Genomic DNA, 110,773 nt, shown 5'->3' with positions numbered 1-110,773 from the left:
ATGGGCGCCGAGGTCGGGCTGGACGCGGTCAAGCGCATCGCCGAGGACGCCGGGCTCAGCAAGGAGAGCCTGGACAAGGACGTCGCCGAGCACAAGTTCCTGTTCTCCATCGGCAGCGCCGGCGTGACGCCCGTCGAGCAGGCGGGCGGCTACTCGATCTTCGCCAACCATGGCAAGCACTACCCGACGCACACGGTGATCCGCGTCGTCAACCCGCAGGGTGTGCAGATCATCGCCGAGGACAAGACGCCCAAGCAGGTCATCTCCGAAGAGGTCGCGGCCGACGCCATCGTGGCGCTGCGGTCGGTGGTGAAGGGCGGCACGGGTACGGCGGCCGCGCTGTCCGACCGTCCGGTCGCCGGCAAGACCGGGACGAACAACGACAACAAGGAAGCGTGGTTCGTCGGCTTCACCCCGCAACTCTCCTCCGCGGTCGGCATGTACAAGGAGGACCGCAAGACCGGGGCCGAGCTCTCGCTGGGCAACAACTTCGACGGCGGCACCGTCCCGGCGCGCGTCTGGCGGGCGTTCATGGCGGAGGCGATGAAGGGCAAGAAGGCCGAGGAGTTCCCGACGCCGTCCAACATCGGCTCGCCGCTCGACCTTGCGCCCAAGCCGGTGCCCACCCCGACGCCGACCCCGAGCAACGACCCCGGGTTCCCCACCGACGACAACTGGCCGCCTACCGACAACGGCAATGGTGACCACGGTGGCGGGGGAGACGGCGGCTGCCTGCCGTGGGACGATTCGTGCAACAACGGCAACAACGGCGCCGACCCGTTCAACGCGGGGAAGACGCCGGCGAACGCGGCCACGCCGACGCCGACGCCCTCGGGAGGACGCCGGCCGGAGCCCACCCCGTCCTCCCGGTAACGAGAGAACGCCATGAGCCGATCGACCTACGTCTCCGACTCCGCCGTGCCCGCGGCACGCGCGATGCTGCCGCTGGTGCCCGTGGGGTTGTTCGCGGCCCTCGGCGCGGTGCTGGCCTACGCGTGGAAGGCACCGTGCCGGTTCGGCGGCGCGTGGAACGACGGCACGCAGCAGTTCCTCAGGTTCTGCTATACCGACATCTATCCGCTGTGGTGGAACGAGAAGCTCGACCAGGGCATGGCCCCGTACTTCGGGCATCCCGTCGAGTATCCGGTCGGCATCGGCGGGCTGATGTGGGTCATCCAGAAGCTTGTGTCCGGGCTGAACGAGCCGGGGGTGTGGTTCTTCGACCTCACCATGCTGGTCATGAGCCTGTCCCTGGTCGTCGGCGTCGTCATCATGGTGATGCTGGCGGGCGCCCAGGGACGGCCATGGGACGCCGCGTGGTACGCGCTGGCCCCGGCCGTGATCCTCACGGCGTTCATCAACTGGGACCTGCTGTGCGGCGCGCTGAGCCTCGGCGCCTTTCTCGCCTGGTCGCGGCGCAAACACGTTTTGACGGGCGTGCTCCTCGGGCTCGCCATCGCCACGAAGTTCTACCCGGTCGTCTTCTTCGGCCCGTTGTTCCTGCTGGCGCTGCGCACCCGCAAGTTCCCCGCGTTCCTGTGGGCACTCGCCGGCACCGTCGTGACGTGGGTGGTCGTCAACCTGCCGATCATGGTGCTCGCTTTCGACGGCTGGAAGAGGTTCTACGTCTTCAGCAGTGAGCGCGGCGCCGACTGGGGATCGGTGTGGTTCTTCTTCCAGCGCGAGCAGTGGCCGTTCCTCGGGGACGGCGACAAGCTGGACATGTTGGGCATCGGATCGTTCGCGGTGCTCTGCCTGGCGATCGCCGTGCTCACCTTCACCACCCGGACCAGGCCGAGGCTGATGCAGCTCGCCTTCCTGGTGCTGGCCGCGTTCATGGTCACCAACAAGGTGTGGTCTCCGCAGTACGTGCTGTGGCTCGTGCCGTTCGCGGTGCTGGCCAGGCCGAACTGGAAGCCGCTGGTGCTGTGGCAGGTGGCCGAATGCTGGTACTTCTTCGCGATCTGGCTCTACCTGGTCACCCAGGGGGGCGACGAGACGCTCGGCATCGGCGACGGCACGTACTACACGGCCGTGTGGGGCCGGGTGCTGACGATCGCGATCATGGCCGCGTTCGTGGTCCGGGACATCCTGCGGCCCGAGCACGACGTGATCAGGCAGGGCGGCGTGGACGATCCTTTGGGCGGCGTCTTCGACGGCGCGCCGGATCACTTCGTCCTCGCGCCGGCGGCGCGTCCCGCGACCGCGCGGGCCGAGGGCGCCGTTTAGCGGCCTGGTTCATGGGCTCATTTCAGGGGGATCGCCACGATCGCCCGCGCGAGGGCGCTACGGGGCGGACGCGCCGTACGCTCGGTTGTGGCCAAGGATGACCCCTTATTCTCCACTGTGTGCAAACGATCCCCCCGGAGACCGTTTCGCCCGTGCGGGTGCGCAAGGCGACGGGCGACGTCCTGGCGCTGTGGCTCGGGTCACGGGCGGGGATCGTCCTGGTGGCGACGGTCGGGGCGGGCGTTCTCACGCGGGACGAGGATCTGCCGTCGTTCCTCGACCGCTGGCAGCACTGGGACGCCAAGCTCCTGGTGGACATCGCGAGGTACGGCTATGACGGCGATCCCGCGGCGGACCCCGACCGGGGACTGCCCGCCTTCTTCCCGGGGATGCCCCTCGCCCTGCGCCTCGTCCACGTGATCGTGCCCGACTGGTCGCTGGCCGGGCTGCTGATCTCGCTGGTCGCCGGCCTGATCGCCATGACGGCGCTCGCCCGGCTCGCCGACTTCGAGGGGCCCGAGGGCGCGGGATGGCGCGCCGTCCTGGCGCTGGTGCTGTGCCCGACGGCGGTGTTCCTGTTCGCCGGGTACACCGAGTCGCTGTTCCTGGCCTTCGCGATCCCCGCCTGGCTGTACGCGCGGCGGCGGAACTGGGCGGCCGCCGGGCTGCTGGCCGCGGGGGCGTCCTGCGTGCGCATCACCGGGCTGTTCCTGGCCCTGGCGCTGATCGTGGAGTTCGTGGCGCAGCGGGGGAGGACGCGCGGCGTCCCCTGGCTGTTCGTCCCTTTCGTCCCGCTGGTGCTGTACTCGCTGTACCAGTACGCGCGCACGGGTGACTGGCTCGCCTGGCAGCACGCCCAGGAGGCCGGCTGGGGCCGCCAGATGGTCTGGCCGTGGCAGTCCTTCTGGACGACCTGGCAGATGGCGACCGGGGACGGCCAGTTCGCCTGGGCGTTCCGGATGGAGATCGCGGGCGCGGTGGCCGGAGTCGCCGTGGTGGTGTGGCTGCTGGTCGCGCGCCGGTGGAGCGAGTTCGTGTACGTCGGGCTCCAGGTGGGGGCGCTGATGTTCTCCGCTTACTACCTGTCGATCCCGCGCGCCGCGCTGCTGTGGTGGCCGCTGTGGGTGATGCTCGGGCGGACCGGCGTGCGGCGCCGATCCGTCCTGCTGGCGTACGCCCTGGTGGCCGGGCCGTTGATGGTGCTGAACACCATGACGTTCATCGAAGGAGCCTGGGCGGGCTGAGGCGCTGGGCCGTCTTACCCGCTTTCGCGCTCCCGTAATCCAGGGGATTTATCCACAGGCTGTGGATCAAAGGTGTTCGCGCAGGAAGGCGATGTCGGCCGCCTGCCCGTCGGAGGGGGTCTCCACGACGATCGGCGCTCCCGCCGCCCGGCACACCCCCAGGATCAGCTCGGGGTCGATCTGGCCCTTGCCGAGGTTGGCGTGCCGGTCCGCGCCGGAGTCGAAGGCGTCGCGCGAGTCGTTGCAGTGGACCAGGTCGATGCGGCCGGTGATCGCCTTCACCCGCTCGACGACGTCCACGAGATCCTCGCCGCCCGCGTGCGCGTGGCAGGTGTCCAGGCAGAAGCCGACCTCGAAACCGTCCAACGCCTCCCACAGCCGGGCGATGCGCTCCAGTCGGCGCGCCATCGCGTTGCCGCCGCCCGCGGTGTTCTCGATCAGGACGGGGATCGGCGTCTCCAGCCGCTCGAACACCTTGCGCCAGTTGTCGAAGCCGATCTGGGCGTCGTCGTCCTTGTTCACGTGCCCGCCGTGCACGATCAGGCCCTTGGCGCCGATCGAGGCCGCGGCCTCCAGCTGGCCCGCGAGCAGTTTGCGGCTCGGGATGCGGATGCGGTTGTTCGCCGTGGCGACGTTGATGACGTAGGGCGCGTGGACGTAGACGTCGATCTCCGAGGCCTTCAGCGCGTCGACGGAGGCGGGGAACTCCGGCCCCTTCCAGCCCTGAGGATCACCGAGGAAGAACTGCACGACCTCCGCCTCACGCAGCGCGGCGTGGGCCAGTGGGTCGTCCCGGTCGACGTGAGCTCCGATGCGAACCATGGGGACGAGCGTAGTCGTTTCGAGCACTTGAGCGGGGGCGGTGGAGGCGGCTCAGGGGATGAACCCGCCGTGGTAGATGCCCACCGCCGTGCCGACGAACGACGCGACGATGGCGACGATGTTGAGCGAGCGCTCGGCGGTCGTCGCCGAGACGTACTGCGCGTACAGCCCTCCGATGAACCCCGCGACCCCGGCCCAGGTGGCGACCACGTGGGCGGAGACGATCAGCCCGCTCACGAACGCGATCAGGCCGCAGGCCAGGGCGGACACGGTCAGGACGTTCTCCAGGGGATGCCTCTTGCCGTCCGTGTTGAGGGTGAGGTGGTACCGGTGCTGGGACCGGCCTGGGGGTTGTGACATGGTGTCCACCGTTCCTCCTTCCTACTCTTCGTGCCTTCCCGTTACCGCCCGCCGACAATCGCTCGGGCGCGGTCAGTGACCCTGGTAGACTGCTTGGGCTGCGCTTGCTACGTGTGTCATCACCGCGTGGTCGCTCCCCTTCCGAAAGCGGGTGCGAGAGCGTCGGCGTCCTCCTGTCACGGCATGGTGTCGTGACCGCGAAAGTCCAGAGGAGGTTGGAAGTCCACATGCGTCGTTACGAATTGATGGTCATCCTCGATCCGTCCCTTGATGAGCGCACGGTGACTCCCTCGCTCGACCAGTTCCTCGGCGTCGTCCGCAACGATGGCGGCACGGTGGAGAAGGTCGACGTATGGGGCCGTCGCCGGCTGTCCTACGACATCGCCAAGAAGGGCGAGGGCATCTACGCCGTCATCGACCTGACGGCCGAGCCGGCCACGGTCAAGGAGCTGGACCGCCAGCTCAACCTGAACGAGGGCATTCTGCGGACCAAGGTGCTGCGCCCCGACATGCACTGAGCTTCGGGTCATGCCGAAGCCCGGCTTTTTGTCGGACGGTAGCCGTACTCTGAGGCCCAACAGGCTGCGCAGATTCACGCAGGAAGGCGAGAGCGACCATGGCAGCAGGCGACACCACGATCACCATCGTCGGCAACCTTGTCGACGATCCCGAGCTGCGTTTCACCCCTTCGGGGCAGGCCGTGGCGCGGTTCCGCATCGCGTCCACTCCGCGGTTCATGGACCGTCAGACCAACGAGTGGAAGGACGGCGAGAGCCTCTTCCTGACGTGCAACGTCTGGCGCCAGGCGGCCGAGAACGTCGCCGAGAGCCTCCAGCGCGGCATGCGGGTCATCCTCCAGGGCCGGCTGCGCCAGCGGTCGTACGAGACCAAGGAAGGCGAGAAGCGCACCGTCTACGAGGTCGAGGTCGACGAGGTCGGCCCGTCCCTGCGCAACGCGACGTGCAAGGTCAACAAGACCGCGCGTCAGGGCGGCGGCGGCGGGGGCGGCGGCTTCGGCGGCGGTGACGACCCGTGGGCCTCGGCCACTCCGACCCCGCCCGGTGGTGGCGGCGGCTTCGGCGGTGGCGGTGGCGGTGGCGGCAACTACGGCGGCGGAGGCGGAGGCGGCGGGGGCGGCTACAACCAGGGCGGCTACGGCGGCTCGGGCGGCGACCTCAGCGACGAACCGCCTTTCTGACCCATCACGATTCATCCAGTAACCGATCGACCATTCCCGCATCACGCGGGGCTCTCTTAGGAGGAGCACCACGATGGCGAAGCCGGCACTGCGCAAGCCGAAGAAGAAGGTTTGCCTGTTCTGCCATGACAAGATCTCCTACGTCGACTACAAGGACACGGCGCTGCTGCGGAAGTTCATCTCCGACCGCGGCAAGATCCGTGCCCGTCGGGTGACGGGCAACTGCACCCAGCACCAGCGCGACGTGGCGACGGCGATCAAGAATGCCCGTGAGATGGCCCTGCTGCCGTACACGAGCACCGCGCGCTGACAGGAGGCCTGCGAGATATGAAGCTCATTCTCACGACCGAGGTCTCGGGCCTCGGCGCCCCCGGTGACATCGTCGAGGTCAAGGACGGCTACGGCCGCAACTACCTCATCCCCCGCGGTTTCGCCCTGCGCTGGACCCGTGGCGGCGAGAAGCAGATCGATTCCATCAAGAAGGCGCGCGACGCCCGCGAGATCCGCGACCTCGGCACCGCCAAGGAGGTCGCCGGTCGGCTCGGCGCCCTGCGGGTGACGCTGAAGACGCGCGCGGGTGAGTCCGGCCGCCTGTTCGGCTCGGTGACCACCGCCGACATCGCCGACGCGGTGAAGGCCGCCGGTGGTCCCCAGCTCGACCGCCGCCGCATCGAGATCACCAGCCCGATCAAGAGCGTCGGTTCCCACCGCATCTCGGTCCGGCTGCACCCCGAGGTCGCGGCGAACATCGACGTCGAGATCCTCGGCGCCTGAGCGGTGTGATCGTCGAACCTGTGAGGGCCCTTCCCGAATCCGGGAGGGGCCCTTCGACGTTTCGGCCTTCGACGTTTCGGCCTTCGCCGTTTCGGGCGAACCTCGCCAGGATCGCCGTGGACGCGGGGTGGGCGGGCGTACGATCGCCGGGAGCGCCCGGTTCACAGCGGCCGGACTCGGGGAGCCGCGGGGGCGGCTCGCCCTGATAGCTATGCTTTCTGCCCTAATAGTGATGTATGGGCGAATCCGTGGCAGCCGATATCCTGAGCGACGAATTCCCTCGGTAGAACCCCCTGTGGAGGCTTGAATGCTCCGTCCCTGGATGCCGCCGGCGCTCGGCGCCCTCGCGATGGTGGTGGTGGCGTGCGCTCCGGCCTCCGACACCACCTCCGCCTCCGGCGCGCCGACGACCGCCGCGCCCTCGGCCTCGGCGTCATCGACCTGCGGGAAGGACCAGCTCAAGCTGCTCAAGCCCGGCACGCTGACCATCGGCACCGACAAGCCGGCCTACGAGCCGTGGTTCAAGGACGACAAGCCGTCCAACGGCGAGGGGTTCGAGGGAGCCGTCGCCGCCGCGGTGGCCGGCAAGCTGGGCTTCGCGCAGAACGAGGTGACCTGGACGGTCGCCCCCTTCAACTCGGCGTTCGCACCCGGCCAGAAGCAGTTCGACTTCGACATCAACCAGGTGTCGATCACCCCCGCGCGGCAGAAGGCCGTCGACTTCAGCGACGGGTACTACACGGTCAAGCAGGCGGCCGTCGCCCTCGACGGCTCCAAGTTCGCCTCCGCCACATCCCTCGCCGACCTTAAGGACGCCAAGATCGGCGTCCAGGTCGGCACGACATCCCTCACCGCCGTGAAGAACTCCGTCGCGCCGAGCGCCGAGCCGAACGTCTACAACGAGCAGATCGACGCCGTGAACGCCCTGAAGAACAAGCAGGTCGACGTCCTGGTGGTGGACCTGCCGACCGCCTTCTACGTCACCGCAGCCCAGGTCGACGGGTCGAAGATCGTCGGCCAGTTCGGCAGCGCCGACGGCACGGCCGAGCAGTTCGGCCTGGTCTTCCAGAAGGGCAGCCCGCTCGTGAGCTGCGTCAACGCGGCGATCGGCGAGCTGAAGTCCTCCGGTGAGCTGGCGAACATCGAGACCCGGTGGCTCGGCGCCGCAGCCGGTGCGCCGGAACTGAAGTGACGCACCCGTCCGGCGGGGGGATCGCGGACGCGCCCGGTCCCCCGGCGGACGCGCCACGCGGGGAGCCCTCAGAGGGCGGCGGCGAATGGGTCAAGAGCGAGCTCCAGCGTGAGCGCGAGCGCCTGCGCCGCCGCAGGGACCTGCGCTCCAGCTCGGTGGCGACCGTCTCCACGATCGTCTTCGTCGTCCTGCTCGTCTGGCTGGTCACCGCGTCGCCGGGCTGGCCGAGGGTCAAGGAGACCTTCTTCGACCTCGGCCAGTTCGGCGACGCGTTCCCCGACGTGCTCGCCGGGTTCCTGCTCAACATCAAGATCTTCCTGATCGCCGAGCCGCTGATCCTCGTCGTGGGCCTGCTCGTGGCGCTGGTGCGCACCCTGCACACGCCGGTGTTCTTCCCCCTGCGCGCCCTCGCGGTCCTGTACACCGACGTCTTCCGCGGCGTGCCGACGATCCTGGTCATCTACCTCGTCGGCTTCGGCCTCCCGGCGCTGGAGCTCCAGGGCATGCCGTCCGACCTCGCCACCCTGGGCGTGATCGCGCTGACGCTGTCGTACGGCGCGTACGTCGCCGAGGTGTTCCGGGCGGGCATCGACTCGGTGCACCCCAGTCAGCGCGCCGCCGCCCGCTCCCTCGGTCTCACGCAGGGCCAGACGGTGCGCTTCGTGGTGCTGCCCCAGGCCGTGCGCCGGGTCGTCCCGCCGCTGCTCAACGACTTCGTCTCGCTGCAGAAGGACACCGCCCTGGTCGCCACGATCGGGCCGCTGGAGGCGCTGCGCCAGGCGCAGATCCACGCGGCCGACACCTTCAACTACACCCCCTACCTGGCGTCGGCGCTGCTGTTCATCGCGCTGACGATCCCGATGGCCCGGTTCACCGACTACCTGGCGGCCAGGTCCCAGAGGCGGCGAGGCGCGTGAGCGGACCCAGGGAGACGGCGGGGCGGGCCTCCGAGGACACACAGGACACAGAGGACGCCGTCCTGCGCGTCGAGAACGTCTGGAAGAACTACCACGGCCACCACGTGCTGCGCGGCATCGACCTGTCGGTGGACTCCCACGAGGTGGTCTGCCTGATCGGCGCCTCCGGGTCGGGCAAGTCGACGCTGCTGCGCTGCGTCAACCTCCTGGAGACCGTCGACGACGGCGTCATCCGCCTCGACGGCGCCGAGATCACCGACGTGCGGACCGACCCCGACGATGTGCGCAAGCGCATCGGCATGGTGTTCCAGTCCTACAACCTCTTCCCGTCCATGACCGTGCTCGGCAACATCACGCTGGCCCCGAGGAAGGTGCACGGGGTGGCGAGGGCGCGGGCCGAGGAGGAGGCCCGCGAGCTGCTGGCGCGCTTCGGCCTGGCGGACAAGGCCGGCGCCTACCCCGACCGCCTCTCGGGAGGTCAGCAGCAGCGCGTGGCGATCATCAGGGCCCTGGCCACCCGCCCGCGGCTGCTCCTGCTGGACGAGGTGACCTCGGCGCTCGACCCGGCCCTGGTCGGCGAGGTGCTGGAGGTCATCCGCGAGCTCAAGGCGACGGGTATGACGATGGTCCTGGCCACGCACGAGATGGGCCTGGCCCGCGACATCGCCGACAAGGTGTGCTTCCTGGACGGGGGCGTCCTGTTGGAGCAGGGCCCGCCCGAGCAGATCTTCACCGAGCCCCGGCAGCCGCGCACCCGCGAGTTCCTCAGAAGGGTCCTGGAGGCCCGAAGCGTCTGATCTGTGGCCCGTGGCCTCGCTACGGGGGTCAGGCGCCGGTCACCAGCCACGCGCGGCCGTACGCGCGCCACCCCAGCGTGGCCAGCCGCGCCGCCATCCACACCCCGAGCGCGAGCCACAGCGCCACCAGCCCGCCGCCCGAGTGGACGACCGCGTACGCGGCGGGCAGGTAGGCGAGCGTGGTCAGCGCGGACGCCCAGGCCAGGAAGCGCCTGTCGCCCGCCCCGATGAGCACCCCGTCCAGGACGAACACCACGCCCGCGACCGGCTGGAGCAGCGCCATCACCCACAGGACCGACACCAACTCGGCGCTCACCTCCGGGTCCGCCCCGAACAGAACCGGCAGGACCGGGCGCAGCAGGACGATGGCCAGCCCGAGCACCACGCTGTAACCGACGCCCCAGATCACCATCGTACGGGTGGCCGAACGCGTGAGGTGGACGTCCCCGGCGCCGAGCGTCCGCCCGGTGATCGCCTGCCCGGCGATGGCGATCGCGTCGAGGGCGAAGGCCAGCAGGGTCCAGATCTGGGCGGCGATCGCGTGCGCGGCGAGCGGCGCGTCGCCCATGCGCGTGGCGACCGCCGTCGCGACGATCAGCACGACGCGCATGCAGACGGTGCGGATCAGCAGCGCGATCCCGGCCGTGCCCGCGTCGCGGATCCCGGCGAGGTCCGGCCGTACCGGCACGTGGTGCTCGCGGGCGGCCCTGACGACGACCAGCACGTAGACCACCGCCCCGAGTGCCTGGGCCAGGACGGTTCCCCAGGCCGACCCCGCGATGCCCCAGTGGAGGACCAGCACGAACAGGGCGTTGAGCGCGGCGTTCAGCGCGAACGAGCCGATCGAGACGACCAGCGGGATCGCCGTGTTCTGCAGCCCGCGCAGGATGCCCGTCCCGGCCAGGATGACGAGCATGGACGGAGTGCCGAGCAGGCTGATCCGCAGGTAGGTCACCGCCTGGCCGGCGACGCCGGGGGAGGCGCCGAACAGCTCGACGATCCAGGGGGCGAGCGGCCAGCACACGGCGATCAGGGCCACCCCGATCGCGGCGGCGAGCCACAGCCCGTCCACCCCCTGCTTGACGGCTCGTGGCAGGTCACCGGCGCCCACCTGCCGGGCCACGGCCGCGGTCGTGCCGTACGCGAGGAACACGCACACGTTGACCAGGGACGTGAGAGCCGTGCCTGCGATGCCGAGCGCGCCGAGGGCGAGGGTGCCGAGGCGTCCGACGATGGCGTAGTCCGCGAGAATGAAGAGAGGCTCGGCCACCAGAGCCCCGAAGGCCGGGACGGCGAGTCTCAGTATCTCTCGGCTGCCGACGCGGGAGGCGCGTGAGGTAAGGGTCACTGGTCTATTTTGCCCCTTACGTCTCTCAGCTCGACGCCGGGTCCCGGCCTGGCCCGCGTGTCACCGCGACTTTCTTTCTTCCACAGCTAGTGGACAGCGTTTTCGCTGCTCGGCAAGGGGTTGTGGAGAAGACTTCTCGGTTATCCACAGGGTTGTCCCCAGCGTTCCCACATGCCACGGCCAGAACTGCACACCTTATCCACAGCTCTTCCACACCCTTGTCTACAGGACGCGTTGCCGGTTCGTTCGATACCGGCGAAACTGTCACCCCGGCTACTTCGGGGGTGCCGGGAAGCACAAGGGAGGGCGCCAGGTGAGCAGTGAGGTGGCACCGGCCTTCGACGCTCCGTTCGAACGCACTCCTCCCAGCAACATCGAGGCCGAGCAGTCGGTGCTGGGCGGCATGCTCCTGTCCAAGGACGCCATCGCCGACGTCGTCGAGATCCTGCGCTCCGACGACTTCTACCGGCCCGCGCACCAGATCATCTACGACGCCATCCTCGACCTGTACGGGCGCGGCGACCCCGCCGACGCCGTCACCGTCTTCAACGAACTGTCCCGGCGCGGCGAGATCGCCCGTGTCGGTGGCGGCGCGTACGTACACACCCTCACCGCCGTCGTCCCCACGGCCGCCAACGCCGGCTACTACGCGAAGATCGTCCGCGAGCAGGCGATCCTCCGGCGGCTCATCGAGGCCGGCACCCGCATCGTGTCCTACGGCTACGGCGGGCAGAACGAAGAGGTCGACGAGCTCGTCGACCGCGCCCAGGCCGAGATCTACGCCGTCACCGAGCGCCGCACCAGCGAGGACTACCGCCCGCTGTCGGAGATCATGCCCGGCGCCCTGGACGAGATCGAGGCCATCGGCAGCCGCAGCGGCCAGATGGTCGGCGTCCCCACCGGCTTCCAGGACCTCGACGCCCTGATGAACGGCCTCCACCCCGGCCAAATGATCGTCGTGGCCGCACGTCCGGCAATCGGCAAGGCATTGGCGCTCGACACGCCGTTGCCCACGCCGACCGGCTGGACGACCATGGGCGAGGTCCAGCCCGGCGACCACCTGATCGGCGCGGACGGCAAGCCCACGCGCGTGACCGCGGCGACGGAGGTCATGTACGGCAGGCCGTGCTACGAGGTGGAGTTCAGCGACGGCACGGTGATCGTCGCGGATGCCCGGCACCAGTGGCGCACGACGACGCGCGCGAGCCGTCGTCAGGCGGAGCACAAGCGTTCGCTCTACTGGCCGGACGAAGCCGTGGAGCGCGTCAGGAAGGCTTACACGGCCTCGTTGGCCGAACCCGGCAGGTGTGTGACCCATCAGGAGGCCCTCGCCGCCGTGGGACAGGAGTTCCGGCACGTGCTTCACACCGTACAAAGGGCGGTCGGCACAACCGGCAAGGTGCCGGTCGCGGTCAGCGGACCTCGGCGGAGTTACACCTGGACCGCGCCCGCCTACCCGGCCTCGGCACTCTTTGAAGCCCTCGACGAGAGAGTGCGCAGGCCGAAGAACGCCGCGACAACGGCGCTTCACCCGGAAACCGTCACCACCGAACAGATCGCCGCGACACTCCGCTGCGGGGCCGACCGGCGCCCGAACCACGCGGTCGAGGTGGCGGCACCGTTCGAACTCGCCGAAAAGGACCTTCCCCTGTCGCCGTACGCGCTCGGGGTGTGGCTCGGCGACGGTCACAGCGCCTCCGCGCGCTTCACCACGATCGACCCGGAGATCATCGCCAACATCGAAGCGGAAGGTCTGCGCATCACCCGAGTGGGGTCCTCGTCGGCCTACGCGATGGCGCTCCCCGAGCCGGATCCGATACCGGCGCGCGAATGCGTCGTCTGCGGAGCCTCCTTCGTTCCCCAGACGTCACAGGTGCGCACCTGCGGCCGGAGATGTGGGGGCAAGGCCCGCTTGGTGTCCGCCCCTGTTCCCGCGCCGGCGTGCCCTGACTGCGGTGGTCCGTCGAGTGGCCTGCGCCGGTGCCAGAGCTGCAGAAATCGCCACGGCAGTGTCCAAGGGCTTCTTCGCACGCTCGGTGTTCTGGACAACAAGCACATCCCCCGCAGTTACCTGCGCGCCTCCGCGGCCCAGAGGCGCGATCTACTGGCCGGGCTGTTGGACACCGACGGCTTCGTGAGCCGCAGCGGGCAGATCCAGTTCGCCGTCACCAACCGCAGGCTCGCCGAGGACACGCTGGAACTCGTTCTGAGCCTCGGCATTAGGGCGACCATGCGGACGAAGGCGGTCGCGGGCAGGTCGGCGGAGTCGTCGACCTGCTACATGATCAATTTCACGACGGCCGACACGGTGTTCCGGCTGCCTCGGAAGGCCGAGCGGCAGGTCGCCACCCCTCACGCGGCGACCCGGGTGAGGTACATCGTCGACGTGCGGCCTGTTCCGTCGCGTCCCGTGCGCTGTGTCGAGGTCGACAACGGCGACCATATGTACCTCGCGAGCCGTTCGTGCATTCCCACGCACAACAGCACTCTGGGGCTGGACTTCGCCAGGTCGGCCGCCATCAGGCATCACATGACCACTGTGGTGTTCTCGTTGGAAATGTCGCGGAACGAGATCACTATGCGGTTGTTGTCAGCTGAGGCGCGGGTGGCGTTGCATGCCATGCGGGCGGGGACGATGAACGACGACGACTGGCAGCGGCTGGCGCGCCGGATGAGCGAGGTCGCCGAGGCCCCCTTGTTCATCGACGACTCGCCGAACATGTCGATGATGGAGATCCGCGCCAAGTGCCGGCGGCTCAAGCAGCGGCACGACCTGCGGTTCGTCATCGTCGACTACCTGCAGCTCATGAGCTCGCCCAAGAAGACCGAGAGCCGGCAGCAGGAGGTCTCCGAGATCTCGCGTGCGCTCAAGCTGCTCGCCAAGGAGCTCGAGGTCCCCGTGATCGCCATCTCCCAGCTCAACCGCGGTCCCGAACAACGCACCGACAAACGCCCACAAGTGTCGGACCTTCGCGAATCCGGCTCAATCGAGCAGGATGCGGACGTAGTCATCCTTTTGCATCGGGAAGACGCCTATGAGCGGGAGTCGCCGCGGGCGGGGGAGGCAGATCTGATCGTGGCCAAGCACCGTAACGGGCCGACGGCCACGGTGACCGTCGCCTTCCAGGGGCATTACAGCCGGTTCGTGGACATGGCCCCGCACTGACCGCCTGAAGCGCGGGAAAGTGGTGCGCTCGAAATCTCAAGTAATCTTGAGGTCAAGTGAGCGGAGCGGAGTGTGCCGGCCATGACCGATTCCCCAGCCCGGGGCATGGAGCTCAGCGTGGGCGAGCTCGCCGAACGCAGCGGCGTGAGCGTCTCGGCGCTGCACTTCTACGAGAAGCAGGGGTTGATCAGCAGCCGTCGTACCACCGGCAACCAGCGGCGGTACCGGCGCGACATGCTGCGCCGCGTGGCGTTGATCCGCATGGCCCAGCGCGTGGGCATCCCCCTGGCGGAGATCGCCGCGATCCTCGCCCTGTTCCCGCCGGACCACATCCCGACCCGCGCCGACTGGCGGCGGATGTCGGAATGCTGGAGGGAGGAACTGGACGAGCGCATGCGCAGGCTGCAGCAACTGCGCGACGAGTTCACCGACTGCATCGGCTGCGGCTGCCTGTCGATCGACCGGTGCCCGCTGATCAACCCGGCCGACGAGATGGGCAGGCAGGGCCCGGGGCCCCGCAGGCTGCTCGGGGCGCGTCAGGGTCAGGGGCATGGGCAGGGTCAGGGCACCACGCGGGCGTGCGTCGTCAACCTGCCGTCGTCGGAGATGACGTGCAGCGCGAACCCCGGCGGCACGTCGAACGCGACCGGCGGGATGGCCGGCGACTCCTGCGGCAGCAGCGCCTGCGAGACCACCCCGGGCGCGACGTAGACGGGCCGCCCGGCGAACATCGTGGCGGCCGCCGTGTGGGCGTGGCCGATCAGGATGCCCACGATCTGCGGGTACGCCCTGACGAGCTCCTCCAGACGCTCGGGCTCCAGCAGGCCGATCTCGTCGACGTAGGGGATGGCGATCGGCACCGGCTGGTGGTGCATGCCCACCAGCACGGGCCCGGGCGCCGACTCGACGACGCCGGCGAGCCAGCGCAGCGTCCCGTCGTCGAGGTAGCCCTCGTTCTTGCCCGGGATACTGGAGTCGCACAGCGCGATCGTCGCGCCGCCGGCCTCCAGCACCTGGTTGACGGGCTCTGAGCCGCCGTCGGCCTCGCCGAGGAACGCCTTGCGGAACTCCGGACGGCTGTCGTGGTTGCCGGGGCAGACGATGGAGGGATAGGGGAAGCGCAGCAGCTCGCGGGCGAGCTCGTACTCTTCCGCGGCGCCGTGATCGGCGATGTCGCCGGTGACCAGCACGGCGTCGATGGGGCCCGCGAGCCCGGACAGATGGCGAACGACCCGCTCGACCCGCTCGGCGCTCCTGGGGGCGCCGTCGATGTGGACGTCGCTCATGTGGGCGAGGGTGATCATAGCTTCGAGGATGCCACAGGGGGGTCGTCCCCGTCCCTGGTCTGTCGCCGGGCGGTCGCCATGAGGATGCCGGCGATGCGGCGGTCCGTCACTCCCAGCGGAACGTGCGGGCGGCGAGCAGCGTCGCGCCCACGGCCCAGACGGCGAGGACGGCGAGGTGCAGCGTCTCGGGGGTCGTCCCGGCCCAGGCGTCGCGCATGGTCTGGCCGAAGGCGCCGGTGGGCGTGAAGTCGCCGATCCTCCGCAGGACCTCGGGCATGATCTCGCGCGGTACCCACATGCCCGCCAGGAACATCAGGGGGAACATCACGACCGAGCCGAGGCCTCCGGCGACGCGGCTGTTCGGGACGACGGCCGCCAGGCACAGGCCGAGCGCGAACAGTCCGCACACCCCGAGCACGAACGCGAGCGCGAACACCGGGAACTGCGCGGGCACCCGCGTGCCGAACACCAGGTTGCCGAACACGATCATCAGCAGCGCCGCGACGACCGTCGTCACCAGGTTGATCACGAGCTGGGTCAGCAGTAGCGCCGCCGGCGAGACGGGGGTGACGGACATCCGGCGCAGAACCCCGCGTTCCCGGTACACCGCGAGCACCGAGGGGATCACCGAGAACGCGGAGATCATGACGGACAGCACGATCATCATCACGGGGAGCTGGGTGTCCACGACGCGTTCCCCGCCGAGGCTCGGGTCCGGGTCGCGGAAGCCCGGGATGGCGCTGCCCAGGATCAGCAGCAGGCCGAGGGGGAGCAGCAGCGTGAAGAACGCGGTCAGCGGTTCCCGCAGGTAGAGCATGGTCTCGGTGCGCAGGAGCGCCCGCAGGGCCGTGCGGCCGGCCAGGGCGCCGCCGGACGTCGTGAGGGTGGTGGGCGACATTTCTTGATCTCCTAGGCTTCGTCGGTGGCCGCGTGGCCGGTGATGGCGAGGAAGGCGTCGTCGAGCGTGGCCCGCTCCACGCGCAGCCCCGTGGGGACGATCCGGTGGGCGGAGAGCGCGGTGGTGAGCGCGAGCAGCACGTCCTCGCCCCCGGTCACCCTCACCTCGTCGCCGTCCCGGACGACTCGCGTGATCTCGGGGACGGACCGCAGCGCGCCCTCGGAGCCGGGCGGGCAGCGGAAGGTGACGCGCAGCGTGCCGTCCACCCTCCCGATCAGACCGGCGGGCGTGTCCACCGCCGCGACGCGCCCCCGGTGGATCACCGCGATCCGGTCACAGAGCCGCTCGGCCTCCTCCATGAAGTGCGTGACCAGCACGATCGTGACGCCACGGGCCTTGACCGCCTCGATGAGCTCCCAGGTCTCGCGCCGCGCGTGCGGGTCCAGGCCGGTGGTCAGCTCGTCCAGGATCGCCACGCGAGGGTCGCCGACCAGCGCCAGCGCGATGGACAGCCGCTGCCGCTGGCCGCCGGACAGCTTCGCGAACGCCGTGTCGCGTTTGGGGCCGAGCCCGACCTCCTCCAGCAGGTCCTCCCAGCGCGCGGGCCGGTCGTAGAACGATGCGTACAGCCGCAGCGCCTCGTGCACGCGCAGTTTGTCGGGCAGCGAGCAGTCCTGGAGCTGGACGCCGACCCGCCGCCGCAGCTCGTCGCGGTCGCGGCGCGGGTCCAGGCCGGTGACGGCGATCGTCCCGCCGTCGGCCGCGCGCAGGCCCGAGAGGCATTCGACCGTGGTCGTCTTGCCCGCCCCGTTGCGGCCGACGACGCCGAAGACCTCCCCCTCCTCGACGGCGAACGACACGTCGTCCACCGCCACGTGGTCTCCGTACAGCTTTCGCAGATTGGTGATCTCGATGATTGCCATGCCATCGAAGCTAGGAATCGCGTCGTTCGCCCGGAATGCGGCTGCCGCCCGGACGAGGGTGTACCTAGGTACACCCCATTCGGGCGTCCAGCGCCACTGGGAACCAAACCCCTGGTGACGCAGACTGGTCCGCATGATTGTGAGGACGCTGACCGGCTTCGCCCGAGGTCTCGTGCTGTTCGGGCTGGCCGCCACGCAGGTGGTGATCCTCGCCGTGGCCCTCGTGGCGTTCACGCTGACCTTCGGCCTCGGCCTGGTCTTCCTGTTCCCGATGAGCGTGCGGATGGTCCGCGGGCGCACCCGACAGGCACGCCGGATCGCGGGCATGTGGGCCGGCGTGACGATCGACGCGCCGTACCGGCCCACGCCGCCGCCGCCCGTGCCGCAGCGCGACGGGTGGTACCGCGAGGGCAGGCAGCTCTACCGCACGTCCATGATCCCCAACTTCAACCGGACCCTCGACTGGATGATCAAGGACCCGGCGACCTGGCGTGACTACGCCTGGCTGATCGCCGAGCCGGTCGTGGGCGGCCTCATCGCCGCGTCCCCCCTGCTCATGGTGGGGTACGGCGTGCTGCTCGCCAGGGTCGCACGGCCGGTGGAGGTACTGGCCGGGCTGGTCCTCGCGGCGTGCGGCGTGCTGATCGCGCCCCGCGTGCCGCGCGTGCACGGCCTGTGGACGAAGCTCCTGCTCGCCCCCACACAGCGGGCCCGGCTGCTGAACGAGGTGCGCCACCTCACCCAGGCGCGCACCGAGGCCGTCGACGCGCAGGCCGCCGAGCTGCGGCGCATCGAGCGCGACCTGCACGACGGCGCTCAGGCCCGCCTGGTCGCGATCGGCATGACGCTCGGGGCGGCGGAGGAACTGGTGGAGTCCGACCCGCGGGCGGCCAAGGCGCTGATCGCCAAGGTGCGCGAGGCGTCGGCCGCGTCGCTGGTGGAGCTGCGGCAGCTCGTCCGCGGCATCCACCCGCCGGTCCTGGCCGAGCGCGGGCTCGGGGACGCCGTGCGGGCCCTCGCCCTGGACAGCCCGCTGGAGGTCACCGTGAGCGTCGACCTGCCGGCGCGCGCCGAGGCGCCGGTCGAGTCGGCCGCGTACTTCGTGGTCAGCGAGCTGCTCACCAACGCCGGCCGGCACGCGGACGCCCGCTCCGTCACGGTCGACATCAGCAACCGGGGGGCCGCGCTGCGGCTGACCGTCACCGACGACGGCCACGGCGGCGCCGACCCGTCCAAGGGCAGCGGCCTCCAGGGCATCGAGCGCAGGCTGGCCGCGTTCGACGGCGTGCTCGCGCTGAACAGCCCTGAGGGAGGGCCGACCACGGCCGTCGTGGAGATCCCGCGCGCGTTCCCGGGCATCGTCGGCGGGGGTGTCGTCCCGCGGCGGAAGGTGCGGCTGATGGCGGTCTGCTGGGGATTGTTCTGGCTCCCGCTGTTCCCCCAGGGCCTCGTCGCGCTGGTCATGAAGATCTTCGGGGTCGACGAGCGGAGCTGGTTCCTGGCGCTCTACCTGCCCGAGGTCCTCCAGCTCCCGGTCATCTTCGCCATGATCGCCCTCGGCGGCGGCATGGCCGCCTACGGGATGCGCGTGTCCCGGCAGCTCAAGGCGGCCGGCGAGGCCTGCGCATGAGGGTCGTCTTGGCCGAAGACCTGTACCTGCTGCGCGAAGGGCTGGTGCGCCTGCTCGAGGCGCACGGGTTCGAGATCGTCGCGGCGGTCGAGTCCGGGCCCGAGCTGCTCAAGGCGCTGCTCGACGAGCGCCCCGAGGTCGCGGTCGTGGACGTACGGCTGCCGCCGACCTTCACCGACGAGGGGCTACAGGCGGCGCTCGCCGCCCGGCGGTCGATTCCCGGGCTCCCGGTGCTGATCCTGTCCCAGCACGTGGAACAGCTGTACGCGCGCGAGCTTCTCGCCGACGGCACCGGCGGCGTGGGCTACCTGCTCAAGGACCGCGTCTTCAACGCGGGCCAGTTCGTCGACGCCGTACGCCGGGTCGCGGGCGGGGGCACCGCGATGGACCCCGACATGATCGCCCGGCTGCTCGCCAGCAACGCCAGGAACGAGCCGCTCGGACGGCTGACCCCGCGCGAGCGCGAGGTGCTCGAACTGATGGCCGAGGGACGCTCCAACGCCGCCATCGCCCAGCGCCTGTACCTGAGCGAGAGCGCCGTGGCCAAGCACACCGCGAGCATCTTCGCCAAGCTCGACCTCGCGCCGTCCGACGACGACAACCGCAGGGTGCTGGCCGTTCTCGCCTACCTCAACGGCACCCGGGGCTGAGCCGCCCGCCCCTCAAATGTCCGACCCAGGCGCTACCGTTTCAGGACGGACGTTTCGAAGGGGGTGGATCAGGGTGAAGTTCCAGGTGGGCCGCGATGTCCTGGCCGACGCGGTGGCATGGATCGCTCGCACGCTGCCGGCGCGCCCCGCGGTGCCCGTGCTGTCCGGCATCCTGCTCGACGCGCTGGACGACGGCCTCATGCTCTCGGTGTTCGACTACGACGTCTCGGCGCGCGCCTCGATCGACGCCGACATCGCCGAGCCCGGCAAGGTGCTGATTCCCGGGCGCCTGCTCGCAGAGATCACCAAGAGCCTGCCCGCCGAGCCGGTGCAGGTCGTCACCTCGGGCTCCGAGGCCGTGCTGACCTGCGGCGGCGCCGAGTTCGGCCTGCTGACCATGCCCGTCGAGGACTTTCCGACGCTTCCCCCGATGCCGCGGAAGGCGGGCGCGGTCGGGGGCGGCGTCCTGGCGTCCGCGATCGGCCAGGTGGCGGTGGCCGCCAGCCGCGACGACACGCTGCCCATGCTCACCGGCATCCGCGTCGACATCGACGGCCTCCAGGTCTCCTTGGCGTCCACCGACCGCTACCGCATCGCCGCGCGCGACCTTTTGTGGAACCCGCAGAGCCCCGAGGAGCGCGCGGGCGTCATGATCCCCGCCAAGGTGATGGTCGAGGTCGGCCGCTCCCTGCGCGCCGGCGAGGTGACGATCGGCCTCGGCGACGGCATCGCCGGGTTCGAGTGCGCCGGGCGCACCACCACGGTCCGCCTGCTGGACGACCAGTTCATCGACTACCGCTCGCGCCTCACCGACGAGTGGTCGAACAGGGCGAGCGTCGCGGTGGCGCCGTTCGTCGAGGCCATCAAGCGCGTGGCGCTGGTCGCCGAGCGGGGCAGCGCCATCCGCCTGTCGTTCACCCAGGGCCAGGTGCTGGTGCAGGCGGGCGGCGGCGATATCGGCCGCGGCACCGAGGCGGTGGCGGCCGAGCTGGAAGGCGACGATATTCAGATCGCCTTCCAGCCGCACTACCTGCTCGACGGCCTCACGGGCGTCGAGACCGAGAACGTCCTCGTCAACCTGGCGTCCCCGACGCGGCCGGTGCTGATCACCGACGACGGGGACGACCCCGCGTTCCGCTACCTCGTGATGTCCCTGCGGCTGGCCTGACGCCCCGGCCCCTCGGGAAGGGCGTCAGTCCAGCAGCTCGGCGGGGTCGCTGAGCGCGATCGCGATGTGCTCCATGCAGGCGTGGCCGGCGCGCTCGGCGGCGGCCGCGTCGCCCGCGGCGATGGCCCGGGCGATGGCGTCGTGAGGGATGTGACCGTTCTCCAGCGGCGCGCCCGCCGCCGCGATGCTCGCCCGCAGCGCCGCCGAGAAGTCCTTGTACAGCTCGATCAGCACGCGGTTGTGCGTGGCCTCGACCACCGCGACGTGGAACGCCAGGTCGGCCTCCACGAAGGCGTCGGCCTCGGCCTCGGCCCAGGCCTGCTCGCGGCGCAGCAGCGCGGCCTCGATCAGTTCTATGTCGCCCTTGGTGCGCCGGACGGCGGCGAGCTTGGCGGCCTCGACCTCCAGGGCCCGGCGCACCTCGAGGATCTCGAGGTGCTCGGCCGCACGCAGCCGGCGCGCCACGGCTCCGGAGAGCTCGCTGGTCGCGCGGACGTACGTGCCGTCGCCCTGCCGGCACTCGAGCAGGCCCGCGTGCGTGAGGGCCCGCACAGCCTCACGCACGGTGTTACGGCCTACGCCGAGTTGCTCCGCCAGCACGGTCTCCGTCGGGATCTTGGCGTGCAGGTGCCAGGAACCCGAGGTGATCTGGTCTTTCAGCTGCTCGATCACCTGGTCGACGAGCGAAGCCCGCTGCGCCGTACGCAGACTCACAGTCAGCCTCCTCCGGGAAACCAATCATCCTACGAGTCAATGATTGGTTGAACTTGACTATTCCGGAGTCTACTCGCCAAATCCTGAGACCGGGCGGGGAGGTCTATCGTGCGGACGCCGCGGACGTCACGGCACCGGCGACGGTCGACCTTACACCGACCGATTCCAATGCCCTGCGGTACGCGGCCGTCTGCTGCTGTCGGTTACCGGCTCTTCCCCAAAGATCCCCCAGTTCACGCCACACGGCGGCGATCTCACGGTCGTGCGCCTGGCCCACCCCCGGCGCCCCGGCCAGAAGCGCGCCCGCGCGTTCCAGGCAGGCCTCAGCCCCTCCTTCGGACCGTGCCAAAGCGACGTCGGCCAGGACGAGATGCGCCAGGGCGGCGACCGTCCCCGGCTCCTCCCGCAGCAGGCCGAGGGCCTGCTTGGCGAGGAGCTCCGCGCCGCCGGGGTTGCCGGACCCGAGCCGCACGCGAGCCAGGACGATCAGGCTGCGCGCGTGCTCCGCCGACTCGGCGGGCAGGACGGAGAAGACCTCACCGGCACGCGAGACCAGCTCGTCGACGCGGTCGGAGTCTCCGACGGTCTTGGTGGCGGAGATCTCGGCCCAGCGGATGGCGACCCTCGCCACCTGGTGCGCGATCCGCGCCGGCCGCCCGGCGGAGAGTGCGTCGTCGGCGAAGTGCACCGCGAGCGCGGAGTCCTCCCCTTCAGCCGCCGAGACGCTCGCCTGCCACAGCGAGAGGATCTCCGTAGTGCGGTCGTCGGGCACGGGCACGCCGGTGGAGGCGAGCACCTGCTCGACGTACGGAAGGCCGATCTCGGCGTCGGCCAGCGCCGCCGCGAGCTCGACGGCCACCTCGCCATGGAAAAGTGACAGTTCCATTACCTGGGCCAGTGCCTCGGCGCCGAGGTCACGTGCCCGCATGAGGTCGCCCGCCTTCTGGTAGCACCGGCACAGTGCCACCGTCAGCGGGACGTCGGCCAGTCGCTCGGGGTGCGCGGCGGCCTCACGGCGCAGGCGCTCGTACGCCTCCACCGCGCGGCCGATCTTGCCCTGTGCCTCCAGGGCCCGCGCCCGTCCGAGCCGGGCGTGTGCGGCGAGGAGCGCGTTGTCCTCACCCGCGGCCTTGACGATGTCGCCGAAGCGATCGGCGGCGAGGGCCGCGTCACCGTGGTAGAGCTCCAGCTCGGCGTGGCGAAGGCCGAGCTCGGTGTCGATGCGCTGACGCGGCTCGATGCCGTGCAGCAGAAACTCGGTCGTGCAGCCTAGGCGCTCCGCTAGCAGGCGGGCCACCACGGGCGTAGGCGTGCGCTTGCCGGACTCGATGAGAGAGACATAACTGTCGGATAGGTCGGGTCCGGCCAGCTGGGCCTGAGACATTCGCCTGCTCAGGCGCAGTCCGCGGACGCGATCACCGATGGTTCCCTGACTCGGCATGTGATCTCTTAGGGCGGGGATATGGTCAATGGTTCCGCCATGATGGCACGAAGGAGCCGAATGGGGTATACCCACGTCAAGAATCCCGAGGGTGAAGTTGTCTCACACCTCGGGATTCAGGACGAAAGTGGACTAATCATCGTCGGCGTCAGAGCTGGGGAACAGCATCTGACAGACCTCCAGGTACAAGGTCTCCGGATACGGAATGAAGGGGACCGTCGACAGTGCCTGATCTTGGCCGGCCGACTCCAGGACGAACTCGCCGTATCCGAGCATGCGACCCAGCAACGAGCGCTGGAAGCTCATGTCCGTGACCTTGCCGAGGGGCATCATGTCCACTCGGCGGGTTATCAGACCTCTTGTCAATAGCATGCGTTTCGAGGTCACCACGAAGTAGTCAACCGACCACTCCGCCACTTTCCACACGAAGCGGATCAATAAGAGGAGCCAGGCCCACCAGACGATGACCAACGCCTGTGCGCCCTGGTTCCCTCCGAGCCACTTGCTCAGCAGTCCTGCCAGGACCAGGCCGCCGAAGACCTCGGCGACCGGTCGCAACAGCACGGCCGGGTGGCGCCGCACCATGATGACCTGGTGTTCCTGGGGGAGAAGGTAACGGTTGACCGACGACGGAGCAGAGTCCCCGTGGGTCACCAGCCTCATGTCAGCTTCGTGAAGAATAGCGCCAGCGAATCCGCGGCATTCACCACAGTGTCCATTGCTCCCTTGACCGCGCTAGCCGCGTCAGCCGGTCTGGTGAACAGGTAGAAAGCCACAAACGCGATGGCTGCGTACGTTAGAACCTTCTTGACCTGCACTGCCGCCTCCGTTAACCACTCACCCACTGCACCCACCGTATACATTACCCAGCAGTCGGGCTGGGTAAAGCGCATCCTGACCCCTCAGTCTTTAGGGGTCTGGATGTGACCTGCGTCACTCCTGCTCGGCGGCGACCACGGCGAGCACCTGGAGGTGCTTGCGTGCGATCCGCTCCACCAGGCCCGGGTACGCGTAACCAGTGACTTCCATCGCGCCGTGGTGAGCCGCTTCGATACAGCGTGCCACCGTCGCGGCGGGATGAACCCCGGCGAACTCGACCTTAAGCACGGTCTCGACCTGTGTATAGGCGTCAATCTCGGGCCGCTGGTCCATAGCTCTCCCAGGTGCGCGTCCACGGCAGGAGATGCCGGGAACACAATGACATCGTCATCACTGTGTGTACCCACTGAAACACAGTATGTAACGAGACGTGTGTCAACCAGAGGAAGATGAAGGAAAAGGATTCGGACGACTCCGATGACCCAAGGGCGCCGAGGGCCTCGAACGCCCCAAGAGACCTAGACGACCCCGTACAGGCGGTCGCCGGCGTCCCCGAGCCCCGGAACGATGTAGCCGTGCTCGTTCAACCGCTCGTCCAGAGCGGCTGTCACCACGCGCACAGGGTTGCCATGGTCGGCGAAGAGACTCTCGACGTACGACAGGCCCTCGGGCGCGGCGAGCAGGCAGATGGCGGTCACGTCCTCGGCGCCCCGGTCGAACAGCAACTGGATCGCCGCGGCGAGCGTGCCGCCGGTCGCCAGCATGGGGTCGAGCACGAAGCACTGGCGGCCCGACAGATCCTCCGGCAGGCGGGTCGCGTACGTCTGCGCCTTCAGCGTGCCCTCGTCCCGGATCATGCCGATGAATCCGACCTCGGCCGTCGGCAGCAGGCGGGTCATCCCGTCGAGCATGCCCAGCCCCGCCCGCAGGATCGGCACCACCAGCGGCGCCGGGCGCGCCAGCCGCACGCCCTGGGCCGGGGCGACCGGAGTGGTGACCGTCGCGTCGGTGACCCGCACGTCCCGCGTCGCCTCGTAGGCCAGCAGGGTGACGAGTTCGTCCGCGAGGCGCCGGAACGTCGGGGAGTCCGTGCGCTCGTCGCGAAGCGTGGTCAGCTTGTGGGCGACGAGCGGGTGGTCGACGACGAGGGTCTTCATGGCTGCCAACGGTATCTCTTGGGACCGGGTGAACGGTACGAGCGGGTCGGTACCGGCCATCGCACCCGAAGCAGGCCGTGGCCCCCCGTTTTTGATCACAATTTGCCCGACGGCCGTACAGGGGCCCAGGGATTCTGGGAGCATTGCCACCCGTAAGAACCGCGTCGGTGGGGTGAAGATGACAGACGTAGACGCTCTTGACTTCGCCATCGTGGTCTACCGCGAGGACGACCGCTGGGAAGCCGAGATGTTGCCCGTGGGCCTGACGGCCGACCTGCACGGGCTCATCCACGCGCTCCGCCAGCAGCCGAGCATGGGCGCCACGATTGGCCTCGTCGCCGTTGGGGATGACTTCTTCGTGGCATTACGGGTGTTCGGTGAGCGCGTCGACGTCTTCCTGTCCGACATCACGGCGGCATGGGACTGGCCCCTCGCCCAGCAGGTCCTCGAGTACCTCGACGTCCCGGTGCCCGAGGAGGAGGATCTGGACATGGTCCTCCCCGCGGGAGATCTATCGATCTTCGCCGACCTCGGGCTCGACGAGATGGAGCTCGGCGCTCTGTCCGGAGACCTCGAACTGCTACCTGACGAGGTGCTTTCCAGCATCGCCGCACGACTGGGGTTCTCCCAGCCGTTTGAACGTGCCGTCGACTCAGCCATCGGCTGACCTCGGGAGCCGCGAACATGCCCTCGAGACCATCCCGCAGCTCACTGTTCGCCGCGGCCTTCGTCCGCACACCCGACGGATGGAACGGGGCCGAGGTCGATCTCGACAACGTCGAGATCGCCGACGACCTCGGTGACGCCGTCCAGGACGCCCTCGGGCTGAGCGGGGAGGAACTCGCCCTCCTCTGCGTCGAGGTGGAGGACGAATGGTTCGCCCTCGTCCGGTATGAGGACGAGGCCGAGCCCCGCGCGTTCCTCTCCGACGCCCACGCCGCCGCGGGCGACCCCCTTGGAGAGCTCTTCAACGAGCTGGCCGGGGTGGTCGTCCCCGACAAGGAGGCCGACGTCGGCGTCCGCCCGGCGGGCGACTTCGAGCTGCTCCGCGACCTAGGCATGACCGCCGAGGAGCTGCTGGAGCTGAGCATGGAGGAAGGCGTGCTCCCCGCCGACACCCTGTCGGTGATCGCCGAGAAGCTTTCCTTCGCCGACGAGTTCGACCGCCTCCGCTAGTCGCGGGCGATCGCGGGCGGCGTTTCGACGCGGCGCACGGCGAGGGCGGAGAATCGCTCCTGTGAGCGTGCCATCCTTCGAGCGGCCCATGCGGCTCGCGCTGGCCGAGGCCGTCGAGGCCGGGCGGCGGGGCGAGGTACCGGTCGGGGCCGTCGTCCTCGGTCCCGGCGGCGAGGTGCTGGCCGCCGCCGGCAACGACCGCGAGGCGGGTGCGGACCCTACGGCCCACGCCGAGATCCTCGCACTGCGCGCGGCGGCCCGAGCGCGCGGCGAGTGGCGCCTGTCCGGCTGCACGCTGGTCGTCACCCTGGAGCCGTGCACGATGTGCGCCGGGGCCGCCGTGCTCGCCCGGGTGGACCGCGTCGTCTACGGCGCCGTGGACGAGAAGACCGGCGCGGCCGGTTCCCTGTGGGACGTGATCCGCGACCGCCGCCTGAACCACCGCCCGGAGGTCGTCCTCGGCGTCCTCGCCGACGAGTGCGCGGCCGTCCTCACGGACTTCTTCGCCGACCGCCGCCGCTGAGCGCGCCGCCGGCGAACCTTCGGCGCGCGAGCAGTGGCCCGGATCCGGTAGGCTGCTCCGCGGTGGAGTCGCCTAGTGGCCGAGGGCGCACGCCTCGAAAGCGTGTGATGGGGCAACCCATCCGTGGGTTCAAATCCCACCTCCACCGCCACTACTAAGGGCCTCTGAGCTGCGCAAAGTCGCTTAGAGGCCTTTCGCGTTCAAGATCATGTCTGCACATGCCTTGAACGCGGGTCCCGGTGGCGGTGGTGCTCGCCTTCCTCACGGAAGGAATTTCATGGCCTCCATAGGGCCGAGAGTCAGCAAGGGCGGCCGCCTCACCTGGTACCGCGTCGTCCGGCGCGAGGGCGGAACGCAGACCCATTGGTCCAAGGTCGTCGACAAGGCCTGCGAACGGCAGATCGCCACCGAGGCGACCCCGCACAAGTTCAGGCACAGCCACGCCCTCGAACTGCTGGGCGAGAACGTCAGCCTGGACACCGTCTCCAAGCGCCTGGGGCACGAGTCGATCGTGGTCACGGCGGGCCTGTACAGGCACCTGGCGCCCGAGGCCGACCGGCGGGCGGCCGACGTCATCGACACCGTGATGGCCGTCCCCCGAGACAGCGGCCCGGCGACCGCCACCGCGAGCCCGGCCCTCGGGCTGGCTGTGCCCGCGGACGTCGTGGCGCTGGCCGAGTTCTACAGCCGGCGCGGGAGGCTACCTCGACGCAGTTGTTTCCACCGCCGCCGTAACTGCTCTTACGCCAGTCAAGACCGTATTCGGGGAATTCGGTCTTGATCACTCCCTGTCTGGTTGGATGACCTGCCGGTACATCACCTCGTAGAGGTGGCCACCCTTGATGAGGATGGACGCCTCTATCGGCCTATCTGCGTCGGAATAGATCACCCGGAACTGACGGAACACCGGGATGCCCTCAGGCAGTTCTAGCGTCTCCGCTTCCTCAGTGGTTGGAGGCCGGACGGACAGATGATCTGTGAACTCGCGTTCGGGATAGCCGAGCTGGGCCAGGACGGCCGGGGCTCCCCCGTGAATCCGTCCCGGGCGGGTGAGGGCGCTCCCAGCGACAAGGCTCAGCGGATAGTAAGACCAGGAGACCTCAACGGGCTCGTCGTCGCGCAGCATCAGGCGATACCTCAGCACGGTGCGAGCTTCGCCAAGCGCGGCCGCGACGTCCTTTGGTGCCTGGACCTCGGCGACCTTGAGAAGCTTGTAGACGACACCCTGCTCCGCTGGGTCGAAGTAGGCCGCAGACCGCACCGCGAACGGGCGCCGGTCCCGCACGAACACACCCTTGCCAGCCTGACCGTACACGAACCCTTCTCCCTGAAGGAGCTTGGTCGCGTTGTGGGCGGTGGCGGGTGCGGCGGAGTAGGCCTCCGCCAGCTCGGCCGTAGACGGCAGCTTCTCGCCGGGCTCCAGTTCCCCTGACATGATCTTTGCCCGAAGGTCGGCAGCGATCTTCAGTTGCGGGGGTCGCTTATCCGACTTTCGCGCCACGGTGGAATTCCTTCACTAAAGGGTCGTTTCGTAACGCAGGTGGCGGCCCTGCGCGATCATACGTATCGTTGTGATCTCGACGGGTGTGCCATCTCCAGTCTTGAGCGTCCGCACCAGCACCAAGACCCACTCGTTCTCATCCAATTCAAGTGCCCGTCGCTCTTCGTCCGTGGCCGGTCGGGCGGACACGTCCTCCTGGGCGAGGCGGGGCTCATGCCCGAGCTCAGCCAGGAGCGTGACCGCCCCACCTCGAATCTTGCGGTGCTCCGCCAGCCGCGTTCCCTGAGCGATGGTCAAGGGGTAGTAGGAGTCCGCGATCTCGATGGGCTGGTCGTTGAGGAGAACGGTCCGGCGTCGGACGATCACACGGCTTCCTCGAGAAAGCTGAAGCAGCTCAGCCACCTCGTCGGGGGCGACACCCTCCACCACTTCCTGGAGCAGGTGAGTCCCCGATTGACCGTGCCGCGCTGCCTCTTCAGCCCAGGCATCTCCTTGGTCGGCAGAGCGGGGGCGGGTGTATGGCGCGGAGACACTAACCCATGAGTGTTCGATCATGCCAGCCTCTTTCGGCTCCGGGATCCTTCGTCACCTTACTCGGGGGCCTGGCAAGGCGTTCATCACCAGACTTTCCACGCAAAGCCTAACCGGACCTTGATGGCTTCCATGGATGGCAGTAAGGTATGTCATCGATCCTAGAGCTTCGAGGGCAACCGATACATCGCGGTCATGGAGGTAGCCGCCCGGTAAAGCACTCCGTGAGCTGGTGCGGCGGCGCGGTGATTCCATACCTCCCGCGTCGTCGCACCTTCCACGACAACATGAAAACGGGCCCGCCCGGCGCTGCGAACGACCGGACGAGCCCTTGACCGCACAGAGAGGGTGCGATCTGATGCCCAATCGTAGGGCTGTCCCCAACCGGCCAATGCCTCGGTTGATTCGCGTACGTCACAGCGCCGGCATGCCGCCGAAGCCGCTTGGGTGCCGGTGGTGCGGTCACCCGCCGTACGCGCACGACGCCGCCAGCCTGCCCCACCGGGGCCATCACCAGTGGGAGCACCCCACCACGGCGCAGATGCGCGCCCGCTTGGACGCGCGTAAGCGGCTCGGCTTGTACGGGCCGTTGCCCGCCGGGCCGTCCCGTCCGGGCAGGGTCCACCCGCCCGTGGCCGCCTCGCGTCTCGTCCGGTTGGTCGCACCCGCCGTCCCCCTCGGGATCGGTCGCGCGCCGGACACGCCGCCCTGGAACAGCGGGCGCGACCCGTACCGGCGAGGAGCGGCGGCGTGAGCCGGGGCCTCGGACGGCACCGCGAGGGCACGGTGCCCGCGTCCGACGTCGAGCCGGGCGCGCCGCGCCGGTGGGACCCCGAGCAGACGACCGAGGCCGCTCACCTCGACCTGGCCGAGTCCGGGTGGCATGTGATGTACAGCCTGGGGAGTCGACGTCCGTGGCTACATCGAGCGCACCCGCGACGGCGCGGCCACCGTGCAGACCGCGCGGATGCGACACACGCAGATCGCCGACCTGTGGGAACGGATCTTGCTCGGGCAGGCCCGATGAACAGGCGCCGTGACACTTCCTGGCACGCGGAGTTCCTGCGCCTGGTGAACTGGACTTCAGGACCGCCTCCGCGGCGACCTGGCCGGGGGCGGCTCCGGGGGCGAACGCGGCGGCATGCACGTCGCGGATGTGCGGGATGTCCGCGGGAAGCTCACGACGTATCAGCATCCGTTCAGGCTTCCCAGGTGCGCGCGGCCCGTCAACCGATTAAACGGTCGTCCGGTGGTGGGTGAGGTTTGTCCAGGGCCAGGCGGAATGCCGGAACCAAGGCTTTGCCTCTTATGGGCGGGTCGCAGAATTTCGCCCAGTTAGCGTGAGGTTTGTAGTTTTCGGGGCGTTTTGGGCTATCCCGGGTACACCAATTCGACGCTCCGTCCGCCCGGCGATCGGTAGTCCGGGCTCAGACCGTCTCGACAACGGAGTGATCTCTTATGCTCAGGCAAGCACTTGCCGCCGGTTTCCTGGTGGCCTCCGCGCTCGTCGTCCCGGGCGCGCTCGCGGTGCACTCCGCCGCCGCGGCCACCGCCGCTCCCACGTCCGTGGCCGTGGCTCCGAGCGCGGACCCGCTGACGACCTGCAAGGGCAAGCGCTGCTCGTCCAAGCACGGCCATCACAAGAAGAAGAAGCGTGCCTCCGCTCACCATGCCAAGAAGCATCACACCAAAAGGCACGCCAAGCACAAGAAGCACGCCATGAGCCACCACAAGAAGAAGCACCACGTCAAGCACCATTAGCCACCGGCGGCCGTCCGTCCGGGAGAGGTGAGCCCTCTTGTGGCCGCGCCGCCCCGGGAGGGTGCCTCCTCGCGGGGCGGCTTTCGTGCTCCGAGGGTGGGGGCTAACGGCCCGGAGCGCTCTCGCCGTCCCCGTACAGGGACCGCTCGTTGATCAGAAGGTCGTTGACCAGGCACAACGCCGCAGCCAGTGCGTGCCCCACCAGCCCGCCCGCGACCTCGCCGTACTCGATCCGGAACGGCGCGCCGCCGGACGGCACGAGGTCCGCCCCGGGCGTGCCCAGGAGCGAGGCCACGGCGTGCGCCTTGGCGCGGGGGACGCTCAGGATGATCGACCCGCGCTCCACGGGGTCGAGACGCACGCCCTCGCCGCCGAAGAGCAGCGCGTGCAGGACGTCCCCGGCCTCCCGCAGGAGCGCCTCGGCGTCCGGGGAGCGGTGGGCGGGCGAGATCAGCGCTCCGCCCCTCGGCGGGGGATCGAGAAGGTAGCCCTCGGCCACCAGCACCTCGCGCCGCAGCGCCCGGTACCGCGCGGTGCGGCCGGGCAGGGACGCCTGGTCGAGTCCGAGGCGCCGGATCCGTGCCGCGCGCCCGTCTTCGGCCTCCACGCCCGTCATCCCGTCGTCCCAGGACGTCGGCTCCTCCGCGCCGCCCGTCCTCGGGTGCCGGTCGTCGCGTCCGCCGACGGCTCCGGGAACGTCCTCGCCGATGGGGAGGTGCGGCACGTAGGCGTCCTCGCCGGCCTCGGGACCTCGCGGCACCTGCCGGGGGATCGCGTAGGAGACCTCGCCGGACGGCAGGACCAGCGCCATCAACTGGTCGACCAGCCACTCGGTGGACTGCTCGGCCAGGCGGCGCCGCACCCGTTCGCGCAGCTCCGCGGCGAGCTCCTCCCGGAGCTGCGCCACGATCTGTGTGACATCTCGCATTCGATAACCGTCCGACGCGTGCGTTCCCGCGGCCTGTGAGCCGTGTCGCCCCTGCGACGGTCCGCAGCTTAGGAACACGGCGGGCGGTGGACGGCCCGTACGGGAAGTGTTTTACCTAAGACGTCGGGGGCTCTGCTTCCCGGGCGGCCTGAGGGGCGCCCGGGATCTTGGAGTCGTCGACGTCGAGCACGCGGGCGTGGAGGACCGACCGCTGGTGGAGCGCCGCCCGCAACGCGCGGTGCAGGCCGTCCTCGAGGTAGTACTCGCCCTGCCACTGGATGACGTGGGGGAAGAGATCGCCGTAGAACGTGGAGTCCTTGGCGAGCAGGGAGTGCAGGTCCAGTACCGCCTTGGTTGTGATCAAGGAATCGAGCCTGACCTGGCGAGGCGGGATGCGCGCCCACTCGCGGTGGGATAGGCCGTGCTCGGGGTACGGACGTCTGTCACCGACTGACTTGAAGATCACCCTACCGAGTTTAAGAGAGTTTTCAGGTTCCGCCTGCTTCAGTGCCCTGGCGCTGATGTGCGGAAGCGCCTAGATGCGGCCGGAGAAGGTGTCGCACCGAGCCGGTTCACCGGTCTTGTAGCCGGTGCTGAACCACTTGGTGCGCTGCGCCGCCGTCCCGTGCGTGAAGGCTTCGGGATCGACCCGGCCCTGGGCCTTCTCCTGGATCCGGTCGTCGCCGACGGCCGCCGCGGCGTCGAGCGCCTCCTTGATGTCGGTGCCGGTGAAGGGCTTCTCGTAGAAGCCGGTGTCCACCGCGTTCTTCGCCCAGACGCCCGCGTAACAGTCCGCCTGGAGCTCCAGTCGTACGGACGCGCTCTCGGCACCCTGGCGGTCGCCGCGGACGCGGTCCATGGTGCCCAGCAGGTCCTGCACGTGGTGGCCGTACTCGTGGGCGATCACGTACGCCTGCGCGAACGGGCCGCCGCTGGCGCCGAACTTGCTCTGCAGCTCGTCGAAGAACGTCAGGTCCAGGTAGACGCGCTTGTCGCCCGGGCAGTAGAACGGCCCCACCTGCGAGGTCGCCTGCCCGCAGCCCGTGCTCACGGCCTGGGAGAACAGCACGGTGCGGGCCTTGGTGTACGACTCCTTGCCCCGCTGGGCGAAGGCGACCTTCCAGTAGGCCTGGATGCTGTTGACCACGCCGACGACGCGGCAGTCCTCCGACTGGTCGGCGTCCGAGCCCTTCCGGCACTGGCCGGAGAGGTCGGAGGACGGCTGCGCGGCCGTGTCACCGCCGCCGTTCCTGCCCATGATGTCGCCCGGATTGATCCCGAATATGAGCGCGACGAGGAGGGCGATGACGCCCACCGCGCCGCCGCCGATGGCGAGCCCGCCACCGCCGATTCCACCGCCGCCTCCGCGGTTCTCGACCTGAGAGGCGTCTAGGTCGACATCGTCCCGGAAGTCCATCGGCTGATTCCCTTTTCTTCTGTTTTGGGGGTCTTATCCAACCCTGCTAGTTCCCCTGGGTGAAACGATCATGCATGACCGAGGTGAACGGCCGGATAGGCCCGTTGCACGGGCGCGGCTGGAAACGTACCCGCGGTGGGCCATTCGGGAAAACGTTCCCTCAAGACCGTCACCGCCGTGTGCCAACGCTCGGCCGGGATCGGGCCAATCGGGGCGTGGTATCCACGGGTGCCGCTGAAGTGCTGATTACCGTGGCGCGCAGCCGACCACCCCGGACGGAGGTGACCTTGAGTACGCCCAGCGACGTGCCACCGCCCGCGTACTTCTACCGGAGCCTCCCGGTCATGCCGACGGGCGCGTGGCTGCGCGCGAGGCTCGTCACCCAGGGCCCGTACGCGGCCGGTCTCGTCGTCGCCCTCGCCGCCGGCTTCGGGCTGGCCCTCGGCCTGCGCTCCTCGTGCCCGCCGGCCGCGCCGCCTTTCCCGTACTCCATACGGAACGCCGGCCCGTCACCGCCCTCCTTGCTGCGCCGCCACTCCATCCCGGTGCTCCTCCAGGCGCCCGACCACCTGACGCCGTCCGAACCCGAACCCCGGCACGCACGCAAGGCGCACTCCGCCAAACATCGAAAGCCTCATAAGCACACAAACCACTCGCGCTCCTGACGCCGTAACGTAGGAGGGCCGGTCGGGACGCGGGAAGGCGGGGAATTGTCGGGCACGGAGGACGACAAGGCGGACGCGGCGCGGGCGGGGGACGAACCGGCCTTCGAGGTACTCGTTGAGCGTCATCGCGGCGAGTTGCCGGTCCACTGCTACCGGATGCTCGGATCGCTGGACGAGGCCGAGGACCTGGTCCAGGAGACGTTCCTGCGCGCCTGGAAGAACCTCGGCGCGTTCGAGGGACGGTCGACCGTCCGGGCCTGGCTGTACCGCATCGCGACCAACGCCTGCCTCGACGCCCTGGACGGCCGGGCGCGGCGTCAAGGGGAGGCCCGGAGAGGGCAAGCCGTTCGGCGGGGATGCCCACCCGGGCGCACGAACGTCACGCTGGACCGCCTCAGCCTCAGTGGCGCCCCGACGGTGACGAACCTCTGGTTCCGCGTCATTCGCTGAGCCGGGGAAGCCCCACCAAGACCCGGACAGGGCGAAGGGCCCGGCTGGATCGGTCCGGGCCCTTCGTGTTCGTGCTGCTCAACCAAGCGCGGAGGCCCCGCAGGGTTCGTCTTAGTCGTTCACGGGTTCGAACCTCCAGCGCTGGGTTTCGGATCCGTCCGCGCCGCGTAGCCTCACATCGCCCCGCGGGATCACCGGGGGCTCGGCGTTCCAGAGCAGGTCCTCGTTCGGCGCCTTGATGACGTAGGTGTCGTCGCCGGCCGGCTCGATGGACCAGGTCGTCGGCTCGCCGCCGGCGATGACCGGCTCGCCCTCTCCGGTCTGCCGTGCCGAGGCGTAGGCTGCGGGCCCGCGATCGCTGAGGCCGACGTTCTTGATCGTGAAGCCGCCCTGGGTCCGGGTGATCTCCCAGAGTTCGAACGGGCCCGGGTGCTCCCGGGTGCTGGCGACGAAGATCGGCCTGCCTGGGGTGTAGGTCCGCAGCGAAGTGCCGGACTCCAGGTTGAGGATCCGGTAGACGCCGGGCTCGTCGGTCGGGCCCTGGGCGCTGTCGGCGGTGGCCGTGCCGGCCAGGCCGATCATCGCCCAAGAGCTGAACAGCAGGACCACGGCCACGGCCATCTTTGCCAGGCCGCGCCCGCAGGGGCGGTTCTGGTAGCTCTCTCGCATGCCACCTCTCCCTGTGATTGCGGCGGCGCGTGCGCTGATGGAGGACATGGTGAATTCCTTCCGGTGGGGGGACATGGCGCCCGGGGCGTTCGGTGGCCGCGGGCGCGGGGAGCGTGGCCTGAGTGGATCTCAACAGGCTCTCTACGCTCAGTAGCATTATTGCTACTCGCTGTCACCACGGGAAGGTGGCGGAACGGGAAGGAGGGACTGCCGCAGAGGTTACGGATACCTTGCGGACGCAACCCCGCGAATGGAAGTGCTTCTCTGGCAGGCCGACGCGGGGGAGACGCACGACGCCGGCGAGGGTCCGCAGAAGGAAACTGAGACCCAAACTGAGACCCGGACAGCACGAAGGCCCCGGCTGGATCGGTCCGGGGCCTTCGTGTTCTTGCTGCTCAACCAAGCGCGGAGGATAGGAGATTCGAACTCCTGAGGGGTTGCCCCCAACACGCTTTCCAAGTCTGTTGATCTCTATACAGCGTAGAGCAAACCGGGCCTGACCAGGTCATACGGGGTGCCACTGTACTGTGCTGAACCCCGTTGAACAGAGCTGAACTGAGACGGAAACTGAGACGGCGTCCGCATCCGTCGTTGGACGCGCATCCGCTGCTGGTGCCTGCTGCTGTGCTCCTGATGCCTGTGGAAGGCCCTCAGGTCGTCACTGTCGTGCCCGGCGCGCGAGGAAGGAGGGAAAGGCTGTAACACTGGCTACGGCGTCCCTAGGCGCTCTGCGCCCCACTCAACGCCGCGATCAACATCCTGGCCGCCGGACGGGCGGACAGACTGAACGCCTGTGGAGACCCGGTAAGACCACCGCTTGAGGTGGCGCGGGTCGGCGAAGCAGGAAGCCTCAGAGGTGCCGCGTGAACGCGCGGCACGGGCTGAATCCCTGGCCTTCAGGCCAGGGAGCGCGTCAATGCTGCACCACGCCGCCCGCAGGGCCGCGATCACAGGCGGGACCGCTGCGCGGAGGCGGGGATCCCCGGCCAGGCCACGTCCGCGCGCACCCCGACCGGGAGTCACTCAGGAATCGGCTCGAGAAAGAGGCGGATCGTGGTGCCGTCGAGTGTGCGGAGTCGCACGCAGTTGTCTCGGTTGAAGCACCGGCCCCGGATGATGTCCACCATTTGCCCGACCGTCATGAACTGGTCCGGGTCAAGGTACCCGATTTCCTCGAACTCACTGGTCGTGTGTTCAGTGGCTTTGTCATGATCCTGCTCTTTCGGTATGAGCGAATTCGCGCACAGCAGCGGCCACGAGCGCCGGAACAGTTCGACGGCAGCGTCCTCTACTTTTCGATAGAGCGAACCGCCTGTGTCGTACGGGTGGACAGGAACCTCCTCCTGCGAGAGCAGCGGACCCGTGTCGACTCCTTGGTCGACCATGTGCAACGTCGCACCGGCCGGCGTGCCATCGATAATCGACCAGATCGCCGTCCGCCGCCCCCGGTTGTAGGGAAGCAGGGAGGGATGCAGGTTGACGATCCCACGCGGAAACGCGTTGATGAGCCGCGATGTGAATATGTGCGCGAAGTACAGGGAGATCCCCATCTCCGCGCCAAGTCCTGCGATACGACGAGGTGTCTCCTCCTTCTTGAGGATGTCCCCGGTGAGCACCAGCCCTGCTCGCTCCAGGTCGGGGAACAGGTCCCTGATTTCGTCGGCTCGACGCTGCTGCCCGGGAGCGTTGAGGACGACGGCGGCGATCTCGGCATCAGGCCTGCCACGCAGCCAAGTTGCGATCTCAAGACCGGTCCGATCATTACAGAACAGGACAATCCGCATGCTTTTCTCCCTCGAGATGTGGTTTTCAGCTGTGGGGCCGCTTGCCGTTCTCCTATATCGCCATCGCGCCGATACGCTTGGCCGCCTGCCGCGACTGGACAGCAGATCGTGCCCGACGTACTCGTCGAACCGGCGACCACGCCGCCATCAACTCCCGCGATCGGATCCATTGCTTATCCGCATGGCGAACAGCCATGCCTGCTCTGTGGTAAGTGGCCGGCGGCATGCTGTCTGGGCAGGTACTCACGTACTGGATGCCCGCAGGTCCAACGATACTTCGACGGTTTCGGTTCCGGGCGTGGCGACCTTCAGATACTCCTTGGCGTTTGGCCCCGTATTGAAAATGAGATCGACAACACTCACGTGATGATGGAAGGGAGGATGGAGTTGTGGATATTCGCGATACCCTTCATAGTTGAACCACAGGACGTCGATTCCTGCGTTCCGGAAGAGTGACTCGTCAAGGTAGACACGAGCCGCCGGTCCGCTGACATATTGCGTTGCGCCCGATTTCTGGCACAGGTCGAGAAGGCGTTCGGTTTTCGATCCTGTCGCGCCGTAGTCGGCGGACGGACGCAGATTGGTGTGAATGTCAAGGATAGAGCAGATTCCTTCGAGGAAATGCCTGTTGATTTCGGATAGGTTGCTTGTTTCACATTCCAGGTACATCTTCTCCAGGACTGCGGCATTTTCATCGAAATAGGGGGCCCTTCGGTATGCGTGCATGAGTGTGCTCCAGTGCTTTACGTTCCAGGCTGGGTAGACGATGGTCGATTCATTGATGAGTTGACTCCGACTGCTTTGCCTGATTGGAATCGAGAGCCAACTGGGGCCCGCAGCCGTCTTTATCAGGTTTCGGTTACGCCAATCCCGATTGGTGTACTGAACATCGTCGAGCAGAATGAACTCATCGACATGCGCAATGAGATCAAAATACCCTTTCCAGGGAATGTAATTCGATTGCACTATCGCAACACGCTTCATCTACTTCGCGCTTTCGCCTTTTGACGTAATTTCTCGTCCGGCCAGCATAGCGAATCTTCGATCCACCCTCAATGAAGACAGTGAGCCCGAGCGACATGACCGCGATGGGCGTCAAGCCTGAGATGTGCCGATCGTTCACCCGAAGAGCGGAAGAACCCATGCCGCGACAAGAGGTGAACGTTCGAATTTGCCCGGAAGCCGCCGGAAAGTGCGGCCCCGCATATCCTCGCCGACTTTGCTGAAAAGCACTGGATGCGTTACCTGAAAATTGCCGGAACGGGAAAAACGATTAGCCCGGATCGTCCCATACGGCCCTGCAACGCCGCGGCGGCTACCAGGTCCGCACGTCGGCTAAGTGGATCGCCATCGGCCTGCCGATGTGCCCGGTTGGGCAGACCATGCAACTCGTCTAACCCAAACAGAAAGCCCCCGCTACGGCGGGGGCTTTCTGCTATGCGGGGATGATGTCGATTGACGTTTCGGGGATGTTGTCCATTCGCCAGCGGCCGGGGCCGAGTGGGTGAACCATGATCCGCTTCACGTACCGGCCGAGAACCGCCCGGCGCCGGACAGTGTCCGGCTCTACCCGGCCGCCACGGCGAACCTGGCAGCGGAACCGTTGCTGCTCACCGTCGAAGAGGCCGCCCAGCGGCTGAGGATCGGCCGGACCCGCATGTACCACCTCGTGACCACCGGCGCCGTCGAAGCGGTGTTCATCGGTCGGCTCCGCCGGGTGCCCGTCGAGTGCTTGCAGCAGTACGTGAAATCCCTGCTGGTCAACGGTGGCCAGCGTGAGAAGACCGTCGCCTGAGAGGAACGCTGAAGTGGGACGTAGGCCGAACGGCACCTCAACTATCTACCTGGGTAAAGATGGCAAGTGGCACGGCCGTGTGACCGTGGGCGTCAAGGACGACGGAACGCCGGACCGGCGGCATGTGGAGTCTCATCGAAGTGGCAGGGTCCATGTCGTGGAACTCCGCGAGGACCGTCGAAGACGGGGGGATCGACCACGGTGGCTCTGAAGTTGGGCCGAGCGGGTTGGGCCAAGCGGAGCGAGGGGAGGAGTCGTACGGCTCCGAGGGCAACTGAGACGGAGACAGCACGAAGGCCCCGGCTGGATCGGTCCGGGGCCTTCGTGTTTGTGCTGCTCAACCAAGCGCGGAGGATAGGAGATTCGAACTCCTGAGGGGTTGCCCCCAACACGCTTTCCAAGCGTGCGCCCTAGGCCAACTAGGCGAATCCTCCGCCGAGAAGCTTACCGGACTTCGGGGGCGCGCGGACCACGCCGGCAGCCACGAATCGGTCTCGGTGCATGGGGGGTGTCGCAGCAGGAGGCCGGCGCGCTGGGAGGGCGAGGTCTCGGAGACGGGGAGCGCGGCGGGACTCTCGGGCCCGGGGCGCTGGGCAGCGACGTCCATCCGGGGACGGGGACTGAGAGGGGAAGGATGGGAGGGGCGGGAAGCGTGAGGGATGGGAATTGAGGGGGATCCGGGCTTGGGGGCCACGAGTACTGCCGGGCACGGCTAGACTGTCACAGGACCCCTCGCGCGGCGTCATCCTGTGAACCTCCCCAGGGCCGGAAGGCAGCAAGGATAAGCGGGCTCTGGCGGGTGTGCGAGGGGTCTCTTCGCTGGGGACCGGGGTGATGTCGTCACGTGAGCGAGCCGATCGCCCGCGTGAGGCGTCCCGGGGTCTCCACTTCGCACTCCGACCCCCTAGGCGAGGAGACGGCATGAGTCTCGCTCTCTACCGCAAATACCGGCCTGGGACGTTCGCCGAAGTCAAGGGTCAGGAACACGTCACAGAGCCGCTGCGGCAGGCGCTGCGCACCGGGCGCATCAACCATGCCTACCTGTTCAGCGGCCCCCGGGGGTGTGGCAAGACCTCCAGCGCGCGCATCCTCGCCCGCTCGCTGAACTGCGAGAAGGGGCCGACGCCCGACCCGTGCGGCGTCTGCGATTCCTGCGTGGCGCTCGGGCCCACCGGCCCCGGCCACCTCGACGTCATCGAGATCGACGCCGCGTCCCACGGAGGCGTGGACGACGCCCGTGACCTGCGCGAACGCGCGTTCTTCGCCCCGGTCTCCGCGCGGTTCAAGATCTACATCATCGACGAGGCGCACATGGTGACCCGTGAGGGGTTCAACGCGCTGCTCAAGCTCGTCGAGGAGCCTCCGCCGCACCTGAAGTTCGTCTTCGCGACCACCGAGCCCGAAAAGGTCATCGGCACCATCAAGTCGCGAACCCACCACTACCCGTTCCGGCTCATGCCGCCGGCGACGCTGCGCCAGCTCATGGAGGAGATCCTCGACTCCGAGTCGGTGCCGTACGAGCCCGCCGCGCTGCCGCTGGTGGTGCGCGCGGGCGCGGGGTCGGCCCGTGACTCGCTGTCGATCCTCGACCAATTGCTCGCCGGCGCCGACGACGCGGGCATCACCTACGCCCGCGCCGTCTCGCTGCTCGGCTACACCGACTCCGATCTTCTGGACGAGATCGTCGCGGCGTTCGCCCGGCGTGACGGCGCCGCGGTGTTCTCGGCGGTCAACCGCGTGATCGAGGGCGGCCACGACCCCCGCCGGTTCGCGACGGACCTGCTCGAACGTTTCCGTGACCTGGTGGTGCTGGCCAACGTCCCCGAGGCGGGGGCCAGCGGCCTGCTCGACCGTCCGGCCGACGAGCTGGAGCGGCTGGCGGGGCAGGCGGTCTCGATGGGCCCGGCCGAGCTGACCCGCGCGGCCGAGGTGTTCAACGCCGGGCTGACCGAGATGCGCGGCGCGACGTCTCCCCAGTTGCTGCTGGAGCTGATGTGCGCCCGCGTCCTGCTGCCCGCCGCCGAGCAGGGCGAGGCCGCGCTGCTGGCCCGCCTGGAGCGCCTGGAGCGCGGCGGGGTGGTGGCCGCCGCGGCGCCCGTTCCTGGTCTCGCGCCGCCGGGGCCGCGTCCGGTGGCCGCCGAAGAGCCCGCGCGGGCGCCGAGGGCCGCCACGCAGGCCGAGACGGCGCCGCGGGCACCCGCCCAGCAGCAGTCCGGTCCGCAGCAGCCCGCGCAGGCCGAGGGACGCCCGTCCGCCGCCCGGTCCGCAGACGACTGGCCCGCCACGTCCAGGCCTGGCGCGCCCCAGCGCGGGCCGGAGCCCGCGTCCGCCCCGCCTCCGCCCCAGGTCGCTCCGCCGGGGGGCGCCTTCCAGCAGGCCTGGCCGCAGGTCCTCGACGTGCTCAAGCGGCGCTCGCTCGCCGTGTGGGCGAACGTCAGCGCGAACGCGCAGCTCGCCGGGGTCGAGGGCAACATCGTCACGCTCGGCTTCCACCAGGTCGGCGCGATGCGCAACTTCGTCGGCGGGGCCAAGGACACCGTGGTGGCGGGGGCGATCAGCGACGTCCTGGGCGGCACCTGGAAGGTGGAGGCCGTCGTCGGCAACTCCCCGGCCGCGGCGCCGCCCGCGCGCCAGGCTCCGGCCGCGCGTCCCTCGCCCTCCCCGCCCCAGGACGCGGCGCCGCCCGTGCCGCCCGCGCAGGCTCCTCGCGGGCAGGCCCAGAGCGCGCCCGCGCGACGGCAGCAGGGCGGTCCGCAGGCGGCGCCGTCCCACTCTGACGACTCCTGGCCCGACGCGCCGCCTCCGGACGACGATGGGCCGCCGCCGCCGCCCGCCCGCCCGTCGACCGGCGCGGGCCGGGCAGTGGCGCGTTCGGCGGTGAACGCGGCGGCCCAGGCGGGTCCCCGGCAGTCCGCCTGGCCGGATGCCGTGCCCGGCCGTTCGGGGCCGTCGCCCTCGGAGGCCGACGAGGTCGATCCGGACAACGACGCCGACGCGGGCGCGCTGATGGGCATGGCGCTGGTCCAGCGGGAGCTCGGCGGCCAGATCATCGGCGAGATCGACCACACCTAGGCCACACCTAGGATCACATCAAGGACCAGCAGCCCCAGATCGTGACAGGCCGTACACGCGCCGGAAGGCGCTGGCGATGTCTTTGCCGGTACCTGGCGTTTCCTGACCGAATCCGGTGCGTCGCGAGGGCACGGGCGGGGGCGTAGGGCGTGCTCCGGGCGTGGACGCGGGGCCGACGTTTACCTCGCGCCGACCCGGCCGTGAACCACCGGGAATCGCGGCCGACGACGCCCGGCGGAGGGACGAACGGCGGCGCGCGGCGTCGTCCCGCCCGGCCGAATCGCCCAGCGCGCGCGAGGATCCGCGCGCCCGCAGGCGACGCGGGCACGCGGCCGTCCTTTCCCGGATGGCGCCTCGACCTGCGGCGGGCGGTGACCACAGCGCCCGTACGGGCGGCGTGGCCACGTGCACACCGCCGTGCGCCAGTGCAACATGCGTGGCAAACACCGTAGGCTCGTGCCACACGCGAAGCCATGAGGAGCGCACGATCGTGAATCCAGGGGATGTCAATCTGCAGCAGTTGCTGGAGCAGGCGCAGCTCATGCAGCAGCAGCTCGCGACGGCCCAGCAGGAGCTCAGCGACGCGCAGATCGAGGGGTCCGCAGGTGGAGGCCTCGTCGTCGCGACCGTCAACGGCAGTCTGGAGCTGCTGGAGCTCAAGATCAGTCCCAAGGTCGTCGACCCCGGCGACCCGCAGGACACGGCGGACACGATCGCCGATCTGGTGATCGCCGCGGTTCGCGACGCCGTCCGCGCGGCCGCCGAGTTGCAGCAGGAGAAGCTCGGTCCGCTGGCGCAAGGTCTCGGCGGAGGCGGATTCCAGCTTCCGGGGTTCTGACCGCCATGTACGAGGGGGTCGTCCAGAATCTGATCGACGAGCTCGGCCTGTTGCCCGGCGTCGGTCCGAAGAGCGCGCAGCGGATCGCCTTCCACTTGCTTTCCGCGGATCCTGTGGACGTCAAGCGTCTGGCGCACGCGCTGCTGGAGGTCAAGGAGAAGGTCCGCTTCTGCCGCGTCTGCGGGAACGTCGCGGCCGAGGAGGAATGCCGGATCTGCCGGGACGCCCGGCGCGACCCGCACGTCATCTGCGTGGTGGAGGAGTCGAAGGACGTCGTCGCCATCGAGAAGACGCGCGAGTTCCGCGGGCGCTACCACGTGCTCGGCGGGGCGATCAGCCCGATCGAGGGCATCGGTCCCGACGACCTGCGCATCCGCGAGCTGATGGCGCGGCTGGCGGACGGCCGGGTCACCGAGCTCATCCTCGCGACCGACCCGAACCTCGAAGGTGAGGCCACGGCGACCTATCTCGCCCGTCTGGTCAAACCGATGGGTTTGAAAGTCACGAGATTGGCCAGCGGTCTGCCGGTGGGCGGAGACCTCGAGTACGCGGACGAGGTCACTTTGGGCCGCGCTTTCGAAGGACGGAGGCTGCTGGATGTTTGACGAGTGGAATGCTCTCGCCGACAGTGTGGCGGCGCACACGCAGAACTACCTCGACGGGCTGACGAGGCTGGCGAGCGGTGAGGGCGGCGACGCCATGCTCGCCATGCTGCTGGTCGAGGTGTCGCAGGTCAGCCTGGCCGGTGCCCAGCTCGGGGCCGTCCAGGACGTGATCCTTCAGGGCAACTTCGAGCCCGCGACGGGCCCCGACCCCGACCTGGACGGGGTGCGCACGGCCCTGGCCACGCGCCTAGGCCCTGTGGACGACTACGCGGAGGTGTTCGACCCCTACAAGGACACCGGCGTGACGCCCTACCGGCTGTCGGACGACCTCACGGCCGTCGCCGCCGACCTCGTCCACGGCCTCGGCCACTACCGCGCGGGGCGTCCCCTGGAGGCGCTGTGGTGGTGGCAGTACTCCTACTTCAACACCTGGGGCAACCACGCCGGCGCGGCGATGCGGGCCCTCCAGGCGCTCGTCGCCCACACCCGGCTCGACGTCGTGGAGGAGTCGACGATCGCCTGATTTCCAGGGGCGGAATCCTCAACAGTTATCCACAGGAATGGCCGTTCCGGCGGCGTGTCGTGTCCGGTTGTCCACATACTGGCCAATTCAGTTGGGCCTTCAGGACGCGCAAGTAGACTGTGAGCTCCGCAGACCGAACCTTTGGGAGACATCCCGTGGCGCTCGTTGTCCAAAAATACGGTGGTTCCTCCGTCGCCGACGCCGCGCGCATCAAGCGCGTGGCTCAGCGGATCGTCGCGACGAAAAAAGCCGGCAACGACGTCGTGGTCATCGTCTCGGCGATGGGTGACACGACCGACGAGCTGCTCGACCTGGCCCAGCAGGTATCGCCGCTGCCCCCCGGCCGCGAGCTCGACATGCTGCTGACCGCCGGCGAGCGCATCTCGATGGCCTTACTGGCCATGGCGATCGCCAACCTCGGCCACGAGGCCCGTTCGTTCACCGGCTCGCAGGCCGGTGTGATAACCGACTCGACGCACGGCAAGGCGCGCATCATCGACGTGACGCCCGGCCGTATCCGGGAGGCGGTGAATGTCGGCCAGATCGCGATCGTGGCCGGCTTCCAAGGCGTCTCCCAGGACACCAAGGACATCACCACGCTCGGCCGCGGCGGCTCCGACACCACGGCGGTCGCGCTCGCGGCGGCACTCGAGGCCGACGTGTGCGAGATCTACACCGATGTCGACGGCATCTTCACGGCCGACCCGCGCATCATCTCCGCCGCCCGCCAGATTCCTCGCATCTCGTACGAGGAGGCCATGGAGATGGCCGCGTGCGGCGCCAAGATCCTCCACCTGCGCTGCGTGGAGTACGCCCGGCGGTTCAACCTGCCGATCCACGTCCGAAGCTCGTTCAGCAGCAGGGAAGGCACCTGGGTCGTCTCCGACCCCAACTTCGAAGGAAACGTGATGGAGCAGCCGATCATCTCCGGCGTCGCGCATGACCGAAGCGAGGCAAAGATCACCGTCGTCGGCGTGCCCGACAAGGTCGGAGAGGCCGCGGCCATCTTCCGTACGCTCGCCGACGCCGAGATCAACATCGACATGATCGTGCAGAACATCTCGGCCGCCGCCACCGGGCGCACCGACATCTCCTTCACGCTGCCCTCCGCCGACGGTACGGCCGGCGTCACGGCGCTCAAGCGCATCCAGGGCCAGATCGGCTTCGAGAAGATCCTGTTCGACGACCAGATCGGCAAGGTCTCGCTGATCGGCGCCGGCATGCGCTCCCACCCCGGCGTCACCGCGAAGTTCTTCGGCGCGCTGGCCGACGCCGGCGTCAACATCGAGATGATCTCGACCTCCGAGATCCGCATCTCGGTCATCGTCGGGCAGGAGGAGGTCGACGCCGCCGTCACCGCCGCCCACCGCGCGTTCGACCTCGACGCCGACCAGGTCGAGGCCGTTGTGTACGGAGGTACCGGTCGATGAGCAGTGGGTCAGAGCACGCCGGCCAGGAGGGTGACCTCGACGTGAACGCCGCCAAGCCAACCCTCGCCGTCGTCGGCGCCACCGGCGCCGTCGGCACGGTGATGCTGGAGATCCTCTCCGGCCGTCCCGACGTGTGGGGTGAGATCCGCCTGATCGCCTCGCCGCGGTCCGCGGGCAAGAAGCTGCTGGTCCGCGGCCGGGAGGTCGAGGTCATCGCGTTGTCGCCCGAGGCGTTCGACGGGGTCGACGTCGCCATGTTCGACGTGCCCGACGAGGTGTCGGCCGACTGGGCGCCGATCGCGGCGGCCCGTGGCGCGGTCGCGGTGGACAATTCCGGCGCCTTCCGCATGGACCCGCAGGTCCCGCTCGTGGTGCCCGAGTGCAACCCCGAGCAGGTCCGCGAGCGCCCCAAGGGCATCATCTCCAACCCCAACTGCACGACGCTGTCGATGATGGCCGCCCTCGGCGCGCTGCACCGCGCGTACGGCCTGCGGGAACTCGTCGTGGCGTCCTACCAGGCCGTGTCCGGCATGGGCGTCGCCGGGCCCGAGCGGCTGTACGACGAGATCGAGGCGGTGGCGGGCAACCGCACCCTCGGCACGGTGGCCGGCGACGTCCGCAAGGCCGTCCCCGACCTGGTCGACTCGCCGTTCCCAGCGCCGCTGGCCTTCAACGTCGTCCCGGCGGCGGGGTCGCTGAAGGAGGACGGCTGGTTCTCCGAGGAGCTCAAGGTCCGCAACGAGGCCCGCAAGATCCTCGGCATCCCCGACCTGAAGGTCTCCGCGACCTGCGTGCGGGTCCCGGTGGTCACGACGCACTCGCTCGCGGTGCACGCGACCTTCGAGCGGCCGGTCACCGTCGAGGAGGCGCGGGCCGCGCTGGAGGCCGCTCCCACGGTGGTGGTCCTGGACGACCCGGCCAACGGCGTGTTCCCGACCCCGGCCGACGTCGTCGGCACCGACCCGACCTACGTCGGGCGCATCCGCCAGGCCCTCGACTTCCCGAACACGCTCGACATGTTCGTGTGCGGCGACAACCTCCGCAAGGGCGCAGCCCTGAACACCGCCGAGATCGCCGAGCTGGTGGCCGCCGAGTTCGCGTCCCGCTGAGCCGCCGCCGGTGGTGGGAGCCTCTTCCGGGGTTCCCGCCACCGGCGCATCGGGCACGCGTGCGGCGTGGGATGGGCACCGACGATCGGAGGGCGATGTCCGCGCGCCCGGCGGGGCTCCTCAAGGGGGTCAGCGCCGCGCCGGATGGTTCTAGCCGCGCCGGATGGTTCTAGAGGAACTTGATGTCCCAGTGGCTGGGCTCGTTGGCGTAGATGGTGTAGCCCTGGGGACGGCGCTCGTAGAAGATGTCGGCGCCGTCGCCGCGCACCTGTCCCTTGCGCATTTTCCGGATGAACCGATTGATGCAGTTGTTGTGCTCGATGTCCAGCTTGTAGCCCGCGCCGTGGCTGTGCGTGCCGCCCGCGTGGCCGACCTCGGTGCCTCCGGTCACGACGATCGGGCAGCCGCTGCGGCGCTTCAGGTTGACGACGCCCCACAACGTTCCGAGGCGCACGGCGTCCAGTGAGGTGCACGAGCGGTTGTGGCGGCTCGCGCAGTGGCCCGACGACCGCCAGCCGAGCCCCGCGTGGCGCAGGCGGCGGGCGGCCTGCGGGTGTTGGAGCCGTATGGCCTGGTACAGGCGGTGCTGCCGCCACAGCACGGGGCTGACCATCCCCGCCGCCCGTGCCCGCGCCGCCGCGGCGGCCTGGCCGAGCATGCCCGCGCTGGTCGAGTAGCGCGTGGAGGGCAGCGCGTTGTACAGGGCTCGAAGGCGCGGGGTGCTCGCGCCGGCGGCCCGGGTGCGGGTCACGGTACGCGTGGGTGACGCGGCGGCCCCGGAGGCCGACGCGGCCGCTCCGCGTGCGGCCGAGGCCCGGCCGCGTGCCGGTGAGGCGCTCGCGGTCCGTGCGGGTGAGGCGCCTGTGGCGCGGGCGAGGGCGCCGGGGCGCGTGCGGGATGGTGAGCCGATGGCGGGCCGGGTGAGCGCGCCGGGCGTGGCGGGGCCGGACCGGGATGACGAGCCGGTTTCGGGGCGGTGGCGCGCGCCGTGGGCGGGACCGTTCGCGCCGGTGGCGGACTGCAGGCGCGTCGCCGCCGCCGAGGCGGGCCGCGCGGAGGCCAGCCCCGTCACTGTGATCTGCACGGCGAGCAACGCGCAGGCACCAAGCCACGCGGGCCCGCGTCCGCAGGGATGCAAACCCATATTCGTCCTCTGTCGCAGGGCGCCCCTCCGCCAAGAGGATCTATCCCATCCGGGGAAAGTGCTGACTCCACTACTCTGCGTGTTTTTGCGGGAAAATGGCGGACAAGCTGTTCGTCTGTGACCTTGAAGGGCTCCGGGCCGTACAGTGGCCCCGTGGTCGAATCGACGCCGAGAGCGCGTGGAGGAGAGAAGACCCGTGAGGTCATCGTCGAGACGGCCCTTCGCCTCTTCAGGGAGCGGGGGTACGAGGCGACGACCATGCGGGCCATCGCGGCCGAGGCGGGGGTCTCCGTAGGAAACGCTTACTACTACTTTTCGTCCAAAGAGCAGCTTGTCCAGGCGTACTACGATCGCGCGCAGTCCGAGCACGAGGCCGCCTGCCGTGATCTTCTGGCGACCGAGAGGAAGTTCGCGGCGCGGCTGAGTGGCGTGCTGCGCGTCTGGGTCCAGGTGTCCGATCCGTACCACGACTTCGCCGTCAAGTTCTTCAAGCACGCCTCTGAGCCGAGCAATCCGCTCAGCCCGTTCAGCGGCGAGTCGACGCCGGCCCGCGAGGCGGCGATCGCCCTGTATCGCCAGGTCGTCGAGGGGTCGGACGCGCGCATCGACGCCGAGCTCCGCGAGGAGTTGCCCGAGCTGTTGTGGCTGGCGTCCATGGGAATGATCCTTTACTGGGTGCACGACACCTCTCCGGGGTGCCTGCGGACGTACCGGCTGATCGAGGTGATGGTCCCGCTGATCGACCGGCTGGTGGGGTTGTCGCACCTGCCGGGGCTGCGCGGGGTGACCAAGGATTTCCTGACCGCCATGCGGGAGCTGCGCGCCTGACCGCGCCGCCCGGAAACGCTCGACGACGTGCCGCGAACGGGCTCCCTTCCGTGAGGGTGACAGTCCTGTGCCGGGACGGGGGCAGGAACCGCCGGTGGGGGCTCACGCGTTATCGGAGTGCGCGTGGGGGTAATCGCGCGGTGACGTATCCGTGGCGACGCGGGCACAGATGGAGGGGACCATCATGATCAAGGGTCGCGGGTCTTCCGTGGGCGGGGCCGGTCGCGCGGCGGCCGCGTACCGCGTCTACCAGGAGGTCAGCCAGCCGGGCTCGCCCGGTCTGATGACCCGGATCAAGGCGCTGCCGAAGATGATCTCCGGCGCGGTGCGCGGCGAATACCGCGATCTCGGCAGGAACAAGCTCCTGCTCATGGGGCTCGCGATCGGCTACATCATCTCGCCGGTGGACCTGATCCCCGACTTCCTGCCGATCATCGGGGTGACCGACGACTTCGGCGTGTTCCTGTGGCTCGTGGGGTCCCTGCTCGTCGAGAGCGGCCGTTACGTCGACTGGGAGCGCAAGAAGGTCACCGGCGAGGTCCTGTGACCGCTCCTGAGCCCCTCGCGGGCCCGCCCGATGGTCACGGTGTGGGGCGGGCCTGGGAGAGCGGTGAGCGGGCCGTCAGAGCTCTTCCCTGAGCAGCCAGGCGCGCGACGGCAGCGGGTGCCCGAAGAGGCGGGCGGCGTTGCCGTAGGCCACCCGCGCGATGTCGGCGGGCGGCAGGCTGCCGAGGTTGCGGGCGAGGGCCTTCTGGACGTCCGGCCAGGTCGACTCCGAGCGGGGGTACCCGCTTTCGAGGAGCACGTGCTCCAGCCCCACGGCCAGCCGCACGCCGGACAGGGCGTAGTCGTCCAGCGTGCCGAAGTAGAAGTTGCGGCGCAGGACCTCGCTGGGCTTCAGGCCGCCCTCCCACGTGGCCTCGCCCGCCACGGGGTGGTCGAGGGCGTAGTCGGCGCGGGCGGACAGCATGGGCAGCCAGCCGACGCCGCCCTCGACGATGAGGATGCGCAGCTTGGGGAACCGCAGCGGGACGCCCGACCACAGCCAGTCGGCGCAGGCGAACATCGCGCTCGCCGGGATCATCGTGGTGATGGCCTCGATCGGGGTGTCCGGCGAGGGCACCGGCGACCACGACGAGGCGCCCGTGTGCAGGCACAGGACCGTGCCGGTTTCTTCGCACGCGGCGAAGAACGGGTCCCAGTGGCCGGTGTGGATGGACGGCAGGCGCAGCCGCGTCGGGAACTCCGGGAAGACGACGGCCTTGAACCCGCGCGCGGCGTTCGCCCGGATCTCCTTGGCGGCGACCTCCGGGTCGGGGAGCCAGGGCAACTGGAGGGCGATGATGCGCTCGGGGTAGGTGCCGGCCCAGACGTCGCAGTGCCAGTCGTTGTACGCGCGGGTGAGGGCGAGGCCGAGGTCCTGGTCGCGGGTCTTGGCGAACGCCATTCCGGACTGCACCGCGAGCATGCCGGGGAAGCTGATGGCCGCCCAGATGCCCGCGATGTCCATGTCGTTGACGCGGGCCTCGATGTCGTAGCAGCCGGGCCGCATGTTCTCGAACCGGACGGGGTCGAGGGTCCACTGCTCGCGCGGGAGACCGGCGCCGACGTCCATGCCCGCACAGGAGTAGGTGCCGCCGCCGTACCGCCAGACCTGGTGGCCGGCGTCGGTCTCGACCACCTTGGGCGCGACGTCGACGTACTTCTGCGGGAGCCGCTCTTCGAACACGTCCGGCGGCTCGATCAGGTGATCGTCGACGCTGATGATCACATAATCGCGCCGCCTTGGCTCGGGGTCAGGGGGCAGCGATGTGTTCACGAGGAAAACCGTATGCCGCAGGAATAACACCAGACAAGCTGGGAGGTCTCCGGTTGGTATCCGTTAGCACGCGGACGGCCGCCCAGCGTGGTCAACCTTCTTACGAAATCGGGTGACAAGCAGGGAGAAAAGCGGTCAGGAGGCCGTGACCTGCTGCGCGAGGCCGGGGTACCGCGAGATCAGGCCGTCGGCCCCGAATGTCAGGTCCGCCTGGAATCCCTCGCTCTCGAAGCGCACCACACCGCCGCCCAGGGGCGTGTACCGCTGCGGCTCCCGGCTCACCGCCAGGTGCGGCACGCTCACCCACGCCATCACGAAGTCGACCGGATCGCCGCCCGTGAGCATCCCGTGGCGCAGCACCGGCATGGTGTTGGTGAGGGGCGACAACCCGAGGTCGCAGTCGAGGGCGCCCGCGAGCACGCCCGGGTCGACGCCCGGGGCGGGGCCGTCCAGGGCTCCGATGGACTCGACCGTGCACGTCCACGTCCCCCCGGCTTTCCGCTTGAGATCGATCGCCCGCGACCACTCGGCCCCCTGCGCGCGCACGCTCAGCGCCTCGGTGACGTACTGCCGGCCGGTCACCAGCTCGTATTCGAGCCGGTAGGGCACCGGGACCGCGCCGACGGCCGTTCCCGTCGCCGTGAGGCGCCCGTCGGAGATCTCGACATGCGCGTATTCGGCCCCTTCGTCCTTCACCCACACGACCGATGGCATCGGCGCCTCCACGCGTCGAAAGCGGTCTTCGCGGTGAAGAACGGACGCCCCGTGATCGTGGTTCCTAGCGTCCGGCGCTGGGGACGACATCGGAGCCGGTCGCGGCCTTGTTTCCGGCGTTTCCGGCCTTGAGGTCGCGCGCCTCGCGCCGGATCAGCGCGATCCAGCCGCCGATCGCGATCGCGATGAACAGCCACCACTGCACGCCGTAGGCGAGGTTCAGGCCGCCGCCCCCACCCACGTCCGGGTCGGGGACGGGCTCGGGTGCCGTCGCTGAGCTGGGCTTTTGCTCCGTCAGTTCGACGAAGCCGCCATAGAGCCGGTACGGCAGACGCTTGGCGAGGGACGGGGTGTCGATCAGCAGCACCTGGCGGGGCGGAAGGCCGCTGCGCTCGGTGATGCCGGTGTTCTCCTCCGTCTCCGCCGGGCGTAGCCGGCCGGTGACACTTACCTCACCAGCCGGAGGCGGAGGGACCTCCGGAGGCGCGTCCGCGGTCGCCCCGGCCTTCACCCAGCCCCTGTTGACGATCACGGCGGTGCCGTCGGCCGTCACCAGCGGAGTGAGCACGTAGAAGCCCGGCCGGCTGTTCTGCGTACGGCGCCTGACCAGCAGTTCCCCGGCCGGATCATAGCGGCCGGCGGCCGTGACGGGACGAAAGCGCAGCGTGTCGGGGACGGAAGCTCCGGGTCTGTCCAGGTCGGCGAGGGGAACCGGGGCCGCGGCGAGGTTGCGGGTGGCCACGTTGCTCGCCGCCGATCTTTCCTCCCACCGCCCGAACTGCCATCTGCCCAGGAAGACGAACGCGGGGATGAGCACCAGGACCAGCACGTGAAGCGCCAGCCAGCGGGGCGTGAGGAGGAACCGGTACACGCATTCAGCGTAGGCAGGGCGTGAGGTGGTCCGTCACCCGGCCGTGCCCGGCGCCGTCCGAAGCGGGCCGGGCGCGTTCCCCCAGGTCGTGGCATGGCGGAGCCGCGCGGACAGGGCTTGGGGAGGCGGTGTGCCATGAGCGTCATCAAGGACGGTGAAGGCGTCACCACCCTCCGATCATGATCTCGTGGAAGCACTCGCGGACGGCCGGGGCATGCCGTACGGTCGTCTGGGTCGCCCGCTGTGGCGCCTCCTCGCTCTGTCCTCGGGAGCCCACACGAACATGACCGCGCCCAGTCTCGCCCTGCCGCCCGCCGCGCCACAGCCGGTGATGCCGAGGCTCTCCGTCCTGGTCCGGCATGCGGCGCCCCGCGTGCTGGAGGGCATGATCCTCCCGGTCGCCGTCTTCTACGCGGGGCTGCTGGTCGCCGGCATGAACGGCGGCCTGATCATGGCGGTGGGCTGGGTGTACGGAGGGGCGGTGCTGCGGCTGGTCCGGCGCGAGTCCGTGCCCGGCACCGTCCTGCTGGCGATGCTGGCGGTCACGGTACGGGCGGCGCTCGCGCTGGTCACCGGCGACGTCGTGATCTACTTCCTGCAACCGACGCTCGGGGTCTTCTGCGCGAGCCTGGCCTTCCTCGGCACGGCCGCCGCGCCGCGCCCGCTGATCCAGCGGGTGACCACCGACCTCGTGCCGCTTCCCGAGCATTTGATGCACCACCCCCGGATGCGCCGCTTCTTCGTGCACCTGTCGCTGCTGTGGGGGTTCGTCCAGATGGCCAACGGGACGCTGAGCCTGTGGCTGCTGTTCAGCGAGTCGATCGAGACCTATCTGATCGTGCGGACGGCGGCGGTGGCCGTTCTGATGGTGCTCGCGGCGGGGGCGTCGCTGCTGGCCTTCCAACGCGTCCTGCGCACCCTCGGCAAGCAGAGCTAGCCGGCGAGCCGGGCGCCTGGCCCGAGCCTCGGGGTCACCTCGCGCGGCGAGGATCGCGGTGGTCGTGGCCGACGAGTGGCAGGGGTGGGCGGCGGCGCGCGTCGAGTGCGGTACGGTCGAGATCATCGCGCGCATCGGTCCTATCTGAACCGGGCCGATCTGAACCGGGCCGCCGTCCGGTGGCCGCGATCGAGGCGGCCGCACACGTTTGCAGAACAAGGTTCTGTTGAGTCACCATTGACTATGTGAAGAGCGCGAAGAACGGACGTGACGGCCGCACCCGCATCATCGAGGGGGCCCTGCGCCGCTTCAGCCAGGACGGGGTGTCCTCCACCACGCTGGCCAGCCTCCGCGAGGAGAGCGGCGTCAGCGTCGGGAGCTTCTACCACCACTTCGCCAGCAAGGAACACGTCTTCGGGGTGCTCTACGCCGAGATCCAGACCATGTACCAGCAGGCGTTCCTGGACGAGCTCTTCCAGCACGACACCGCCCGGGGCGGCATCGAGGCGATCGTCGCGATGCACATGGCCTGGTGCGGCGGCCATCCCGAGCGGGCCCGCATCATGATCAGCGAGCGCCCGCCCCGGCGCGAGGAGCCGGGCGGCCCCGAGATCGCCGAGTCGCGCCGCGCGTTCTTCCGCCAGGTCGCCGACTGGTGGCGCCCCCACATGAAGGACGGCGTGCTGCGGCCGGTGCAGCCGACGATGTGCTACGTCCTGTGGCTCGGGCCCGCGACCGAGATGTGCCGTCTGTGGTTCACCGGGGCCCACCAGCCCGCCGAGGAGGAGATCAAGGCCCTCTGCGAGGCCGCCTGGCTCAGCCTCCGGACCACCTGAAGCCGTGAAGCGAGGAGCGGGCCCGGCGGCATGAGGCTAGGAGCGGGCCCGGCGACATGAGGTCAGGAGCGGGCCGGCCGGCGTGAGGCCTGGACTGAGGGGGCATGTCGCCCGGCCGTTCTGACTGGCGTGTCAAGAATTTGGGTCTTGTCCTCCCTTCGCTGTGACCATATTCTCCGGATCACTCATTAGTTAACTTTCCTAACGAAAAGAAAGGGTGACGACTCCATGATCCGGGGGCCTCCCCATGCCGGAAATCTGGGGGGAGATGCGGATGAACACCAGCGCGCACCGGCCTCACGGCGGCCGGACCCGAGGCGCCCTCCGGGGCGCCGATCACTTGTCCTCCACCAGGGAGCGATCATGCGACATCTCGTGCGCACTCTTGTCCTGACCGCGATCTTCACACTGCTTCTCGGTCCCCTCGCGCCGGTCGGCGCGGGAGTGGCGGCGACCAGATACGAAGCGGAGAACGCCACGATCTCTCAGGGGCTCGTGGAATCCAACCATGCCGGATACAGCGGAACCGGCTTCGCCAACTACGACAACGTCACCGGCAGCTACGTGCAGTTCACGGTGAACGCGGCGTCGGCGGGCACGGCCGCGATCACGCTGCGGTACGCCAACGGCACCACGGTCAACCGTCCCATGGCCATCGCCGTCAACGGCGCGACCATCTCGGCGAACCTCGCCTTCAACGGCACGGGCGCGTGGAGCACCTGGGCTTCCACCACGGTCAGCGCGCCGGTGAACGCCGGGACCAACACGATCCGCGCGACCGCGACGACCGCGGACGGCGGCCCGAACCTGGACTACGTGGACGTCGAGGTCACCACCGGCGGCGGGGGCGGCACGCCCGTCTCGATCAACGGGCAGCTCCGCGTCTGTGGCACCAAGCTGTGCAACCAGTACGGCAAGCCCATCCAGCTGCGCGGCATGAGCACCCACGGCCTGCAGTGGTACTACCAGTGCCTCAACGCGGCCTCGCTGGACGCGCTCGCCCGCGACTGGAACGCGGACGTCCTGCGCATCTCCATGTACATCCAGGAGGACGGTTACGAGACGAACCCGCGCCTGTTCACCGACCGCGTGCACAACCTCATCGAGATGGCGACCGCCAGGGGGATGTACGCGATCGTCGACTGGCACATGCTCACCCCCGGCGATCCGAACTACAACCTGAGCAGGGCGAAGACGTTCTTCACCGAGATCGCCCAGCGTCACAACGCCAAGAACAACCTGCTCTACGAGATCGCCAACGAGCCGAACGAGGTGGCCTGGTCGCGCGTCAAGAGCTACGCCGAGGAGCTGATCCCGGTGATCCGCGCCCAGGACCCCGACACGCCGATCCTGGTGGGCACGCGGGCGTGGTCCTCGCTCGGCGTCTCCGACGGGGCGACCGAGACCGAGGTGATCAACAACCCGGTCAACGCGACCAACATCATGTACACCTTCCACTTCTACGCGGCCTCGCACGGCACCGAGTACCTGAACGCCCTCTCGCGGGCCGCCGACCGCATCCCGATGTTCGTCAGCGAGTTCGGCACCCAGACCGCGAGCGGCGACGGGAGCAACAACTTCACCAGGGCGCAGCAGTACCTCGACCTGATGGCGCAGAAGAAGATCAGCTGGACGAACTGGAACTACTCCGACGACTCGCGGTCCGGCGCGGTGTTCACGGGAGGGACCTGCCCGAACGGCTCCTTCGCCGGCACCGCGCGCCTGAAGCCGGCCGGTGTCTGGGTCCGCGACCGGATCAGGACGCCCGACGACTTCCCGACGAGCTGACAGGTCCATCCCGGCGCTGACCGGTAGGGGCCCGTGCGGGCGGCGCGGCACGCCGTCCGCACGGGCCCTCTTTCCGGCTGGGCTCGGTTGCCAGGCGCGCGGGTTCGCGCGTATGTTCGACGGGCGCCGAAGATCAGCGGGAGGGGTCATGGGAACGGTCGTGCTGGACATCACGATGTCGCTGGACGGTTTCGTGGCCACCCCGGACCACGACACCGATCGGCTGCACGCCTGGGTATTCTCCGACACCGAGCAGACCGTCTTCGGCCCCGAGGTGCGCGAGCTGATGGAGACGTCGTGGACGGGCGCCGTGGTCGCGGGCCGGCGGACGTACGAGGTCGCGGGCGGCTGGGCCGGCGACCCGCCGGTGCCCGTCCCCTATTTCGTGGTGTCCCACGACGTGCCGGACGACGCCGGGCCGCGGTTCACGTTCGTCACCGACGGCGTGCGCGGCGCGGTCGAGAAGGCGCGGGCCGCGGCGGGCGGCGGGGGCGTCTACGTGATGGGCGGGCCGGACATCGCCCGGCAGTGCCTCGACGAGGGCCTGCTCGACGAGATCCGCATCCACCTGGTGCCCGTGCTGCTCGGCGAGGGCATCCGCCTTTTCGGTCCGCTCGGCGCGGGCCCGCTCGAGTTGGGGACGCCGCGCGTGCGCGAGTTCCCCGCGAGGACGGAGCTGACCTACCCCGTCCTCAAGTGACGCTCAGGCCCACGAGCGCAGCGTGGTGGGGACCCGCCAGACCTCCTTGTCCAGGGTGATGTCGAGGCGCAGGTCCTGCCGGCGTCGGCGCAGGCCGGGCACCCGGAACCGGTCCTGCACGCTGAAGCGGCCGCGGCGCGGGTAGCCGAAACCGATGGCGTCGGGCAGGACCCGCAGGTCGTCGCGGTTGCCGCAGCTCGGGCACGTCCACGCGACGAGGTCCATGCCGCGGTCGTAGTCGTGGCAGGCGAGGAAATATTCGTCCGGCCGGAACCGGGACTCACACGCGTAGCACGGAATCAGCATCGGAATCCGCTCCTTGCAACTCCTGGCGCGAGGTATCGCGTCCCCCTGTGTCGTACCTGTACCCCCTTGACCGCCGCTTGCGAGGAGCTTGCCCGCCCGGTACTCCAGGTGATTCGGCCCATGTCCCACATGTCCTATCAGGCGGTTTTCGCGGTGTTGATCCGGTGTTGATCGGACTTTGAGCCCGGGCGGCGAGCCTTGCGGTGCGGCACGGAACTTGGGGGGTTCGAGCTCCGTGTCATGTCCGGCCGGTCGTCATTGCGAGGCGGCCGGTCGCCGCGTGGCGTGACCGGTGACCACCGGGCCCCCAGCGTCACGCGGCGGCAGACGACCGGCCGGGCGCCTCACCACAGATCAGGGCACTTCCAAGCTCCAAGCACTTAACGGCGGATATGAGCTTTCCATATATCCGGTGGCGTTGGGTGTGGATCCGGATACTTTCCGCTGAGCCGTGCGGGCAAGTGCGGCACTCGATCAGGACACGGTAGGTCAAAGGTGATCAATCACGTGCGGATGACGAGGCTCGACGACGACCCCTTCAGCGTCCGCGACCTAATCGCTGATCTGATCGAGCTTCAGCAGGGCCCGGAGGTCGTCGGCCTCGGGGGAACCCAGCCGGGTGAAGATGTCCAGGGCCCGCTTGAGGCAGTCGCCGCTCCGCCGGACGCTGCCGAGCCCGGCGAGCGCGCGTCCTAGCACGGTCAGCGACAGCGCCTCGCCGTACGGATGGCCGATCTCCCTGCTGAGCGTGAGCGCCTGCTCGGCGTGCCGCGCCGCGTCCTGGTACCGCTCGGCGGTGATGAAGGTCTCCGCCAGCCGGCAGCAGACCCGCTGCTCCCACACCGTCTGCCCGCCCGCGCGGAAGAAGTCCAGGCACTCCGCGTGGTGGACGACGGCCTCGGTCAGCCGTCCCACCCGGGACAGCACGACGCCGAGCTGGTAACGCGCGCGGGCCGTCCCCGCGCCGCTGCCGAGCTCAGAGAACAGCGCGAGGCCGCGCTCGGCGGCGGCGATCGCCTCGTCCGTGCTGCCGAGCGCGAGGTGGTCGCGGGCCGAGTAGCTCGCCACGAGCGCCTCACCGCCGACCGCGCCGCTCTCTTTGAACGCCTTGAGCGCCGAGTCGAACCAGGCCAGCGCCTCCTCGTGCCGCCGCCTGCGCCCGGCGACGACCGCGAGCGCGTTCAGGATCTCGCCGTTGACGATGGGATCGCCGGTGACATCGGCCAGCTCCAGCGCGGTGCGGAACTCGGTGTCGGCGTCGCGCAGCCGGTTCGCCACGAACAGCACCCGCCCGAGGACGTACCGGCAGCGCAGCTCGCTCACCTTGTCCCCTGCGGCCCGCGCCGCGGCGAGGAGGCCGCTCGCGCGCCCGGCGAACTCGCGGGCGAACGCGCCCGACTCCAGCAGCGGCTCCATGGCGAGCAGCAGGTCGGCGGCGGGCAGCAGCGCCTCGGGCGTGCGCGCGGAGTCGGACGCCTGCCCGATGGCGGCGAACAGCGTCTCGGCCTCGATCGTCAGCCACGTCACGGCCTCGTCGGCGCCGGCGAAGGACCGGCCCGCGACGCCGAGGGACACCAGGTGCTCGCTGATGACGCTGCCCTCGTACGCGAGCCGGTGCGCGGCCTGGGCGGAGGCGAGGTAGAACCCGAGCAGCCGTCGCAGGGCCTGCGCGGCGGCGTCCGCGTCATCGCTGAGCTCGACCTGCTTGCGGGCGAACAGCCGCAGCAGGTCGTGGTAGCGGTAACGGCCCGGCGCGGGGGCTTCGAGCAGGCTCACGTCGACCAGGGACTCCAGCATGTCCTCGGTCTCGAGCGTGCTCAGCCCGAGCAGCGAGACCGCAGCCTGCACCGAGACGTCCGGCCCGTTCGGCAGCGAGAGCAGGCGGAACGCGCGGGCCTGCGCCGGGTCCAGGTGCCCGTAGCCGAGGGAGAAGGTCGCGTGGACGGCGAGGTGGCCGATGCGCATCTCGTCGAGCCGGCGCCGCTCGTCGGCGAGCCGGGGGACGAGCGAGGCGACCGTCCAGGCGGGCCTGGCGGCGAGGCGCGCGGCGACGATGCGGACCGCGAGCGGGAGGAAGCCGCAGATGGCGACCACGTCCATGGCGGCGGCGCGCTCGACGGCCACGCGCTCGGGCCCGGCGACGGCCGCGAACAGGCCGAGCGCCTCCTCCGGCTCCATGACCTCCAGGTCGACTAGCCGGGCGGACGGCAGGTCCGCCAGTTTGCCGCGGCTCGTCACGATCGCCGCGCAGCCCGCCGTGCCCGGCAGCAGGTGCTCGACCTGCTCGGCGTCGCGCGCGTTGTCCAGCAGCACGATCATGCGGCGGTCTGCGAGCAGCGAGCGGAACAGCGCGCCGCGCTCGGCGAGGCCGTCGGGGATGATGTCGACCGGGATGCCGAGCGCGCGCAGGAACGCCGCGAGCACGGACTCGGGCGCGGTCGGCTCCTCGCCGTATCCGCGCAGGTCCGCGTACAGCTGCCCGTCCGGGAACACCTCGTGCAGCGAGTGGGCCACGTGCACGGCGAGGGTGGTCTTGCCGACCCCGCCGATGCCCGACACGGCCGCGACCGGCACGCCCTCGCCGCCGCTGACGCTGGTCAGCAGCGTGCGCAGCCGGTTCACGACCTCCCTGCGGCCGGTGAAGTCGTTCACGGCGGCGGGGAGCTGCGCCGGGCGCGGCATCTCCTGGACGGACTCGTGCTCGCCGTCCTGGACGGCGGCGGCGGGCGCCTCGGCGGGTCTGACGTCCCCGTCGGACGCGGGCTTCTGGCGGACCTGCCGCGCCCTGGTCCAGGCCAGTTCGGGGTCGGCGGCGAGGATGCTCTGGTGCAGGGACGCCAGCTCGTGGCCGGGGTCGATGCCGAGCTCCTCGACGAGCGCGCGGCGGATGTCGCCGAAGACGGCGAGCGCGTCCGCCTGTCGGCCGCACCGGTAGTAGGCGAGCATGAGCTGGCCGCGCAGGCGTTCCCTGAGCGGGTGCTCGGAGGTCAGGGCGACGAGCTCGTGGACGACGTCGGCGTGCCGGCCGAGCTCCAGGTCCAGCTCCATGAGGGTCTCGACGACGCCGACGCGGCGCTCGGTGAGACGGCCGCGCTGGCTCTCGATGTACGGCCCGACGGCCCCGGCCAGCGGCTCGCCGGACCACAGGCCGAGGGCGCGGCGCAGGGTCTCGGCCGCTCCGGGCAGGTCGCCCGCGCGCCGCTCGGTCTCGGCCTCGGCGACGAGCCGCTCGAACTCGGCCAGGTCGAAGGCGCCCGGCGGGAGGCGCAGCGCGTAGCCGCGTCCGACCGAGGTCAGCAGTTCGGGACGCATGCGCGGCGAGCGGTCCGGTTCGAGGACGGCGCGCAGGCGCGAGACGTACGTGCGCAGCGCGCCGAGCGCGCGGGGCGGCGCCTCGTCCCCCCAGATGGCGTCGATCATCTCCGTGGGGGACACCGCGCGGCCCTCGCGCAGCAGCAGCATGGTGAGTATGGAGCGTTGCAGGGGCGTGCCGAGCTCCAGCTCCCGGCCTTCCCGCCAGGCCAGCACCGGCCCGAGGACCGCGAAGCGAAGGCCAGCCCCATCACCATGACCAGCCATTGTCCTGAGTTCCCCACCTTTTTGCCGTTTGTAACCAAAGCATAGATCCCCCGTGGTCCCGGTCCCTATGCGATGGCGATTACGTTAATCCAGGCGTTGATTGCCCGTTGATTTCGCGTTGACCGCGCCCGCTCATGCTGAAGTCAGTCGAGCGTGGCCCCGGTGCGGGGGCGGCCACACGAGACGCGGGCCTTCACCGCCGGATCCGGTCCTGACCCGGATCCGGCAGGGCCGCACATATTCGGCGCGCGATCCGGCCCGGCGGGGGCCGTCCCGGATCGAACGGGCCTATCGCGAATTCTCCGCACATGTTCGGCTCCGTCGAGAGCCCCTCGCGGTCACGGGAAAACGGCATGACCGCCTCCTTCAAGCGCCCTGCATGCGGCGTAAGGCCGTTGTAAGTGGCTGTAAGTGACTTGCAGGCGCTCGGCTCTATCACTAGGACGTACGCCCCGGGCAGCAGGAAAAACCGGGGAAACCCTCAGATCAGGAGAATCAGATGCGCCGCTCGATCCGCACCATGCTCGGACTCGCCGCCGCCACGACCGTGCTCGCGGTCGGCGTGCCGGCTCTCGCCACCTCGGCGAACGCCGCGACGACCACGAAGACCGTCGCCACCCTCGACTTCGACGACAGCTGGGGCTACTACTACTCGAAGTACTACAACGGCTCCCGCGCCAAGGCCCGCGGCGACGTGTGGGAGGACGACGACGCCCGCATCCACGTCAGCGGCAAGCTGTACGACAAGAACTCCCCGAACTGGCTGTGCGGCTACGTCGAGGTCAAGTTCGAGAACACCGACGGGGACGACAGCACCTCCTGGGCCAAGAAGTGCGGCTCCAGCGGCTACCGCTCGTTCCACTTCTACGCGGACGACGTCGACACCGCGCAGGTCCGCGTGTGCTACTTCGACAACTTCCACAACAAGAAGGTCTACTGCGGCCGCTGGGACTACGTGTACGAGGCCGACGACCAGGAGTGATCCTCAGGGGTACACGGGGGCCTGAGACGGCCGGGAGAACAGCACAGCCCGCCCGGAAGCCGCGAAGCTTCCGGGCGGGCCGCGTGTTCCATGAGTTCATCGAAGGGACGGGGATCTCACGCCGCTTCCAGGAGGCCGAGCCTCGCGAGCATCCGTTCTCGGACGCCCGGCCATTCGGAACTCAGGATGGAGTAGTACGCCGTATCTCGGACCGTGTCGTCGGCGCCTCGGCTCTCCGCCCGCCGCACCCCGTCGAGGTGTGCGCCGAGGGCTTCGATGGCGGCCCGGGAACGTTGGTTGCGTACGTCTGCTTTCAGGGTTATGCGGTGGACCTGCCAGGTCTCGAAGGCGAGCGAGAGCATGAGGTACTTGCTCTCCCGGTTCACGCTGGTGCCCTGGGCCGATGCGGCCAGCCAGGTGTAACCGATGTCCGCCACGGACGGGACCTCGCCCACCACGCCCCGCGTTCCCGGAGGCCACGGCAGGGGGCCCTGCCAGTACTCCAGGTGCATCAGGCGGGTGGCACCGACGATTCTGTCAGTGTGGAGCCACCGGATGGCGAACGGCAACGTGCGGCCGTCCGCCTGCTCAGCCAGAGCCGCCTCGACGTACGAGGTCATCTCTTCCCGGCCTGCGGGTACCCGAGTGAAGGCGTAGGTGGAGCGGTCTTCACTCGCCGCGGTGACCAGGTCGTCGACCACCGCGAGGCTGAGTGGTTCCAGGCGCACGGAGCGCCCGGACAGGGTGACAAAAGCGGGCATGAGCACATGATGGGGGCTCCCCTGCATACGCAGGGCCAAATCATGTGGAACAACTTGGTGTGTGTCCGGGAAAGCGGGGGCTCCGAGGATGAAATCCCAGGTCAGCGTACTGATGACCATGATCGCCAAGGCCGCCGCGAAGGTAAAGGTTCGGCAATAACGGTCACGGGACGGCCGGAACCAGCGTCGGTGGAATCCGGGCGGCGAACCTCCGCCGTTCGGTGAGCGCGTCGAGCGCCCCGCCGAGGTGCGCGAGCGACTCGGCGACCCAGGGAAGCTCCATCGGGCGGTCGGCGGTCAGCGCCGCCGGCCGCTGTTCCTCCGTCTCCCCGTACAGCAGGCTCGTGGCCACGCGCACGTGCAGGGCGCCGGGGCGCACGGGTTCCCGACGCATGCACGAGCCCGGACGCGCGGCGGGGCCGCACGGCCGTGAAGCCGTGCGACCCCGCCGGTGAGCCGCGGCTCCGGTCAGCAGTCGACCAGGTCGGGGCTCTGGTTCAGGATCTGCGACCGCGCCGTGATGAACTCGGCGTGCGCCTTCTCGGCCGTCGGGTCGAACACGGCGACGCGGTGGCAGTTCTGGAAGGCGAGCCGGACGCCGAAGTGGCGCTCCAGCGCCCCGCGCATCGCGTCGCTGGCGAGGCAGCGCAGGAGCTGGCCGCGGGCGGCCTCGTCCGGCGGCGGGGTGTGGTTGTCGGCGAATTCCGCGCCGCTCTCCTGACGTTGCCGGACCAGACCGGTGATGAGCGTCCAGGCGTACGGCAGCGAGTCGCGGACGCAGGCGACGAAGGCCGCGTCGTCCACCTCGCCGGCACGGGCCTGGTCGAGCAGTTCGTTGGGAACGGTCAGCGACATGCGTGGTTCTCCTTCTCCGGAGGGGATGGATTCGACGTTAAGTGGGTGGCTTGACCGGCTGAAGGTGGCGGGACGGCGACAGTCACGTGGGACGCCGGCCCGCCGCGCCGCGCCGCGCGTCACGTGGTGGTGAGCGTGGGACGGCGGCCGTACACGAAGTCCGGGTCGATCTGGTGGAGCAGGTCCTGGCCGGTGGCGCGGTTGGCCCAGGCGTGCGCGTTGCGCGTGTGGAACTCGATGGTCTGGCGGCCGAACTTGGTCCAGTCCTTGGCCTGGGCGTCCAGGTGGTCGCGCAGCACGCCGAGCGCATGGTGGCCCTGGGACTCCAGGTCGTCCAGCGTGAAGGGGCGGCCCTGCTCCATGGCGCGGATCGCCGGGGAGTGCGGCAGGGCGACCAGCAGGTGGTCGCCGACGTGCTCGCGCAGGAACGCGATGTCGCCCTCGGAGTGGATCTTGTTGCCGACGACGGCCAGCGGGACGTCGAAGTCGCGCGCGTGCTCGCGGTACTGGTTGTAGACGCCGATGCCCTGGCGGGTGGGTTCGGCGACGAGGTACGTCATGTCGAAGCGGGTGAACATGCCCGAGGCGAAGGAGTCGCCGCCGGCGGTCATGTCGACGATGACGTGCTCCCCGGGGCCGTCGACCAGATGGTTGAGGTAGAGCTCGACGGCGCCGACCTTGGAGTGGTAGCAGGCCACGCCCAGGTCGTCCTCGCTGAACGGGCCGGTGACCATCAGCCGCAGGCCGGGGACGGCCGGGACGGTGGTGGTGTGCTCGCGGGCGAAGTAGGGGTCGTCCAGGGTGATCAGGCGGGAGCCGGAGCCCGGCGGGGTCGTCTTCACCATCGCGGCGGCCGAGGGGATGCGCGGGTTGTCGCCGCGCAGGTAGTCCTTGATCTGGGTGATGGCGAGGCCCATGGGCGGGGGGAGTTGGTCGGAGCCGAGTCCCAGGGCGAGGCCCAGGTGCTGGTTGATGTCGGCGTCGATGGCCACCACCGGGCCGCCCTGGCGGGCCAGGTGCCGGGCGAACAGCGACGACAGGGTGGTCTTGCCGCTTCCACCCTTGCCTACGAACGCAACTCTCATGACTCGGAATCCAATCTGATTATGAAAACCATTGCAAGTACCGCCGGTCACTATCCTGCCATGCGCGTTGATCGCCCCGGGTCGCCTTACGAGGTCATGACCCTGAAGTGAGGAAGGTGGCCTGCCGATGCGTCTCCGTGGAGCGGCGGAAATGTAGTGGGCGGATAGGAGGTGCCCTCGATGGTCGAAATGACCGTCTTGCCTCGTCTGTCCCTTTATCGCACGCGCCGGGCGAGGCGAGGATGGACATAGGGGCGCGGATTTTCGCGGCGAATTACGGAAATCCGACAAAACCTCAGTTTCGGTGGCCGATTCCGGACGGCGTGACGTGCGGAGGTCCGGCTCCGGGCCGGGACGGCTGAGGCGCGTGGGCCGGCGCGGATTTTCGTGGACCCTGGTGCCTATCAGCCCACCGCCGCCTGTGCCGGTTGAGTAGGGTTCCTGGCATCGTGTGGTACTTGGACAAGGGGTGACAGGTGGCGGCCACATCCTCTCCGCCGTCGAGCGGGGAACGCACCGACGACAGACTGCGTGCCTGGCTGCTGCACGGCCTGCTCCAGTCCGATCGCCGGTCCGTCGGGCACCACGCCGACCCGGCGCCGCACGAGCAGCACCGCTGGTGGCAGGTCATGTGCCTCACCGGCGTCGACTACTTCTCGACGCTCGGCTACCAGCCCGGCATCGCCGCGCTCGCCGCCGGGGCGCTGTCCCCCGTGGCGACGCTGCTGCTGATCGCGCTCACCCTGTTCGGCGCCTTGCCGACCTACCGCGCGGTCGCGGCCGAGAGCCCGAACGGCCTCGGCTCGCTGTCGATGCTCGAAGGGCTGCTGCCCGGGTGGCGCGGCAAGCTGCTGGTGCTGTTCCTGCTCGGCTTCGTCGCCACCGCGTTCGTCGTCACGATCACGCTGTCGGCCGCCGACGCCACGGCGCACATCCTGCAGAACCCGTTCGTCCCCGACTTCTTCGACGGGTGGAAGGTCCCGCTCACGCTCGTCCTGATCGCCCTGCTCGGCCTGGTGTTCCTCGGCGGGTTCAGTGAGGCGATCGGCCTGGCCGTCGTGCTGGTGGCCGTCTACCTGCTGCTGAACGTGGTGGTCGTGGCGACGTCGGTCGTGCGGGCCGTCGCGAACCCCGAGCTGGTGGGCGACTGGCAGAACGCCCTGACCGCCGAGCATTCGGGACCGCTCGCCATGATCGCGGCCTCGCTGTACGTGATGCCGAAGCTCGCGCTCGGCATGTCCGGGTTCGAGACCGGCGTCGCGGTGATGCCGCTGGTCAAGGGCGATCTGCGGGAGCGCGTGAAGGGCGCGCGGCGGCTGCTGACCACCGCCGCCCTGATCATGAGCGTCTTCCTGATCGCCAGCAGCTTCGCGACCAGCGTGCTCATCCCGTCCGAGGAGTTCAAGGAGGGCGGCAAGGCCAGCGGGCGCGCCCTCGCGTACCTCGCGCACGAGTACCTCGGCGACCTGTTCGGCACGTTGTACGACCTCAGCACGATCGCCATCCTGTGGTTCGCCGGGGCGTCCGCCATGGCGGGGCTGCTCAACATCGTGCCCCGCTACCTGCCGCGCTACGGAATGGCCCCCGACTGGACGCGCGCCGTCCGTCCCCTGGTGCTGGTGTTCACCGGCATCGCCTTCGCCGTCACGCTCTACTTCCACGCGGGCGTGGAGGAGCAGGGCGGCGCGTACGCGACGGGCGTGCTGGCGCTGATCCTGTCGGCGGCGGTCGCGGTGACGCTGTCCGCCTGGCAGAAGCGCAAGACGGGCAGGGCGGCGGCCTTCGGCGTGGTGTCGCTGATCCTCACGTACACGGCGGTCGCCAACATCATCGAGCGGCCCGACGGCCTGAAGATCGCGTTCTTCTTCGCGGTCGCCATCGTCGTCACCTCGCTCATCTCCCGCGCCACCCGCTCCACCGAGCTGCGGGTCAGCGCGATCGAGCTGGACAAGAAGGCCAGGAGCCTCATCGACGTGCCGGGCAAGATCCGGATCATCGCCAACGAGCCCGACGCGCGGGACGCGAAGGAGTACGCGGACAAGGACCACGAGACCCGGCGCAACCACCACCTTCCCGAGGATGAGCCGCTGCTGTTCCTGGAGGTGACGGTGGAGGACGCCTCGGAGTTCCACTCCGAGCTGTGCGTCCAGGGCGAGGAGCGGCACGGGTACAAGATCCTTCGGGTGCGGGGCGCCACGGTCCCGAACGCCATCGCCGCCGTCCTGCTGCACATCCGGGACGAGACCGGCAAGCTGCCGCACGTCTACTTCCACTGGTCGGAGGGCAACCCGATCGCGGCGCTGCTGCGCTACCTGGTCTTCGGCGGGGGCGACGTCGCGCCGCTCACCCGCGAGGTGCTGCGCCAGGCCGAGCCGGACGACACCCGCCGCCCGCCGGTCCACGTCGGCTGACGACCTGGACGGCCCAGACAGCCCAGACGGACCGCCCGGGCGTCCCCGGCGGGTCAGCCGTTCGTGCCCGGCGGCCGGTAGTACTTGAACACCGACTCCATCGTCGGCCGGAGCCGTTCCCACTGGGCGGCCGTCGCCGACCAGTCGATGACGCTGATCCGGTCGCCGGTGACGATCATGCGCTGCAGCTCGCGGTAGGCGACCCCGCGCACCGCCCACGAGTGGTACCCCGGCCCGGTCCAGGTGCTCTCCCACTCCGCGACGACGGTCCCCCGCTTGGACGGCACCCTTTCGAGGCGGACGCGGTGGTACTTGCGCACCGACCGGGACATCGAGGCCTCGACCTCTTCGAGCACGTCGGCCGGCTTCCTCCCGAGCGTGGGGATCACCTCCAGCCCGAGGTGGGCGATGCCCTCGGGCTCGGACCAGGTGTAGTAGTCCTCCTGGATGGACAGCCGCCAGCCCCTCGGCACCGCGGCCTTCCATCCCGCGCCGTTGTCGTACCACTTCAGCTTGAGCCGGACGGGCGCCGCCACCGGGGTCGGCGTGGGGGACGGCGCGGCGGCGGTCGTGGGGGCGGCCGGCGCGGAGGTGCCGACGGGACCGGCGTTCGCGGGCGCGTCCGGGCGCAGGACCGCCCACCCGCCGATCGCGACCGCGGCGGCCGTGGCCGCGGCGACGACGGCCAGCACCCGCCCGCGGCGTCCCGCGCCCCGCACGGGGGCCGGGGCCGGGGAGATGAGCGCGTCGAGCAGGCGCTTGGCCTCGGCGGCGCCCATGCGCTTGGCGGGGTCGGTGGCGAGCAGCCCGGCCAGGACGGGCCGCAGCTCATCGGGGGCCTTGGCCAGCTCGGCGTCCTGGGTGAGCAGGGTGGACAGCGCTCCGCGGGTGCCCTCGAAGGGCGGCTTCCCGACGACGGTGGCGAACAGCGTCGCGCCGAGGGACCACAGGTCGGAGGCGGGCCCGGCGGGGGTGCCGCCCGTGCGTTCCGGGGCGAGGAAGCCCGGTGAACCGGTCGCGCCGCCGCCGTGCGCGGCGTGCGGGTCGCCGGGAGAGGTGGCGATGCCGAAGTCGCTGAGGACGACCCGCCCGTCGTAGCCGATGAGGATGTTCGCCGGTTTGACGTCGCGGTGGACGATGCCCGCGGCGTGCGCGACGGACAGGGCGGTGAGCACTTCGGTGGCGATCGTCGCCGCGCGGGTCACCGACAGCGGGCCCTCGCCGGTGATCACCCGGTCGAGCGAGCGGGACGGGACGAGTTCCATGATTATCCACGGACGGCCGTCCTCGTCGGCCACGTCGAAGACGCCCACGATGTTGCGGTGGTTGAGCCGCGCCGCCGTGCGGGCCTCGCGCGCCGTACTGTGGATCATGCTGAGCCGCTGCCGCGAGTTGAGCGTGTCCGGGATCAGGACTTCCTTGATCGCGACCGGGCGGTCCAGGAGCGTGTCGTGTCCCTCCCAGACCATGCCCATGCCGCCCTGGCCCAGCGCCCGCATCAGCCGGTACCGCTTGACCACGAGCTGCCCAGGACTACCCATCGGCGATGCCCCCTCGCGGGCGATGAAGCGATAATTCAGCAAATGCGCAGTCTTCCACATGCGCCGTGGCCATCGGGCTCAGACAGGCCGCGACGGCATCACGAAAGGGGCGGCAGCGACCCGCTGGCGATGTGCGCCAGGGTGATCTCCGTCAGCGTCGTGTTCTCGTACGCGCGCAGCGCCGTCCACACCTCCGCCAGCGGTCCGGCGACCCCGGGGAACCTCTCGCTGTGCGAGGGGACGCCCTCGACCACGATGATGATGTCGGCGAGCGTGATCTCGGTGGCCGGCCGGGCGAGCCAGTAGCCGCCGTCGGGGCCGCGCTGGCTCTCGATGAGCCCCGCGCGCCGCAACTGGAGCAGGATGTTGTCCAGGAACCGGCGAGGGATGTCCTGGGAGCTGGCGATCCGCTCGGCGGGCACGGGGCCCGGAGGAGCGGCGGCCAGCTCCGCTGCGGCGCGCAGGGCGTACTGTGTCCTGGCTGAGATCCGCATCAGCCCACTGGTTGGTCGAGCCCCCAGCGGCGCCGGAGGGCACTGTCCGCGGCGCCGAAACACATGTCGACCACGATGCCGATGACCAGGATCACGATCATCGTCGCCAGCAGGCCGGGCGCGTCCGACAGTTCGCGGGCGTTGTCGAGCTGCTCGCCGATCGAGGTCTGGTGGGCGATGATCACAAGGAGCTCGCCCGCCATGAGGGAGCGCCACGCGAACGCCCACCCCTGCTTGAGCCCGGACAGGAACGACGGCAGCGAGGCGGGGAGGATCACATGCCGGTACAGGGCCAGCCGCCGCAGGCCGAGGATGTGCCCGGCGCGCAGCAGGATCGGCGGGGTGTAGTCGACGCCCGCGATCAGCCCGTTGGCGATGGACGGCGCCGCGCCGAGGATCACCACGAAAAGGATCGCGCTCTCGCTCAGCTTGAACAGCAGGATCGCCAGCGGGAACCACGCGATCGAGGGCATGGTCTGCAGCCCGGTGATCAGCGACCCGAACGCCGCGCGCAGCGGCCGCACCCGCGACACCGCCGCGCCGACGATCAGCCCGACGAGCACGGCCAGCGCGAACCCGAAGATGGCGCGGCGCATGGTCACGAAGATCGCGTCGTAGAAATCGGGGTCGCCGAGCCGGGTCCACAACTCGCCGAGGACGGTCACGGGGCCGGGCAGGACGTACTCGGGCCGCCAGCCGCTGAGCACGACCAGCTCCCAGATCGCGAAGACCAGCACGATGGCGGAGAACATCGGCCACGCCCGCGACCAGATCCGGGACGCCAGGCCGCGCCGCTCGCGGGTGGACAGCTCCAGCGCGTCCAGGCCGGCGATGCTCTGGGAGATCTCGGCGGTCGTCATGGCCGCTCGTCCTCTCTCGCCCCGGCCGGGACGGGCTGCCGCGCCGGCTTGGCGTGACGCAGGACCTCCTGGCGCAGCCGGTCGGTGATCGTCGCGGCCAGCGCGGCGACCTCGCCGGAGTCGGTGCGCCGCGGCCGGTCCAGGGTGATCGGGAACTCCTGGATCACCGTGCCGGGACGGCTGCTCAGCAGGACCACCCGGTCGCCGAGGCGCACGGCCTCGCGCACGTTGTGCGTGACGAACAGGACGGTGAGCTCCCGCTCCCGCCAGATGCGCTCAAGCTCGTCGTGCAGCAGGTCGCGGGTCATCGCGTCCAGGGCGCCGAACGGCTCGTCCATCAGCAGGATGTCCGCCTCCTGGGCGAGCGCGCGGGCGAGGGCCACGCGCTGGCGCATGCCGCCGGAGAGCTCGTGGGGGCGCTTGGCGCCGAAGCCGCCCAGGTGGACGATCTCCAGCAGCTCGGCGGCCCGCTCGCGGCGCTCCTTCTTGGTCGTGCTCCGGCCCTTGCCGGTCACCCGGAGCGCCAGCTCGATGTTGGCGGAGACGGTGAGCCAGGGGAACAGCGCGGGCTCCTGGAACATCATCGCGATGCGCCCGCCCTTGGTGTCGATCTCGCCCGCCGTGGCATGGTCGAGGCCGGCCACGAGGTTGAGCAGCGTGCTCTTGCCGCAGCCCGAGGCCCCGAGCAGGCACACGAACTCGCCGCGGGCCGCCGTCAGGGTCACCCGGTCCAGGGCCAGGAGCTCCCTGCCGTACACCTTGGAAACCGCGTCCAGCCGGACCGCGGGCTGGTGCCCGTCGGTCCGGCTGGAGCGCAGCTCCTTAGTAGGAGCTGTCACTTCGACTCCTCACCCGGCGCCCGCCCCGTGAGGGATCGGGGGCGCCGCTTCGGCTGTTGTGGTACGCCCGTGGCGTGCCGGGTCACTTGTCGCTCACCGCCTGCCGGCCCTTCGCGGCCAGGACCTCGTTGAGGATCGTGAGGTCGTAGATGCCGTTCAGGTCCACCGGGTCGAGCAGGCCGACCTTCTGGGCGTGGTCGGCGCTGGTGATCAGCGTGGAAGCGAGCGGGTCGTTGGTGAAGGTGATGTTCTTGAAGGCGCTGTCCAGGACCTCGGGCTTGAGCGGCTTGCCGGACAGGTCCTGCAGCTCGGCGTTGATGGCCTCCTTGGCCCCGGCGGGGTCGGAGTTGATGTAGGCGTTCGCCTCGACGTGCCCCTCGATCAGCTTCTTGACGATGTCGGGGTGCTCCTTGAGGAACTGCTGCCGCACGATCAGGTGGGTGATCACGAACTGCTTGTTCGGCCACAGGTCGGACTCGTTGACGAGGATCTTGCCCTTGCTCTCCTGGATCAGACGGCTGGCGAAGGGCTCGGGCACCCACGCGCCGTCGATGTCGCCGGTGGCGAAGGTCTGGAGGGTCTGGGCGTTCTCCTGCGGGACGATCGACACGTCGCCGCCGCCCTTGGTGTCGGTCTTCAGGCCCTGCTGCTGCAGCCAGTAGCGCAGCGCGACGTCCTGGGTGTTGCCGAGCTGCGGCGTCGCGATCTTCTTGCCCTTGAGGTCGGCGGCGCTGTTGATCTCGGGCTTGACGATGAGGAACACGCCACCGGACGCGGAACCCGCGACGATCTTGATGGCCTGGCCCTTGGACTTCGACCACGCGTTGATGGCCGGGTTCGGGCCGATGTACGTGGCGTCGATGGCGTCGGAGAAGATCGCCTCGGTGGCGGCCGGGCCGGCGTTGAAGGTGGCGGTCTTCAGCGTCACGTTGCTGCCGAGGGCCTTCTCGAAGAAGCCCTTCTTCACGCCGACCAGCGCCGTGGAGTGGGTGATGTTGGGGAAGAAGCCGAGCCGCAGCTCGGTCTTGGCCGTGTCGCCCCCGGCGCCGCCCGAGGCGGTCGTCGTCGTGTCGCCGCCTCCGCCACAGGCCGCCGCGAGGGCGGTCACCGCGACCGCGGCCAGTGCCGCCGCCATCCCCCGGAGCCTGCGTACCTTCATTGACCTCTCCTTTAATTCCTACTTAATAAGTCGGGTAGGTGTATAAGACGACATGTCTGTGCTTGCTGTCAAGCGGGAGTGACCGGTTGGGCACACGTCGTTACCGCATCGTGTCCGCCGGGCCGTCGGCCGGAAAGGCGGCGGGCGCGCCGCGTTCATGTCGTTCACCTGGCTGACGACGGTGATCACCGGTCGGCCGAGGAGACGGGCCAAAAATCGGGCCCGGAAAAAGGATCGACGCGCCGCGTGGGCGCGTCGATCGCGATCAGTTGGTGCGGGCGCGGGTCACCAGACGACGGGCAGCGCCTCGAAGCCGCCGGTCACCCGGTCCACGCGCATCGGGACCTGCTCGAAGGGCACCGCGAGGTCCAGGGCGGGGAACCGCGTGAACAGCGTGCCGAAGACGCTGCGCAGCTCCACCCGCGCGAGGCTGGCGCCGATGCAGTAGTGCATGCCGTGGGCGAACGCCAGGTGCGGCTCCTCGCCCTGCCGGTGGACGTCGAACGTGTCCGGATCCTGGAAGACCCGCTCGTCCCGGTTGGCGGCCATGGTCGAGATGATCACGGCGTCGCCCTTGCGGATCGTCACGTCCCCGACCTGGACGTCCGTCCGCGCCCACCGCGTCACGCCGAAATCGGACGGCGCCGACATGCGCAGGATCTCCTCCACCGCGCCCGGCACCAGGGAGGGGTCCGCCACCAGCGCGTCCCGCTGGGCGGGGTTGGTCAGCAGGTACGAGACGCCGTGGTCGATGCGGTTCACCGTGGTCTCGTGGCCGGCGAACAGCAGTACCGCGCCCAGTTCGGCGATCTCGTCGTCCGCGGCGTCCATCGTGGCCATGTCCGAGAACACGTCCTCGGCGGGGTTCCGGCGCTTCTCGATCATGAGCTCGTGGATGTACCCGCTGAGCTCATCGAGCGCGGCTTGGGCCCTGCCGGGGTTGGCCATGTCGGTCATCGTGTCGGCCAGCGCCCGGAACCGCTCGCGGTCCTCGCGCGGGACGCCCAGCAGCTCGGAGATCACGAGGGCGGGCAGCGGCACGGACAGGTGCGCGTGCAGGTCCGCCGGCGGCTGCTTGGCGGCCATCTCGTCGAGCAGTTCGTCCACGATCTCCTGGACGCGGCCCGCCAGCACCCGCATGCGCCGCGCGGAGAAGGCGGGCGCGAGCATCTTGCGCATCCGCTCGTGGTCGGCCTTCTCCTTGTCGAAGTCTCCCCTCGGCGCGCCCGCGATGATCGCGTGGGACACGCGCGGGGCGTTGGCCGGATCCGGATGGGTGCGCCCGAGCCGCTCGTCGCCGATCAGGGACCGTACCTCCTCGTAGGAGGTGACCAGCCACGCCTCGTCACCCGTGCCCGTCCGCACGCGGGTGATCGGCGAGATGGCGCGCAGTTCCCGGAACACCGGCGACAGGGCCAGGCGGTCGCGTCGCGGGAACGGTAACTGGGGGAGATCGGACACGATGGGCGCCCCTCTCGTGGATGAACGTCTTCGTCGCGAGCGTCGCGAACGGCTCACTTTCGACCGTCGCACTCGGGCGCTGCATTCGCAATGCCAATTGTCAGGACTTGTAAGTATTTGTGGTGACTGGCGTTGAGGTTTCGTGCCGACTGAGGGCTTTCGCGGCCTCCATCCGTATTCACCGCCGCCCGAGGTGCCCGTGAGCAGGGCGTTCACCAGGACGCGGCGCCCCGGAACGAGGTGGGGGCGGGCCGGTAGCCGAGACGCTCCCGCGCCGCCGAGATGTCGAGCGTGCGCTCCACGGCCAGGTGCCCCACGGCGTACCGGGTCAGGCGCGGGGGCTTCGGGCGGCGCAGGACACGGAAGACCGCCTCCATCACCCCCGCCACCGGCATCACCAGCGCCGCGGGCAGGTAGAACGGCTCGGCGTCGATGCCCCGCTCGCGCAGGATCCAGCGCAGCGCCTCGTCCAGAACGACCGGCTCGGCGTCCGTGACGTTGAAGACGCCCCGCGCCACCGGCCCCGACGCGGCGAGCAGGCACGCCTGCGCCAGGTTGTCCACCGAGGTCAGGCTGACGCGCTGACGTCCGTCGCCCACCGCCCACAGGCGGCGACCCCGCACCGACGCCAGCACCCGGGGGAGCAGCGTCGGATCGCCCGGCCCGTACACGGCGTGCGGACGCAGGATGATCGCCGACTCGCCGGCCGCGCGCTCGGCGAGGGCCTTGGACGCCCCATAGGCGTTGGCGTACCGCCGCGCGTGGCACTCGTGCTCGCGCGCCATCACGGTCGGACGGAACGGGTCGTACACGCTCGCCGTGCTGATGTGGACGAACCGGGCGTCCGGGAACGTCGCCCGGACGCGGGCGGTGCCGATGACGTTGACCCGCCTGAACTCGCGGGACGGCCCCCAGTCGCTGACGGTCCCCGCGCAGTGGATCACCGCGTCCACCTCCGGCGGGTCACCGGGCCCGGGTCCGGTGACGTCCCAGGAGCGGTACGGCACGACGCCCGCGCGGACGAGGCCGCCGAGGTCGCCGGTAACGCGGCTCGGGGGGCGGCGTCCGAACGCGTGCACCCGCCACCCGCGCGCCAGTGCCGCCCGCACCACGGCCCCGCCCGCGAACCCCGACGCCCCGGTCACCGCCACCCTCATGACACGCCGCGCCCGTCCGGGAACCCCGGTGGCCCGTTCATGAGCGGGCCCCGCCGATCACCTCGCGGAGGCGGGCGCGGTCGAGTTTGCCGTTGCGCCCGCCGCGCGGGAACGCCTCCACCAGCGCCAGCCGGTCGGGCAGCGCTCCGGCGTCCACGATGTCCGGCAGAGCCCGGCGCACCGCCGCCGCGTCGAACCCCTCGTCGGCGACCAGGGCCAGCACGACCTCCTCGTCGCCGGTCCCCGGGTCCGGCACGCCGATGATCGCCGCCTCGGCCACCCCCGGCAGCGCCGCCACCGCCGGTTCGTACAGGCCGGGGTAGATGTTCACCCCGTCCCGCAGGATCATGTCCTTCTTGCGGCCGAGCAACACCAGCCGCCCGTGCGCGTCGAGGCGGGCGAGGTCGCCCGTCGCGACCTCTCGCAGCGGGGTCTCGCCGAGGTAGCCGCGGGCGAGCTGCGGCCCGGAGACGAACAGCTCGCCGTCCTCGCCGATCCGGACGGACACCCCCGGCAGCGGCGGGCCCAGCAGGTCGCCGTCCCGGCAGGCCAGCTTCTGCTCGGCGGAGGCGACGGCGATCGGCAGCGCCTCGGTCATGGCGTACACCGAGAGGATGTCCGCGTGCGGCGCGGCGGCCCGGGCACGCCGCAGGACGGCCGGCGGGCTGGGGGCCGTCCCGAGCAGCAGGCAGCGGAGCGTGGCGGGCAGCGCCGGGTTCGCGCGCAGGGCGCGGTCCAGCCGGACGGGGACGCAGAACGCGTGCGTGGCCCGGCGGGCGGCCAGCTCGTCCGCGAGCGGGCGGGAGCCCGGCAGCGACCACGTCGCGCCCGCCATCAGCGCGGGAAGGCCCAGCATGAGCTGGTCGGTGTGGACCACGTCCCCCTCGCCCAGCGGGACGGCCGCGCGGAACAGGGCCGACCCCGCGGCCAGCGAGTTCCGCGTGTGGACGACGCCGCGCGGGCTCGCGGTGGTCCCCGAGGTGAACGCGACGACGGCGGGCTGCCCGGACCCCGCGGCCTTCCCCGTCACGTGGGCATCCCTGTCAGAGCCTGAGGTGGGCGCGGCGCCGTTCGGCGCGCGTTCCAGGACGCGCAGGCTCAGGGCCCCGCGCGGGACGCCGGGGAGCCACGGCCCGGCGTACAGGTGGTCCACCGCGGATCCCGGAACCGGCTCGCGCAGGTGGGGCAGATGCAGCCCGCGGCGGCGAGCGAGGCGGCGCAGCGGGCCGCTCAGGGCGTAGACCAGCGCGTCGGCGACCACCCAGCGGGGCCGGGTCAGCGCCAGCCGGGCGGCGGCCACCTCGGGCGCGAGGCCGGGGTCGGCGAGGACGAGCATCCCGCCCGCGGCGACCGCGCCGAGCGCGGAGGTGACGGCGTCCGGCCCCGGGCGCACCGCGAACAGCACGCCGTCCCCGGGGCGCAGCCCCGTCATGGCCCCGGCGACGGCCCGGACGCGGCGGCGCAGCTCGCCGTACGTCAGCGTCCGCCCGCGCCCGTCCACCATCGCGACGGCGCCCGGCTGGCCAGGGCCGTCCAGGATGCCGGCCACGATGTCGGTTTTCCCAGCCGTCCACACGTCATCCACAGGTTATCCACAGGTGTTCATAGGTGGGGATGAGCACGCCCCGCGCCGTCTTCCGCCTGGTCACGCGCGGCCGGAGCGCCAGCAGCGTCCCCGCCACGGCGCGGATCTCGGCCATCGCCAGCGGGTAGCCGACGCAGAAGTGCGGCCCGGCCCCGAACCACAGCCGCCGCAGCTCGGGCGGATGCTTCGCGGCCGGGTCGAACGGGCCGAAGGCGCGGGCGCAGTTGTGGGTGACGATGACCACCCGATCCCCCGGCCGCACCCGCACGCGGCCCACCCGTGCAGGCGCCGCCACCGAGCGCAGCATCACCGGCGTCGGGGTGGTGACCCGCAGGGCGTCCTCGATCGCCCGGTCCAGTTCCTCCGGCCCCTCGACCCGGACGCCCGCGTCGTCGAGCAGGGCGACCAGTCGCGGGACGAACGTCGCCACCGTCTCGGTGCCGGTCAGGAAGAACGCGCCCGCCGCCCCCCGCGCCTCGGCGGCGGACAGCCCGAGCGCGCGCATGCGTCCTACGACCGTCGACTCGTCGCCGTCGTCGTAGGCGGCGGCCGCGATGGCGCCGACGCGGTCCAGCACCCGGCGGGCCACCGCGACCTGCCGGTGCGACAGGCGGCGCGAGCGCAGCGAGACCATCGACACGACCCGCTCGCCGTCGGCGAACAGGGACCGGGCGTCGCGCGCCGAGACCTCCCGCATGCCGATCAAGCGGCAGATCACCGCGCCCGCCATCAGGCGCATCTCGTCCACCAGGTCCACCGGCTCGCCCCGCGCGAGCCGCGCGGACAGCTCGCCCAGCGGGACCTCCAGCACGTCCGCCACCAGCGCCTCGACCTGCGCGGGCGCGAACAGCGGCGCCAGCTTGCGCCGCAGCTCGGTATGCCCCTCGCCCTCCATGTTGAGCAGCACCGACGGCCCCAGCACGGGCGTCCACAGGTCCCCGGGCGAGCCGGGGCCGTCCTTGCGGAACCGCTCGTCCGTGAGCACCGCCCGCGCGGTCGCGGCGTCGTTCACGACGACCCCGAGGCCGGGCGCCCGAACCACCGGCCCGAACCGGGCGAGCAGCCGCATCAGGGGGTAGGCCACCGGATGGGCGGCCAGGTACAGGCGGTTCTCGGCGGCCATCGCCCGCCCGGCGCCCCGCGGCCTCACCGGACGTCGACCACGTCGGGACGGTAGTGGTGGTCGGCGTACCAGGCCAGCGTCCCCGCCAGCCCGTACGCGCGCAGCCGTCGCACCGAGCCGTAGACGACGACGTCCCGGCGCGTGCCGTACGCGCGGGTCAGCGCGCGCACGCGGTTCACCAGCGCGCGGTCCTCGTGGACCTCCTCGATCGCCGTGCGCGGGAACCCGCCCGCCCGCTCGTACAGCTCCGCGGTAATGCCCACGGTCGCGCCCGGCATCATCACGTACGGACCGAGATAGGCGGGGTCGCGGTTGCCCGGACGGACGCGCCCGAACGCCGCCGCCACCTCCACCACGAACGGCAGCAGGCGCCGCTCCCAGAACTTCAGCGGGAACTCGTCGGTGCGGGGCCGCAGCAGCCCGCCGACCATCTGCAGGCCGTCGGCGAAGCCGCGCTTCATGGCCCGCACCCAGTCGGCGCGCGGCAGGCAGTCGGCGTCGGTCCGCAGCAGGTGGGTGGCGCCGCGCGCGATGGCGTGCCGCATCCCGGTGTCGGAGGCCGCGCCCGTGCCCTTGTGCGGCTCCCTGACCAGCTCGATCCTCATCGACGATCCGGCGGCGTACGCCGTGACGAGGTCGGCGGTCGCGTCGGTGCTCATGTTGTCGACGACGACCAGCGTGAACGCGCGGTCGTCCTGGGCTTCGAGCGCGCGCAGGGTCCCCTCGATGCCCTTCGCCTCGTTGTAGGCGGGGACGACCACCCACAGGTCCATCGGGCCGTCCATCACAGGTCCGCGAACAGCACGCCGAGGCTGATGCCGCCGCCGAGGCCGAGCAGCGCGACCCGGTCGCCCGGCGCGGCGCCCGCCGCCGCGAGCTGGAGCGGCAGGGTGGCCGAGGCGCAGTTCCCGTGCTCGGGTAGCGTCACGACGAGCCGCTCGCCGGGGATGCCCAGCGCGCGGGCCAGCACGTCCAGGTACGGCATCGCCACCTGGTGCACGGCCACGACCGAGAAGTCATCCCAGGTCAGGCCGGTGCACTTGAGCGCGTCGAGGAAAAGGTCGGGACCGATCAGCTCGAACGCCTCCTTCAGCCGCCGGCCGTCCCCGCTGAAGTAGGAGTACTCGGGGTCGCGCGGGTGGGCCGAGCCGCCGCCGGGCAGCGTGCCGGCCGCCCAGGCGGTGGAGCCGGCCGAGAAGGCGCGGTAGAAGATGCCCCGGCCGGGGTCGGCGGCGAGCAGCACCGCGGCGCCCGCGTCCGACAGCGTGTACCCGGCGAAGGCGTCCGCGAACTGCGCCCGGCTCGCGACCCGCCACCGGACGGCGCGGGACGGCATCTCGCCGGTGCAGACCACCACCCTGTGGTGGGCGCCGGTGCGGATGAGCGCCTCGGCCACCTGGATGCCGTTCAGCATGCTGTTGCAGGCGTTCTTGACGTCGAAGACCGGGCAGGTCAGGCCGAGCTTGGCCGCGACGATGTGCGCCGTGGCGGGCTCCACCATGTCCTGCGACGCCGACGCGAAGATGAGCAGGTCGGCGTCCTCACCGCCGGGCAGCCGGCGTACCGCGGCCACCGCGAGGTCCGACGCCTGCTCGTCGTCCGCGGCGACGTGGCGCCGCTTGATCCCCGTGATGCGCTCGATGACGCCGCGGGAAGGGACGTATCCCTCGATCCGCGACTCGACCTCGCGACTGGTCATGGAGCGTTCCGGCAGATACGCCGAGACGCCCGCGATACGGGCCTTCATCCCGCCCCCTGTGTACGTTTGTCGTGAAACTTCCCCCAAACGGCAATCTACTTGCTCTTTACCTGCGCGGCATGAGCTTCTCGGCTCAGGTCCGGTACTCAGACCGGCCGGGAACACGCCCGGTTGTCAGGGGTCGCCCGGGCGGCCAGGCGCTGATGAAGCGCCCGCAGGAGCTGCGGGACGGCGGCGCGCGCGACTTCGGGTCACTGTGGTAGTGCTCTATCCCGTGACCAAGTTGCGCGATTGGGGCGAGTACGAATTAGAGATCGCCAGACCAATCACTGCTTACGACACACCCAAAGGCAGAAGATGATCGTGGCTGAGGACGAACCGACCGCACAGGATATTTCCACAATGGACGAGGCGGAGCGTGGCCAGTGGTTCTACGACAATCGTGAACAGGTAGCCATAGACTCCACACGAACTGGGCTTGGACAGGGCTCAGACGGCGGTCGGTGAACCGGACAGCTCGCGGGCGAGTTCGGGCATGCCGCACTGGCGCACGCCGTCGATCATCATGCGCAGGTCCTTGGCGACCCGCGCCGACTGGACGTCCGAGGCCAGGACGACCGCGCGGCGCGCCTCCTCGGCGCCCCCCTCGCGGTCGCCCTCGCGGATGCGCAGCACCGCCATCCGCGTCAGGCACCGAAGGCCCGTGCGCGTGCGGTTCTCGCCGAGCCGCTCCAGCGCGGCGCCGAGGCGGACGCGCGCCCGCTCGTCCTCGCCGAGCTGGAACAACGCCAGGCCGAGCGCACTGTCGTGGTGGCCGGGAGAGACGGTGATGTGGCGCGCCCAGTCGGGGGCCAACGCGGGCTCGGCCCGGGCGAGTGCGTCCTCCGCCAGGCCGATGTGGCGCAGGCCGGCCGGCCGGTCGCCCGCCGCGGCGCAGTGGCGGGCGGCGACGGCGTGGACGTTGGCCCGCTCGGCGCTGGAGATGCGCTCGTCGCCGAGGGCCATGCGCAGGATCTCGACGCCGTCCTGCGGCCGTCCCATGTCGGCGAAGGCGACCGACAGGTCGAGCATGGTGTGCGCCCGCAGGTCGCGGTCGGCGCCGCGCGCCGCCGAGTCGAGGGCGAAGGTGAGCAGCCGGGTCGCCTGCTCCAGCCGGCCCTGGTCGTAGGTGGCCCAGCCGACGCGGTCGGCCAGCAGTCCGATGGCCGAGCTGAGCCGGTCGCGGACGGGCTCGGCCATGGGACGGTCGCGGAGCTTCACGGCCCATTCGAGGGAGCCGCGCGCCATGGCGGTGGCGGCGTTGCCTCCCCTGGCGAGGTCCATGCGCATGTAGAGATCGGCGGCGGCTTCGACCGCCCGCACTTCGGGCAGGCCGACGAGACTTGGCGCCTCGGTCGACAAACCGTCAAGCAGCCTGGTCAAGGGCTCGCCCGTGGCCACCCCCACCGAAGCCGCGGCGATGACCGAGAGTAGGCCTCTGCGCTTCATGTCATCGACGGTACACGTGCCGGGGTCTCCGGAAAGTGGGGTTTCAGTTGCCGGAAAAGGAACAGCCGAGGCGGCCAGAGCGACCTCGTAGTGCCGGACCACCGCCGGGGTCGCCTCGCGCTCCCCGCGCTCGATGCGGCTGAGATGACCTGCGGAAACGCCCGTCATCGTGGCAAGCCGGCCCAGACTGACCCCCGCGCGTCTGCGCGCCGCGCGAAGATCTTCGCCTATGGTCATGGTCACTCCACGTGTTGCGGCAATGACGGTGCGGCACCAAGGCAATGGTGACACGGTGTTATCGGAGCCTCACACTGACCGTAGCGCGGAACTCACTCGCGCAGACCGATGACGTGATAAATGGCAGACCCATAAGGGCGATTCGTGGTACTTACAGGTCTTCTGATGCGAACCGAGGTCGGGCCACGTGCGAAAGATCAGAGCTCTCCCCGTCATCCACCGCCACACCGGACGACCGTCCGCCAGGGGGGTGGCGCCGCCGTACCTATGGCCTCGCTCCGCTCGGCGGGTTCGGGGCGCCGCTTTGGGCGGTGTTCTTCCGTCGTCACGCGGAAGGGGCTCGTTCCTCACCCCTTCCTCCCTCCTCCTCCAGAACACCGCCGCGCCCCGACCCCCGCGCCCCGCGTGCCGCCGAGGGGAGGCGTCATGAACCCCGCGCCGGTCGCCCCCGCCGGGTGGGTCGTCTTCCGCTCCGACGCGGGCCGCTTCTGGGCCACCCGCCTGAGGTTCGACGACGCCACCGAGGCGGCGGGGGTGTGGCGCACGGTCGACGCCGACGACGCCACCACCCTCACCGAACTCATCGCCGAGCAAGAACAGCGCGCCCGCTCGGCCCCCTGATCAGACGTCGACGCGGGCTTCTGGGTGGTCGGGGCGCTCCCACTGGGTGTGGTAGACGCCGTCACGATCCACGCGGCGGTAGGTGTGCGCGCCGAAGTAGTCGCGCAATCCCTGGAGCAGCGCGGCGGGCAGCCGCTCCGCGCGCAGGCCGTCGTAGTACGCCAGCGCGCTCGCGAAGCCCGGCGCGGGGATGCCCCGCCGGGTGGCGGCGACGGTGACGTCCCGCCAGGCGCGCTGCGCGGTGGACAACTCGGCGGCGAAGGACCCGTCGGACAGCAGCGTCGGCGTGTTCGGGTCGGCCTCGTACGCGGCGCGGATGCGGTCGAGGAACCGGGCCCTGATGATGCACCCGCCCCGCCAGATGGTCGCCATGGCCCCGAGGTCGATGTCCCAGCCGTACTCGGCGCTGCCCGCCTGGATCTCGTTGAACCCCTGGGCGTAGGCGACGACCTTCGAGGCGTACAGCGCCTCCTCGACGTCGTCGGCGAACGAGGACGGCAGGTCGTCGTCGGTGGGGCCGGGGAGGACGCGCGCCGCCCCGCGCATCTCGGCGTGTCCGGACACCGCACGGGCGAAGACCGCCTCGGCGATGCCGCTGACGGGGACGCCGAGGTCGAGGGCGACCTGGACGGTCCACCGGCCCGTGCCCTTCTGCTCGGCCTGGTCGAGCACCACGTCGACGAAGGGCTTGCCGGTCGTGGCGTCCAGGTGGGAGAGCACGGTGGTGCTGATCTCGATGAGGTAGGACTCCAGCCGGCCGGTGTTCCAGGTGCGGAAGGCCTCGGCGATCTCGGCGGGGGACATCCGCGCACCCTGGCGCAGAATGTCGTAGGACTCGGCGATGAGCTGCATGTCGGCGTACTCGATGCCGTTGTGCACCATCTTGACGAAGTGCCCGGCACCGTCCGGGCCGACGTACGTGCAGCATGGCACCCCGTCCACCTTGGCCGCGATGTCCTCGAGGATCGGCCCGAGGTACGTGTACGCCTCCTTGGGGCCGCCCGGCATGATGCTCGGCCCCTCCAGCGCGCCCTGCTCGCCGCCGGAGATGCCGCACCCGACGAAGTGGATGCCGCGTTCCCTCAGGGCCTTCTCACGACGCCGCGTGTCCAGGAAGTGGGCGTTGCCGCCGTCGACCAGGATGTCGCCGGGTTCCAGAAGAGGGGCGAACTCCTCGATCACCGCGTCCGTCGAGGCGCCCGCCTTCACCATGATCACAATCTTGCGTGGACGCGACAGCGAGGCGACGAACGCCTCGGGCGTCTCGGCGGGGATGAAGACCCCCTCGTCGCCGAACTCCTCGATCAACGCCTTGGTCTTCGCCTCCGTGCGGTTGTGCACCGCGACGGTGTAGCCGTGCCTGGCGAAGTTGCGCGCGAGATTTCGGCCCATGACCCCGAGACCGGTGACACCAATGACCGCGTGCTCTGTCGTCATGCCCGATCACTCTCCTTCTGATCTAGCAATACGCCGTGGAGAGCCACCCGGTTCGACGGACATCGCGACGTTCACCGCCGGGCGGCCTCCGCGCACCTGGCGCGGGACCACCGGCCGCACATCGCGATCTGTCTGCATTACTCCGCTTTTCACGGCGCCTTCCGGGGGCAGGGTCCAATTGTGAAGGAACCGCCTGAACGACGTGTCACCGAGGTGGCCCCGAGCGGATCCCGGGGGCTCGGCGGGGCCGGGGTCAGCGGTCCAGGAGGCGCGCGAGCGGGCTGTCCTCCAGGTGGTACAGCAGGTCGCGGCAGTCCTTGTACACGGCCTCGGCTCCCGCGTCCCGCAACGACTCGCTGTCGATGCCGCCGGAGCGGACCCCCACGCATCCGGTCTTCGCCGCGCGGGCCGCGAGCGCGTCCCAGACGCTGTCCCCCACCATGATCGCCTGGTCGGCCGCGATGCCGGACTTGTCGAGCGCCTGCCGCACGGGTTCAGGGTGGGGCTTGGACTTCTCGACGTCCCCGGCGTGCACGAGCACTTCCACCGCGTTCTCGGCGCCGGTGATTCCGACCAGGTGCTCGGCCTCGTCCTTCGGCGCGCTCGTGACCACCACCACGGTCAGTCCGCGGTCGGCGAGCGCCTTGAGCAGTTCTCCCGCCCCCGGTACCGGGCGCACCTGGTCGAGGCGCGGTTTGTACGCCGCCGCGTGCGCGTCGGAGATCGCCTGCGCCTCCTCGTCGTCGACGTCGGGCAGCAGGTAGTCGATCAGCGCACGTTCCGCCCGCCCGATGGCCCCATGGATGTCGACCATGAGCACATCCCGCCGCCGTCCGCGGAACCCCTCCCACCAGGCCACGACATGCAGATAGCCGGTGTCCACCAGGGTCCCATCAAGATCGAATATCACGCCACGCCGCATGGTTCACCACCCCGGAAACCGGCCGGACCCCCTGCCCGGCCTGCATGAGCGCATGCCTAAGAGGAACAGGCGCCATGTGTCCGGTTTCGTACCCCGGAGAACCCGCCTCCAACAGAAAGCGCCCCCGACGAGGGACCGCGCGGGTCAGGCGTCGGAGCAGGAGTCCTGGGTGGCGTCGATGCCCTTGATGTCGCTCTCGGACACCTGCATGGGCTTCAGGCCCTTCCAGTCGGCGCCGATCACCAGCACGAGCCGCGTCGTCGTGGTGTCGGTGACCATGGCGTTGCGGGAGGTGACCAGGTCGCCGGCCAGCGTGGGCACGCGGGACTGGCCGCTGGAGGAGTACCGGATCGTCGTCTTGGGGTACGGCTTCACCTTCGCGTCGCCGACCTTGGCGACGCTGTAGCCGCGCTGTTCGAGGGCTGCGGCGACCTGGGAGCCGAGGCCGGCCTGGGTGGTGCCGTTCTGGATCGAGATCTCGATCTTGGACTTGGGCACCTTGGCCTCGCGGCCGGTGTTGGACTTGAGGTTGGAGCTGTTGAGCTTGGTGTCGGTGGCGACGAGCTGGAAGAGCTGCCTGGCCTGCGGCTGCACCCACTCGACGCGGCCGGGCTGGCTCAGCGAGTAGCGCCACGGCGTCGTGACGAAGCGGATGTTGCCTGCGGCCAGGCCCTGGGCGCTGGTCGCGAGGTCCTTCATCACGCCGATGGTCAGCTCGGGGTCGGTGGTGACGGACTTGGTGGCCGCGTCGAGGAAGTCGAACAGCTTGGCCGGGTCGGTCAGCGTGGACCCGCTCATCGCCTTCTTGATCATGGAGGCGAGGAACATCTGCTGCCGCTGGATGCGGCCGATGTCGGAGCCGTCCCCGAGCGCGTAGCGGACGCGGACGTAGCCGAGGGCCTGCTCGCCCTTGAGCGTCTGGCGCCCGGCGGGCAGGTGGAGCAGGGCCTTGTCGTCGTCGATGGGCTTGGGGACGCAGACCTCGACGCCGCCGAGCGCGTTCACCATGCTCTTGAACCCGGTGAAGTCGACCTTGACGAAGTGGTCGATGCGGATGCCGGTGAGCGTCTCGATGGTCTTGTACGTGCAGGCGATGCCGCCGAAGTTGAACGACTCGTTGATCATCCCGACGTGGGCGCGCTGGCCGGGGAGGCCGTTCTTGGCCCGGCAGGCGGGGAGCTGGACGAGCGAGTCACGCGGGAAGCTGATGAGCAGCGCGTTGCCCCGGTTGGGCGAGATGTGCGCGAGGATGATCGTGTCGGTGCGCTCGCCGTACTCGCGGTGGCCGTACTTGATGTTCGCGCCGACGCGCGTGTCCGACCCCACCATCAGGATGTTCAGCGCCTTGCTCACCTTGGCGGGGCGCGCGCCGAGGTCCCCGGGGTCCACCGCCACGTGCTTGATGTTGCCGCTCAGCTTCGTGTAGGCGCCGACCAGCGTGGCGCTGGCCGCGACGGCGATCCCCGCCACGGCCGCGACGAGGCACCAGAGCCACGAGGCCCACCACCGCTTCTTCCGACCGCTCGCCGGTTCGTCCACGGGCTGGACAGGGCGCGTATCGACAAGCCCGCCGTTCATTGTCCCCACGGAATGGCCAGGGCTGGTGGCCCCCAGGCCACGCGCCGACTACAGGTGCCGGATCCGACCGCCCGGCAAGTCGCTGGTCAGTCTAGCGAGGGGAGGGATGTTTGGGGTCCCCTGTCGCGGTATTCGCACGAAATACTCATTTTTCCTGGTGAAACGGCTACCCCACCGGCCCCTCACCGCCCAGCGGAACCGCGCGCGCCGTCACGGGCGGCCGAGGCGGCGCCGTTCGGTCCGTGAATCACGACGTGAGGCGTCTTTCCTGCGAACCGTCACCGGAAGTCTCCTGGTGGGCGTGGTGGAGGAGCCCGGTGAGCACGTCCTCCAGCGTCACGACGCCCACCACGTCCCCGGTGTCGTCGCTGATCCCGGCGAGCTGCGCCCGCCGCTTGCGCATCGTCGCGAGGACGTCGGCCAGCGAGGCGCCGTGGTGGACGATGGGCAGCGGACGGGCCGGCAGGGGCCGGCCGGGCGCGTGCCCGTTCAGCGCGTCCAGCACGTGCAGGTAGCCGGACAGTCCGCCGGGGCCGTCGCCGCGCACCGGGAAGCGGGAGTGGCCGTGCCGCCCGGCGTACTCCTGCAGGTCCGCGGCGGTGGTCGTCGCGGGCAGGGTCACGACGTCGGCGCGGGGCACCATGACGGACGTGACCGGCCGCCCGCGCAGCGCGAGCGTGGCGATCATGCGGTCGTACTCGTCCTGGTCGAGCAGCAGGTGCCGGCGTGACTCCTGGATGACGGCGGGCATCTCGTCGGAGGTGTAGACCGACCGGATCTCGTCGGTGGGCGGGATCTTCAGCACCCGCAGCACGCCCGCCGAGATGGCGTTGATCGCGACGAGCAGCGGCCGGGTGGCGCGCGCGACGGCCCGCAGCGTGGGGACCAGCCAGAGCGCCGCCTGGTCGGGACCGGACAGGGACAGGTTCTTCGGCACCATCTCCCCGATGATCACGTGCAGGGAGACCACCACCAGCAGCGCCAGCGCGAACGCGGCCGGGTGTACGAAGCCCTCCGGCACGCCCAGGGTGTGGAACAGCGGCTCCAGCGCGTGCGCGAGGACCGGCTCGCCCACGGCGCCGAGGGCCAGCGAGGCGAGGGTCACGCCGAGCTGCGCGGCGGCGAGCATGAGCGGGACGTCGTCCATGGCCCCGAGCACGGCGCGGGCCCGCCGCGAGCCCTCCTTGGCCAGCGGCTCGATCTGCGTGCGGCGCGCGGAGATCAGCGCGAACTCGGCGCCCACGAAGAAGCCGTTCACGCCGAGCAGCACCACGATGGCGAGGGCGTCCAGGAGGGTCATCGGGCGGCCCCGGGGGTGTCGGCAGGGTCGGCGGGATCAGCGGGGTCAGCGGGTTCGGCGGACGTGGCGGACGTGGCGGACGCTGCGGACGCGGTCACGAGGTCTCCTCGGACGGGGCGGTGAGGGTGATGCGCTCAATCCTGCGGCGGCGCACGACGTCGGCGCGCAGCTCCCAGCCGTCCACGGCCACGCGGTCGCCCGCGTCGGGCAGGCGGCCGAGCCTGCTGATCAGCAGCCCGGCGAGCGTCTCGTACGGGCCCTCGGGCATCTGGAAGCCCGTGCGTTCCTCGACCTCGTGGGCGCGCAGCCCGGCGGGCACGGTGGCCGACGTCCCGGCGGCCAGCATCGCGGACGCGGGCTCGGCCGAGCCCTCCTCGGGCAGGTCGTACTCGTCGGCGATGTCGCCGATCAGCTCCTCGGCCAGGTCCTCGACCGTGACGATCCCGGCGAACCCGCCGTACTCGTCGACGACGACGGCCATCTCCTCCCGGGCCGCGAACAGGCGCTCCTGGAGGGTCGCGAGGTCCAGGGACTCGGGCACGAGGACGGGCGGGCGCCGGATCGCGGAGACCGGCGTCGTCGCGCGCTCGCCCTCGGGCACGGCGAAGGCGCCCGTCACGTGCGCGACGCCGACGATGTCGTCCAGGTCGCCGCCGGTGACGGGGAGCCGCAGGTGCCGCGCCTGCCGGGCGAGGGCGAGGAACTCGGCGACGCCGGCGTCGTCGGCGACGGTCACGCAGTCGGTGCGGGGCGTCATCGCCTCGTCCGCCGTCCGGTCGCCGAACCGGAGCGCGCGCAGCAGCATGGCGGCGGTCCCGCCGGGCAGGGCGCCCGCCTGGGCCGACGCGCTCATCAGCAGGCTCAGCTCGTCGGGCGAGCGCGCGGAGGCCAGCTCGTCCTGGGGTTCGGCGCCGAGCGCGCGCACGATCCCGTTGGCGATGGCGTTGCATGCCTTGATCAGCGGGGCGAAGACGGCCGAGAACGCCCGCTGCGGCGGCGTGGACATGCGGGCGACCAGCATCGGTTTGGACAGGGCGGCGTTCTTGGGGACGAGCTCGCCGAGCACCATCTGGCCCACCGTGGCGATCAGCAGCCCGAGGACCGCGGCCACGTTGTCGGCGGCGCCGAGGGGCAGGGCGGGCACGGCCTCGACGGCGGGGCGCAGCAGCCCGGCGATCGCGGGCTCGGCCGTGACGCCGAGCAGCAGCGAGGTGATCGTGATGCCGAGCTGGGCCCCGGAGAGCTGGAACGACAGCCTCCGGATCGCCGCCTGGATGCCCTGGGCGCCCCGGTCGCCCGCGGAGGCGAGGCGCTGGACCTCGCCGCGCTCGACGGTGACCAGCGAGAACTCGGCCGCGACGAAGACGCCGTTCGCGATGACGAGTGCCAGTGCGCCCAGCAGAAAGAGCAGTTCGACGATCACGGTGCCGCCTCCCGCGAAGCCCGCTACACCAGTAGATCAGACCGTGCGACATGTTCAATTGTTCGCCGAAACCGTATCGGACCGGATCCGGCGCCGGTCGTCCGCTCCGGATACCCCTGGGGCCGAGCTTCGAACCCGCGGCCTTCGCCCCCCACCCATGCGGAACAGAACGGTAGGGGGGTATCGTTTACGGACATATAGGCTGGTCGCGATACGCCTGGAGACGTCGCGCACCAGGGAGCAGGCACGGGAGGACGCGTACATGGCGGAGGCCACCATGAGACGGCCCGCCGGGGGCGAGATCGAACTCGCCATCGGCGGCATGACGTGCGCCTCCTGCGCCGCCCGCGTCGAGCGCAAGCTGAACAAACTGGACGGCGTCCGCGCCACGGTCAACTTCGCCACCGAGAAGGCGAAGGTCGTCCACGACGGCGGCGTCACCCCCGCCGAGCTGGTCGCCGCGGTCGAGAAGGCCGGGTACACCGCCGAGCTGCCGAGCGCCGCCCCCGAGGCCGACGACTCTGCGCCGCTGCGCAGGAGGCTGCTGCTGTCGATCGCCCTGAGCGTCCCCGTGGTCGCCATGGCGATGATCCCCGCGCTTCAGTTCCGCGGCTGGCAGTGGCTGTCGCTCGCCCTGGCCGTCCCCGTCGTCCTCTACGGCGGGTGGCCCTTCCACCGCGCGACGCTGGCCAACCTGCGGCACGGCGCGGCCACCATGGACACGCTGGTCTCGATCGGCACGCTCGCTGCGCTGGGCTGGTCGGTGTGGGCGCTGCTGTTCGGCACGGCGGGCACGCCCGGCATGCGCCACGGCTTCGAGCTCACCACCGGCGATGGCGGCACGTCGAACATCTACTTCGAGGCCGCCGCCGGGGTCGTCACCTTCATCCTCGCCGGCCGCTACCTGGAGGCGAAGGCCAAGAGACGGGCGGGCGGCGCGCTGCGTGCCCTGCTGGAGATGGGTGCCAAGGACGTCGCGGTCCTGCGGGACGGCCGCGAGGTGCGCGTCACCGTCGAGCGCCTGGCCCTGGGGGACGTGTTCGTCGTCCGGCCGGGCGAGAAGATCGCCACCGACGGCGTGGTCGAGGAGGGCGCCTCGGCGGTCGACGCCTCGATGCTGACCGGGGAGTCCGTCCCGGTCGAGGTGCGTCCCGGCGACACCGTCACCGGCGCCACCGTCAACGCCGGGGGCCGCCTCATCGTGCGGGCGACCCGGGTCGGCGCGGGCACCCGGCTCGCCCAGATGGCCCGGCTGGTCGAGGACGCCCAGAACGGCAAGGCCGAGGTGCAGCGCCTGGCGGACCGCGTCTCGGAGTTCTTCGTGCCGATCGTGATCCTGCTGTCGCTCGGCACGCTGGTGGTCCGGCTGTACGCGGACGCCGGGGCCACGGCGGCGTTCACGGCGGCCGTGGCCGTGCTGATCATCGCCTGCCCCTGCGCGCTCGGCCTCGCCACGCCCACCGCCCTCATGGTGGGCACCGGGCGTGGCGCGCAGCTCGGCATCCTGATCAAGGGCCCCGAGGTGCTGGAGTCGACCCGGCGCGTGGACACCGTCGTCCTGGACAAGACGGGCACCGTCACCGCCGGGCAGATGACGCTGGTGGACGTCGTGCCCGCCCCCGGAGAGGACCGCGACGAGGTGCTGCGGCTCGCCGGGGCGCTGGAGGCCGCCTCCGAGCATCCGATCGCCCGGGCCGTGACGGACGCCGCGGGCGAGGGGCTGCCGGGTGTGACCGGTTTCGCCGCCCTCGAAGGGCTCGGTGTGCGCGGCGTCGTCGAGGGCCGTTCCCTGCTGGCCGGACGTCCCGAGCTGCTCGCCGAGCACGGCCAGAGCCTGCCCGCCGCGCTGGAGGCGGCGGTCGCCGGGGCGCGGGCGCGGGGTGAGACGGCCGTGGCGGTCGGCTGGGAGGGCCGGGCGCGCGCGGTGCTGGCCGTCGCCGACGTCGTCAAGCCGACGTCCGCCGAGGCCGTCGCCCGGCTGAAGGAGCTGGGGCTACGCCCGGTGCTGCTGACCGGCGACCACCGGGCGGTGGCCGAGACGGTGGCCGCGTCGGTCGGGGTACCGCCCGAGGACGTGATCGCCGAGGTTCTGCCCTCGGGGAAGGTGGACGTCGTCAAGCGTCTTCAGGCCGAGGGCAAGGTGGTCGCCATGGTCGGGGACGGCGTCAACGACGCGGCCGCGCTCGCCCAGGCCGACCTCGGCATGGCCATGGGGACGGGGTCCGACGTCGCGATCGAGGCGTCCGATCTCACGCTGGTGCGCGGAGACCTGCGCGTGGCGGCGGACGCGATCCGACTTTCCCGCCGGACGCTCCGTACGATCAAGGGCAATCTGTTCTGGGCGTTCGCCTACAACGTGGCGGCGATCCCGCTGGCGGCCTCGGGCCTGCTCTCGCCGATGGTCGCCGGGGCGGCGATGGCGTTCTCGTCGGTGTTCGTCGTCACCAACAGCCTGCGGCTGCGCCGCTTCGCCCCGCTCGCGGCCGGCCGGGACTGACGTCCGCGACCCGGCCGCGCGTGGGAGGTCCGGTGCGGGCCGTCAGGGAGCCATGTGGATCACGTGCTCGGGGGTGACGCGCACGTTGATGCGCTGCTCGCCCGGCTGCCGGTAGGGGTAGCTGTCGGCGCCGAGGTACTTCTTGGCGAGCCGGTCGACCGTCTCGTCGGCGCCCTCCAGCTCGAACTTGGCCGTGCCCGAGACGCTGACCAGGTGGTGGGCGTGGTCGGGGTCGAGCACGCTGACGGACACGCGCGGGTCCTGACGCAGGAAACGCTCCTTGGCGCGGCCCACGGCCGTGTTGAACACGACGTCGTCACCGTCGAGCTCGATCCACACGACGGTGCTGTGCAGCGATCCGTCGGGGCGCAGGGCGGTCACCCAGGCGTGCACGGGCCGGTCGATCAGGGCCTTGGCGTCGTCGTTCAGCTTGCTCATCGGTGTCTCCTGAAGATCGTGTACAGAGGGGTTCGACACACCCGAACGCGACGGATCCGCCGATCATTCCTCGCGCCGGGGGCCTTATTTGAACGTGGTGTCCACTTTTCGCTCCTACGGCGCGTCGGCGAAGACGCTCGTGGCGGGTACAAAACCGCTGGACACCGATGAGCGCGGAAACCGTGCGGGCGAGCGCTACATGACTGAATGACCGGTCAACGTATCAACGAAACGCTGATCGCTTAGCACGATGAACGACTTAGCAAATAAAACAAAAGCCTTCGAATCGGTTCGCGAATCGGGGAACGGAAAGGTCGAGGGCCGTACGCGCGCGGGGACGGACGGCCCGGAGGGAGGCGCCCATGCCCGACGGCAGGCTCACCGAGGCGCGGTGGACGCACATCGCGCTGCCCAGCTCCGACCTCGACGCGGCCGTCGAGTTCTACACGACCATGACGCCGCTCGTGCTGGTCTCGACCCACGAGGACGAGCACGGCCGCAATGCCTGGCTCTCCAACCCCGGGCAGGTGGAGACGCCGTTCGTCCTCGTCCTCGTGGAGTTCGCCCAGGATAAGGGCAGGCCGTGCCCGCAGCTCACGCCGTTCGCCCACCTCGGCATGGAGGTACCGCGCCGCGAGGACGTCGACGAGGCGGCCCGGCGGGCGCGCGAGCGCGGATGCCTCCACTGGGAGCCGGTCCTGCTGCCGCCCCCCGTGGGCTATGTCTGCGCGCTGAAGGACCCCGACGGGAACGTCGTCGAGATCTCCCACGACCAGAAGGTCTACGAGGAGGTCCGGTCCCTGTGGGGAGGGCTGACCCCGGACTGACCCCCGCGGGCGCGGGCCGTGTCGGGTCGTGCGCGGCCTGTGAACCGCTTCACCTCCACCGGTTCCGACCAGCGCCTCCTTCCCCGCCGTCGCCTGCCCTGCCCCGGAGTTGGGCAGGTGAAACCGCCTTCGGGCGCCTTCGCAATGAAACCGCCGCCCTTTCCTTCGCATCGGCACTACCGTCGACTTCCACCGATGCGGGACTCTTGGCGCGGAGAAAAGCCGGTTATTGTGAATGAACCGGCATGGGCGTTTGCCGGATCATTCGAGCGGCACAGGGCATCGAAAAGAGCGTCAGGTCCTTCGTACGTCACCGGAACCGTCGTTCCGGTGACAGGGGAAAGGAAGCACCGTGCATCACACCTTCGCCGTGGGGGCAGGCGATCCGGATGCGCTGAGCCGGGTCGTTCCACCGCGGCCCACCCGTCACGGACCCGTCGCGAACCGAGGACGGCCCGCTCGGGCCGCCACCAGGGGGCGACCCGCTCCAGGCCGGGGTCACTGAGATCGATGACGCGTTGTCCGGGCATCCCATCGCCGCCTCCAGACGGCGACATCTGGAAATCTCTTCACAAGAGGTGATCGATACCGTGGTTCCGCCTACCACCGCGATCGCGGACGTACTTCAGTTGCGAGGGCTCACCGGGTGGCTCAGCCCGCCGCTGCGTCCCATACACCGATCGCTCGGCCTGCTGGGCAGGGCCCGCACCGTACGACTCGCGCCGGGGCCGGGGGACGAGGGCCTGGAGCCCCTGCACCGCATGATGGACGAGGATCTCGAGGACAGGGTGATCGTGGTCGCGGGCGCGGAGGCGGCGGCCGGGGCGGTGTGGGGCGAGATCCTCACCCGCGCCGCGCTCGCCCGGGGCGCGACGGGCCTGCTGGTCGAGGGCGGCGTCCGGGACGTGAACGCCTTCCGCGACCTCGGCCTGCCGGTGTGGGCGCTGTACGAGGCGACGGCCGGGCCCGGCCCGGACGTCCACGTGGCGTCCGTCGGCGGCCCGGTGGAGATCGCCGGTGTGGTGGTGGACGAGGGCACGTGCATCGTCATGGACGGCGCCGGTGTGGTGGCGCTGCCCTCGACGGACGTGTTCCCCGATTCCTACATGTACGCCGACGCCGAGGAGGACGTGGTCAGGGCGCTGCGCGACGGCGCCACACTGGCCGAGGCCAACCGCTACAAGGAGGACGTGGTCCGCACTTTGCGGGGCGGGTCCTCCCTGGACACCCCGCCTTCCATGGACCCGGCCGAGGTCCGCGCCCGAGACCACGGCGACTACGGCTCGTACGGAGGTCACCGGCCCTACCAGGGCTACGGGGACTATGGAGACTATGGGGACTACGAGGGCATCATCGGCGAGTTGCGCCGACTGTAGCCGCCGCCCTGCCGCGCCGGGTGGGTCGTAGCCGATCGATCCTCTGCCGCCGTGCCGGTCGGGCTCCGGCACGGCGGTGGCGAAGGCCCGTACGCGGGGCCCCCGCCGTCATGGTCGGCGTCAGCGCTTGAACGCGTCCTTGACGTTCTTGGCCGCGTCCTTCACGCGCTCTCCGGCCTGCTTGGCCTTGCCCTTGGCCTCGTCGGCCTCGCCCCGCGCGCGCATCTCGTCGTCGCCGGTGACGTCGCCCGTCGCCTTCTTGGCCTTGCCCTTGATCTGCTCGGCCTTGTTGGCCATCTTGTCTTCGGTGCCCATGAACTGCCCCCTTGGTTGTGTGGGACCATCCCGTACTTGCCCTCTCCGGTGGGCGAGGAGGCAAAACGCCGCAGGGGTGTCACGCTCCCCCAAGTCATGACATGGGCGAATAAAGCCCCTGTGGTCGCGGGAGTCCCCACGAGGGTCTCGCCGTCACGGCCGAATCCGGTGATACTGATCACAAGTGAACAGATGACCCGTGCGTCCCCCGAAACGAGGAAGTCTGGATGAGCTCTCTCCGGCGGCGCCCGGCCGTGTTCGCGCTCATCGTCGTCGGCGCGTTCGTGGTGCTCCTCGCGGCCATGTGGTTCGGAGGAGGCTGGCCGCAGCCCGAGATCCCCGGCCTGCCCTCCCCGGGACTCCTCACCTCCCTCGGCATCCCGCTCGTCCGGCTGGTCCACGACGCCTGCGCCGTGGTGACGGTGGGAATGCTGCTCGCGGCCGTGGCCCTCGCCACCGACGCCGACGCCAAGCGGGCGATCACCCGCACCGCCGGCCAGTGGGCGCTCGCGTGGGCCGCCACGGCGGTGATCAATCAGGTCCTGACCTTGTCCGACCTGCTCGGACTGCCGGTCGGCGAGGCGCTGGAGTCCGGCTTCCTGCTGACCTTCAGCACGGAGGTGCCGCAGGGCGAGGCGTTCCTGCTGGTGACGCTGATCACCCTGCTGATCGCCGCGGCCACCACCCTCTCGCTCGGCCCTGCCGGACGGGCCGCGCTGCTCGCGCTCGCCGTCTTCGCCGTCCTGCCCCCCGCCTACGTCGGCCACTCGGCCTCGGCCGCCGACCACAACCTCGCCGTCTCCAGCCTGATGCTGCACATCGGCGGGGTCACGCTATGGGTGGGCGGCCTGTTCGGGCTGGTCACGGCCCTGCGCCGCTCCAAGGACCTCCTCCTGGTCGTGCGGCGGTTCAGCGCGCTCGCGCTGTGCTGCTACATCGCGGTCGGCTTCTCGGGCGCGGTGAACGCCTGGATCCGCATCGGCGGCCTCGCCGAGCTCTGGCAGTCCCGCTACGGCCTGCTGGTGCTCGGCAAGCTCGTCGCGCTCGTCGCGCTCGGCTGGTTCGGCCTGCGCCACCGCCGCCGCACGATCACGGCCCTGGAGACGGGCGCGATCTCCCGGCCGTTCCTGCGCCTGGCCATCGCCGAGGTCGGCGTGATGGCGCTGACGATCGGGCTCGCCGTCGCCCTGTCGCGCACGCCGCCCCCGCGCGCGGGCAGCGCCCACTCCTCCCACGAGCTGCTCGGTTACACCCTCCGGCCGTTCACGGCCGGCCGTCTGATCATCGAGACCCGCCCCGACCCGATCGCGATCCTCGCCGTGCTCGGCCTGGCCGCCGCCTACCTCCTCGGCGTGCGGCGCTGGACCGCCGCCGGAGGCACCTGGCCGGTGGGCCGCACGGTCGTCGCGCTCGCGGGCCTGGCCGTCCTGCTGTACGCGACGGCGGGCGGCGTGGCCGCCTACGGCCCGGCGGTCTTCTCCCTGCACGCCCTGCAGTACGCCCTGGTGGGCACGCTGGTCCCCGCGCTGATCGCCCTGTCGGCGCCGCTCGTGCCGCTCCGCGAGGTGTGGACGCCGCTGCGGCGGGCGTCCGAGAGCGGCGCGGCACAGCGGCTCAGTCACCCGTGGGTCGCCCTCGGCCTGTACGCCGGGCCCTACCTGATCTTCTACGCGGTGGGCCTGTTCGAGCCCGCCCAGTCGAGCCTCGCCGTGCGCCTGGCCGTCTGGACCGTCCTGCTGCTGACCGGCACGTGGTTCTTCTGCGTCGTGCTCGGCCTCGACCCGCTGCCGAGGGCCATCGGCGCGGGCACGCGCATGCTGACGCTCGCGGTCGCGCTGGTCGTGCAGGCGTGGATGGCCGTGGTCTTCCTCGCCGGGCCGGTCCTGGGGCAGGACTGGTACGACCAGCTCAAGCTGGCCTGGGCCCCCGACCGGGCCTCCGACCAGGTCCTCGGTGCCCTGCTCGGTCCCGCGCTCGCCGCCGCGACGATGGTGGTCCTGCTGGGCGTGATGGCGGTCCGGCGGCGCGGCGCCCCGCGGCGGATGTCGGCGGACGCCGCGCCCTCGTCGGCCGCCGCCGCGCGACAGTAACGCAGGGTTGCGTGAGCGAACACGTACAGTGACGATATGGCGCCGCCACCGTTGCCGGGACCGCTGGCCGATCTCGCCCCGCTCCTCGACCGCTACGGCTACCTCGCCGTCGGCGCGCTCGTCTTCCTGGAGGACTTCGGCATCCCCGTGCCGGGGGAGACCGTGCTGATCGCCGCCTCGGTCTACGCGGGGGTCGGTCGGCTCGACATCGTGGCCGTCGCCGCGGTCGCGTTCCTCGCCGCCGTCCTCGGGGACAACCTGGGCTACCTCATCGGCCGCACCGGAGGCCGGGCGCTGGTGACCCGCTACGGCCGGTACGTCTTCCTCACCCCGGAGCGGTTCCAGGCCGCGGAGGCGTTCTTCGAGCGCCGCGGCGCCCCGATCATCGTCGTCGCGCGGTTCATCGACGGGCTGCGCCAGGTGAACGGCCTGGTCGCGGGCACCACGGGCATGCCGTGGCACCGCTTCCTCCTCTACAACGTCATCGGGGCGGTGCTGTGGGCCGGGACGTGGGCGGGCATCGGATACGCGGCCGGGTTCCACATCACCGCGATCTACCGGGAGTTCTCCCAATACCAGACGTACTTCCTGATCGCCATCGGGGTCGTCGTCGTGGCGCTCATCGCCCGCCACCTACTCCGCCGCCGCGCCCGCAGGCGCACGACCCCGCACTGACACGGCAATGATGAACTGGCCCCCATGAGCGAGTCGACGCTCGGCGTCGGACGGTCGACGCTATACCGGGCTCTCGAAGCAGCCGATGCGCGTTGGCTCGCCCCACGTGCCTTGGTTGAGATGCCGTAGCCTTGCGGTGCATCCATCTGGGCGATCGTGACCTGTGTGCCTCAGCTCTGCCGCGGTATCCGGTCCGATGATATTAGGCGCCTAGCCAGCCGTTGTGCGGGAGCTTCTACGAAACGCCACGTCAGCGCACTAAGCCCGAGCAGCAGTGCCACCACGCACGCCAGAGCCGCTACGCGCAGGCTTAAAGGTACGACCAGCGGCTCCGGCCAGAACCACTCGACGCTTTCCAACAGCAGAGGGTGGAGGAGATAAATCGAGTAGCTGACCAGCCCCAGCCATGCGAGTACGCGTGGCATCCTTCGGCGCCGCAGCGCCATCCCCGCGATGAAGGTGAGCCAAGCGGCGGCTGTGGCCATCTGTGTGCCGAACTCATCACGTGCCAGCCAGATCCCAGCCAGCGGGACCAGAGCCACCCATCCCACTTGTTTCCAGGAGAGGTCTCGCTGCTCTGCTCGATACAGCGCCGTACCGGCGAACATGGTGGCGAGGATCAGCAATCCTTGCCACGGCCCGGGATAGCTCTGGTTGACCGCCAGGAGTATCAGCACGGTGAGCCCAATGACGATCGCGCCTGCTTGCCGCAGTGCGCCCGAGCCCTTGATGGCAACGGCCAAGCCCGCTGCTATCAGTGCGGTCACTACCAGGGTGACAGTAAACATCCGACCAGACCCGCCAGCCGATAACAGGGTGACCGGCAGGGTTCCCGCACCCAACACGGCCGCTGCGGTAAAGCCGAGTGAGCTGGCGGTGCTTCCTCGGTTGATACCGAGCGTGAACATCGCCGTCAGCAGGAGGTAGAAGGCCATCTCATAGGACAGCGTCCAGAGGACGTTGATCAAGTTGGGCATGTACAGCAGGTTCTGCAGCATCGTCAGATGGCCTAGGGCCAGGGAGACCGGCCGGGACTTCCACCAGACGTGAAGCCCGTCCCAGCCCAGTACCGCGTGCAGAGCCATGGCTGCCACAGCCACTCCAAACAGTGGATACAGCCGGAAGAAACGGGAAATCCAGAACGCTCGCAAGCTGGCTCGCCGCTCTAAGGACGCTGGCACGATGTACCCGCTGACCAAGAAGAACACCATAACCCCGTACCAGCCGGGTTCGAAGGCCGTTTTCACTGGTAGCCGCACTTCGGGTAACAACGGCTGGAGGGCGTGCTCAAAGACCACTGTCAGGGCGGCGATACCGCGTAGGGCGTCGAGCCATGCCAGGCGTTTCCTAGCTCGCTGCGGTACTTCCTGAGTTGTAAGCATCCGACTCATGCTAGCGGTCAACGACAGCACCTATAGATCTGCGGGAGGGAACACCTACAGCCGACACAGGAAAACGCCAGCATCTGTTAATGTTCTGTGATAGGATGTACGGCTCGCCTGTGGTGAGATGGTGGTCTGGTGCGAACAGCGACCCGTGCCTGATGCGTAACTGCTCGCGGCCGGCGCCCTTCTCTGACAGCACTTCAGGGGCCGGGCTTTTGATATGGGCGTTGCAAGTGTTCGTAGGCAAGAAACACTAGCTGTTTGCGGCGAAATTGCCAGGGAATTGGTGAGGAGCCAGGATGTGACACACCTGGCTCCCCGGCTCCCCGTACTAGGAACGCTTTCTAGCTCAGACGTAAGCGCCGCTCACCGCGACTGCGCCCAGGCCCGAGGGGCACTCGGCCTTGGCGTACTCGTAGCCGGTGGCACTGCGCTTGATGCTGCCGTCGCCACACGCGACGGTGACCCGCACGTCCCGGCCGCTGCCCACACAGTTCAGATGACCCCGGCCGTGACCCGCAACGAAGTCGGTCCATGCGCTGCAACCGGGCGGGACAGCCTGGATGGAGAAGGTCTGGTTGGGGGAGACCGGGTCCGAGGTGAGGACCTGGGCGGAGGCAGGGGAAGCCGCAGCGGCCCAAACCGCGACAACGGCCCCCGCTGCACCGACGGCGAGGCGCGTGAGAATAGACAAGCCAAATTCTTTCGACGATGAGGGATTAACCCCCGAGTTGGGATCGCGCTCGACTTTGGTGCTGAAGATGCATTCCAAATTCGGGCCGCGATCAATCGGAACACTCATCACCTTGCCTCGCCGCATATCTGCCGTATAGATCTTGACTGGCGCACTACAGCCAGTTAAGAGGAAATGTAGTCGTGCTGATGCAGTTTGTAATCCTTCCAGCTCGGGGGCGAAAACGATTTGAAGAAAAGTGGATGTCTCAAGTTGTCAATGTGACAATCGTCACGGTGATTCCAGCCGAGAATCCCCCCTTGTGGGTGCATGGCGCACTCTAAAAGGACAGCCTGAATTACGTGATCTGGTGGGCCATGCAGTCGACCTTGGTGTTGACGGGGTGACCGTTAGTTGAAACCCATGCCAATACGGCTTGAGCCCTGCTTCATTAAGGTCGGCCCGGTGAGGGGCGCGGGATGTCCTGAGGGATGCCAGCACCTGTCAGGCGGCGTGCGTGTTGCGCTGCGCTATGGAGACCGAGCGGACTTGGCCGCCACTCGGATCGGTGCGACGATGGGCAAGGTGGCTCCGCGTAGACCGCCGTCACGGTACGTGTTCTCATAAAGGTTCGGTTGTGAGAGTTCTGCGAGAGCCCTCCCGGCTGGTGCGTTCATGCAGGTCGCCGTTCGCAGAACTCCTCTCAAGGTGCGAGCGCCGCCGGAGCGGCGCCCCTGGTGCCGCTGGTCACGGTCGGCGCGGCGGTCGCGGCGCTCGGGTCGCTGCTCGCGCTGCTGCTCGGCGTCTCGCGGACGGTCCTGGCGATGGCCAGGGACGGGCATCTGCCGCGCGTCCTGGACGCCGTGCATCCGCGCACCGGTGTGCCGCACCACGCTGAGACGGCGGTCGGCGCGGTGGTGGCGGTGGTCGCCGCGGTCGCCGACGTGCGGGGCGCGATCGGCTTCTCGTCGTTCGGGGTGCTCGTGTACTACGCGATCGCCAACGCCTCGGCCCTGACGCTGCCCGCCGCCGAGGGCCGGCCTCCCCGGGTGGTGCCCGTAGCAGGGCTGGCCGGTTGCCTGCTGCTCGCCTTCAGCCTGCCGCTCACCTCCACGCTGGCCGGCGGCGCGGTGCTGGCCGTCGGTCTGGTGGTGTGGGCCGTACGCCGGACGCTCGGGCGGCGCTGACGCGACGTTGGTCTGCTCCTGGCTTAGCCAAGCTAGGCCAGAAGGGAGTTGTAGGCGACCGAGTGCTGCTGCCCGGACATAAAGGACAGGAACTGCCTGACGAAAGCGCTGCGCGAGTAGCTGTCGCCTCTGCCGGTCAGATCGCGGTGGAAGGCCGTACGGAACAACGTCTGATACTCCTGGGCGTCGATCGTCTGGTCGTCGTCGACGTCGGTGACATCGAACAGCACGTCGGCGATCTTGACCAGTTCGGAGCTGGGCAGAGAGGCGGCCGAGGCGGCGTATTCCTGGCGCGTGACGCGTCCGTCGCCGTCGGTGTCGAGATTGGTTCGCAACTCCCGCCACCAGGCGGCGTAGGCGTTGTAAAGCCGCTCCTCGTCCTGTTCGTCCAGGTCGAGCCGAGTGGCGATCTCTCTGGCCATAGCGGCCAGGTCGGGCCAGGCGAGGTGGCCGTCCCCGGTCTGGTCGAGGACCTCGGCGAAGAACCGGTCAGCCGAGCGTGTGGCTTGATCGACCTCGTCGGGAGCGGGGGTGATGAGTCTGAGCATGGCCGCGGCCTGGCCGGCCTTGCGGCGTACGTTCTCCCACGGTCCGGAATCACCGGAGTGGTCGGGATCCAACAGGCTCATGAACGAGCCGACACGCACCCAGCTGTTCGGAAGCAGGCGGGTGGCGAATCCGGTGGTCAGGTAGGCCCCGTGCATGAGCGCCCGCGCCCCTGGGAGGTCGGGCAGGGCGACACGTCGGCAGAAGGATTCCGGCAGCGACGCGATGGTGACCGCGGCGGCCACAGGGCCTGCCACGGCCCGGCCCGCGGCCCACACCGCGGGATGGCCGCGCAGCAGGGGTGGCGCGGGCACATTGGCGAAGAGCTGGTAGAGGATCACGCGCACCGCCTCGGTGCCCTCTATGCGATGGTCGATCATGTCGTCGTAGTAGGGCCAGAACTCCCGCAACGTCGCAGGGAGCCGGTCGCTGTTGCCCTCGATCAGGGCCAGGACCGTCCGGAACTCGGTGTAGAGCTGTTCCATCGCGGGCCCGTCGAGCGACTCACCACTCAGCCGATACATCGTCACCGCCGACTCGAACAGGGTCGCCACCACCCAGGCGCGCGCTTCTGCGTCCATCGCGTCGTAGTGGCGGCCGTGCGGGTCGGTGCCCGAGATGCGGGCGTGCAGGCGGTTGAGGCGAGCCGCCTCCCGGCTGCGAACGTGCCGGTCCGGGTCGAGCATCCGCTGCGTGCTCACCACGGTGTTGCGCAGACGCCGCCACGGATGCGTCACGAACGTCGAGTTGCTGATCAACGCCGCGCCGATCTGCGGGTGCGCGGCTTCCAGAACCGTGGCGCGGGTCACCGCAAGGCCCCAGCGTGCCTCGTTGACGAGGCGGCGCAGCATCGAGTCCGGCCCGAAGACGTCGACGGTCTCCTCTGCGGTGGTCTGGTTCATCGAAGTCCCTCTCCCGTGGTGGCGGTCGGCCGGCGGACATCGCCGAATCGGCGCTGGCGCCGCCGGTAGGCGTCGAGGCATTCCCAGAGGTGGGTCGCGCGAAAGTCGGGCCACAGCACCTGCGGGAAGACCCATTCGGCGTAGGCCACTTGCCAGAGCATGAAGTTGGAGATCCGTTGCTCTCCGGAGGTACGAATGACCAGGTCCACATCCGGCGTGTCGGAGTATGGGAGATGCCGGGCGAAGGTGGCCTCGGTGACCTGCTCGGCGGGTACGGCGGCGCGGATCAGCGAGCGGGCGGCTTCCACGATGTCGCGACGTCCTCCGTGATCGAAGGCGATCGTCAGCGTCATTCGCCTGTTGTCACTGGTGAGCGTCATCAGATCGGTGATGTCCTGAGCCAGCGGTGGTGGGATCCGCGGATCGGCCATGCCCAGGAACCTGCACCGGACTCCTCGCGCGTGCAACGCCGGTGCATGCTTGCGGATGGTCCGGCGCACGAGCCTCATCAGGATGTCGACCTCGCCCGCCGGCCTCTGCCAGTTCTCGGTGGAGAAGGCGTACAGGCTCAGCCACTTGATGCCGGCCGAGCGTGCCGCCTCGATCGTGTCGATCACGGCGGCCTCTGCCGCCTCGTGGCCCGCGGTGCGCGGCAGCGATCGCCGCGCGGCCCACCGCCCGTTCCCATCCATCACACAAGCCACGTGACGCGGCAATCCGCTGATAATCTCCATAGCTAATCGTGACTGTAGCATTACCAAGAGTATTGCCGAGTCCGTAACCGCCAGATGGCGGCGGAGCCTCGGGTGCCCTGTTGGGCAGGATCACCCCGCGATCGGCAGGGCCGGCGCCACGACGACGCCCAAGAGTGGGTCCGGCCGAGGTGCGGCCAGAAGCTCGCCGGCCCCCGAAGACCTTGCCGGGGTCGGCTCAGAAGAGCCAGTCGAGCAGGCCGCCTCGCTTCTTGGTCGGGGTCGGATCGGGCTGCGGCGCCTCGGTGGTGGGCGGCGGCGGAGGAGGCGTGGGGGACGCCGACTTGGTCGGCTCGGGCTCGTCGGACTCCTGCGGATCCGGGTCCTGCGGCTCTGCGGTGCCTCGCGGCCGCTGCGGGTCCTGCGTCTGCTCGCGGGTGCGCGTGGGGGACGGCTTCGTCGTCGGCGGGTGGGTGACCCGCGCCGGTGCCGTCGTCTGCGGGGCCTGAGGGGTCTCGCTCGGCGAGGCCGTGGTCTCCTCCGGCGTCGGGGTCGGCTCCTCGGTGGGGGCGGCGGTCGCGGGGTCCGGGGTGGGCTCGGCCGTCGGGCTGTCGCTCAGCGCGGGCAGCGGGTCGCCCGCCGGGGTGGCGCACGTGGACGGCGGCGCGCACGCCGCCTGCGGCGTGGAGCCGACCGAGGAGGAGACGATCCACCCGCCGGAGACGGCGAGGACGACGATCGCGACCATGGCGAGGATGAGCCGCCGGTTCTGGCCGCCCTTCTCCTCTTCGTCGGGGTCGTCGTCGCCCGCCCACCCCGCGCCGAGGAAGCCCGTGCGGGGCTCGGAGTCGGGGTCGTGCTCGGTGCGGTCGGGGCCCCAGCCGTCGTCGTCCGGGCGCGCGTAGCCTTCCGGCCGGTCATAATCCTTGGCGCTGTCGTAGCCGTCGTAGGCGCGCTCGCCCGTCTCCGGCCCGTCGCCGCGCCCGTGGTCGTCCGCCGCGTAGGACCCGGTGGTCTCGTAGCCGGAGCCTTCGAAGGCGGCGCCATCGTAGCCGGTGCGGTCGTAGCCGGTGCGGTCGTGGCCGGCGGCCTGCTCACGGTCGGGCGCGTCGTCCCCGGGCACGTGGGAGGCTTCGTGGCCGGGAGTCCAGCCGTCGGACAGGACGTCGCCCGCCGCGGGCTCCGGCTCGCCGGTCCGCGCGACGCCCAGGGGACCGGTCTGCTTCAGAGGATCCTCGTCGTGGGATCTCGGGGTGCCGTCGCGGTCCATACCGAGCCTCTCTGGTCTACATTTCGGCCGCGCATCTTCTTAGCAGCTCCGACAGCGCGGTGTCCGGAAACTTCACAGATCTTCCCACGAATCGCAACCTTTTCATGACTCCCTCCTGACACGTCCGTCAGCCTCGGGACCACGGGAAACGGGACCTGACCGGCGGAACCTGCGAAGCTTGATCCCGGTCCCCGAACGCAATGGAGCCGCCGTGTTCGACGAAGATCGTCCCGGTCGCGTGCTGGCCGGGCTGCGCGAGTTCTACGACGCCCGCCCGGCCGCGACCCCCGGCCCCGGCGCCGAGACGGCGCTGGCCCTGTTCCACGACGTGGCCGCGACCGTCCCCGCCTACGGGAGCTTCCTGCGCGGCCACGGGATCGACCCGGCCGCCGTCCGCACCGTCGAGGACTTCGCGCGCCTGCCTCTGCTGGACAAGGAGTCCTACCACCGCCGCCACCCGCTGCCGCAGTTGTGCCGGCACGGGCGGCTGGACGCCTGCGACATGGTCGCGGTCTCCTCCGGCTCGTCCGGCTCGCCGACCGTCTGGCCGAGGTCCGTCCTCGACGAGCGGCACGTCGCCGCCCGTTTCGAGCAGGTCTTCCGCGACGGCTTCCACGCCGCCGAGCGCACCACCCTCGCCGTCATCTGTTTCGCGCTCGGCAACTGGGTGGGCGGCATGTACACCGCCGCCTGCTGCCGCCACCTCGCCGCCAAGGGCTACCCGATCACCGTCGCCACGCCCGGCAACGACCTGGACGAGATCCTGCGCGTCGTCGGCGAGCTCGGGCCGCACTTCGACCAGGTCGTGCTGCTCGGCTACCCGCCCTTCGTCAAGAACGTCGTGGACGCCGGGCTCGCCCGGGGCGTCGACTGGCCCGCGTACGGCATCCGCCTCGTGCTTGCCGGCGAGGTGTTCAGCGAGCAGTGGCGCGACCTCGTCGGCCGCCGGGCGGGCATGACCGACCCCTGCCACGACTCGGCGTCGCTCTACGGCACCGCCGACGCGGGCGTGCTCGGAAACGAGACGCCGCTCAGCGTCCGCGTGCGCCGGTTCCTGGCCGGGCGTCCCGACGCGGCGCGCGAGCTGTTCGGCGACTCGCGGCTGCCCACCCTCGTGCAGTACGACCCGGTGAGCCGCTACTTCGAGGCGCGGGACGGCACGCTGCTGTTCACCGGCGACAACGGTGTCCCGCTGATCCGGTACCACATCGCCGACGAGGGCGGCATCGTGTCGTTCGCCGCGATGCTGGAGTTCTGCCGCAAGTACGACTTCGACCCCACCGAGGGGCACTGCGGGCGGGACGCGGCGGTGTCCGAGCTGCCCTTCGTGTACGTCTTCGGGCGCTCGCTGTTCACCGTGTCGTTCTTCGGGGCGAACGTCTACCCGGAGAACGTCACCGTCGGCCTGGAACGGGCCGACATCGGCGAGAAGGTCACCGGCAAGTTCGTACTGCTGGCCGAGGAGGACGCCGACCGCGACCGGCGCCTGTCGGTCGTCGTCGAGCTGGCGCCCGGCGTCCGGCCGGATCCGGCCCTCGTCCCGGTGATCGCCGAGTCGATCAGGAGCGAGCTCCTGCGGCTCAACAGCGAGTTCGCCCACTACGTCCCGCCGGACTACCAGACGCCGTCGGTGGTGCTGCGCGAGACCGGAGACCCGGAGTTCTTCCCTCCCGGGGTCAAGCACCGCTACACCCGCCCGGCCGGAACCAATTAAGCCCAGGAAATTCAGGTACGAGTCCGACATGCGGCCCGTCTGTGGGGTGAGTTTTGGATTTCTTTGAGCTTTCCGGCCCGCAGAGTGGGCAGTTCACGACCGGATCGTCACCAGCGGCGTGCCCGCGTGCGCGCGGGGCGCTCCGTCGGCGGGCCGGTATACCACCAGCCCCCGCGGCGTCGTACTTTAGGGGTTAGATGGTCACCATGCGTAGGAACGCGCAGGTGGCGGGCAGGGTCGAACGTCCCGCCGCGAGACGTCGTAAGACCCTGCCGGGTCGCTCGTCCGTAGCCGACGCTGGATGAAGATTCCCTGACAGGGAGGTGCACTATGCGATCCTTGGCCAGGTGGACGACGCGGTGTGTTCGCCGTTATCGGTTCGACCACAACCCGCTGCGCCGGCGATCTGATCGGATCGAGGCCGTCGCGGTTCTCATCACCCTGCTGGCCCTGGTGCTCAGCCTGTGGCCCGCCCTCGTGGCCGCCGGCGCCGTGTACCAGCGAGGCCTGATGTCCGAGCGTGTGGAGCCGGGCCTGCGCCAGCCCGTGACGGCCGTCCTGCTGGAGGACGCCCACAGCACGAGCCCCGTCTCCTCCCAGGGAGCCGTGCTCGGGGTCAAGGCCAAGGCCCGCTGGATCCTGCCCGACGGAAGCGCCCGCGAGGGCGTGATCTCGGTGCCCCCGCACGCCAGGGCGGGCTCCTCGCTGGAGATGTACGTCGACGGTTCGGGCAAGCCCACGGCCGCTCCGCGCACGCACGCGCAGACGGTCGCGGACGCCACCGTCGCGGGCTTCGGCGTCGTCGCCGGGGCCGGGGGGCTGCTGTTCCTGAACCTCTCGCTCGTGCGCTGGATGCTGGACCGCCGCCGCTACGTCGAGTGGGAGAACGAGTGGAACGCCGTCCACGACCGCTGGCGGCGTCCGAGGCAGCCGTGAGCGACACGTCCCGGTACGGCCGGGAAGCGACGCCCTCGGGGTAGCAGCCGGGCCGCGGGGAGGAGGCACCATGAGTGGACACGTCACCGTGGGCGTCGACGGCTCGTCCGCCTCGATGGCCGCCGTCCGCTGGGCCGCCGACGACGCGCTGCGCCGCGCCGCCGGGCTGCGGCTCGTCCACGTCAGCGAGCCCTGGGCGTACATCCAGCCGCTGGCCGCGCCGCCCGGCTTCGAGGACTCCCTGGCCGAGGCGTCCCGTGCGCTGCTCGCGCGGGCGGCCGTGGTGGCGCGTGAGCGCGTCCCGGGCCTGGAGGTCGAGCCGGTGTCCCGGGTGGGCGACGTCCGCACCGAACTGCTGCGCCAGGCGTGCGACGCCGAGACCCTGGTCGTGGGCCGCAGGGGGCACGGCGGGTTCCTCCAACTGGTGCTCGGCTCGGTGTCCATGGGCGTGGCCGGGCACGCCGCCTGCCCGGTGATCGTGGTCCCGCATCCGGACGACGGGACTGAGCCCGAGGAGGCGCCCGAGGAATACGGCGAGATCGTCGTCGGGCAGGACGGGGCGCCGGAGTCGGAGCCCGCGCTCCAGTACGCGTTCGAGGAGGCCGTGCGGCGCCGATGCCGGCTGCGCGCCGTCTACGCGTGGCAGGAGTCCGTCTTCCTGCCCATGATCGCCAGCTACACCCCCGACCTGGAACGGCTGTACGACCTCGGGCAGCGGGCCGCCAGGGAGCAGCTCCTGCCGTGGGAGGAGAAGTACCCACAGGTCGAGGTGCAGGAGTCGATGCTCCAGGCGCATCCGATCGAGGCGCTGTCGCTGGCGTCGGCAACGGCGGACCTGGTCGTCGTCGGGTCGCGAGGCAGGGGCGCGCTCGGCTCGGCCCTCCTCGGGTCCGTCGGCCACGGCGTGCTCCACCACGCGCGGTGTCCCGTCGCCGTCGTCCGGGTCTGCCGGGCTCCCGGCGACGACGCTGACGCCTTGCGGGGGGACGAGCGGAAGGAGGGCCAGGGCACATGAAACAGAGCCTGCGCCTCGGCCGCGTCGCGGGCATCCCCGTGGGAGCCCACTGGTCCACGCTGCTGATCGTGCTCCTGATCGGGGGAGTGCTGGCGAGCACGGTGCTGCCGCAGGCGATCCCCGGCCAGCCCCCGGCCCGCTACTGGGTGGTCGCCGCCTTCACCGCGCTCCTGTTCCTGGCCTCCCTGCTGGCGCACGAGCTGGCGCACGCCCTCGTCGCCCGCCGCAGGGGCGTGCCGGTCAGCTCGATCACCTTGTGGCTGCTCGGCGGGGTCACCGAGTTCGCCGGGGAGTCCAGGACGCCGAGGGACGAGTTCCGTATCGCCGTGGCCGGGCCGCTGGTCAGCCTGATCCTGGGCGGCGTGTTCCTCCTCGGCGCCACGCTGCTCGCCGGTCCCGCGCTGATCGTGGCCGCCGTCCGCTGGCTGGCGCTGATGAACGGCGTGCTGGCCGTCTTCAACATGTTCCCCGGGGCGCCCCTGGACGGCGGGCGGGTGCTGCACGCCGCCCTGTGGCACCGGAGCGGGGACCGGGCGCGCGCCGACCGGGCGGCCTCCCGGGCCGGGCAGGGCCTCGGCATGGGGCTGATCGCCGTCGGAGCCGCGCAGCTCGTCCTCGACGCCTGGACGGGCGGCCTGTGGATGATGCTGATCGGCTGGTTCCTCGTCAGCGCCGCCCGGGGTGAGGGCATGATCAGGGCCGCGCAGCAGGGGCTCGAGGGGTGGCGGGTCCGCGACGTGATGACGCCGTCGCCGGACGTGGCCCCCTCCTGGCAGGACGTCGACGACTTCATCGCCACCACCGCGCTGCGCTCCCGCCAGAGCGTGTTCCCCGTGGTCGACTTCGCCGGGGGGTCGGCGGGGGTGCTCACGCTGCAGGCCCTCACGCAGGTCCCTCCCGAGCGGCGGCACGACCTGCGGGTCGCCATGCTGGCGCGCCCGCTGACGCCCGAGCACCTGATGTCCCCGGACGACGACGCCGGGCGCATCCTGGAGCGGTCCGCGTCCTCAGGCGAGCTGATGGCCGTGGTCACCGAGGCGGGGCACGTCGTGGGCATGGTCACCAAGGCGGACTTCACCCGCGCCCTCCAGCAGGCCGTGCTGCGGATGATGACCGGTCCCGAGCGCACGCCGGACGCGCGGCCCGGCCAGCAGGGCGAGGCCCTGCCCGACGGTCCCGGCGGCTGAGGCCCGTCCCGCGGTGGGACATGTTCTCAGCCGCTCGGGGTCACCCGTCGCGGAAGCGGAGCAGCAGCATCGCCGCGTCGTCGTGCAGGGGAGCGTCGACGTGGTGGACCAGGTCGAGCCTGAGCGCCTCCAGCGCGGCCTCCGGGTCGTCGTCCTTGAGCAGGAACGCCCGATCGGCGAGGGGGTAGAACCGTCCGGCGCGGTCGCGCGCCTCGATCACCCCGTCGGTGTAGAGCAGGATCTGGTCTCCGGGGCCGAACGCGACCTGGTGGGGGTTCGGACCCTCGACCCCCAGGGAGGCGAGGCCCAGCGGCGGCGCGTTGTCCTCCGGCTCGGCCGGCGTGATCTTCCCGTCCGTGTGGATGATCAACGGCGGCGGGTGCCCATAGTTGAGCAGGGTCAGCTTCCCGGCCGGGTCGGCGTCCACGAGGATCGCGGTGACGAACTCCTCGCCGGACAGCCGCCGGTTGAGCGCCTTCTCCAGGCGGCCGCTGACGCCGCGCAGGTCCGGCTCGTCGTGGGCGGCCTCGCGGAACGCGCCGAGCACGAGCGCGGCGGTCTCGACGGCCTCCAGCCCCTTGCCCTGGACGTCGCCGACGATGGCGCGCACGCCGCCGGGGCCGGTCACGACCTCGTACAGGTCGCCGCCGATGCGGGCCTCGGCGTTGGCCGAGGTGTACGAGACGGCCGCCCGTAAATGGCCGGCGCGGCGGGGGACCGGCCTGAGCAGCACTCTCTGGGCGACCTCGGCCACCGAGCGGACGGTCGCCAGCTCGCGCTCGCGTCGCTGGCGGCCCACCGTGGCGAGGATGCTCGCCGCGGTCACGCCGGTGGTGCTGACCAGGCTCATGTTGCTCTGGCGGTCGCCGAGCAGGCCGTTGTACCACGCGAGCAGCAACGAGGTGATCAGCGCGACCACGCCGATCAGGACGGTGCGGCGCACGCCGCCGACCAGGCTGGCGAACGCGGGCCCGACGGCCAGCAGCGACAGATAGCCGAGGTCCGGGCCGGTCAGGACGTCGACCGCCGCGACGACGCCCAGGGACGCGAAGGGCAGCGCGCCCATGAGCCATTGCGTTGTGCGGTTCACCTCGGTCATCGGCACTCCACAGCCGTGACGGTCGGGGGGCGATTCGGGTCGCTCGTCACAGGGTGCCTCCGCGGGATTGGTCATTTCGGTCGAATGTCGACCAGACTTCCCGGTGCTCCGCGGCCACTGTAACAAGACCGGGAATCGGCGAACAGCAGGGCGACCTTACGTACGGGTCACGGGTATGAGCGGCGTGGACCGGATCGCGACGGGCGGGAGCGCGGCGCGGGACCGGAAAACCGTGTCGGGTGGGGCACGGTGTCGTCCGCATATGCCAACGGTGAATGGGATGAAAGTGGGGTAACTTTGACCATTTCGCGTCTACGTGAGCAAGCACTCGACGACCTCACAGGACCTACGAACCGGACGCCGGTGGGCGTCTGAAAGCCGGACCGAGCCTGCCCGAGCGCGATTCGCGCCGGGAGGTCTCTGAAGGGCTCATGAATCGAACCTTACTCTGGGATCAGCCAACTGGGACCGATTCGATATAGGTCTTGAAGTTTCCACGCACAGAACGGGGCCTATAACCCGATGCTGCGAAATATGTGGATCAAATGGGAAATTGCGGTGTGATCATTCAGGACGTCACCCCGTCCCGGGCCACGGGCCTGAGGTGCAGGTCGTCCAGCAGGGCCTGCGTCGCCACCGCGATCGTCTCGACGGCGCGGTCGAACGCCTCGGCGTTGCGGGTGGACGGGGCGCGGAACCCCGAGATCTTGCGGACGTACTGCAGGGCCGCGGCCCGCACGTCCTCGTCGGTGACGTCGCTGGTGTAGGGCTCACGCAGGGTTTTGATGCTTCGGCACATGCAATGGACCGTACGTCATCCGAGGCGGTTGCCGCGGTTCAGGCCAGGCGAGTTCGGGCGGGCGGCATGGGTTCAAGGTGGCTGGATTCGGGCGTGCGGTCTGGGCTCAGGGTGGCCGGGTTCGGGTGGGCGGCCCAGGCTCAGGGCAGCCGCGCGCGGTGCATGCGGACCGCGTCCGGGAACATACCACCGGAATCCGGAAGGAGGAAAGTCCAGGTCAACCGGGGTTACCGGACATGTCGGCAGGGGGATGTCCTAATCGTCCAGACTCAGGAGGCTCGCCATGGCGCAGACGACGACCGCCGCCCCACCCCGCCAGACGCGTGCCAGGACGGCGGCCACGACCCGGCGTACCCCCTCCGGCGCCGCCCCCACCCGTCGGCACCACCGCCTTCCCGTGGGCATCATGTACGAGTTCAGGCTGCCCTTCATCGGCACAGTGGTGTCGATCCCGTCGATCGAGAGGCTCACGTACTACGCGGCCCTCGCGGCGCTGGTGGCGTTCCGGCTCATCGACTGGCGGCTGGCCCTGATCATCGGCTTCGGGCACGCCCTCGCCGAGCAGAACCTGTTCCGCTCGCTCAAGGGCATCGGTCAGGCGGCCGAGGCCGTCTAGGAAGGGCCGGTGCGGCCCATGAGCGGATCGTCCGTCCGCCGGCTCGTCGCGGCGGGGGCCCTGTGCGGCGCGGCGGGGACGACCGCGCTCTACATGGTCACCTACCTGGACCAGATCGTCCGGGGACGGCCCTCCAGCGGCCTGCCCGCGCAGACCACGCGGAAGCTCGCCGGGCTGGTGGGCGTCGACTTCGGCGAGGACGAGCGCGCACGCAGCCGCGAGGAGGGCGCGGGCGCGCTGCTCGGCATCCTGGTGGGGGTCGGCCTCGGGGTGGTGTACGGGCTGCTCGGGGGCATCGTTCAGCGGGTTCCGGCGCCGGTGGCGGGTGTGGGGCTCGGCCTGGTGGCGACGGCGGCGGCCGACGCGCCGATGACGCTGCTCGGGCTCACGGACCCGCGTACCTGGGGGACCGGGGGGTGGCTGTCGGACCTAGTCCCTCACGTGACGTACGGGTTGGTGACCGTGTACGCGTTCCAGATGATGGCCGGGGAGCGGCGGTCGCCTCGCGTGCGGGGGCGATAGGGGGCCGTCCTAATGAGGGCGCGGCCGTAGTATTCACGACTTTCCCTGTTTACGGCGATCCGGAAGCGTGTGCGCGACCCCTCCGGGGCCGCGCACAAAACCGCTCAGCGGCCCTCTCTCTTCCCCATCGCCTTCCGGATGACGTCCCGGGCCCGGTCCATGATCGCGGCCGGCGTCCCCATGACGATGTTCTTCGTCGCCGACTCCCTCCCGGGATGCGGATGCGTCGGGGCGAGGGACTCGGCCGCCTTGACGCCGAGCGCCATGGTCCGGCGCTCGCTGTCGCTGGTCTTCCTGACCAGTTCGGCGAACTCGTAGCGCTCCTCGTTGTCCGCGTGCTCGATCACGGACGTGCGCAGCTTCTTCAGATTGTCGGGGAAGGAGGCGTCGTCGGTGCCCTTCTCCTCCATGATCGTGAGAAGCTGCTTGGTCTCTTTCTCCTCGCGCAGGCGTGCCTCCACGATGGCGTCCCCGTCGTCGATCGTCCGCCGGGCGTACGGATGGACGATCTCCTCCTCGGCCGTCTCGTGCACGGCGACCAGGCGGACGAGCCGCTCGAAGGACTCCGCCCGCGCGCCGCCGGTCGCCCGCTCCACCTCGTCGAGCAGGCCCTTGATCATCTCGTGCTGGTGGACGAGCAGCGCGACGACGTCGTTCTCGTCCATCAATTCAGGAATCGTCTTGCCCTCTGCCATGAGATCCCCCCGTAGTTCACTGCTGTCGTGATGGAACGGCCGGTGTCCTGGCGCGGCCGGTGTCATGGTGGAACGGCCGGCAGCCGCCGCTGGTCCGGTGGCCGCCGGCCGTCACCCGGCACGATGGTGGGCGCCCCGGTCTATTTGGTGCGGCCTACTTGGTGCTGTCCGCGAGGTCGGTGAGCGCCACGGCGGTGCGGAAGTATTTGTTCCTGCCGAGGTCCCCGACCGTGTTGATCTTGAACGCTTCCTTGAGGAGCTTGGCATCGCCGTCACTGACCCCGGCCAGCGCCGATACGGGCGCCTTGACGATCTCCGGGAGGGTCTTGTCCTCGTACTCCTTGTCGAGGAGTTTGGCCAAATCCGCCGTCACTGCCATGGATCCCCCACTGATGTTCCCGTCCCGGCGGGAGTGCCGGGCAATGGAAACCTTCCCCGCCGGGCCGGGAAGCAGGGATATGTCCTGATAAGAGACGGCAAAGAGGCAGTAGTGAGGAGGGCCAGGGTGCGCACGCGGGAAGAACCACGCCGTGGAGCCCGGTGTTAGCGTGATCGTGATCCGGACGAGGGGGGACGATTGCCGGCGCCCCGAACCGCCGTGCCGGGGGCGCGGCCATAGACACGGCCGCCGCATTCTGGAAGATGTAGGGATCACGGCTCTGGTAGGGAACCCGCCTGCTCGGCCCTGTGGTCATCCTTCGAACCGGAGAATCTCCTCAACCCGCGTCGCGAGATCGGGCTCCGCCTTCAGCAACCCGATGAACGCAAGCTCGCGACCTTGCACGGGACGGGCTCCCGCTTGCCGAAGGGACTCGTCGACGGCGGCGTGCAGGTTGGGGAAGCGGCCCAGATGGTTTCTGACCGTGATCGGGTTTTTGCCGAGCTGTTCGGCGGCTTTGGGGATGGACAGCCCGGCGGCCAGGAGCGGTGGCAATCTGGGGTGCCAACTGGTGTCCGGAGCGGGCCCATGCAGTCCGCGGGCCCGTACGCGCGTCGCCTCTTCGTGAAAGGCTTCGTCGGCGCGGAAGTGCTGGTTCAGGGTCGCGGGACTCACCCCTAGCTTTCGCACCGCCGCCCTGAAACACAGCCCGTCCTTCACCAGGCGCAGGAACTCCGTGTGCCAGCCGGTGTCTCGACGCCTGGCCATCACCGGGCCTGGCCCAGCAGGATGCGCTCCCACAGGTCCGCTACCTCCACGTACCGCAATCGGGAGGTCTGGACCCTCGTCTCACCGAGGCCGGTGCGTTCGACGTAGCCCCGGCCGGCG

Annotated in this window: 107 protein-coding genes, 2 tRNA genes, 1 other RNA gene and 6 pseudogenes (2 of these 116 only partly in view); 52 read left to right on the top strand and 64 right to left on the bottom strand. The window is 70.1% G+C overall.

Features of this window, described 5'->3' with window-relative positions; all coding sequences use genetic code 11:
* The 3 genes from AB0M95_RS01105 to AB0M95_RS01095 all read left to right on the top strand — a co-directional run.
* A protein-coding gene (locus AB0M95_RS01105; protein WP_363757912.1) for a transglycosylase domain-containing protein crosses the window boundary here: on the top strand, positions 1 to 873 show its 3' portion. The gene continues 1,644 nt to the left of window position 1, outside the view; only the last 873 of its 2,517 coding nucleotides appear in the window; its start codon lies off the left edge, out of view; it ends in the stop codon at positions 871 to 873.
* Positions 874 to 885: 12 nt separating this feature from the next.
* Entirely contained in the window at positions 886 to 2,229 is a 1,344-nt protein-coding gene (locus tag AB0M95_RS01100; RefSeq protein ID WP_363757910.1) for a glycosyltransferase 87 family protein, read from the top strand.
* Between the two features lie 119 nt (positions 2,230 to 2,348).
* Complete coding sequence (locus AB0M95_RS01095) at positions 2,349 to 3,473, top strand: mannosyltransferase family protein (RefSeq protein ID WP_363757908.1); 1,125 nt, start codon at positions 2,349 to 2,351, stop codon at positions 3,471 to 3,473.
* 66 nt (positions 3,474 to 3,539) lie between these two features.
* Here the strand turns inward: AB0M95_RS01095 and AB0M95_RS01090 are convergent, their stop codons facing one another.
* Together AB0M95_RS01090 and AB0M95_RS01085 are read right to left on the bottom strand one after the other, a co-directional pair.
* Positions 3,540 to 4,295, bottom strand: a complete 756-nt coding sequence (locus tag AB0M95_RS01090) for a deoxyribonuclease IV (protein ID WP_363757906.1) — start codon at positions 4,293 to 4,295, stop codon at positions 3,540 to 3,542.
* Positions 4,296 to 4,346: 51 nt separating this feature from the next.
* On the bottom strand, positions 4,347 to 4,655 hold the full coding sequence (locus tag AB0M95_RS01085; protein ID WP_363758405.1) for a hypothetical protein: 309 nt from the start codon (positions 4,653 to 4,655) through the stop codon (positions 4,347 to 4,349).
* 227 nt (positions 4,656 to 4,882) lie between these two features.
* On the opposite strand from AB0M95_RS01085, the gene rpsF reads away from it, so the two are divergent.
* The 7 genes from rpsF to AB0M95_RS01050 all read left to right on the top strand — a co-directional run bounded on the left by rpsF (position 4,883) and on the right by AB0M95_RS01050 (position 9,533).
* Positions 4,883 to 5,173 (top strand): 30S ribosomal protein S6, encoded by a 291-nt coding sequence (gene rpsF / locus AB0M95_RS01080; protein ID WP_363757904.1) that lies wholly within the window; start codon positions 4,883 to 4,885, stop codon positions 5,171 to 5,173.
* Between the two features lie 98 nt (positions 5,174 to 5,271).
* Positions 5,272 to 5,853 (top strand): single-stranded DNA-binding protein, encoded by a 582-nt coding sequence (locus AB0M95_RS01075; RefSeq protein WP_363757902.1) that lies wholly within the window; start codon positions 5,272 to 5,274, stop codon positions 5,851 to 5,853.
* Positions 5,854 to 5,926: 73 nt separating this feature from the next.
* A complete protein-coding gene (rpsR, locus tag AB0M95_RS01070) occupies positions 5,927 to 6,163 on the top strand; it encodes a 30S ribosomal protein S18 (RefSeq protein WP_061256131.1) in 237 nt (78 codons plus the stop codon).
* Positions 6,164 to 6,180: 17 nt separating this feature from the next.
* Positions 6,181 to 6,627, top strand: coding sequence for a 50S ribosomal protein L9 (rplI, locus tag AB0M95_RS01065; RefSeq protein WP_358520233.1), 447 nt, complete (start codon positions 6,181 to 6,183; stop codon positions 6,625 to 6,627).
* A gap of 307 nt (positions 6,628 to 6,934) precedes the next feature.
* Entirely contained in the window at positions 6,935 to 7,819 is an 885-nt protein-coding gene (locus tag AB0M95_RS01060; RefSeq protein ID WP_363757899.1) for an ABC transporter substrate-binding protein, read from the top strand.
* Positions 7,816 to 8,736 (top strand): amino acid ABC transporter permease, encoded by a 921-nt coding sequence (locus AB0M95_RS01055; RefSeq protein ID WP_358520227.1) that lies wholly within the window; start codon positions 7,816 to 7,818, stop codon positions 8,734 to 8,736. The genes AB0M95_RS01060 and AB0M95_RS01055 overlap by 4 nt, the downstream gene beginning before the upstream one ends.
* Positions 8,733 to 9,533, top strand: coding sequence for an amino acid ABC transporter ATP-binding protein (locus AB0M95_RS01050; protein WP_363757897.1), 801 nt, complete (start codon positions 8,733 to 8,735; stop codon positions 9,531 to 9,533). The genes AB0M95_RS01055 and AB0M95_RS01050 overlap by 4 nt, the downstream gene beginning before the upstream one ends.
* Before the next feature lie 28 nt (positions 9,534 to 9,561).
* On the opposite strand, the gene AB0M95_RS01045 is transcribed toward AB0M95_RS01050, so the two are convergent.
* Positions 9,562 to 10,881, bottom strand: a complete 1,320-nt coding sequence (locus AB0M95_RS01045) for an MATE family efflux transporter (protein WP_363757895.1) — start codon at positions 10,879 to 10,881, stop codon at positions 9,562 to 9,564.
* A gap of 313 nt (positions 10,882 to 11,194) precedes the next feature.
* Between AB0M95_RS01045 and dnaB the strand changes: the two genes are divergently transcribed.
* Together dnaB and soxR are read left to right on the top strand one after the other, a co-directional pair.
* Positions 11,195 to 14,047 carry a replicative DNA helicase gene (dnaB, locus tag AB0M95_RS01040; RefSeq protein WP_363757893.1) on the top strand — a complete coding sequence of 951 codons (2,853 nt, stop codon included), beginning with the start codon at positions 11,195 to 11,197 and terminating at the stop codon, positions 14,045 to 14,047.
* An 81-nt stretch (positions 14,048 to 14,128) separates the two neighbouring features.
* A pseudogene (gene soxR / locus AB0M95_RS01035) lies at positions 14,129 to 14,575 on the top strand (redox-sensitive transcriptional activator SoxR); the annotation flags it as partial.
* A gap of 32 nt (positions 14,576 to 14,607) precedes the next feature.
* Here soxR and AB0M95_RS01030 read toward each other — a convergent pair.
* The 3 genes from AB0M95_RS01030 to AB0M95_RS01020 form a co-directional block, all read right to left on the bottom strand.
* The gene (locus tag AB0M95_RS01030; protein ID WP_363757891.1) at positions 14,608 to 15,351 is read right to left on the bottom strand and encodes a metallophosphoesterase; all 744 of its coding nucleotides are present in this window, start codon (positions 15,349 to 15,351) and stop codon (positions 14,608 to 14,610) included.
* Positions 15,352 to 15,439: 88 nt separating this feature from the next.
* Positions 15,440 to 16,231, bottom strand: coding sequence for an ABC transporter permease (locus AB0M95_RS01025; RefSeq protein WP_363757889.1), 792 nt, complete (start codon positions 16,229 to 16,231; stop codon positions 15,440 to 15,442).
* Between the two features lie 11 nt (positions 16,232 to 16,242).
* Entirely contained in the window at positions 16,243 to 17,154 is a 912-nt protein-coding gene (locus tag AB0M95_RS01020; RefSeq protein WP_363757887.1) for an ABC transporter ATP-binding protein, read from the bottom strand.
* Between the two features lie 133 nt (positions 17,155 to 17,287).
* On the opposite strand from AB0M95_RS01020, the gene AB0M95_RS01015 reads away from it, so the two are divergent.
* The 3 genes from AB0M95_RS01015 to dnaN all read left to right on the top strand — a co-directional run bounded on the left by AB0M95_RS01015 (position 17,288) and on the right by dnaN (position 20,602).
* Positions 17,288 to 18,784 carry a histidine kinase gene (locus tag AB0M95_RS01015; protein ID WP_363757885.1) on the top strand — a complete coding sequence of 499 codons (1,497 nt, stop codon included), beginning with the start codon at positions 17,288 to 17,290 and terminating at the stop codon, positions 18,782 to 18,784.
* On the top strand, positions 18,781 to 19,434 hold the full coding sequence (locus AB0M95_RS01010) for a response regulator transcription factor (protein ID WP_358520210.1): 654 nt from the start codon (positions 18,781 to 18,783) through the stop codon (positions 19,432 to 19,434). The genes AB0M95_RS01015 and AB0M95_RS01010 overlap by 4 nt, the downstream gene beginning before the upstream one ends.
* Positions 19,435 to 19,507: 73 nt before the next feature.
* Entirely contained in the window at positions 19,508 to 20,602 is a 1,095-nt protein-coding gene (dnaN, locus tag AB0M95_RS01005) for a DNA polymerase III subunit beta (protein WP_363757882.1), read from the top strand.
* Positions 20,603 to 20,626: 24 nt separating this feature from the next.
* On the opposite strand, the gene AB0M95_RS01000 is transcribed toward dnaN, so the two are convergent.
* The 6 genes from AB0M95_RS01000 to upp all read right to left on the bottom strand — a co-directional run bounded on the left by AB0M95_RS01000 (position 20,627) and on the right by upp (position 24,733).
* Positions 20,627 to 21,316, bottom strand: a complete 690-nt coding sequence (locus AB0M95_RS01000) for an FCD domain-containing protein (RefSeq protein ID WP_358520205.1) — start codon at positions 21,314 to 21,316, stop codon at positions 20,627 to 20,629.
* Between the two features lie 103 nt (positions 21,317 to 21,419).
* Positions 21,420 to 22,757: a helix-turn-helix transcriptional regulator gene (locus tag AB0M95_RS00995; protein WP_363757880.1), complete on the bottom strand. Its 1,338-nt coding sequence runs from the start codon at positions 22,755 to 22,757 to the stop codon at positions 21,420 to 21,422.
* A 132-nt stretch (positions 22,758 to 22,889) separates the two neighbouring features.
* A complete protein-coding gene (locus AB0M95_RS00990; RefSeq protein ID WP_358520200.1) occupies positions 22,890 to 23,420 on the bottom strand; it encodes a PH domain-containing protein in 531 nt (176 codons plus the stop codon).
* A complete protein-coding gene (locus AB0M95_RS00985; protein ID WP_363757878.1) occupies positions 23,417 to 23,602 on the bottom strand; it encodes a hypothetical protein in 186 nt (61 codons plus the stop codon). Before AB0M95_RS00985 ends, AB0M95_RS00990 begins: the two co-directional genes overlap by 4 nt.
* 88 nt (positions 23,603 to 23,690) lie before the next feature.
* Positions 23,691 to 23,909, bottom strand: a complete 219-nt coding sequence (locus AB0M95_RS00980; RefSeq protein WP_114030003.1) for a three-helix bundle dimerization domain-containing protein — start codon at positions 23,907 to 23,909, stop codon at positions 23,691 to 23,693.
* 185 nt (positions 23,910 to 24,094) lie between these two features.
* A complete protein-coding gene (gene upp / locus AB0M95_RS00975; protein ID WP_363757875.1) occupies positions 24,095 to 24,733 on the bottom strand; it encodes a uracil phosphoribosyltransferase in 639 nt (212 codons plus the stop codon).
* Positions 24,734 to 24,911: 178 nt separating this feature from the next.
* Between upp and AB0M95_RS00970 the strand changes: the two genes are divergently transcribed.
* From AB0M95_RS00970 to AB0M95_RS00950, 5 genes and pseudogenes are all read left to right on the top strand, one after another.
* On the top strand, positions 24,912 to 25,400 hold the full coding sequence (locus AB0M95_RS00970) for a tRNA adenosine deaminase-associated protein (RefSeq protein WP_358520191.1): 489 nt from the start codon (positions 24,912 to 24,914) through the stop codon (positions 25,398 to 25,400).
* Positions 25,401 to 25,417: 17 nt separating this feature from the next.
* Entirely contained in the window at positions 25,418 to 25,909 is a 492-nt protein-coding gene (locus AB0M95_RS00965) for a tRNA adenosine deaminase-associated protein (protein WP_358520188.1), read from the top strand.
* A gap of 88 nt (positions 25,910 to 25,997) precedes the next feature.
* A complete protein-coding gene (gene tadA, locus AB0M95_RS00960) occupies positions 25,998 to 26,432 on the top strand; it encodes a tRNA adenosine(34) deaminase TadA (RefSeq protein WP_363758403.1) in 435 nt (144 codons plus the stop codon).
* A 61-nt stretch (positions 26,433 to 26,493) separates the two neighbouring features.
* Positions 26,494 to 26,583 (top strand) — tRNA-Ser (locus AB0M95_RS00955).
* 57 nt (positions 26,584 to 26,640) lie between these two features.
* Positions 26,641 to 26,967 (top strand): annotated as a pseudogene (locus AB0M95_RS00950) (tyrosine-type recombinase/integrase); the annotation flags it as partial.
* Positions 26,968 to 27,004: 37 nt separating this feature from the next.
* Here AB0M95_RS00950 and AB0M95_RS00945 read toward each other — a convergent pair.
* The 4 genes from AB0M95_RS00945 to AB0M95_RS00930 form a co-directional block, all read right to left on the bottom strand.
* The gene (locus tag AB0M95_RS00945; protein WP_363758401.1) at positions 27,005 to 27,217 is read right to left on the bottom strand and encodes a DUF397 domain-containing protein; all 213 of its coding nucleotides are present in this window, start codon (positions 27,215 to 27,217) and stop codon (positions 27,005 to 27,007) included.
* Positions 27,214 to 27,933: a GntR family transcriptional regulator gene (locus AB0M95_RS00940; RefSeq protein WP_363757873.1), complete on the bottom strand. Its 720-nt coding sequence runs from the start codon at positions 27,931 to 27,933 to the stop codon at positions 27,214 to 27,216. The genes AB0M95_RS00945 and AB0M95_RS00940 overlap by 4 nt, the downstream gene beginning before the upstream one ends.
* Before the next feature lie 15 nt (positions 27,934 to 27,948).
* The gene (locus AB0M95_RS00935; protein ID WP_363757871.1) at positions 27,949 to 28,488 is read right to left on the bottom strand and encodes a UTRA domain-containing protein; all 540 of its coding nucleotides are present in this window, start codon (positions 28,486 to 28,488) and stop codon (positions 27,949 to 27,951) included.
* 486 nt (positions 28,489 to 28,974) lie between these two features.
* Positions 28,975 to 29,349, bottom strand: a complete 375-nt coding sequence (locus tag AB0M95_RS00930; protein WP_363757869.1) for a hypothetical protein — start codon at positions 29,347 to 29,349, stop codon at positions 28,975 to 28,977.
* A 573-nt stretch (positions 29,350 to 29,922) separates the two neighbouring features.
* Here AB0M95_RS00930 and AB0M95_RS00925 point away from each other — a divergent pair.
* A complete protein-coding gene (locus AB0M95_RS00925) occupies positions 29,923 to 30,225 on the top strand; it encodes a hypothetical protein (RefSeq protein ID WP_363757867.1) in 303 nt (100 codons plus the stop codon).
* Between the two features lie 103 nt (positions 30,226 to 30,328).
* On the opposite strand, the gene AB0M95_RS00920 is transcribed toward AB0M95_RS00925, so the two are convergent.
* From AB0M95_RS00920 to AB0M95_RS00910, 3 genes are all read right to left on the bottom strand, one after another.
* Positions 30,329 to 31,153, bottom strand: a complete 825-nt coding sequence (locus tag AB0M95_RS00920; RefSeq protein WP_363757865.1) for a hypothetical protein — start codon at positions 31,151 to 31,153, stop codon at positions 30,329 to 30,331.
* A 115-nt stretch (positions 31,154 to 31,268) separates the two neighbouring features.
* The gene (locus AB0M95_RS00915; protein WP_363757863.1) at positions 31,269 to 31,619 is read right to left on the bottom strand and encodes a type II toxin-antitoxin system VapB family antitoxin; all 351 of its coding nucleotides are present in this window, start codon (positions 31,617 to 31,619) and stop codon (positions 31,269 to 31,271) included.
* 69 nt (positions 31,620 to 31,688) lie between these two features.
* Entirely contained in the window at positions 31,689 to 32,570 is an 882-nt protein-coding gene (locus AB0M95_RS00910; RefSeq protein WP_363757861.1) for a neutral zinc metallopeptidase, read from the bottom strand.
* A 287-nt stretch (positions 32,571 to 32,857) separates the two neighbouring features.
* Between AB0M95_RS00910 and AB0M95_RS00905 the strand changes: the two genes are divergently transcribed.
* Complete coding sequence (locus tag AB0M95_RS00905; protein WP_363757859.1) at positions 32,858 to 33,235, top strand: hypothetical protein; 378 nt, start codon at positions 32,858 to 32,860, stop codon at positions 33,233 to 33,235.
* A gap of 45 nt (positions 33,236 to 33,280) precedes the next feature.
* Positions 33,281 to 33,553 (top strand): annotated as a pseudogene (locus AB0M95_RS00900) (sigma-70 family RNA polymerase sigma factor); the annotation flags it as partial.
* Positions 33,554 to 33,796: 243 nt separating this feature from the next.
* Here the strand turns inward: AB0M95_RS00900 and AB0M95_RS00895 are convergent.
* The 3 genes from AB0M95_RS00895 to AB0M95_RS00885 all read right to left on the bottom strand — a co-directional run bounded on the left by AB0M95_RS00895 (position 33,797) and on the right by AB0M95_RS00885 (position 37,122).
* On the bottom strand, positions 33,797 to 34,354 hold the full coding sequence (locus AB0M95_RS00895) for a hypothetical protein (protein ID WP_363757857.1): 558 nt from the start codon (positions 34,352 to 34,354) through the stop codon (positions 33,797 to 33,799).
* A gap of 1,019 nt (positions 34,355 to 35,373) precedes the next feature.
* On the bottom strand, positions 35,374 to 36,138 hold the full coding sequence (locus AB0M95_RS00890) for a formyltransferase family protein (protein ID WP_363757855.1): 765 nt from the start codon (positions 36,136 to 36,138) through the stop codon (positions 35,374 to 35,376).
* 243 nt (positions 36,139 to 36,381) lie between these two features.
* Positions 36,382 to 37,122, bottom strand: a complete 741-nt coding sequence (locus AB0M95_RS00885) for a WbqC family protein (protein WP_363757853.1) — start codon at positions 37,120 to 37,122, stop codon at positions 36,382 to 36,384.
* Between the two features lie 520 nt (positions 37,123 to 37,642).
* Here AB0M95_RS00885 and AB0M95_RS00880 point away from each other — a divergent pair.
* Complete coding sequence (locus AB0M95_RS00880; protein WP_363757851.1) at positions 37,643 to 37,933, top strand: helix-turn-helix domain-containing protein; 291 nt, start codon at positions 37,643 to 37,645, stop codon at positions 37,931 to 37,933.
* Between the two features lie 348 nt (positions 37,934 to 38,281).
* Here the strand turns inward: AB0M95_RS00880 and AB0M95_RS00875 are convergent.
* Positions 38,282 to 38,367: transfer RNA gene (locus tag AB0M95_RS00875), tRNA-Ser, on the bottom strand.
* 289 nt (positions 38,368 to 38,656) lie between these two features.
* Here AB0M95_RS00875 and ffs point away from each other — a divergent pair.
* The 7 genes from ffs to AB0M95_RS00840 all read left to right on the top strand — a co-directional run bounded on the left by ffs (position 38,657) and on the right by AB0M95_RS00840 (position 45,510).
* Positions 38,657 to 38,752: signal recognition particle sRNA small type (gene ffs / locus AB0M95_RS00870), an RNA gene on the top strand.
* Positions 38,753 to 38,854: 102 nt separating this feature from the next.
* Positions 38,855 to 41,005, top strand: coding sequence for a DNA polymerase III subunit gamma and tau (locus AB0M95_RS00865; protein WP_363757849.1), 2,151 nt, complete (start codon positions 38,855 to 38,857; stop codon positions 41,003 to 41,005).
* 490 nt (positions 41,006 to 41,495) lie between these two features.
* Entirely contained in the window at positions 41,496 to 41,843 is a 348-nt protein-coding gene (locus AB0M95_RS00860; RefSeq protein ID WP_358520145.1) for a YbaB/EbfC family nucleoid-associated protein, read from the top strand.
* A 5-nt stretch (positions 41,844 to 41,848) separates the two neighbouring features.
* Positions 41,849 to 42,448 (top strand): recombination mediator RecR, encoded by a 600-nt coding sequence (recR, locus tag AB0M95_RS00855; protein ID WP_358520142.1) that lies wholly within the window; start codon positions 41,849 to 41,851, stop codon positions 42,446 to 42,448.
* Positions 42,441 to 42,971, top strand: coding sequence for a DUF5063 domain-containing protein (locus AB0M95_RS00850; protein WP_114029985.1), 531 nt, complete (start codon positions 42,441 to 42,443; stop codon positions 42,969 to 42,971). The genes recR and AB0M95_RS00850 overlap by 8 nt, the downstream gene beginning before the upstream one ends.
* A gap of 155 nt (positions 42,972 to 43,126) precedes the next feature.
* A complete protein-coding gene (locus AB0M95_RS00845; RefSeq protein ID WP_363757846.1) occupies positions 43,127 to 44,401 on the top strand; it encodes an aspartate kinase in 1,275 nt (424 codons plus the stop codon).
* Positions 44,402 to 44,442: 41 nt separating this feature from the next.
* A complete protein-coding gene (locus AB0M95_RS00840) occupies positions 44,443 to 45,510 on the top strand; it encodes an aspartate-semialdehyde dehydrogenase (RefSeq protein WP_363758399.1) in 1,068 nt (355 codons plus the stop codon).
* Positions 45,511 to 45,679: 169 nt separating this feature from the next.
* Here the strand turns inward: AB0M95_RS00840 and AB0M95_RS00835 are convergent, their stop codons facing one another.
* Entirely contained in the window at positions 45,680 to 46,594 is a 915-nt protein-coding gene (locus tag AB0M95_RS00835; RefSeq protein ID WP_363757844.1) for a hypothetical protein, read from the bottom strand.
* A gap of 213 nt (positions 46,595 to 46,807) precedes the next feature.
* Between AB0M95_RS00835 and AB0M95_RS00830 the strand changes: the two genes are divergently transcribed.
* Entirely contained in the window at positions 46,808 to 47,482 is a 675-nt protein-coding gene (locus AB0M95_RS00830; RefSeq protein ID WP_358520133.1) for a TetR family transcriptional regulator, read from the top strand.
* A gap of 169 nt (positions 47,483 to 47,651) precedes the next feature.
* A pseudogene (locus AB0M95_RS00825) lies at positions 47,652 to 47,972 on the top strand (YkvA family protein); the annotation flags it as partial.
* A 132-nt stretch (positions 47,973 to 48,104) separates the two neighbouring features.
* On the opposite strand, the gene AB0M95_RS00820 reads toward AB0M95_RS00825, so the two are convergent.
* The 3 genes from AB0M95_RS00820 to AB0M95_RS00810 all read right to left on the bottom strand — a co-directional run bounded on the left by AB0M95_RS00820 (position 48,105) and on the right by AB0M95_RS00810 (position 50,886).
* The gene (locus tag AB0M95_RS00820) at positions 48,105 to 49,301 is read right to left on the bottom strand and encodes an amidohydrolase family protein (RefSeq protein ID WP_358520130.1); all 1,197 of its coding nucleotides are present in this window, start codon (positions 49,299 to 49,301) and stop codon (positions 48,105 to 48,107) included.
* A gap of 135 nt (positions 49,302 to 49,436) precedes the next feature.
* Complete coding sequence (locus tag AB0M95_RS00815) at positions 49,437 to 50,015, bottom strand: putative glycolipid-binding domain-containing protein (RefSeq protein WP_363757842.1); 579 nt, start codon at positions 50,013 to 50,015, stop codon at positions 49,437 to 49,439.
* A 64-nt stretch (positions 50,016 to 50,079) separates the two neighbouring features.
* Positions 50,080 to 50,886: an SURF1 family protein gene (locus AB0M95_RS00810; protein ID WP_363757840.1), complete on the bottom strand. Its 807-nt coding sequence runs from the start codon at positions 50,884 to 50,886 to the stop codon at positions 50,080 to 50,082.
* 187 nt (positions 50,887 to 51,073) lie between these two features.
* On the opposite strand from AB0M95_RS00810, the gene AB0M95_RS00805 reads away from it, so the two are divergent.
* From AB0M95_RS00805 to AB0M95_RS00790, 4 genes are all read left to right on the top strand, one after another.
* Entirely contained in the window at positions 51,074 to 51,823 is a 750-nt protein-coding gene (locus AB0M95_RS00805; protein ID WP_363757838.1) for a VC0807 family protein, read from the top strand.
* Positions 51,824 to 52,068: 245 nt separating this feature from the next.
* Complete coding sequence (locus AB0M95_RS00800; RefSeq protein WP_363757836.1) at positions 52,069 to 52,659, top strand: TetR/AcrR family transcriptional regulator; 591 nt, start codon at positions 52,069 to 52,071, stop codon at positions 52,657 to 52,659.
* A 363-nt stretch (positions 52,660 to 53,022) separates the two neighbouring features.
* Positions 53,023 to 54,447, top strand: a complete 1,425-nt coding sequence (locus tag AB0M95_RS00795; RefSeq protein ID WP_363757834.1) for a cellulase family glycosylhydrolase — start codon at positions 53,023 to 53,025, stop codon at positions 54,445 to 54,447.
* Between the two features lie 148 nt (positions 54,448 to 54,595).
* Positions 54,596 to 55,147, top strand: coding sequence for a dihydrofolate reductase family protein (locus AB0M95_RS00790; protein ID WP_363757832.1), 552 nt, complete (start codon positions 54,596 to 54,598; stop codon positions 55,145 to 55,147).
* Between the two features lie 3 nt (positions 55,148 to 55,150).
* On the opposite strand, the gene AB0M95_RS00785 is transcribed toward AB0M95_RS00790, so the two are convergent.
* Complete coding sequence (locus AB0M95_RS00785; RefSeq protein WP_358520115.1) at positions 55,151 to 55,453, bottom strand: hypothetical protein; 303 nt, start codon at positions 55,451 to 55,453, stop codon at positions 55,151 to 55,153.
* 552 nt (positions 55,454 to 56,005) lie between these two features.
* Positions 56,006 to 58,981 carry a BTAD domain-containing putative transcriptional regulator gene (locus AB0M95_RS00780; protein ID WP_363757830.1) on the bottom strand — a complete coding sequence of 992 codons (2,976 nt, stop codon included), beginning with the start codon at positions 58,979 to 58,981 and terminating at the stop codon, positions 56,006 to 56,008.
* A 550-nt stretch (positions 58,982 to 59,531) separates the two neighbouring features.
* On the opposite strand from AB0M95_RS00780, the gene AB0M95_RS00775 reads away from it, so the two are divergent.
* Positions 59,532 to 60,014: a hypothetical protein gene (locus AB0M95_RS00775; protein ID WP_363757828.1), complete on the top strand. Its 483-nt coding sequence runs from the start codon at positions 59,532 to 59,534 to the stop codon at positions 60,012 to 60,014.
* Positions 60,015 to 60,130: 116 nt separating this feature from the next.
* Here AB0M95_RS00775 and AB0M95_RS00770 read toward each other — a convergent pair whose 3' ends face one another.
* The 4 genes and pseudogenes from AB0M95_RS00770 to AB0M95_RS00755 all read right to left on the bottom strand — a co-directional run bounded on the left by AB0M95_RS00770 (position 60,131) and on the right by AB0M95_RS00755 (position 62,715).
* Positions 60,131 to 60,775, bottom strand: a complete 645-nt coding sequence (locus tag AB0M95_RS00770) for a GNAT family protein (protein WP_363757826.1) — start codon at positions 60,773 to 60,775, stop codon at positions 60,131 to 60,133.
* A 163-nt stretch (positions 60,776 to 60,938) separates the two neighbouring features.
* Positions 60,939 to 61,142, bottom strand: a pseudogene (locus tag AB0M95_RS00765) (pyridoxal phosphate-dependent aminotransferase); the annotation flags it as partial.
* A gap of 101 nt (positions 61,143 to 61,243) precedes the next feature.
* Positions 61,244 to 61,630, bottom strand: a complete 387-nt coding sequence (locus tag AB0M95_RS00760; protein WP_358520106.1) for an SCO5389 family protein — start codon at positions 61,628 to 61,630, stop codon at positions 61,244 to 61,246.
* 119 nt (positions 61,631 to 61,749) lie between these two features.
* On the bottom strand, positions 61,750 to 62,715 hold the full coding sequence (locus tag AB0M95_RS00755) for an ATP-binding protein (protein WP_363757824.1): 966 nt from the start codon (positions 62,713 to 62,715) through the stop codon (positions 61,750 to 61,752).
* Positions 62,716 to 63,191: 476 nt separating this feature from the next.
* On the opposite strand from AB0M95_RS00755, the gene AB0M95_RS00750 reads away from it, so the two are divergent.
* A complete protein-coding gene (locus tag AB0M95_RS00750; protein ID WP_363757822.1) occupies positions 63,192 to 65,126 on the top strand; it encodes an amino acid transporter in 1,935 nt (644 codons plus the stop codon).
* A 53-nt stretch (positions 65,127 to 65,179) separates the two neighbouring features.
* On the opposite strand, the gene AB0M95_RS00745 is transcribed toward AB0M95_RS00750, so the two are convergent.
* The 13 genes and pseudogenes from AB0M95_RS00745 to AB0M95_RS00685 form a co-directional block, all read right to left on the bottom strand.
* A complete protein-coding gene (locus tag AB0M95_RS00745) occupies positions 65,180 to 66,667 on the bottom strand; it encodes a serine/threonine-protein kinase (RefSeq protein ID WP_363757820.1) in 1,488 nt (495 codons plus the stop codon).
* 98 nt (positions 66,668 to 66,765) lie between these two features.
* Positions 66,766 to 67,161 carry an Rrf2 family transcriptional regulator gene (locus tag AB0M95_RS00740; RefSeq protein WP_358520098.1) on the bottom strand — a complete coding sequence of 132 codons (396 nt, stop codon included), beginning with the start codon at positions 67,159 to 67,161 and terminating at the stop codon, positions 66,766 to 66,768.
* Positions 67,161 to 68,021, bottom strand: a complete 861-nt coding sequence (locus tag AB0M95_RS00735; protein ID WP_363757818.1) for an ABC transporter permease — start codon at positions 68,019 to 68,021, stop codon at positions 67,161 to 67,163. Before AB0M95_RS00735 ends, AB0M95_RS00740 begins: the two co-directional genes overlap by 1 nt.
* Positions 68,018 to 68,860 carry an ABC transporter ATP-binding protein gene (locus tag AB0M95_RS00730; RefSeq protein ID WP_358520093.1) on the bottom strand — a complete coding sequence of 281 codons (843 nt, stop codon included), beginning with the start codon at positions 68,858 to 68,860 and terminating at the stop codon, positions 68,018 to 68,020. The genes AB0M95_RS00735 and AB0M95_RS00730 overlap by 4 nt, the downstream gene beginning before the upstream one ends.
* Positions 68,861 to 68,942: 82 nt before the next feature.
* On the bottom strand, positions 68,943 to 70,019 hold the full coding sequence (locus AB0M95_RS00725; RefSeq protein WP_363757816.1) for an ABC transporter substrate-binding protein: 1,077 nt from the start codon (positions 70,017 to 70,019) through the stop codon (positions 68,943 to 68,945).
* Positions 70,020 to 70,304: 285 nt separating this feature from the next.
* Positions 70,305 to 71,480: a cytochrome P450 gene (locus tag AB0M95_RS00720; protein ID WP_363757814.1), complete on the bottom strand. Its 1,176-nt coding sequence runs from the start codon at positions 71,478 to 71,480 to the stop codon at positions 70,305 to 70,307.
* Between the two features lie 212 nt (positions 71,481 to 71,692).
* Complete coding sequence (locus AB0M95_RS00715; RefSeq protein ID WP_363757812.1) at positions 71,693 to 72,625, bottom strand: NAD-dependent epimerase/dehydratase family protein; 933 nt, start codon at positions 72,623 to 72,625, stop codon at positions 71,693 to 71,695.
* A gap of 49 nt (positions 72,626 to 72,674) precedes the next feature.
* Entirely contained in the window at positions 72,675 to 74,222 is a 1,548-nt protein-coding gene (locus AB0M95_RS00710) for a class I adenylate-forming enzyme family protein (RefSeq protein WP_363757810.1), read from the bottom strand.
* The gene (locus AB0M95_RS00705; protein WP_363757808.1) at positions 74,215 to 75,372 is read right to left on the bottom strand and encodes a cytochrome P450; all 1,158 of its coding nucleotides are present in this window, start codon (positions 75,370 to 75,372) and stop codon (positions 74,215 to 74,217) included. The genes AB0M95_RS00710 and AB0M95_RS00705 overlap by 8 nt, the downstream gene beginning before the upstream one ends.
* Positions 75,369 to 76,130 (bottom strand): glycosyltransferase, encoded by a 762-nt coding sequence (locus tag AB0M95_RS00700; RefSeq protein ID WP_363757806.1) that lies wholly within the window; start codon positions 76,128 to 76,130, stop codon positions 75,369 to 75,371. Before AB0M95_RS00700 ends, AB0M95_RS00705 begins: the two co-directional genes overlap by 4 nt.
* The gene (locus tag AB0M95_RS00695) at positions 76,130 to 77,092 is read right to left on the bottom strand and encodes a ketoacyl-ACP synthase III (protein ID WP_363757804.1); all 963 of its coding nucleotides are present in this window, start codon (positions 77,090 to 77,092) and stop codon (positions 76,130 to 76,132) included. Before AB0M95_RS00695 ends, AB0M95_RS00700 begins: the two co-directional genes overlap by 1 nt.
* Before the next feature lie 441 nt (positions 77,093 to 77,533).
* On the bottom strand, positions 77,534 to 78,532 hold the full coding sequence (locus AB0M95_RS00690; protein WP_363758432.1) for a hypothetical protein: 999 nt from the start codon (positions 78,530 to 78,532) through the stop codon (positions 77,534 to 77,536).
* Positions 78,533 to 78,610: 78 nt separating this feature from the next.
* Positions 78,611 to 78,769, bottom strand: a pseudogene (locus AB0M95_RS00685) (helix-turn-helix transcriptional regulator); the annotation flags it as partial.
* 426 nt (positions 78,770 to 79,195) lie between these two features.
* Between AB0M95_RS00685 and AB0M95_RS00680 the strand changes: the two are divergent.
* Positions 79,196 to 79,390, top strand: a complete 195-nt coding sequence (locus AB0M95_RS00680) for a hypothetical protein (protein ID WP_358520071.1) — start codon at positions 79,196 to 79,198, stop codon at positions 79,388 to 79,390.
* Here the strand turns inward: AB0M95_RS00680 and gndA are convergent, their stop codons facing one another.
* The 5 genes from gndA to AB0M95_RS00655 all read right to left on the bottom strand — a co-directional run bounded on the left by gndA (position 79,391) and on the right by AB0M95_RS00655 (position 86,050).
* Positions 79,391 to 80,827 carry an NADP-dependent phosphogluconate dehydrogenase gene (gndA, locus tag AB0M95_RS00675; RefSeq protein WP_363757802.1) on the bottom strand — a complete coding sequence of 479 codons (1,437 nt, stop codon included), beginning with the start codon at positions 80,825 to 80,827 and terminating at the stop codon, positions 79,391 to 79,393.
* A 253-nt stretch (positions 80,828 to 81,080) separates the two neighbouring features.
* On the bottom strand, positions 81,081 to 81,749 hold the full coding sequence (locus tag AB0M95_RS00670; protein ID WP_363757800.1) for an HAD family hydrolase: 669 nt from the start codon (positions 81,747 to 81,749) through the stop codon (positions 81,081 to 81,083).
* 144 nt (positions 81,750 to 81,893) lie between these two features.
* Positions 81,894 to 83,288, bottom strand: a complete 1,395-nt coding sequence (locus AB0M95_RS00665) for an LCP family protein (protein ID WP_363757798.1) — start codon at positions 83,286 to 83,288, stop codon at positions 81,894 to 81,896.
* 286 nt (positions 83,289 to 83,574) lie between these two features.
* Positions 83,575 to 84,627: a hemolysin family protein gene (locus tag AB0M95_RS00660; RefSeq protein WP_363757796.1), complete on the bottom strand. Its 1,053-nt coding sequence runs from the start codon at positions 84,625 to 84,627 to the stop codon at positions 83,575 to 83,577.
* Between the two features lie 94 nt (positions 84,628 to 84,721).
* Complete coding sequence (locus tag AB0M95_RS00655; RefSeq protein WP_363757794.1) at positions 84,722 to 86,050, bottom strand: hemolysin family protein; 1,329 nt, start codon at positions 86,048 to 86,050, stop codon at positions 84,722 to 84,724.
* A gap of 262 nt (positions 86,051 to 86,312) precedes the next feature.
* On the opposite strand from AB0M95_RS00655, the gene AB0M95_RS00650 reads away from it, so the two are divergent.
* Entirely contained in the window at positions 86,313 to 88,547 is a 2,235-nt protein-coding gene (locus tag AB0M95_RS00650) for a heavy metal translocating P-type ATPase (RefSeq protein ID WP_363757792.1), read from the top strand.
* Positions 88,548 to 88,589: 42 nt separating this feature from the next.
* On the opposite strand, the gene AB0M95_RS00645 is transcribed toward AB0M95_RS00650, so the two are convergent.
* The gene (locus AB0M95_RS00645) at positions 88,590 to 88,985 is read right to left on the bottom strand and encodes a PPOX class F420-dependent oxidoreductase (protein WP_358520054.1); all 396 of its coding nucleotides are present in this window, start codon (positions 88,983 to 88,985) and stop codon (positions 88,590 to 88,592) included.
* 362 nt (positions 88,986 to 89,347) lie between these two features.
* On the opposite strand from AB0M95_RS00645, the gene AB0M95_RS00640 reads away from it, so the two are divergent.
* Entirely contained in the window at positions 89,348 to 89,812 is a 465-nt protein-coding gene (locus AB0M95_RS00640) for a VOC family protein (RefSeq protein WP_358520051.1), read from the top strand.
* Between the two features lie 590 nt (positions 89,813 to 90,402).
* A complete protein-coding gene (locus AB0M95_RS00635) occupies positions 90,403 to 91,188 on the top strand; it encodes an RraA family protein (protein WP_363757789.1) in 786 nt (261 codons plus the stop codon).
* A gap of 120 nt (positions 91,189 to 91,308) precedes the next feature.
* Here the strand turns inward: AB0M95_RS00635 and AB0M95_RS00630 are convergent, their stop codons facing one another.
* Entirely contained in the window at positions 91,309 to 91,503 is a 195-nt protein-coding gene (locus AB0M95_RS00630) for a CsbD family protein (protein ID WP_363757787.1), read from the bottom strand.
* A gap of 227 nt (positions 91,504 to 91,730) precedes the next feature.
* Here AB0M95_RS00630 and AB0M95_RS00625 point away from each other — a divergent pair, with 227 nt between their 5' ends.
* Both AB0M95_RS00625 and AB0M95_RS00620 read left to right on the top strand, forming a co-directional pair.
* Positions 91,731 to 93,593: a cytochrome c oxidase assembly protein gene (locus tag AB0M95_RS00625; RefSeq protein WP_363757786.1), complete on the top strand. Its 1,863-nt coding sequence runs from the start codon at positions 91,731 to 91,733 to the stop codon at positions 93,591 to 93,593.
* A gap of 36 nt (positions 93,594 to 93,629) precedes the next feature.
* Positions 93,630 to 94,268, top strand: coding sequence for a DedA family protein (locus AB0M95_RS00620; protein WP_363757784.1), 639 nt, complete (start codon positions 93,630 to 93,632; stop codon positions 94,266 to 94,268).
* 170 nt (positions 94,269 to 94,438) lie between these two features.
* Here the strand turns inward: AB0M95_RS00620 and AB0M95_RS00615 are convergent, their stop codons facing one another.
* Entirely contained in the window at positions 94,439 to 95,650 is a 1,212-nt protein-coding gene (locus AB0M95_RS00615) for an acyltransferase (protein ID WP_363757782.1), read from the bottom strand.
* Positions 95,651 to 96,002: 352 nt separating this feature from the next.
* Positions 96,003 to 96,473 carry a hypothetical protein gene (locus tag AB0M95_RS00610; protein ID WP_363757780.1) on the bottom strand — a complete coding sequence of 157 codons (471 nt, stop codon included), beginning with the start codon at positions 96,471 to 96,473 and terminating at the stop codon, positions 96,003 to 96,005.
* A gap of 587 nt (positions 96,474 to 97,060) precedes the next feature.
* Here AB0M95_RS00610 and AB0M95_RS00605 point away from each other — a divergent pair.
* Entirely contained in the window at positions 97,061 to 97,513 is a 453-nt protein-coding gene (locus tag AB0M95_RS00605; RefSeq protein WP_363758397.1) for an amino acid permease, read from the top strand.
* Positions 97,514 to 97,545: 32 nt separating this feature from the next.
* Here AB0M95_RS00605 and AB0M95_RS00600 read toward each other — a convergent pair whose 3' ends face one another.
* From AB0M95_RS00600 to AB0M95_RS00590, 3 genes are all read right to left on the bottom strand, one after another.
* Positions 97,546 to 98,961 (bottom strand): oxygenase MpaB family protein, encoded by a 1,416-nt coding sequence (locus tag AB0M95_RS00600; RefSeq protein WP_363757778.1) that lies wholly within the window; start codon positions 98,959 to 98,961, stop codon positions 97,546 to 97,548.
* Complete coding sequence (uppS, locus tag AB0M95_RS00595) at positions 98,958 to 99,716, bottom strand: polyprenyl diphosphate synthase (RefSeq protein WP_363757776.1); 759 nt, start codon at positions 99,714 to 99,716, stop codon at positions 98,958 to 98,960. Before uppS ends, AB0M95_RS00600 begins: the two co-directional genes overlap by 4 nt.
* Positions 99,717 to 99,891: 175 nt before the next feature.
* Positions 99,892 to 100,923, bottom strand: coding sequence for a hypothetical protein (locus tag AB0M95_RS00590; protein WP_363757774.1), 1,032 nt, complete (start codon positions 100,921 to 100,923; stop codon positions 99,892 to 99,894).
* A 211-nt stretch (positions 100,924 to 101,134) separates the two neighbouring features.
* Here AB0M95_RS00590 and AB0M95_RS00585 point away from each other — a divergent pair, with 211 nt between their 5' ends.
* The 4 genes from AB0M95_RS00585 (at position 101,135) to AB0M95_RS00570 (ending at position 105,775) form a co-directional block, all read left to right on the top strand.
* Positions 101,135 to 102,637 carry a phenylacetate--CoA ligase family protein gene (locus tag AB0M95_RS00585; RefSeq protein WP_363757772.1) on the top strand — a complete coding sequence of 501 codons (1,503 nt, stop codon included), beginning with the start codon at positions 101,135 to 101,137 and terminating at the stop codon, positions 102,635 to 102,637.
* A 330-nt stretch (positions 102,638 to 102,967) separates the two neighbouring features.
* Positions 102,968 to 103,573: a hypothetical protein gene (locus tag AB0M95_RS00580; RefSeq protein WP_363757770.1), complete on the top strand. Its 606-nt coding sequence runs from the start codon at positions 102,968 to 102,970 to the stop codon at positions 103,571 to 103,573.
* A 70-nt stretch (positions 103,574 to 103,643) separates the two neighbouring features.
* The gene (locus AB0M95_RS00575; RefSeq protein ID WP_363757768.1) at positions 103,644 to 104,588 is read left to right on the top strand and encodes a universal stress protein; all 945 of its coding nucleotides are present in this window, start codon (positions 103,644 to 103,646) and stop codon (positions 104,586 to 104,588) included.
* A complete protein-coding gene (locus tag AB0M95_RS00570) occupies positions 104,585 to 105,775 on the top strand; it encodes a site-2 protease family protein (RefSeq protein WP_363757766.1) in 1,191 nt (396 codons plus the stop codon). Before AB0M95_RS00575 ends, AB0M95_RS00570 begins: the two co-directional genes overlap by 4 nt.
* A 40-nt stretch (positions 105,776 to 105,815) precedes the next feature.
* Here the strand turns inward: AB0M95_RS00570 and AB0M95_RS00565 are convergent, their stop codons facing one another.
* On the bottom strand, positions 105,816 to 106,874 hold the full coding sequence (locus AB0M95_RS00565; RefSeq protein WP_363757764.1) for a PP2C family protein-serine/threonine phosphatase: 1,059 nt from the start codon (positions 106,872 to 106,874) through the stop codon (positions 105,816 to 105,818).
* 568 nt (positions 106,875 to 107,442) lie between these two features.
* Positions 107,443 to 107,673: a DUF2277 domain-containing protein gene (locus tag AB0M95_RS00560; protein WP_363757762.1), complete on the bottom strand. Its 231-nt coding sequence runs from the start codon at positions 107,671 to 107,673 to the stop codon at positions 107,443 to 107,445.
* A 283-nt stretch (positions 107,674 to 107,956) separates the two neighbouring features.
* Between AB0M95_RS00560 and AB0M95_RS00555 the strand changes: the two genes are divergently transcribed.
* Complete coding sequence (locus tag AB0M95_RS00555) at positions 107,957 to 108,289, top strand: hypothetical protein (RefSeq protein WP_363757760.1); 333 nt, start codon at positions 107,957 to 107,959, stop codon at positions 108,287 to 108,289.
* 18 nt (positions 108,290 to 108,307) lie between these two features.
* Positions 108,308 to 108,811: a hypothetical protein gene (locus tag AB0M95_RS00550; RefSeq protein WP_363757758.1), complete on the top strand. Its 504-nt coding sequence runs from the start codon at positions 108,308 to 108,310 to the stop codon at positions 108,809 to 108,811.
* Between the two features lie 104 nt (positions 108,812 to 108,915).
* On the opposite strand, the gene AB0M95_RS00545 is transcribed toward AB0M95_RS00550, so the two are convergent.
* The 4 genes from AB0M95_RS00545 to AB0M95_RS00530 form a co-directional block, all read right to left on the bottom strand.
* Positions 108,916 to 109,506, bottom strand: a complete 591-nt coding sequence (locus AB0M95_RS00545) for a hemerythrin domain-containing protein (protein ID WP_363757756.1) — start codon at positions 109,504 to 109,506, stop codon at positions 108,916 to 108,918.
* 154 nt (positions 109,507 to 109,660) lie between these two features.
* Positions 109,661 to 109,879 carry a hypothetical protein gene (locus tag AB0M95_RS00540; protein ID WP_363757754.1) on the bottom strand — a complete coding sequence of 73 codons (219 nt, stop codon included), beginning with the start codon at positions 109,877 to 109,879 and terminating at the stop codon, positions 109,661 to 109,663.
* Positions 109,880 to 110,197: 318 nt separating this feature from the next.
* A complete protein-coding gene (locus AB0M95_RS00535) occupies positions 110,198 to 110,605 on the bottom strand; it encodes a hypothetical protein (RefSeq protein WP_363757752.1) in 408 nt (135 codons plus the stop codon).
* Between the two features lie 47 nt (positions 110,606 to 110,652).
* Positions 110,653 to 110,773, bottom strand: the 3' portion of a protein-coding gene (locus tag AB0M95_RS00530; RefSeq protein ID WP_363757750.1) for a hypothetical protein. Its footprint extends 173 nt past the window's final position; only the last 121 of its 294 coding nucleotides appear in the window; its start codon lies off the right edge, out of view — the gene reads right to left on this strand; it ends in the stop codon at positions 110,653 to 110,655.

This window comes from Sphaerisporangium sp. NPDC051017 (assembly GCF_040683095.1).
Classification (GTDB): Bacteria; Actinomycetota; Actinomycetes; order Streptosporangiales; family Streptosporangiaceae; genus Sphaerisporangium.
The sequence above is the reverse complement of the archived record's forward strand: the minus strand, read 5'-3'. Positions and strand labels throughout refer to the sequence as shown.

What these genes read in the sequence shown, in the direction of transcription:
- AB0M95_RS00970 (WP_358520191.1), top strand. Translation starts at nt 24,912, where the DNA reads ATGACAGACGTAGACGCTCTTGACTTCGCCATCGTGGTCTACCGCGAG.
- AB0M95_RS00670 (WP_363757800.1), bottom strand. Translation starts at nt 81,749, where the DNA reads ATGCGGCGTGGCGTGATATTCGATCTTGATGGGACCCTGGTGGACACC.
- AB0M95_RS00560 (WP_363757762.1), bottom strand. Translation starts at nt 107,673, where the DNA reads ATGTGCCGAAGCATCAAAACCCTGCGTGAGCCCTACACCAGCGACGTC.
- AB0M95_RS00890 (WP_363757855.1), bottom strand. Translation starts at nt 36,138, where the DNA reads ATGCGGATTGTCCTGTTCTGTAATGATCGGACCGGTCTTGAGATCGCA.
- AB0M95_RS00625 (WP_363757786.1), top strand. Translation starts at nt 91,731, where the DNA reads ATGAGCTCTCTCCGGCGGCGCCCGGCCGTGTTCGCGCTCATCGTCGTC.
- AB0M95_RS00590 (WP_363757774.1), bottom strand. Translation starts at nt 100,923, where the DNA reads ATGGACCGCGACGGCACCCCGAGATCCCACGACGAGGATCCTCTGAAG.
- AB0M95_RS01085 (WP_363758405.1), bottom strand. Translation starts at nt 4,655, where the DNA reads ATGTCACAACCCCCAGGCCGGTCCCAGCACCGGTACCACCTCACCCTC.
- AB0M95_RS00930 (WP_363757869.1), bottom strand. Translation starts at nt 29,349, where the DNA reads ATGCCACCCGGACTCGGCCAGGTCGAGGTGAGCGGCCTCGGTCGTCTG.
- AB0M95_RS01020 (WP_363757887.1), bottom strand. Translation starts at nt 17,154, where the DNA reads ATGGCAATCATCGAGATCACCAATCTGCGAAAGCTGTACGGAGACCAC.
- AB0M95_RS00580 (WP_363757770.1), top strand. Translation starts at nt 102,968, where the DNA reads ATGCGATCCTTGGCCAGGTGGACGACGCGGTGTGTTCGCCGTTATCGG.
- AB0M95_RS00570 (WP_363757766.1), top strand. Translation starts at nt 104,585, where the DNA reads ATGAAACAGAGCCTGCGCCTCGGCCGCGTCGCGGGCATCCCCGTGGGA.
- AB0M95_RS01075 (WP_363757902.1), top strand. Translation starts at nt 5,272, where the DNA reads ATGGCAGCAGGCGACACCACGATCACCATCGTCGGCAACCTTGTCGAC.
- upp (WP_363757875.1), bottom strand. Translation starts at nt 24,733, where the DNA reads ATGAAGACCCTCGTCGTCGACCACCCGCTCGTCGCCCACAAGCTGACC.
- AB0M95_RS00645 (WP_358520054.1), bottom strand. Translation starts at nt 88,985, where the DNA reads ATGAGCAAGCTGAACGACGACGCCAAGGCCCTGATCGACCGGCCCGTG.
- AB0M95_RS00775 (WP_363757828.1), top strand. Translation starts at nt 59,532, where the DNA reads ATGCGCCGCTCGATCCGCACCATGCTCGGACTCGCCGCCGCCACGACC.
- AB0M95_RS00760 (WP_358520106.1), bottom strand. Translation starts at nt 61,630, where the DNA reads ATGTCGCTGACCGTTCCCAACGAACTGCTCGACCAGGCCCGTGCCGGC.
- AB0M95_RS00920 (WP_363757865.1), bottom strand. Translation starts at nt 31,153, where the DNA reads ATGCGAGATGTCACACAGATCGTGGCGCAGCTCCGGGAGGAGCTCGCC.
- AB0M95_RS00700 (WP_363757806.1), bottom strand. Translation starts at nt 76,130, where the DNA reads ATGGACGGCCCGATGGACCTGTGGGTGGTCGTCCCCGCCTACAACGAG.
- AB0M95_RS00630 (WP_363757787.1), bottom strand. Translation starts at nt 91,503, where the DNA reads ATGGGCACCGAAGACAAGATGGCCAACAAGGCCGAGCAGATCAAGGGC.
- AB0M95_RS00550 (WP_363757758.1), top strand. Translation starts at nt 108,308, where the DNA reads ATGAGCGGATCGTCCGTCCGCCGGCTCGTCGCGGCGGGGGCCCTGTGC.
- AB0M95_RS00555 (WP_363757760.1), top strand. Translation starts at nt 107,957, where the DNA reads ATGGCGCAGACGACGACCGCCGCCCCACCCCGCCAGACGCGTGCCAGG.
- AB0M95_RS00980 (WP_114030003.1), bottom strand. Translation starts at nt 23,909, where the DNA reads ATGGACCAGCGGCCCGAGATTGACGCCTATACACAGGTCGAGACCGTG.
- AB0M95_RS00660 (WP_363757796.1), bottom strand. Translation starts at nt 84,627, where the DNA reads ATGACCCTCCTGGACGCCCTCGCCATCGTGGTGCTGCTCGGCGTGAAC.
- AB0M95_RS00725 (WP_363757816.1), bottom strand. Translation starts at nt 70,019, where the DNA reads ATGAAGGTACGCAGGCTCCGGGGGATGGCGGCGGCACTGGCCGCGGTC.
- AB0M95_RS00770 (WP_363757826.1), bottom strand. Translation starts at nt 60,775, where the DNA reads ATGCCCGCTTTTGTCACCCTGTCCGGGCGCTCCGTGCGCCTGGAACCA.
- AB0M95_RS00575 (WP_363757768.1), top strand. Translation starts at nt 103,644, where the DNA reads ATGAGTGGACACGTCACCGTGGGCGTCGACGGCTCGTCCGCCTCGATG.
- AB0M95_RS00790 (WP_363757832.1), top strand. Translation starts at nt 54,596, where the DNA reads ATGGGAACGGTCGTGCTGGACATCACGATGTCGCTGGACGGTTTCGTG.
- AB0M95_RS00785 (WP_358520115.1), bottom strand. Translation starts at nt 55,453, where the DNA reads ATGCTGATTCCGTGCTACGCGTGTGAGTCCCGGTTCCGGCCGGACGAA.
- rpsR (WP_061256131.1), top strand. Translation starts at nt 5,927, where the DNA reads ATGGCGAAGCCGGCACTGCGCAAGCCGAAGAAGAAGGTTTGCCTGTTC.
- AB0M95_RS00545 (WP_363757756.1), bottom strand. Translation starts at nt 109,506, where the DNA reads ATGGCAGAGGGCAAGACGATTCCTGAATTGATGGACGAGAACGACGTC.
- AB0M95_RS00990 (WP_358520200.1), bottom strand. Translation starts at nt 23,420, where the DNA reads ATGAGGCTGGTGACCCACGGGGACTCTGCTCCGTCGTCGGTCAACCGT.
- AB0M95_RS00650 (WP_363757792.1), top strand. Translation starts at nt 86,313, where the DNA reads ATGGCGGAGGCCACCATGAGACGGCCCGCCGGGGGCGAGATCGAACTC.
- AB0M95_RS00795 (WP_363757834.1), top strand. Translation starts at nt 53,023, where the DNA reads ATGCGACATCTCGTGCGCACTCTTGTCCTGACCGCGATCTTCACACTG.
- AB0M95_RS00740 (WP_358520098.1), bottom strand. Translation starts at nt 67,161, where the DNA reads ATGCGGATCTCAGCCAGGACACAGTACGCCCTGCGCGCCGCAGCGGAG.
- rplI (WP_358520233.1), top strand. Translation starts at nt 6,181, where the DNA reads ATGAAGCTCATTCTCACGACCGAGGTCTCGGGCCTCGGCGCCCCCGGT.
- rpsF (WP_363757904.1), top strand. Translation starts at nt 4,883, where the DNA reads ATGCGTCGTTACGAATTGATGGTCATCCTCGATCCGTCCCTTGATGAG.
- AB0M95_RS00735 (WP_363757818.1), bottom strand. Translation starts at nt 68,021, where the DNA reads ATGACGACCGCCGAGATCTCCCAGAGCATCGCCGGCCTGGACGCGCTG.
- AB0M95_RS01060 (WP_363757899.1), top strand. Translation starts at nt 6,935, where the DNA reads ATGCTCCGTCCCTGGATGCCGCCGGCGCTCGGCGCCCTCGCGATGGTG.
- gndA (WP_363757802.1), bottom strand. Translation starts at nt 80,827, where the DNA reads ATGACGACAGAGCACGCGGTCATTGGTGTCACCGGTCTCGGGGTCATG.
- AB0M95_RS00695 (WP_363757804.1), bottom strand. Translation starts at nt 77,092, where the DNA reads ATGAAGGCCCGTATCGCGGGCGTCTCGGCGTATCTGCCGGAACGCTCC.
- AB0M95_RS00620 (WP_363757784.1), top strand. Translation starts at nt 93,630, where the DNA reads ATGGCGCCGCCACCGTTGCCGGGACCGCTGGCCGATCTCGCCCCGCTC.
- AB0M95_RS00640 (WP_358520051.1), top strand. Translation starts at nt 89,348, where the DNA reads ATGCCCGACGGCAGGCTCACCGAGGCGCGGTGGACGCACATCGCGCTG.
- AB0M95_RS00885 (WP_363757853.1), bottom strand. Translation starts at nt 37,122, where the DNA reads ATGAAGCGTGTTGCGATAGTGCAATCGAATTACATTCCCTGGAAAGGG.
- uppS (WP_363757776.1), bottom strand. Translation starts at nt 99,716, where the DNA reads ATGCTACAGTCACGATTAGCTATGGAGATTATCAGCGGATTGCCGCGT.
- AB0M95_RS00935 (WP_363757871.1), bottom strand. Translation starts at nt 28,488, where the DNA reads ATGATCGAACACTCATGGGTTAGTGTCTCCGCGCCATACACCCGCCCC.
- AB0M95_RS01100 (WP_363757910.1), top strand. Translation starts at nt 886, where the DNA reads ATGAGCCGATCGACCTACGTCTCCGACTCCGCCGTGCCCGCGGCACGC.
- AB0M95_RS00600 (WP_363757778.1), bottom strand. Translation starts at nt 98,961, where the DNA reads ATGAACCAGACCACCGCAGAGGAGACCGTCGACGTCTTCGGGCCGGAC.
- tadA (WP_363758403.1), top strand. Translation starts at nt 25,998, where the DNA reads ATGCGGCTCGCGCTGGCCGAGGCCGTCGAGGCCGGGCGGCGGGGCGAG.
- AB0M95_RS01010 (WP_358520210.1), top strand. Translation starts at nt 18,781, where the DNA reads ATGAGGGTCGTCTTGGCCGAAGACCTGTACCTGCTGCGCGAAGGGCTG.
- AB0M95_RS00610 (WP_363757780.1), bottom strand. Translation starts at nt 96,473, where the DNA reads ATGCGGCGAGGCAAGGTGATGAGTGTTCCGATTGATCGCGGCCCGAAT.
- AB0M95_RS01025 (WP_363757889.1), bottom strand. Translation starts at nt 16,231, where the DNA reads ATGTCGCCCACCACCCTCACGACGTCCGGCGGCGCCCTGGCCGGCCGC.
- AB0M95_RS00965 (WP_358520188.1), top strand. Translation starts at nt 25,418, where the DNA reads ATGCCCTCGAGACCATCCCGCAGCTCACTGTTCGCCGCGGCCTTCGTC.
- AB0M95_RS00815 (WP_363757842.1), bottom strand. Translation starts at nt 50,015, where the DNA reads ATGCCATCGGTCGTGTGGGTGAAGGACGAAGGGGCCGAATACGCGCAT.
- AB0M95_RS00850 (WP_114029985.1), top strand. Translation starts at nt 42,441, where the DNA reads ATGTTTGACGAGTGGAATGCTCTCGCCGACAGTGTGGCGGCGCACACG.
- AB0M95_RS00995 (WP_363757880.1), bottom strand. Translation starts at nt 22,757, where the DNA reads ATGCCGAGTCAGGGAACCATCGGTGATCGCGTCCGCGGACTGCGCCTG.
- AB0M95_RS00565 (WP_363757764.1), bottom strand. Translation starts at nt 106,874, where the DNA reads ATGACCGAGGTGAACCGCACAACGCAATGGCTCATGGGCGCGCTGCCC.
- AB0M95_RS00745 (WP_363757820.1), bottom strand. Translation starts at nt 66,667, where the DNA reads ATGGGTAGTCCTGGGCAGCTCGTGGTCAAGCGGTACCGGCTGATGCGG.
- recR (WP_358520142.1), top strand. Translation starts at nt 41,849, where the DNA reads ATGTACGAGGGGGTCGTCCAGAATCTGATCGACGAGCTCGGCCTGTTG.
- AB0M95_RS01015 (WP_363757885.1), top strand. Translation starts at nt 17,288, where the DNA reads ATGATTGTGAGGACGCTGACCGGCTTCGCCCGAGGTCTCGTGCTGTTC.
- AB0M95_RS00680 (WP_358520071.1), top strand. Translation starts at nt 79,196, where the DNA reads ATGAACCCCGCGCCGGTCGCCCCCGCCGGGTGGGTCGTCTTCCGCTCC.
- AB0M95_RS00865 (WP_363757849.1), top strand. Translation starts at nt 38,855, where the DNA reads ATGAGTCTCGCTCTCTACCGCAAATACCGGCCTGGGACGTTCGCCGAA.
- AB0M95_RS00910 (WP_363757861.1), bottom strand. Translation starts at nt 32,570, where the DNA reads ATGGACTTCCGGGACGATGTCGACCTAGACGCCTCTCAGGTCGAGAAC.
- AB0M95_RS01030 (WP_363757891.1), bottom strand. Translation starts at nt 15,351, where the DNA reads ATGATCACCCTCGCCCACATGAGCGACGTCCACATCGACGGCGCCCCC.
- AB0M95_RS00925 (WP_363757867.1), top strand. Translation starts at nt 29,923, where the DNA reads ATGCTCAGGCAAGCACTTGCCGCCGGTTTCCTGGTGGCCTCCGCGCTC.
- AB0M95_RS00755 (WP_363757824.1), bottom strand. Translation starts at nt 62,715, where the DNA reads ATGAGAGTTGCGTTCGTAGGCAAGGGTGGAAGCGGCAAGACCACCCTG.
- AB0M95_RS00895 (WP_363757857.1), bottom strand. Translation starts at nt 34,354, where the DNA reads ATGCGAGAGAGCTACCAGAACCGCCCCTGCGGGCGCGGCCTGGCAAAG.
- AB0M95_RS01090 (WP_363757906.1), bottom strand. Translation starts at nt 4,295, where the DNA reads ATGGTTCGCATCGGAGCTCACGTCGACCGGGACGACCCACTGGCCCAC.
- AB0M95_RS00690 (WP_363758432.1), bottom strand. Translation starts at nt 78,532, where the DNA reads ATGAAGCGCAGAGGCCTACTCTCGGTCATCGCCGCGGCTTCGGTGGGG.
- AB0M95_RS00615 (WP_363757782.1), bottom strand. Translation starts at nt 95,650, where the DNA reads ATGCTTACAACTCAGGAAGTACCGCAGCGAGCTAGGAAACGCCTGGCA.